105 protein-coding genes and 1 pseudogene (2 of these 106 cut by a window edge) are annotated in these 115,343 nt (G+C 45.6%); 63 read left to right on the forward strand and 43 right to left on the reverse strand.

Annotated features, from left to right (window positions below; genetic code table 11):
* On the forward strand, nt 1-1,439 hold the 3' portion of the coding sequence (locus AZI87_RS04180; RefSeq protein WP_253696421.1) for a transglycosylase domain-containing protein. The gene continues 826 nt to the left of window position 1, outside the view; 1,439 of the gene's 2,265 nt are visible here — the last part of the coding sequence; the start codon falls outside the window, past its left edge; its stop codon occupies nt 1,437-1,439.
* Between the two features lies 1 nt (nt 1,440).
* Here AZI87_RS04180 and AZI87_RS04185 read toward each other — a convergent pair whose 3' ends face one another.
* Together AZI87_RS04185 and AZI87_RS04190 are read right to left on the reverse strand one after the other, a co-directional pair.
* Nucleotides 1,441-2,421: an MBL fold metallo-hydrolase gene (locus AZI87_RS04185; RefSeq protein ID WP_063205149.1), complete on the reverse strand. Its 981-nt coding sequence runs from the start codon at nt 2,419-2,421 to the stop codon at nt 1,441-1,443.
* 43 nt (nt 2,422-2,464) lie between these two features.
* Complete coding sequence (locus tag AZI87_RS04190; RefSeq protein ID WP_063205150.1) at nt 2,465-2,734, reverse strand: 2Fe-2S iron-sulfur cluster-binding protein; 270 nt, start codon at nt 2,732-2,734, stop codon at nt 2,465-2,467.
* A gap of 183 nt (nt 2,735-2,917) precedes the next feature.
* Here AZI87_RS04190 and AZI87_RS04195 point away from each other — a divergent pair, with 183 nt between their 5' ends.
* Nucleotides 2,918-4,885 (forward strand): hypothetical protein, encoded by a 1,968-nt coding sequence (locus tag AZI87_RS04195; RefSeq protein ID WP_253696423.1) that lies wholly within the window; start codon nt 2,918-2,920, stop codon nt 4,883-4,885.
* A 51-nt stretch (nt 4,886-4,936) separates the two neighbouring features.
* Here AZI87_RS04195 and AZI87_RS04200 read toward each other — a convergent pair whose 3' ends face one another.
* On the reverse strand, nt 4,937-7,048 hold the full coding sequence (locus tag AZI87_RS04200; protein ID WP_063205152.1) for a sensor histidine kinase: 2,112 nt from the start codon (nt 7,046-7,048) through the stop codon (nt 4,937-4,939).
* Between the two features lie 306 nt (nt 7,049-7,354).
* Here AZI87_RS04200 and AZI87_RS04205 point away from each other — a divergent pair, with 306 nt between their 5' ends.
* The 5 genes from AZI87_RS04205 to lspA all read left to right on the forward strand — a co-directional run bounded on the left by AZI87_RS04205 (nt 7,355) and on the right by lspA (nt 13,580).
* Entirely contained in the window at nt 7,355-8,635 is a 1,281-nt protein-coding gene (locus AZI87_RS04205) for a radical SAM/SPASM domain-containing protein (protein WP_063206566.1), read from the forward strand.
* Between the two features lie 152 nt (nt 8,636-8,787).
* On the forward strand, nt 8,788-10,668 hold the full coding sequence (locus tag AZI87_RS04210; RefSeq protein WP_081112122.1) for an ATP-binding protein: 1,881 nt from the start codon (nt 8,788-8,790) through the stop codon (nt 10,666-10,668).
* Nucleotides 10,661-12,187 (forward strand): sigma-54-dependent transcriptional regulator, encoded by a 1,527-nt coding sequence (locus AZI87_RS04215; RefSeq protein ID WP_063205153.1) that lies wholly within the window; start codon nt 10,661-10,663, stop codon nt 12,185-12,187. Before AZI87_RS04210 ends, AZI87_RS04215 begins: the two co-directional genes overlap by 8 nt.
* Nucleotides 12,188-12,469: 282 nt before the next feature.
* Complete coding sequence (locus AZI87_RS04220) at nt 12,470-13,027, forward strand: hypothetical protein (RefSeq protein WP_063205154.1); 558 nt, start codon at nt 12,470-12,472, stop codon at nt 13,025-13,027.
* A gap of 40 nt (nt 13,028-13,067) precedes the next feature.
* Nucleotides 13,068-13,580 (forward strand): signal peptidase II, encoded by a 513-nt coding sequence (lspA, locus tag AZI87_RS04225; RefSeq protein WP_063205155.1) that lies wholly within the window; start codon nt 13,068-13,070, stop codon nt 13,578-13,580.
* Between the two features lie 9 nt (nt 13,581-13,589).
* On the opposite strand, the gene AZI87_RS04230 is transcribed toward lspA, so the two are convergent.
* Nucleotides 13,590-14,114: a response regulator transcription factor gene (locus tag AZI87_RS04230; RefSeq protein ID WP_063205156.1), complete on the reverse strand. Its 525-nt coding sequence runs from the start codon at nt 14,112-14,114 to the stop codon at nt 13,590-13,592.
* Nucleotides 14,115-15,335 carry a sensor histidine kinase gene (locus tag AZI87_RS04235; protein WP_063205157.1) on the reverse strand — a complete coding sequence of 407 codons (1,221 nt, stop codon included), beginning with the start codon at nt 15,333-15,335 and terminating at the stop codon, nt 14,115-14,117.
* A gap of 137 nt (nt 15,336-15,472) precedes the next feature.
* On the opposite strand from AZI87_RS04235, the gene AZI87_RS04240 reads away from it, so the two are divergent.
* From AZI87_RS04240 to AZI87_RS04265, 6 genes are read left to right on the forward strand one after another with little or no spacing between them, the layout of a single operon-like run.
* A complete protein-coding gene (locus AZI87_RS04240) occupies nt 15,473-16,057 on the forward strand; it encodes a hypothetical protein (protein WP_063205158.1) in 585 nt (194 codons plus the stop codon).
* 8 nt (nt 16,058-16,065) lie between these two features.
* Nucleotides 16,066-16,674, forward strand: a complete 609-nt coding sequence (locus AZI87_RS04245) for a hypothetical protein (protein WP_063205159.1) — start codon at nt 16,066-16,068, stop codon at nt 16,672-16,674.
* Nucleotides 16,674-17,732: an outer membrane beta-barrel protein gene (locus AZI87_RS04250; protein ID WP_063205160.1), complete on the forward strand. Its 1,059-nt coding sequence runs from the start codon at nt 16,674-16,676 to the stop codon at nt 17,730-17,732. The genes AZI87_RS04245 and AZI87_RS04250 overlap by 1 nt, the downstream gene beginning before the upstream one ends.
* 9 nt (nt 17,733-17,741) lie before the next feature.
* Nucleotides 17,742-18,623, forward strand: a complete 882-nt coding sequence (locus tag AZI87_RS04255; protein WP_063205161.1) for a metal ABC transporter substrate-binding protein — start codon at nt 17,742-17,744, stop codon at nt 18,621-18,623.
* Nucleotides 18,620-19,189: an ATP-binding cassette domain-containing protein gene (locus AZI87_RS04260; protein WP_063205162.1), complete on the forward strand. Its 570-nt coding sequence runs from the start codon at nt 18,620-18,622 to the stop codon at nt 19,187-19,189. Before AZI87_RS04255 ends, AZI87_RS04260 begins: the two co-directional genes overlap by 4 nt.
* Nucleotides 19,186-19,998 carry a metal ABC transporter permease gene (locus tag AZI87_RS04265; protein WP_063205163.1) on the forward strand — a complete coding sequence of 271 codons (813 nt, stop codon included), beginning with the start codon at nt 19,186-19,188 and terminating at the stop codon, nt 19,996-19,998. The genes AZI87_RS04260 and AZI87_RS04265 overlap by 4 nt, the downstream gene beginning before the upstream one ends.
* Here AZI87_RS04265 and AZI87_RS04270 read toward each other — a convergent pair.
* A complete protein-coding gene (locus AZI87_RS04270) occupies nt 19,983-21,413 on the reverse strand; it encodes a cyclic nucleotide-binding domain-containing protein (protein ID WP_063205164.1) in 1,431 nt (476 codons plus the stop codon). The genes AZI87_RS04265 and AZI87_RS04270 overlap by 16 nt on opposite strands.
* Before the next feature lie 106 nt (nt 21,414-21,519).
* Between AZI87_RS04270 and AZI87_RS04275 the strand changes: the two genes are divergently transcribed.
* Nucleotides 21,520-22,260, forward strand: a complete 741-nt coding sequence (locus AZI87_RS04275) for a prolipoprotein diacylglyceryl transferase (protein WP_063205165.1) — start codon at nt 21,520-21,522, stop codon at nt 22,258-22,260.
* Here the strand turns inward: AZI87_RS04275 and AZI87_RS04280 are convergent.
* Nucleotides 22,222-23,034 carry a hypothetical protein gene (locus AZI87_RS04280; protein WP_063205166.1) on the reverse strand — a complete coding sequence of 271 codons (813 nt, stop codon included), beginning with the start codon at nt 23,032-23,034 and terminating at the stop codon, nt 22,222-22,224. The two genes, AZI87_RS04275 and AZI87_RS04280, sit on opposite strands and share 39 nt — an antisense overlap.
* Before the next feature lie 268 nt (nt 23,035-23,302).
* Between AZI87_RS04280 and AZI87_RS04285 the strand changes: the two genes are divergently transcribed.
* From AZI87_RS04285 to AZI87_RS04330, 9 genes are all read left to right on the forward strand, one after another.
* Nucleotides 23,303-24,028 (forward strand): hypothetical protein, encoded by a 726-nt coding sequence (locus AZI87_RS04285; RefSeq protein ID WP_063205167.1) that lies wholly within the window; start codon nt 23,303-23,305, stop codon nt 24,026-24,028.
* Nucleotides 24,029-24,073: 45 nt separating this feature from the next.
* Nucleotides 24,074-24,292, forward strand: coding sequence for a DNA gyrase inhibitor YacG (locus tag AZI87_RS04290; protein WP_041870760.1), 219 nt, complete (start codon nt 24,074-24,076; stop codon nt 24,290-24,292).
* 159 nt (nt 24,293-24,451) lie between these two features.
* Nucleotides 24,452-24,724: an HU family DNA-binding protein gene (locus tag AZI87_RS04295; protein WP_063205168.1), complete on the forward strand. Its 273-nt coding sequence runs from the start codon at nt 24,452-24,454 to the stop codon at nt 24,722-24,724.
* A gap of 621 nt (nt 24,725-25,345) precedes the next feature.
* Nucleotides 25,346-26,335, forward strand: a complete 990-nt coding sequence (pfkA, locus tag AZI87_RS04305) for a 6-phosphofructokinase (RefSeq protein WP_081112123.1) — start codon at nt 25,346-25,348, stop codon at nt 26,333-26,335.
* 103 nt (nt 26,336-26,438) lie between these two features.
* The gene (locus tag AZI87_RS04310; RefSeq protein WP_063205170.1) at nt 26,439-27,560 is read left to right on the forward strand and encodes an ABC transporter substrate-binding protein; all 1,122 of its coding nucleotides are present in this window, start codon (nt 26,439-26,441) and stop codon (nt 27,558-27,560) included.
* A gap of 9 nt (nt 27,561-27,569) precedes the next feature.
* Nucleotides 27,570-28,472 carry a branched-chain amino acid ABC transporter permease gene (locus AZI87_RS04315; protein WP_063205171.1) on the forward strand — a complete coding sequence of 301 codons (903 nt, stop codon included), beginning with the start codon at nt 27,570-27,572 and terminating at the stop codon, nt 28,470-28,472.
* Nucleotides 28,473-28,474: 2 nt separating this feature from the next.
* A complete protein-coding gene (locus tag AZI87_RS04320) occupies nt 28,475-29,446 on the forward strand; it encodes a branched-chain amino acid ABC transporter permease (protein WP_063206569.1) in 972 nt (323 codons plus the stop codon).
* A complete protein-coding gene (locus tag AZI87_RS04325; protein WP_063205172.1) occupies nt 29,427-30,203 on the forward strand; it encodes an ABC transporter ATP-binding protein in 777 nt (258 codons plus the stop codon). Before AZI87_RS04320 ends, AZI87_RS04325 begins: the two co-directional genes overlap by 20 nt.
* Complete coding sequence (locus tag AZI87_RS04330) at nt 30,200-30,913, forward strand: ABC transporter ATP-binding protein (protein ID WP_063205173.1); 714 nt, start codon at nt 30,200-30,202, stop codon at nt 30,911-30,913. Before AZI87_RS04325 ends, AZI87_RS04330 begins: the two co-directional genes overlap by 4 nt.
* Here AZI87_RS04330 and AZI87_RS04335 read toward each other — a convergent pair.
* From AZI87_RS04335 to AZI87_RS04360, 6 genes are all read right to left on the reverse strand, one after another.
* Nucleotides 30,910-31,176: a DUF5985 family protein gene (locus AZI87_RS04335; protein WP_063205174.1), complete on the reverse strand. Its 267-nt coding sequence runs from the start codon at nt 31,174-31,176 to the stop codon at nt 30,910-30,912. The genes AZI87_RS04330 and AZI87_RS04335 overlap by 4 nt on opposite strands.
* A 1-nt stretch (nt 31,177) precedes the next feature.
* Nucleotides 31,178-31,435 (reverse strand): DUF5985 family protein, encoded by a 258-nt coding sequence (locus tag AZI87_RS04340; protein ID WP_063205175.1) that lies wholly within the window; start codon nt 31,433-31,435, stop codon nt 31,178-31,180.
* 2 nt (nt 31,436-31,437) lie between these two features.
* Nucleotides 31,438-31,809 carry a hypothetical protein gene (locus AZI87_RS04345; RefSeq protein WP_063205176.1) on the reverse strand — a complete coding sequence of 124 codons (372 nt, stop codon included), beginning with the start codon at nt 31,807-31,809 and terminating at the stop codon, nt 31,438-31,440.
* Entirely contained in the window at nt 31,799-33,844 is a 2,046-nt protein-coding gene (locus AZI87_RS04350) for a hybrid sensor histidine kinase/response regulator (RefSeq protein WP_063205177.1), read from the reverse strand. The genes AZI87_RS04345 and AZI87_RS04350 overlap by 11 nt, the downstream gene beginning before the upstream one ends.
* A 2-nt stretch (nt 33,845-33,846) precedes the next feature.
* Nucleotides 33,847-39,201: a HAMP domain-containing protein gene (locus tag AZI87_RS04355; RefSeq protein ID WP_063206570.1), complete on the reverse strand. Its 5,355-nt coding sequence runs from the start codon at nt 39,199-39,201 to the stop codon at nt 33,847-33,849.
* Nucleotides 39,202-39,510: 309 nt separating this feature from the next.
* Nucleotides 39,511-40,092 (reverse strand): hypothetical protein, encoded by a 582-nt coding sequence (locus AZI87_RS04360; protein ID WP_063205178.1) that lies wholly within the window; start codon nt 40,090-40,092, stop codon nt 39,511-39,513.
* A 304-nt stretch (nt 40,093-40,396) separates the two neighbouring features.
* On the opposite strand from AZI87_RS04360, the gene AZI87_RS04365 reads away from it, so the two are divergent.
* Nucleotides 40,397-40,879, forward strand: coding sequence for a hypothetical protein (locus AZI87_RS04365; protein WP_063205179.1), 483 nt, complete (start codon nt 40,397-40,399; stop codon nt 40,877-40,879).
* A gap of 279 nt (nt 40,880-41,158) precedes the next feature.
* On the opposite strand, the gene AZI87_RS04370 is transcribed toward AZI87_RS04365, so the two are convergent.
* The 17 genes from AZI87_RS04370 to AZI87_RS04450 form a co-directional block, all read right to left on the reverse strand.
* Nucleotides 41,159-42,571 (reverse strand): sensor histidine kinase, encoded by a 1,413-nt coding sequence (locus AZI87_RS04370; RefSeq protein ID WP_081112125.1) that lies wholly within the window; start codon nt 42,569-42,571, stop codon nt 41,159-41,161.
* Nucleotides 42,552-43,226 carry a response regulator transcription factor gene (locus AZI87_RS04375; RefSeq protein WP_063205180.1) on the reverse strand — a complete coding sequence of 225 codons (675 nt, stop codon included), beginning with the start codon at nt 43,224-43,226 and terminating at the stop codon, nt 42,552-42,554. The genes AZI87_RS04370 and AZI87_RS04375 overlap by 20 nt, the downstream gene beginning before the upstream one ends.
* A gap of 283 nt (nt 43,227-43,509) precedes the next feature.
* Entirely contained in the window at nt 43,510-44,793 is a 1,284-nt protein-coding gene (locus AZI87_RS04380; RefSeq protein WP_063205181.1) for a flagellar hook protein FlgE, read from the reverse strand.
* Nucleotides 44,794-44,984: 191 nt separating this feature from the next.
* Entirely contained in the window at nt 44,985-45,416 is a 432-nt protein-coding gene (locus AZI87_RS04385; protein ID WP_063205182.1) for a TIGR02530 family flagellar biosynthesis protein, read from the reverse strand.
* Entirely contained in the window at nt 45,416-46,420 is a 1,005-nt protein-coding gene (locus tag AZI87_RS04390; RefSeq protein WP_063205183.1) for a flagellar hook assembly protein FlgD, read from the reverse strand. Before AZI87_RS04390 ends, AZI87_RS04385 begins: the two co-directional genes overlap by 1 nt.
* Before the next feature lie 93 nt (nt 46,421-46,513).
* The gene (locus tag AZI87_RS04395; RefSeq protein WP_253696427.1) at nt 46,514-48,367 is read right to left on the reverse strand and encodes a flagellar hook-length control protein FliK; all 1,854 of its coding nucleotides are present in this window, start codon (nt 48,365-48,367) and stop codon (nt 46,514-46,516) included.
* A gap of 30 nt (nt 48,368-48,397) precedes the next feature.
* Nucleotides 48,398-49,207 carry a MotE family protein gene (locus AZI87_RS04400; RefSeq protein ID WP_063205185.1) on the reverse strand — a complete coding sequence of 270 codons (810 nt, stop codon included), beginning with the start codon at nt 49,205-49,207 and terminating at the stop codon, nt 48,398-48,400.
* Nucleotides 49,208-49,210: 3 nt separating this feature from the next.
* The gene (gene fliJ, locus AZI87_RS04405) at nt 49,211-49,660 is read right to left on the reverse strand and encodes a flagellar export protein FliJ (RefSeq protein ID WP_063205186.1); all 450 of its coding nucleotides are present in this window, start codon (nt 49,658-49,660) and stop codon (nt 49,211-49,213) included.
* 45 nt (nt 49,661-49,705) lie between these two features.
* On the reverse strand, nt 49,706-51,034 hold the full coding sequence (locus AZI87_RS04410; RefSeq protein ID WP_063205187.1) for a FliI/YscN family ATPase: 1,329 nt from the start codon (nt 51,032-51,034) through the stop codon (nt 49,706-49,708).
* A complete protein-coding gene (locus AZI87_RS04415; protein WP_081112126.1) occupies nt 51,034-51,864 on the reverse strand; it encodes a FliH/SctL family protein in 831 nt (276 codons plus the stop codon). The genes AZI87_RS04410 and AZI87_RS04415 overlap by 1 nt, the downstream gene beginning before the upstream one ends.
* A complete protein-coding gene (gene fliG, locus AZI87_RS04420; RefSeq protein ID WP_063205188.1) occupies nt 51,851-52,885 on the reverse strand; it encodes a flagellar motor switch protein FliG in 1,035 nt (344 codons plus the stop codon). The genes AZI87_RS04415 and fliG overlap by 14 nt, the downstream gene beginning before the upstream one ends.
* Nucleotides 52,885-54,534: a flagellar basal-body MS-ring/collar protein FliF gene (fliF, locus tag AZI87_RS04425; protein ID WP_063205189.1), complete on the reverse strand. Its 1,650-nt coding sequence runs from the start codon at nt 54,532-54,534 to the stop codon at nt 52,885-52,887. The genes fliG and fliF overlap by 1 nt, the downstream gene beginning before the upstream one ends.
* A 43-nt stretch (nt 54,535-54,577) precedes the next feature.
* Complete coding sequence (gene fliE / locus AZI87_RS04430; RefSeq protein WP_063205190.1) at nt 54,578-54,913, reverse strand: flagellar hook-basal body complex protein FliE; 336 nt, start codon at nt 54,911-54,913, stop codon at nt 54,578-54,580.
* 99 nt (nt 54,914-55,012) lie between these two features.
* Nucleotides 55,013-55,456 (reverse strand): flagellar basal body rod protein FlgC, encoded by a 444-nt coding sequence (gene flgC / locus AZI87_RS04435; protein WP_063205191.1) that lies wholly within the window; start codon nt 55,454-55,456, stop codon nt 55,013-55,015.
* A gap of 35 nt (nt 55,457-55,491) precedes the next feature.
* Nucleotides 55,492-55,905, reverse strand: a complete 414-nt coding sequence (flgB, locus tag AZI87_RS04440) for a flagellar basal body rod protein FlgB (protein WP_063205192.1) — start codon at nt 55,903-55,905, stop codon at nt 55,492-55,494.
* Nucleotides 55,902-56,744, reverse strand: a complete 843-nt coding sequence (locus tag AZI87_RS04445) for a sigma 54-interacting transcriptional regulator (protein WP_063205193.1) — start codon at nt 56,742-56,744, stop codon at nt 55,902-55,904. The genes flgB and AZI87_RS04445 overlap by 4 nt, the downstream gene beginning before the upstream one ends.
* Nucleotides 56,745-56,753: 9 nt before the next feature.
* Nucleotides 56,754-59,540: a tetratricopeptide repeat protein gene (locus AZI87_RS04450; RefSeq protein ID WP_253696437.1), complete on the reverse strand. Its 2,787-nt coding sequence runs from the start codon at nt 59,538-59,540 to the stop codon at nt 56,754-56,756.
* Between the two features lie 257 nt (nt 59,541-59,797).
* On the opposite strand from AZI87_RS04450, the gene AZI87_RS04455 reads away from it, so the two are divergent.
* The 12 genes from AZI87_RS04455 to AZI87_RS04510 all read left to right on the forward strand — a co-directional run bounded on the left by AZI87_RS04455 (nt 59,798) and on the right by AZI87_RS04510 (nt 72,669).
* Nucleotides 59,798-60,235, forward strand: coding sequence for a hypothetical protein (locus tag AZI87_RS04455; RefSeq protein WP_253696439.1), 438 nt, complete (start codon nt 59,798-59,800; stop codon nt 60,233-60,235).
* A complete protein-coding gene (locus tag AZI87_RS04460) occupies nt 60,235-61,020 on the forward strand; it encodes an MlaE family ABC transporter permease (RefSeq protein ID WP_063205196.1) in 786 nt (261 codons plus the stop codon). The genes AZI87_RS04455 and AZI87_RS04460 overlap by 1 nt, the downstream gene beginning before the upstream one ends.
* Complete coding sequence (locus tag AZI87_RS04465; RefSeq protein ID WP_063205197.1) at nt 61,017-61,766, forward strand: ABC transporter ATP-binding protein; 750 nt, start codon at nt 61,017-61,019, stop codon at nt 61,764-61,766. Before AZI87_RS04460 ends, AZI87_RS04465 begins: the two co-directional genes overlap by 4 nt.
* On the forward strand, nt 61,766-62,581 hold the full coding sequence (locus tag AZI87_RS04470; RefSeq protein WP_063205198.1) for an MlaD family protein: 816 nt from the start codon (nt 61,766-61,768) through the stop codon (nt 62,579-62,581). Before AZI87_RS04465 ends, AZI87_RS04470 begins: the two co-directional genes overlap by 1 nt.
* A gap of 85 nt (nt 62,582-62,666) precedes the next feature.
* The gene (locus AZI87_RS04475; protein WP_063205199.1) at nt 62,667-63,056 is read left to right on the forward strand and encodes a hypothetical protein; all 390 of its coding nucleotides are present in this window, start codon (nt 62,667-62,669) and stop codon (nt 63,054-63,056) included.
* A 183-nt stretch (nt 63,057-63,239) separates the two neighbouring features.
* Nucleotides 63,240-64,967, forward strand: coding sequence for a hypothetical protein (locus AZI87_RS04480; RefSeq protein ID WP_063205200.1), 1,728 nt, complete (start codon nt 63,240-63,242; stop codon nt 64,965-64,967).
* Nucleotides 64,968-64,969: 2 nt separating this feature from the next.
* A complete protein-coding gene (locus AZI87_RS04485; RefSeq protein ID WP_063205201.1) occupies nt 64,970-66,124 on the forward strand; it encodes a hypothetical protein in 1,155 nt (384 codons plus the stop codon).
* Complete coding sequence (locus AZI87_RS04490) at nt 66,121-67,680, forward strand: hypothetical protein (RefSeq protein ID WP_063205202.1); 1,560 nt, start codon at nt 66,121-66,123, stop codon at nt 67,678-67,680. The genes AZI87_RS04485 and AZI87_RS04490 overlap by 4 nt, the downstream gene beginning before the upstream one ends.
* The gene (locus AZI87_RS04495) at nt 67,673-67,945 is read left to right on the forward strand and encodes a hypothetical protein (protein ID WP_063205203.1); all 273 of its coding nucleotides are present in this window, start codon (nt 67,673-67,675) and stop codon (nt 67,943-67,945) included. Before AZI87_RS04490 ends, AZI87_RS04495 begins: the two co-directional genes overlap by 8 nt.
* 94 nt (nt 67,946-68,039) lie before the next feature.
* Nucleotides 68,040-68,867: a S1 family peptidase gene (locus AZI87_RS04500; RefSeq protein WP_081112177.1), complete on the forward strand. Its 828-nt coding sequence runs from the start codon at nt 68,040-68,042 to the stop codon at nt 68,865-68,867.
* Nucleotides 68,868-68,873: 6 nt separating this feature from the next.
* Nucleotides 68,874-70,091 (forward strand): hypothetical protein, encoded by a 1,218-nt coding sequence (locus AZI87_RS04505; RefSeq protein ID WP_253696441.1) that lies wholly within the window; start codon nt 68,874-68,876, stop codon nt 70,089-70,091.
* A 10-nt stretch (nt 70,092-70,101) separates the two neighbouring features.
* A complete protein-coding gene (locus AZI87_RS04510; protein WP_063205205.1) occupies nt 70,102-72,669 on the forward strand; it encodes a hypothetical protein in 2,568 nt (855 codons plus the stop codon).
* Between the two features lies 1 nt (nt 72,670).
* On the opposite strand, the gene AZI87_RS04515 is transcribed toward AZI87_RS04510, so the two are convergent.
* Nucleotides 72,671-73,066 (reverse strand): DUF721 domain-containing protein, encoded by a 396-nt coding sequence (locus AZI87_RS04515; RefSeq protein ID WP_063205206.1) that lies wholly within the window; start codon nt 73,064-73,066, stop codon nt 72,671-72,673.
* A 23-nt stretch (nt 73,067-73,089) separates the two neighbouring features.
* Here AZI87_RS04515 and trmFO point away from each other — a divergent pair, with 23 nt between their 5' ends.
* On the forward strand, nt 73,090-74,412 hold the full coding sequence (gene trmFO / locus AZI87_RS04520; protein ID WP_063205207.1) for a methylenetetrahydrofolate--tRNA-(uracil(54)-C(5))-methyltransferase (FADH(2)-oxidizing) TrmFO: 1,323 nt from the start codon (nt 73,090-73,092) through the stop codon (nt 74,410-74,412).
* Between the two features lie 12 nt (nt 74,413-74,424).
* Here trmFO and AZI87_RS04525 read toward each other — a convergent pair whose 3' ends face one another.
* A complete protein-coding gene (locus AZI87_RS04525) occupies nt 74,425-75,039 on the reverse strand; it encodes a thymidine kinase (protein WP_081112127.1) in 615 nt (204 codons plus the stop codon).
* Nucleotides 75,040-75,606: 567 nt separating this feature from the next.
* Between AZI87_RS04525 and mltF the strand changes: the two genes are divergently transcribed.
* Nucleotides 75,607-76,986, forward strand: coding sequence for a membrane-bound lytic murein transglycosylase MltF (gene mltF, locus AZI87_RS04530; RefSeq protein ID WP_253696443.1), 1,380 nt, complete (start codon nt 75,607-75,609; stop codon nt 76,984-76,986).
* 52 nt (nt 76,987-77,038) lie between these two features.
* On the opposite strand, the gene glmS is transcribed toward mltF, so the two are convergent.
* Together glmS and glmU are read right to left on the reverse strand one after the other, a co-directional pair.
* A complete protein-coding gene (gene glmS / locus AZI87_RS04535; protein WP_063205209.1) occupies nt 77,039-78,925 on the reverse strand; it encodes a glutamine--fructose-6-phosphate transaminase (isomerizing) in 1,887 nt (628 codons plus the stop codon).
* Between the two features lie 8 nt (nt 78,926-78,933).
* The gene (gene glmU, locus AZI87_RS04540; protein ID WP_063205210.1) at nt 78,934-80,340 is read right to left on the reverse strand and encodes a bifunctional UDP-N-acetylglucosamine diphosphorylase/glucosamine-1-phosphate N-acetyltransferase GlmU; all 1,407 of its coding nucleotides are present in this window, start codon (nt 80,338-80,340) and stop codon (nt 78,934-78,936) included.
* Between the two features lie 57 nt (nt 80,341-80,397).
* On the opposite strand from glmU, the gene AZI87_RS04545 reads away from it, so the two are divergent.
* The 7 genes from AZI87_RS04545 to AZI87_RS04575 all read left to right on the forward strand — a co-directional run bounded on the left by AZI87_RS04545 (nt 80,398) and on the right by AZI87_RS04575 (nt 89,304).
* Complete coding sequence (locus AZI87_RS04545; RefSeq protein ID WP_063205211.1) at nt 80,398-81,096, forward strand: M14 family murein peptide amidase A; 699 nt, start codon at nt 80,398-80,400, stop codon at nt 81,094-81,096.
* Complete coding sequence (locus AZI87_RS04550; RefSeq protein ID WP_063205212.1) at nt 81,093-81,776, forward strand: HAD hydrolase-like protein; 684 nt, start codon at nt 81,093-81,095, stop codon at nt 81,774-81,776. Before AZI87_RS04545 ends, AZI87_RS04550 begins: the two co-directional genes overlap by 4 nt.
* Nucleotides 81,764-83,605 carry a histidine kinase dimerization/phospho-acceptor domain-containing protein gene (locus tag AZI87_RS04555; protein WP_063205213.1) on the forward strand — a complete coding sequence of 614 codons (1,842 nt, stop codon included), beginning with the start codon at nt 81,764-81,766 and terminating at the stop codon, nt 83,603-83,605. The genes AZI87_RS04550 and AZI87_RS04555 overlap by 13 nt, the downstream gene beginning before the upstream one ends.
* 9 nt (nt 83,606-83,614) lie before the next feature.
* A complete protein-coding gene (locus tag AZI87_RS04560; protein ID WP_063205214.1) occupies nt 83,615-85,816 on the forward strand; it encodes an ATP-binding protein in 2,202 nt (733 codons plus the stop codon).
* A 9-nt stretch (nt 85,817-85,825) separates the two neighbouring features.
* Complete coding sequence (locus AZI87_RS04565; RefSeq protein WP_253696445.1) at nt 85,826-86,227, forward strand: response regulator; 402 nt, start codon at nt 85,826-85,828, stop codon at nt 86,225-86,227.
* An 88-nt stretch (nt 86,228-86,315) separates the two neighbouring features.
* Complete coding sequence (locus tag AZI87_RS04570; RefSeq protein WP_063205215.1) at nt 86,316-87,659, forward strand: DUF1214 domain-containing protein; 1,344 nt, start codon at nt 86,316-86,318, stop codon at nt 87,657-87,659.
* Between the two features lie 241 nt (nt 87,660-87,900).
* Nucleotides 87,901-89,304, forward strand: a complete 1,404-nt coding sequence (locus AZI87_RS04575) for a sigma-54-dependent transcriptional regulator (RefSeq protein ID WP_063205216.1) — start codon at nt 87,901-87,903, stop codon at nt 89,302-89,304.
* Nucleotides 89,305-89,381: 77 nt separating this feature from the next.
* Here AZI87_RS04575 and AZI87_RS04580 read toward each other — a convergent pair whose 3' ends face one another.
* Nucleotides 89,382-89,798: a BON domain-containing protein gene (locus tag AZI87_RS04580; protein WP_063205217.1), complete on the reverse strand. Its 417-nt coding sequence runs from the start codon at nt 89,796-89,798 to the stop codon at nt 89,382-89,384.
* 233 nt (nt 89,799-90,031) lie between these two features.
* Here AZI87_RS04580 and AZI87_RS04585 point away from each other — a divergent pair, with 233 nt between their 5' ends.
* Complete coding sequence (locus tag AZI87_RS04585) at nt 90,032-90,526, forward strand: hypothetical protein (protein ID WP_063205218.1); 495 nt, start codon at nt 90,032-90,034, stop codon at nt 90,524-90,526.
* A 1-nt stretch (nt 90,527) separates the two neighbouring features.
* On the opposite strand, the gene speB is transcribed toward AZI87_RS04585, so the two are convergent.
* The gene (gene speB / locus AZI87_RS04590) at nt 90,528-91,463 is read right to left on the reverse strand and encodes an agmatinase (RefSeq protein ID WP_063205219.1); all 936 of its coding nucleotides are present in this window, start codon (nt 91,461-91,463) and stop codon (nt 90,528-90,530) included.
* A 38-nt stretch (nt 91,464-91,501) separates the two neighbouring features.
* Between speB and AZI87_RS04595 the strand changes: the two genes are divergently transcribed.
* Genes AZI87_RS04595 through AZI87_RS04605 form a run of 3 tightly spaced genes read left to right on the forward strand, consistent with a single transcriptional unit; the run spans nt 91,502 to nt 94,079 of the window.
* On the forward strand, nt 91,502-92,485 hold the full coding sequence (locus tag AZI87_RS04595) for an A/G-specific adenine glycosylase (RefSeq protein WP_063205220.1): 984 nt from the start codon (nt 91,502-91,504) through the stop codon (nt 92,483-92,485).
* Nucleotides 92,482-93,507 carry a TolB family protein gene (locus tag AZI87_RS04600; protein WP_063205221.1) on the forward strand — a complete coding sequence of 342 codons (1,026 nt, stop codon included), beginning with the start codon at nt 92,482-92,484 and terminating at the stop codon, nt 93,505-93,507. Before AZI87_RS04595 ends, AZI87_RS04600 begins: the two co-directional genes overlap by 4 nt.
* Complete coding sequence (locus AZI87_RS04605; protein ID WP_063205222.1) at nt 93,504-94,079, forward strand: hypothetical protein; 576 nt, start codon at nt 93,504-93,506, stop codon at nt 94,077-94,079. The genes AZI87_RS04600 and AZI87_RS04605 overlap by 4 nt, the downstream gene beginning before the upstream one ends.
* On the opposite strand, the gene AZI87_RS04610 is transcribed toward AZI87_RS04605, so the two are convergent.
* Both AZI87_RS04610 and AZI87_RS04615 read right to left on the reverse strand, forming a co-directional pair.
* A complete protein-coding gene (locus AZI87_RS04610; protein WP_063205223.1) occupies nt 94,069-94,854 on the reverse strand; it encodes a hypothetical protein in 786 nt (261 codons plus the stop codon). The two genes, AZI87_RS04605 and AZI87_RS04610, sit on opposite strands and share 11 nt — an antisense overlap.
* Nucleotides 94,855-94,988: 134 nt before the next feature.
* Nucleotides 94,989-95,708, reverse strand: a complete 720-nt coding sequence (locus tag AZI87_RS04615) for a hypothetical protein (protein ID WP_063205224.1) — start codon at nt 95,706-95,708, stop codon at nt 94,989-94,991.
* A gap of 218 nt (nt 95,709-95,926) precedes the next feature.
* On the opposite strand from AZI87_RS04615, the pseudogene aceB reads away from it, so the two are divergent.
* Nucleotides 95,927-97,450 (forward strand): annotated as a pseudogene (aceB, locus tag AZI87_RS18395) (malate synthase A); the annotation flags it as partial.
* Between the two features lie 39 nt (nt 97,451-97,489).
* On the forward strand, nt 97,490-98,836 hold the full coding sequence (gene aceA / locus AZI87_RS18400; RefSeq protein ID WP_155722541.1) for an isocitrate lyase: 1,347 nt from the start codon (nt 97,490-97,492) through the stop codon (nt 98,834-98,836).
* Nucleotides 98,837-98,879: 43 nt separating this feature from the next.
* Here the strand turns inward: aceA and AZI87_RS04630 are convergent, their stop codons facing one another.
* Both AZI87_RS04630 and hemB read right to left on the reverse strand, forming a co-directional pair.
* Entirely contained in the window at nt 98,880-100,073 is a 1,194-nt protein-coding gene (locus tag AZI87_RS04630) for an exo-beta-N-acetylmuramidase NamZ family protein (protein WP_063205225.1), read from the reverse strand.
* A gap of 69 nt (nt 100,074-100,142) precedes the next feature.
* Nucleotides 100,143-101,129 carry a porphobilinogen synthase gene (hemB, locus tag AZI87_RS04635; protein WP_063205226.1) on the reverse strand — a complete coding sequence of 329 codons (987 nt, stop codon included), beginning with the start codon at nt 101,127-101,129 and terminating at the stop codon, nt 100,143-100,145.
* Nucleotides 101,130-101,236: 107 nt separating this feature from the next.
* Between hemB and AZI87_RS04640 the strand changes: the two genes are divergently transcribed.
* Genes AZI87_RS04640 through hemH form a run of 9 tightly spaced genes read left to right on the forward strand, consistent with a single transcriptional unit; the run spans nt 101,237 to nt 111,052 of the window.
* Complete coding sequence (locus AZI87_RS04640; RefSeq protein ID WP_063205227.1) at nt 101,237-102,136, forward strand: hypothetical protein; 900 nt, start codon at nt 101,237-101,239, stop codon at nt 102,134-102,136.
* Nucleotides 102,127-103,635 (forward strand): hydroxymethylbilane synthase, encoded by a 1,509-nt coding sequence (gene hemC / locus AZI87_RS04645; protein ID WP_063205228.1) that lies wholly within the window; start codon nt 102,127-102,129, stop codon nt 103,633-103,635. The genes AZI87_RS04640 and hemC overlap by 10 nt, the downstream gene beginning before the upstream one ends.
* A complete protein-coding gene (locus AZI87_RS04650) occupies nt 103,623-104,903 on the forward strand; it encodes a glutamate-1-semialdehyde 2,1-aminomutase (protein ID WP_063205229.1) in 1,281 nt (426 codons plus the stop codon). Before hemC ends, AZI87_RS04650 begins: the two co-directional genes overlap by 13 nt.
* A gap of 9 nt (nt 104,904-104,912) precedes the next feature.
* Nucleotides 104,913-105,788 (forward strand): sensor histidine kinase, encoded by an 876-nt coding sequence (locus AZI87_RS04655; protein ID WP_063205230.1) that lies wholly within the window; start codon nt 104,913-104,915, stop codon nt 105,786-105,788.
* Nucleotides 105,785-106,459, forward strand: coding sequence for a response regulator transcription factor (locus tag AZI87_RS04660; protein WP_063205231.1), 675 nt, complete (start codon nt 105,785-105,787; stop codon nt 106,457-106,459). Before AZI87_RS04655 ends, AZI87_RS04660 begins: the two co-directional genes overlap by 4 nt.
* Complete coding sequence (locus AZI87_RS04665; protein WP_063205232.1) at nt 106,456-107,481, forward strand: uroporphyrinogen decarboxylase family protein; 1,026 nt, start codon at nt 106,456-106,458, stop codon at nt 107,479-107,481. The genes AZI87_RS04660 and AZI87_RS04665 overlap by 4 nt, the downstream gene beginning before the upstream one ends.
* Complete coding sequence (hemN, locus tag AZI87_RS04670) at nt 107,474-108,823, forward strand: oxygen-independent coproporphyrinogen III oxidase (protein WP_063205233.1); 1,350 nt, start codon at nt 107,474-107,476, stop codon at nt 108,821-108,823. The genes AZI87_RS04665 and hemN overlap by 8 nt, the downstream gene beginning before the upstream one ends.
* Nucleotides 108,820-110,046: a protoporphyrinogen/coproporphyrinogen oxidase gene (locus AZI87_RS04675; protein WP_063205234.1), complete on the forward strand. Its 1,227-nt coding sequence runs from the start codon at nt 108,820-108,822 to the stop codon at nt 110,044-110,046. Before hemN ends, AZI87_RS04675 begins: the two co-directional genes overlap by 4 nt.
* Nucleotides 110,039-111,052 carry a ferrochelatase gene (gene hemH / locus AZI87_RS04680; protein ID WP_063205235.1) on the forward strand — a complete coding sequence of 338 codons (1,014 nt, stop codon included), beginning with the start codon at nt 110,039-110,041 and terminating at the stop codon, nt 111,050-111,052. The genes AZI87_RS04675 and hemH overlap by 8 nt, the downstream gene beginning before the upstream one ends.
* Here hemH and AZI87_RS04685 read toward each other — a convergent pair.
* Nucleotides 111,035-111,715: an LrgB family protein gene (locus tag AZI87_RS04685; protein WP_063205236.1), complete on the reverse strand. Its 681-nt coding sequence runs from the start codon at nt 111,713-111,715 to the stop codon at nt 111,035-111,037. The two genes, hemH and AZI87_RS04685, sit on opposite strands and share 18 nt — an antisense overlap.
* Nucleotides 111,708-112,070, reverse strand: coding sequence for a CidA/LrgA family protein (locus AZI87_RS04690; protein WP_063205237.1), 363 nt, complete (start codon nt 112,068-112,070; stop codon nt 111,708-111,710). Before AZI87_RS04690 ends, AZI87_RS04685 begins: the two co-directional genes overlap by 8 nt.
* Before the next feature lie 276 nt (nt 112,071-112,346).
* Here AZI87_RS04690 and AZI87_RS04695 point away from each other — a divergent pair, with 276 nt between their 5' ends.
* Both AZI87_RS04695 and AZI87_RS04700 read left to right on the forward strand, forming a co-directional pair.
* On the forward strand, nt 112,347-113,714 hold the full coding sequence (locus AZI87_RS04695) for a D-alanyl-D-alanine carboxypeptidase (RefSeq protein ID WP_063205238.1): 1,368 nt from the start codon (nt 112,347-112,349) through the stop codon (nt 113,712-113,714).
* A gap of 11 nt (nt 113,715-113,725) precedes the next feature.
* Nucleotides 113,726-114,379, forward strand: a complete 654-nt coding sequence (locus AZI87_RS04700) for an ankyrin repeat domain-containing protein (protein WP_063205239.1) — start codon at nt 113,726-113,728, stop codon at nt 114,377-114,379.
* 32 nt (nt 114,380-114,411) lie between these two features.
* Here AZI87_RS04700 and AZI87_RS04705 read toward each other — a convergent pair whose 3' ends face one another.
* Nucleotides 114,412-114,963, reverse strand: a complete 552-nt coding sequence (locus AZI87_RS04705) for a superoxide dismutase family protein (RefSeq protein WP_081112128.1) — start codon at nt 114,961-114,963, stop codon at nt 114,412-114,414.
* Nucleotides 114,964-115,152: 189 nt separating this feature from the next.
* On the opposite strand from AZI87_RS04705, the gene AZI87_RS04710 reads away from it, so the two are divergent.
* Nucleotides 115,153-115,343: the start of a BON domain-containing protein gene (locus tag AZI87_RS04710; RefSeq protein ID WP_063205240.1), read on the forward strand. It continues 253 nt past the right edge of the window; only the first 191 of its 444 coding nucleotides appear in the window; its start codon is at nt 115,153-115,155; the stop codon falls past the right edge of the window.

Here is a 115,343-nt window from a genome sequence, read left to right on the forward strand (position 1 = left end):
GGTACGGTTCAGCAGCCCGTTACTATTTCGGAAAAGAAATCGCGGATCTGAATTTAAGCGAATGCTCACTGATGGCCGCCATCGTGAACAGTCCCGGCTTGTACAACCCTTTCCGAAAACCTGAAAACGCAGAACGCCGTCGCCATTTGGTTCTGGAAAAAATGCAAGGTCTTCAGTTCATCTCCAAAGATGAAGCCGACGCCGCAGACCGCTTGCCACTTCCGGGCGAACCCAGAACTCAAGCCTCTGAAACCGCACCTTACTATCTAGATGCCGTTCGCAAGCAGCTTCTTTCACAAAATATCAATCCCGAGGGTTTAAAGATTTACACCGCTTTGGATTTGGAAGCGCAAGAAGTGGCGCAAGTGTCTTTGCGCGGCCACTTAGACAATCTTGAGAAAAATAACAAATACATCAAAGGTCTTCGCGAAAAAGGCAACAGCCTTGAAGGCAGTGTCCTAGTAGCAAACAATGTGACCGGCCTTGTGAGTGTCGTCGTAGGCGGCCGTAACTATCGCATGACTCAATTCAATCGCGCTATTGATGGGCACCGCCAAATTGGTTCGATCATGAAGCCCTTTGTATACCTGACGGCGCTTTTAAATCAAACCTCTGAAGGACAACCGTATACTCCAATCACGTTACTGAACGATGAAAAATTCAATTACAAATACGAAGGCCAATCTTGGTCTCCGGTAAATTACGGAAAACAGTATTTCGGACAAGTTCCGATGTTTTATGCGTTAAAGAACTCTTTGAATGCTGCGACAGCGGCTCTAGGTATCGCCGTCGGATTAGGAAACGTGATTGATGTCACCCACACCATGGGCGTCACATCAGAACTGAAATCCTTCCCGGCGATGACTTTGGGAGCTTTCGAAATGTATCCGAAAGAAGTTCTGCAAAGTTACATGACCCTTGCGAACATGGGCCAAAAACAAAAAATCTCGTTTGTTCGCCGCGCTCTGAATTCTGATGGCGTAGAAATCTTCGCTCATCAAATAAATCCCGAGCCCACAGTCGATCCTGCAGCCGTCGCAAGTCTTGTCGGGATGATGAAGCAAACTGTTCTGTCAGGAACTGCTCGTTCGATCACGCTCAGTGGATTTCAGAATCCCGCTGCTGGAAAAACAGGAACGACAAGCGATAACAAAGATGCTTGGTTTGCCGGGTTTACTCCCTATCTGACGACGGTGGTTTGGGTTGGTTACGACAACAACCTTCCGCACCGATTAACGGGTTCTAGTGGAGCAGTACCAGTGTGGACGCAATTCATGAAAAAAATCGGGACGCGCTTCCCGGCCGATGATTTTCCTTGGCCGGAAAACACGAAGAAAGTGCTCTTAGATCAAAGCACTTTGGAATCTTTAAATGCGTTTAAAGAAAATGATCCGACTGAAGTTGAATTGATTTTCGACGCCGAAAAAGCACCGAACTGATTTAAAGTTTAATCTCTAAGCCTTCGTAGGCAAAGTCCCATGGGATCGGCGGAAGTTTTTCGCCGTTTCTAGTCGCGAATCTTTCGCGTGATTCATAGTACTCACGCGTTTGTCTTTTAAGTTCTAAAACATGCTCAATACGAGCGCCAGGATCATGATGGGCAAATAAAATGCGTTTGATTCCCTCGCGAAGGGCGATATCCAAGCCCACTTGAGCCGCACTATGTCCCCAATTGGCTTTTTCTGCCAACTCCGGAAGAGTGTACTGCGCATCGAAATACATAAGGTCAACGTTTTGATACAAAGGCAAATCCTCCGCAAGCTCTTCGCGGGTCACACGAGTGCCTTCGGTATCCACGCAATGAGCGTAGGCTTTACCTTCACTTTCCACTTTCAAGCCCCAACATGGATCGGGATGATCCAACTGGTAAGGCGTGATGGTCATGTCTTCTAATTGAAAAGGCTTGCGAGGTTCTAAAGTATGAAAAACCACTTTCGCCTTTAAAGATTCAAACGGAACCGGGAAATAAGGACGACTGAAAATTCCACGAATCAAAGATTCAAGCTCGGGCTGAACCGCATAGTAGTGAACTTCACAGCCAGGAATAAAGTGAGGGGTAAAGAACGGCAATCCAATCACATGATCCCAATGAAAGTGAGTCATGAAGATGTGAAACGCGCCCTTAGACCGACCCGTGGTGCCACTCATGATTCGTTCACTTAAATTGCGAATCCCACTGCCACCATCAATGATCAATTGAGCTTTATTACTTTGAACCTCAACACAAGTTGTCGCTGCTCCATAACCGCCGATGCTAGGAACTTCTGCCGTCTGAATGTATTTAGAAATTTGTGAAGGATCACGATAGCCCATAGAGAAGAAGTTACGAAGTACTCCTTCAATATGATAAGTCCAGTCCGTTGGAGGAGGTGCCGATGGAATTGAGCCCCGAACTCCCCAAAATTTTATCGTGAGCGACATATGATTCAGGATAACTATTTATAAACACGAATCAAATAACATATTAGGGGCTGGACTTCTTATCGTAGTTCACCACCACGTACTCGGACCATGGTACTGCCTGGCAAGTACGGATAATTTGAGTTCCTTCCACATCCGCGCTGGTTTTTCCCTCTTCAACGGCCGCCCCGCAAGTACCGCAAGTCCCCTCCATACAAGAATATGGAGGATTGATTTGAGCGATGAGTGCCAGGTCCAAAAGTGTTCGTCCCTCTTCAGCAATGACCTCGGTGGCCTTACCCTCGATGATAAATTTTACCTTCATACCCATCATCAGAGCATTTCGGTAAATTCCGCACAATCAGTTTATGGTATCTAGCGACATTTACCGGTAATTCGTTCTGATTTTTTATTTTTGCTTTTGCCTTCTAAGGATTCCTTGGTAAGCCTTCGTGTCGCCCTGAACGGACGTTCTGGTATCTGAAGCTTGGAAGCTTCTTAAGAAGGGAAAAGGATTATGATCAGAAAGCAAGTACTCGCGCTTTTGTTAGCGTCAGGCCTATTGGGAACCGTGGCACCAGCTCAAGCTGGTTGGGAAGTTTTAAAACCTGCAAACATTTGGGAAAAGATCCAAAAAGAAGTTGCTAAGCAGGATATTGGAGCCAGCGTTAATCTTGTAAACGCTGAAATCTTAGAAGGGATCTCCACTTCACTTCGTTATCGTATCGAATCTGAACCATCTTACGTTGATGGCTTTTATACTCGCATCGACAAATATTCTTTAAAGTTCGATCTGAACCCAGGCGACTTTATCGACGACCTAGACACGCCCGTTGGCATGAACATCGAAAAAGATTCTGAAATCGTTTTCGCTCGTCAGTTCAAAAGCCAAAAAGACTCTTTATTGGCTTTGCCGTACACTCCAAGAAACTTGCCTTTCACAGCTAAGAAAGCTTTGGAACGTTTGGAGCCAGGAGATTTCGTGGCTTTCGAAGGCCGTTTGGCATTCGTTGTTTCTTTAAGTCACGACGTTCTTAAAGGTGAATTCACTGCGGGAGCTTCAACACACGCCTTCATTTCAGGCGAATTCATGGTTCATATCTTCCGCATGGCTGACGACAAGGTCCGCGTGAAGTTGATCGCAGTTCGCGGCAAAGGCGTTGGCGCTAATGCCGGTATTGATCTTGATGATGATCTTGAAATTTTGGGTGTGCACATCATCGACGACCGTATTCAAAAATGGTTGAGCATCACGCCGCTTGATTTGAGTTCTGGTATCAGCAAGAACGACGTCGTTATGCTGGACTATGTTTTTGACTTGAAGAATTCAGATGCTGCCAGAGCTTACGACAGCTTGATGCTGCATAAAGTTCAATTGAAAGACGTCAAAATTGCGAACCCTTTGGTAACTCGCAAAGATCTGACTCAAGAGCTTTTGACGGATCTAACTGACATTGAAAACATCGCTTTGGAAGACGGCCTATTGCCGCCTGAGCAACGTCGTATCGACCGCGTGTTCAAAGGCTCTTCTGAAGGATTCAATAAAGACGCCCGTGTTAAGTTTGGATTAAGCTTGTGGAAGTTCGAAGCTGGTAAAGCTTATGGCGAAAACAAAGTCCTTAGTTATGACAAACAAGATAACGAGCAGTACTTCCTTCTAGACACATTATCTCGCTATAAAAAAACGAAAATCCTTTTTGGATTGTTCGGTGAAGAGACTTTGATGACTTCAAACTTGCTATTCACTGCGGATTCCAACTGGGTTCCACAGCGTTTCGTAACTTTGACTTCTAGTGCAGAAATGAAAATGCGCGATGTTTCTAAAAGAGACTTCGAAGAAATCCAACGCCTGGTTAAAGACACTATCGGCGAAAAGGAATTTAACAAAGTTCCTTGGCACAATTGGAACAGCGACAACGCAAAAAAACACGTGAACGGCTACTTCAAACAAGAAGTGTTCTTCAACCCTGAAGCGTTGAACGTCATTCCTTACATGACTGAAAAAGCTCTAGCGGCGCGCTTCAAACAATACATTGAAGAGAAGGGTCGTCCTCGCTCTCGTCCATTCGTGGGTGGCAACAGCCCTATCGATTACATCACAAACTGGGTGGCCGCATTCACCGGCGATATCAACCGCGTGGCAGCTCGTCTTAAGATCGTGATTGATCCTAAGAAAACAGTCCAAGAGCGCTTTGATGCGTTCGAAGACTTGCAACAAATGCCAATCTGGAAAGAGCGTGGCATTGGCTTCTTAATGTCTTTCATCTCGGAGGCGGACCGTCCTAAGCTTCTTCGCTATGAATTGATTCTATCAGCGAAAGGCACGAACTCGGTTCAATACAGCTTCGGCAACTTCAATGAAGAAAAGCTTTACCGTTCGTTGATGTACATCCAAAACATCATCAACAACCGCTCTTTCGATTTGCGTCTGTACACAGATGGTAACGGTGAGTTCCGCACAACAGCGACTTCATCAAATCCGTAATCGAAATTTGATCAATTAGAGAAAAGACCCGCCGGATAAGCGGGTCTTTTTTTATGTCTTCGCCCTAGCAATTTGAATCGAGTCAAAGAAAGAGCGCCTTACCAGCAAAGCGCCTTTTTTGTTCGCAAGCTCCTGAATATCCGCACTTTCGACTAATGACGTACACAAGACAGCCTTGTACAAATGCTTTTGCGGAAGCGAGTCTAAAAGATCAAAGCCCGTTTCTTCTTCTCCAGGAAAAAGCAAGTCCGCTATCAGAGTCAGATTTTTCTCGGGGTTTGCTATAAGAAATTCTTTTGCTTTAGAGAGTGTCGAGAAAGAAGAAACCTTGATTCCTACGTCCTCAAAACGTTTCCGTAGACTTGCAGAGTCTTCTGCAGTCACGATGACAGCGCTTTCACTGACACCGAAGCGAACCGCTTCAAGAGCCATTGGTACCACAATTTTAAAACACGCTCCTTGCGCTGAAGGAATGTAAGACACGACTCCCCCAGTGAGTTCTAAGTCCTTTTTGACCTGATAAAGTCCCAAACCTGTTCCACCTTTTTTATTAAAGGTCGATCCCTCTTTAAAAAGCGATTTGACGTGCTCCGTAGGAATTCCTGGGCCGTTGTCTTTGAGGTAAATCACGATAATCCCCGCCTGCTTTTCTGCACTAATTTCAATCAAGGGATCAATGCCTTTGGCGTAACAAGCTTCCAACGAGTTATTCAGTAGATTTGAAAAGGATCGCTGAATAGCATAAAGCGGCCAATACGCGATTACGTCACTAGGAACTTGATTCAAGAACCGCGCTTTCTCATGCACTTTTTCATAGGAAGAAATCAGTTCCGAAAGCGCCGCCTTCAGCGAAGTATCCCCTTGCACTAAATCAGAACCCTTCGTCTTATATCTTTGAAAAAGATCTTCAGAAATATTTCGAATTCTTTGTGTGGCATTTTCGATAAGATCCCGCAGGTCCCCCGACACTTGCCCTTTCAGAAGTGAACTCGCCACCTGCAACGCCATCAACGGACTGCGAATATCGTGCGACACCTGCCCCACCATGCGCAACGTCGCTTCGGTGGTCGCGGCTTTGACCATGATTCGAGCTTGAAGCTTTTCCCGCTCACTTTTTTTACTTTCTTCAAAAAGCTTTCTGTCTGCAGAGCGAAGTGAAACAATGAATAGAATTGGAATTCCAAGATACTGAATTATTAATCCACCGACCAAAATCCGACTGAAATCCAAGTTCAGCGAGTAGAATCTAAAAACGGCTAGCGAAAGCAAAAATGCTAGAGTAGGAACAATAAAAGACCACGCCACAAACAAGGCGGGACGATGATAAAACTTTCTCAACAAAAATAGCTCTAAGGAAATAACAAAAAAGATCCAAAAAAAGTTGGCACTTGCTTTCGCTTCTTTGATCCAATCGGTATTTTTAATATTATTAACTATAGTAATTAAGTATTTTCCCTCAGAAAAATATCCCTCATTTGTCGCGTCTTCCGAAAAGGAGAATCTTGCAAACTGGTGCGTCGAAATTGCACCTGAATGATGATCTTCTGAGCTAATAATGACGATTTTATCTCGAACTTGAACCAAATTTTCAGTATCTAAAGAAAAGGTTCCTAATTTGTCAGCGGAATAGAATTTTATATAAACCTGCTTCGTCCCTAGGACATCGATGACACCTTGAGCTTTATCAAGATCGATGTTTGGAAGCTCAAATACCTTCAAGAAATCTTTTAGATCGCTATCAAGACCAATTCCGTCCATACTGAAAACGAGTTTTCGAGTTCTCTGGTCAGACACATTTAAGTGAAATTTATGAATTAGGTGTCGAGAGAATTCATCGAAGTGCCTTGAAGTTGCGAAAACTCTTCCTTCACCGGCGCCCCATCTTGAATATAAATACAGATTCGATAACTTTTCTAAGCGCTTTTCAAACCGATCAAGTTCCTCTTCGGACGCTAGGATCTCGCCAGGAGAAATTGCCAAAATAATCTTTTTGGCTTTTTGCATTTCAATTTTTTCAACGAGCTGCTGTAGTTTGTTAATGGGAATAGTAGGATTTTTTTCTTTCAAAGAACTGATGGAGATTTCAACAACATCACTGTCATGAATCGGAAATCGTGAAAGAAAACCTCTTAGATCTAAAAATAATGCATCTAAGTAAGACATCCTAAAACTTAGGGACGCAAACGCGAACAATCCGCCAAAGATGAACGGGAAAATCCACGAGATTTTTCTGAAAGTTTTGGTGGTTATAGACACCTTGTCTTATCGGAAAATTAAATACGAAGTTGATTATTCACCACCTGTTGAATCATTATCACTTCGTGTATTAGTTACCTTTTGATCCTAGGTCGCCTGACAAGGAGCCAAAAATACACCGCCACATCCATTGTAAGTTATTGATTATACTAGATATTATAATGAAAGCCGGATGTCTCATTTTGGAACGCTTATTGCAGCTCCTTAATGCGCATGGAACAAAGACGTTACAAAGACATTGTGGCATTTAAATGGGGACAAAGCGCTCCCCTAGCGTTCCATGCCCGAAATCTTGAAGTCGCAGAGATTTCTGAAGAGACTTGGTCGACAATGCAAGCCACTGACGATGTCAATGAAGCGTTGGCCGAACTTTCAGCTTGGGAACAAGATAGCAACCCCGACGTTAAATCTGGAAAGCTCGAACCAGGTATTCGCAGTCTTACGATTAACGTTACTCAAATTTGCAATTTGAAATGCACATACTGCGCGGCCGGTGGCGACGGAACTTACGGTGCTGCGCAAACAAAGATCAATGTCGAAAAAACTTTGCCACAGTTGAAATTCTTTTTGGAAAGACTCCCCGACAATAGCAATTTCAAAATTACTTTTCTTGGAGGCGAACCCCTCCTTTATCCTGAAGGGATCCAAGAAATTGGCAACTATGTGCGACTTATGGCTGCCGGTCGGAATATCCATCCACGTTTTTCCATCGTAACGAATGGAACATTGATTAATGAAAAAACCTTGAATGTACTTAAAAGTATTCAAGCCAATATCACTATCAGCGTCGATGGACCTGCAAGCATTAACGACAAGTCTCGCCCAACGAAAACAGGCGCTAGCAGCACGGAAATGGTCGTTGACGGACTCAACCAAATTTCTGCTGTTCGCGACTCTTTAGGGCTCATCACGCTGCACGGAGTTTTTAACGCTGATAATCTGGATTTAATAAAAGCCTATGAGTTCTACCGTCAATTCGACGTGGATAAATACGAGTTCACGTATTCAGTGTCTGACAACGATGATGTAAGCAATAGAGAATTCGTTTCGCAAATGAACCTGATCGCAAAAACAGCGTATGCAAAAGGCGGCGAGAGAGAACTTCGTAAAATCGGCGTCTTTGACCAATACTTCCATGCACTTGATAGTCAGCAACAAACAGAGAATCATTGCGGCGCTGGAAAATCCTTCCTGATGGTAGATGCCAAGAACAATCTTTATACTTGCCCGTGGGAAGTGGGAAATAAAAATGAACAGGTTGGCCACGGTGACAACCTTGATTTAGAGAGTCTGAATGAATACCAGGCTCCCTTGATCGAAAAGAACAACTGTCAAAGCTGCTGGGCACGTTATCTATGCGGTGGCGGCTGTATGTTCATCCATAAGCAAAGTACTGGAAGCAAACATAAGAAAGATGGCCAATTTTGCTTTCGCACACGCAGCTTGATTAGCACCGCCTTACTATATTATAAAATCAGCAGGGAATCCTGCTAAGAGGAATATATGACAAAGAAAACACATATCAAAAAAGTGAAGCCTCTGAAGCCCGCACTACCAAATCCAGGAATTAAAGGCGGGCCAGGTACAGGTAATGGCGAAGGCTGCATCCCCGTTCGCTAACTTTTAAAAAATAAAATATAGGACTTATGACTCTTCCTCCCTCCCCTGAAGAGAAATCAGTTCCCTCTAAAAAGGGCAACTACCAAGCACTTGCGCTGCGAATCTTATTCGCAGTAGGGATTTCTATTCTTTTGGCGCAAACAAATTTGGAGTATATCGAGTCCTATCTATACGACCTGCGAAGTCGCACAAAATTAATCAACTCTACGTCCGGAAATATTGAGCTTATCTACATAACGCCTAAGACAATTCAAAGCTTTCAAGGTTTCCCCTCAGCTTCCGAACAAAACAAGCTTTTAGAAAAGATTAAGAGCCAGAATCCAAAGGCCGTAGTTTATGACTTTGACCTTAATGAAACACCAGGCACCATCGAGGCAAAAAATAAATGGGAAGCTAGTATCGTAGCGGATGAGAACATCTATGTCGCTGGACGTTCCACTCCTTTAAAAGGGGAAGAGAATCAATTGGTTTTAAGTCAGCCCTTTGAGCAAATCTCTTTATTCCCTTCTCCAAAAACGACGGACTTAGTTAATTTTGCTAAAGACGGCGTAACTCGAAGAATGATTTTAACCTATCAAGATCGTCCTCTATTATCGACGCACCTAGCGGCATTGGTTAACCCTAGTGTCGCAAACGTAGAAAGCGTTCGCGGCGTTTTTGATTTTTACGGGACCGACCAGGCTTACATTAATTTTCATCCAGCTAAGTCTTTTCCTTCAACTTCATTCGAAGATCTCATCGACGGTGTCGTCAGCACAGACAGATTCAAAGATAAAATTGTAATTATTGGTACCGATTTGGGATTGAATGAAGCCGAGTATATTCAAAGCCCTTATAATAGAGATGTTATGGCAATGACACGTATCGAACTGCAGGCAAACGCGATCGATACCCTCATTACGAACTCAGCACCTGTCAGGGCTAGCAAATACGTTAGCTGGTTACTCATTCTCCTCGCTTCGTTATTAACGACTCATGTTGTCCTTACTATGAAACCCACTCAAGGTTTGATGGTTCTTGCGGCCACGTTGGTCGGCTTTATTGGTGTCAGCTCTGCCGCTTTCTGGATCGGAGGATTCTGGCTTCCGATGGCGGCGCCACTTTTAACCATCTTCCTCTGCTACTACTTCTTCATCCCGTACCGCTTGATCGTGGAAAATCGTCGCAGTTGGGAATACTATCAAAAGAATAAACTTCTAAGTCAGGTCGAAGAGCTTAAGACGAATTTCATTTCTATGATGTCTCACGACTTAAAAACGCCGATTGCGCGCATTCAAGGGATGACGGATATGATTCTTGCCGATCCGGTGACCTTGAGTCCTCAGCAGCGCGAGGCTGTGGATACGATTCGTCATTCTTCTGATGACCTTTTGAAGTTCATCAATGCGATTTTGAATTATGGTAAAATTGAAAGCCAAGGGGTTCAGCTGAACCTGCAAAGCAAGGACATCAACAATCTTCTTCAAGAAGTCATCCGTAAGCACGAGTTCCTTGCAAAAGTGAAACGTATCCAGATCGTCTCTGAACTGGAGCCTATGTTCCCCGTTCCTGTGGACGCTGATTTAATGAAGCAGGTGTTCTCAAACCTTGTAGAAAACGCCATTAAATACAGCCCTGAAGACACGAAGATTATGATCTCTAGCGAAGAGTCCTCCACGAAGGTGGTCGTTCAAGTCGCCGATCAGGGGCCGGGTATTCCTGCTGACGAATTGCCTAATATTTTCATGAAGTTTTTTAGATCCAAGAACGCCAAAAGCTCGCCAATTAAGGGGTCAGGATTGGGGCTTTATTTGGCTAAATACTTTACCGAACTTCACCATGGACGCCTTTTTGTAGAATCTTCCCATGGTAATGGCTCCACATTTACGGTAGAACTACCAATCGAGCAAGGGGGTACACATGCTTAAGGTTTTGGTTGTAGACGACGATCAGGGCTTAAGACTTTCCGTTAAATCCGCACTCGCAGTCACTCAAAGATTTGAAGTCGACGAGGCTTTCGATGGCGTTAACGCTATGGAAAAGATCAAAGGCGGCGACAAGAAATACGATCTAGTGATTCTTGATGTGGACATGCCCCGCATGAACGGGCTCGAAGCTCTTCGTCAAATCAAAGAATTCGACCCAGGTATCATTGCTATCATCATGACCGCGCACGCGACGTTGAACGACGCGATTCAAGCCGTTAAAGACGGCGCTTACAATTACCTTCCAAAACCTGTTGGCAGCGATCAGTTACTTCAATTGATCGATAAAGCCGTAAATGCCCATAACTTGATTTCAAATATCGCAGCTTCGGCACCCGTCATGCACGAAGCCGGTCGTAAAATCATCGGTCACACTTCGCAAATGCAAAAGGTGTTTAACATCATTCACCGTCTTGCTAAGGTCGATACCCCGGTTTTGATTCGTGGTGCTTCCGGAACGGGTAAAGAACTTGTTGCTAAAGCGATTCACTACAACTCCGCTCGCAAAGATGAAAAATTCGTTGCTATCAACTGCTCTGCAATCCCAGAGAATCTTTTTGAATCCGAGTTATTCGGTCACGAAAAGGGTTCTTTCACAGGTGCGGATCAACGCAAGATCGGGAAATTCCAATTCGCTGAAGGCGGGACGCTATTCCTAGATGAAGTTGGCGACATGCCACAATTGATGCAAGTAAAGATCTTGCGCGTACTTCAAGAAAAGCTTTTCACTCCCGTTGGCTCGAATCGCGAATTCCCGACGAATGTTAGAATTATCGCGGCAACAAACAGACCTCTTGAAGACATGATCAAAGCGGGCACTTTCCGCGAAGACTTGTTCTATCGTTTGAACGTTGTACCTATCTTCTTGCCGGCACTAGCTGAGCGCAAAGACGATATGGATCACATGGTGAATATCTTTATTAAGAAATTCAACCAAGCGCACGGCAAACGCATCAACGGAATTGCTCCAGATGCGATGGCGGTCCTTAAAAAACACACGTGGCCGGGCAACATTCGTGAGCTTGAAAACGTGATCGAGCACGCTTTTGTTCTAGAGATGTCTAACATCATCACGATTGCATCTTTGCCTGAATCCTTGTTGATTGCTACAGGTACAAATTTGATCGATGTTCCACCAGTGATGGAAACCGCTCAAAACGTAGCTTCGGCGGGTTTGGCATCGGCTTCTCAAGCCCATGCGACTTTGGGTGATGACGATGATGCGGACGTGGGTACGGACTCTGAAGAGTTGGATGGCGAAGAAATCGTTCCTTACAACGGTTCCGAAAACCTAGATTTCAATGCGCAGAAAGAAGCTTTCGAAAAAGAGTTTATTATCAAAGCTCTTAAAACTTTCCGTGGTCGTATCAATCAAACAGCGTTGCACGCCAATATTCCGAAGAAGACACTTCTTAGAAAAATTGAGAAGTACGGAATCGTTGCGAAAGACTACGCCAACTAAGAAAATCCTAAAAAAACGACGAAACCCACAAGCTAAAAACTTGTGGGTTTTTCTTTTATTAACTGGGCCATTCCTAAAACCTGAAAGAAAAATCAAGAAAAACTCTTTTCCTTTTTTTCGTTTTTCGCAATGCCTCTAGTTTTGTAATTGAATAAAACCCCTGCATCTAGAGATGCATAATTTTTGAGCAGATAATTCTTGGGATTTTGTGGTTACTCTACATTGACTCGACGTAATGGAGTCTGTAGTTTCAGTCCCTCACCTTCCGGAGAAAATTAATCAATGACCATGAATCCGTTGCCACCACAGGCATACACGAAAGAGACTTTGCTGAAAGCCTATCAGTGGCTGACAGTTCAGAACTCTTCGATCAAGGAAATGGCAACGACTCCGGATATCTTGGTGAGTTTGTATCTCAAAGCCACTCGCGATGGCGACCATGCGTTGGAAAGACCGAGCATCCAAAACTTCAAAAATGAACTAAGAAGCCTGGCTGGTATGATGGGTGAACTTGACGGCCCCGCTCGTCCAGTGATGGCACAGCCTCAACCGACGCCAGCGACTGTAGCACCTCCCGTGCAACAGGTTCAGCAAATGCAACAAGTTCAGCAAGTTCACGTAGTGCCGGCGGCGACAACCGCGACACAAACTCAGGTTTCCTATACTGAAAAAACTGTAACAGCGACAACTCGTCAGCCTGATTTAATGGAGATGCTAGATTCCTGCTCCAAAGGCATGATTCAGGAAGTCAAAGAAGAGTTCAACTTGAGCTCAGACCTTGAAGCCCTTCGCATGCTTATCAAAATCGGCTACAGCCGTTCAAAAACCCTACTTAAGTAGTCTTTGCGTGGCCCGCGGTAATTGGGCTATACTCCCCAGCATGAAACGTAAATATATCTGGCTTGTGCTTATCTCTGCTTTCCTTGTGGCTTTAGACCAAGTGATTAAGGTCTATGTTCACACGCACTTTCACCTGGGCGAGTCCATCTCTGTCATTCCTAATTTCTTTAACATCACTTATGTAAGAAACTTCGGTGCGGCGTTTGGATTCTTGGCAGAAAGCCATCCCGATTTCCGTGAGATCTTCTTCTTGGCGATGCCACCCATTGCGTTGATCATTATTTTAGGTATTTTACGTGGCGTGAAAGACGACGACACAAAACAAATTATCGCTCTTTCAAGCATCTTCGGTGGCGCTATTGGAAACTACATCGACCGCGTGCGCTTTCGTTACGTGATCGACTTCCTGGATTTCCATATCTACAATCGTTGGAGCTGGCCCGCTTTCAATATCGCCGATATGGCGATTGTCGGCGGAGTAGGACTTCTTCTGCTTCTGATGTTCCTTGAGAATAAAAAGAAAGAAAAAGAGAAAACAGAAGGCGCTGCTTAAGCGCCTTTTTTATTTGTTCGGAATATTCTTACGAAGTTTTCTTTGCAGACTTTGGCGGTGCAGACCTAACTTCTTAGCGGCCTGAGTTATATTGCCGTCGGAACTTTGCAGAACGTAATCGATGTATTCTCGCTCCATACGTGCCAAAGAAATTTCCTGATCAGGCACTTCCTCACCCACATTTTGGTCAGTAAAAGCCTTGATAATCATATCCGGGGTTACCGGCTTACTGATAAAGCTGTGGGCCCCCAACTGCATAGCCTTCACCGCAGAAGCAACACTGCCAAAACCACTCATCATGACAACTTTGACTTGGGGAAATTTGTCTTTGAGATCCTTTAAAAACTGCAGGCCGTTTTCAGAACCTACACGTAAATCAAGCAAGGCCCACTCAGCTTCAGTGATTTGCGCCAAAGAAGGAGTTTGTTCAAAACTTGTGACCACCATGCCACGATCTTGAAGTTCTTCCGTTAATACTTCGCGAAGGTTGCGATCGTCCTCCACCAATAAAAGCTTTTTACCTTTGATATCCATTTAAGCCTCCTCGATGGGAAGACGAATTTGCGCCGTCGCGCCTCTTCCCGAGGTGTTATTAAAGATTTTAAACTCGCCACCCGCAGCTTGTGCCATCATCATCGCAGAATAAATTCCCAGGCCGTTGCCATCCACCTTTGTAGTGACGAAGGGTTCGCCCAGACGAGATAAAGTTTCTTCAGAGAGTCCTTCTCCAAGATCTGTGACCTCTAGAAGAATCCAAGAGTCCTTTTTAAACAAGCGCACGTAAATTTTAGACCCAGCCGGAGAGGCTTCCAAAGCGTTGTTTAACAAATCAAAGAAGGTGTTTGAAAACGCCAGCACCTGCAAACGGCACGAAAGAGGTTCTGTCATAAAATGCTTTTCGATGACGACTCCTTCGTTTTCTTTTTCCCAGACTTTTAAAAGATCCTCAGTAAGTTTTTGAATTTCCACGGTGTGCAATTCAGCCTGCGAAGAGCGGGAAAAAACCGAAGCCATGTGTTGAAACACTTGCACGCATTCATCCAAAGATGTTTTGGCTTTCTCTAACTCTTCGCGCGCGGTTGTTTCCTCGCTGGATAATTTTCTTAAGCCACGTTCCATGCGAAGTTTTAATGAATTCATCGGAGTCGCTAATTGATGAGAGAACCCCGCCGTCAATGCACCTAAAGATTTCAAACGATCCGCTTGATGCTGACGATCCTGCAAAAGACGAATGCGCATTTCGTTTTTTTGCAAAAGACCTGAGAAGTAATGGCTAACAAACCAAGAGGCGGTGATCAAAAGCCATTGCGAAAGAAATCCTAAGCCTAAATCAGACACGTCAGAGCCCACGGTGACCCTGGCGTCAAAATAAGTTTCTAACTGCAAAAGACCTAATAAAAGAAGAACTGAAGCTCCAAAAAGATAAGAAGCTCTTTGACGTAAAAGCATGCCCCCTAAGAACGAATGAATGCAAAGAATGCTGACAAAAGGGTTATTTGCGGAACCACTCACAAAAAGAAGACCGGCCGCCGCTAAAAGGTCCACCCAAAGATGCACCAGGGTGTGCTTTTGACGAGCGTGATCTTCGCGGGGCCACAAACCTTGCGACAGAACATTGAAGGTCGCCAGCAATGCAAGGACAGCAATAAAATAGAAGATGTCCCTTTTTTGCAGAAGGTTCCAATGAATAAGGGGAATAATCCCCAAAGTTAGACAGAATATCGCAATCCAGCGAAATCGAATCAGCCCAGGCATGACCCCTTGATAGCGGACCCGGGGTGGTGCCGCAACAAGTCTCTGTGTTACGCAACCATTCGTTGCATTTTTTAAATGCAAATTACTTGCATCTAAAAAATCAGGATGCTAGAACGCTTTAAATCGAAGGAGACGTTATGAAGACCTTTCTTATTTCCCTGATTTTCGCATTCACACCGGCCACTTTTGCTCATGATCACACAACGGATCTCAGTATCTTGAAGCGTTCTAAAGTGAGCGCGGCGACCGTCGAAGCCTTAGAAATGTTTGAGACTTCAGGAGCGGGTCTTCTTTGGAGCTTCCAAACCGAGACGTTTGATGACGAGGCTGCATCTAAAATTTACTTCGTTGCAGAAAATGCGGTGAAGTCGGCATCTTATGACTGCCACTTCCATTCTCAGGATGGCGAACACCATGCCCACTGCCATGAGGGTGCAGAATTGAACAATACTCCTTCGACGGTTCCGGCTTTGAGTTTCAATGTCGATGCGTATCTTGAAGGCTTAGCTTCTTCCATGGATGTTTTTGAAAGAAAAATTTCTTCTTTGGACAACTTAGCGAGCATTAAGATGTGGCAAAACGCGACGGAGATGTTTGTAACTCTTTCCTCTTTAGTTAATGGTGTTGAAACGAAAGCCCATTTCATGTGCCACATTCATTCAGGCACTGAAATTGATTGTCATCGCAGTCGCAATGCAGGCCCCGGCGAGCCTTCGTTCTAGGAGTGATCATGAAGCATTCATTTCTGTTTGCACTGACGGCTTTATTCGTGACGGCTTGCGGAGGCGGATACAATCCTGACAAGGACGCCCTTCAACAAGCTCAAAAAATCGGAGATCAAGCTTACTTCGAAATTTCTCCCGGCGTAGGGCTTATGGCTGACACGGTTTCTTCAGTGTCTTCGGGAGCCAACTTTGAAGTGAGTTTTACTTTGGAAGAGGGAGGACGCTTCCGTGTGTCTACTTTCGCAGACTCCCAGCTTAAAAACGGCATTGATTTTGTTTTCACTCGTCAAGGCACCAAACTTTTTGTTTTCAGCTCAGCACAGGGTCAAACTCAAGAATGGTCCTCCCTGTTTAATTCTGTAGATGCGACGGGTGTTTTGACATTCACTATTGATGTGCATAACAACGAACATCCTAGTCATATTCTATTGTGGAAAGGATCCAAGAATGCCTCGATGGATCATCGCAACACTCTTTATAATTCTGCAGAAGACAGCTTGGATCTAAACTATGATAATAGCCCGGGTAATGGCTTCGGCCGTAATTGGGGTTTTAAACTTGAAAAAGCACAGCTTCTTAAAGCTGTCTTATCTGCACCACAGGAATCACACTAATGAAACGTTTTACGGTCATTCTTTTTATTCTGCTTTCTGGCGTTCGCGCTTCTGCACAGAATCTATTGCAAAACATTCAAACCGCCGCTGCGATCGATTTCGTGGCCCCTTTTGATTTCGAAGGCTCAGAAGAAAATAAGCTGGACATTCGATCTGCCGAGCTTTCTTTTTTTGGTCCTCTTGATCCTACATTCGACGCGAACCTAAACGCGGCAGCTCACAATGAAGATGGTGAGTTTGTTTTTGAAGTGCATGAGGCTTTCGTTTCATCCAACAAACTGATCCCCTCTTCTCGGTTCAAAATCGGGAAATTCTTTTTAGGCGTAGGTCGATTAAACCAATTCCACCAGCACGATTGGGCCTTTATTTCTGCGCCTCGTGTGCAGACAGAGTTCTTTGACGAAGAAGGTATCGCCGATACGGGAGCCGAGTTTTCAACTCTTCTTCCCACGGACTCTTATTGGGACATTACCGCCGGTGTGACAAATGGATATACCTATGGACACGCCCACGATGCGGGCGAAAAACCGCGCGTTCCTACTCACTATATTCACCCGGTCAACTTCATTGATTTTGGTGACGCCGGAGCCTTGCAATGGGGAATGAATTATTTAGGCCGCACTGATGCTGAAGGCATTCAAACTCAGCTTTATGGGTTTGATTTTGTATTTAAAAAGACGGAAGGCAAAGTTCTTCGTTTTCTTTTGCAATCAGAAATCTGGTATCGCAACTTAAAAGCTCCCGAAGCAGACCGCCAAGAGGACATCGGTGCATACATCTATCCGCAAATGTCCTTGAGTGAACGTCTGTTTCTAGGACTGCGTGTGGATTTGTTCTCGGAGCTTTCCCGCACGTTTCAATCAGATGGTTCTAAACAAGACAATTTAGATTATGGCTTTGTTCCGACCCTGACCTATAAGCACAGTGAGTTCACATGGTTCCGCGTCGCGTACACTTACGATGTGCAAACTTATAAGGGCGAATCGGATGACTTGAGCCAGAAAATTGAGTTGCAGTTGGTGTCTATCTTGGGCGCGCACCCTGCGCATTCATTCTAGGAGGATTTCGTGAAGAGTTTTGTATTTGCGACATGTTTATTCTGTGCTTCGACGGCTTTTTCGAAAATCAAAGTAGTCACGACACTTCCCGATATTGCAGAAATTGTTCAGGCTATCGGCGGAAACGAAGTGGAAGTTCAAAGCTTGCTGAAAGGAAGTGAAGATCCTCACTATGCCGAAGCCCGCCCCGATTATATTTTAAAAGTAAATCGAGCCGACGTGCTTTGCTCTGTTGGTTTAGAACTTGAAGTCGGTTGGCTTCCAAAGGTTCTAGAAAAAGCCGGAAATGCAAATGTCTCCCCTGGTGGTAAGGGTTCTTGCATCCTAGGAAAGTCGGTAAAGCCTGTCGACGTTCCCGTGGGCGTTATCAACAGATCCTTAGGAGATGTTCATCCTCAAGGAAATCCGCATTTTGCATTGTCGCCAGAAAAGCTCGTTGAAGGCGCGAACGAAGTTGTGCGCGTTTTATCAGAAGTAAACCCAGACAAAGCCTCTGAGTTTTCGAAGAATTATGATGCATTCAAAAAGAAAATGACGGACCTGCAGACGACACTTTCTAAGAGCGTAAAAAAAGTGAAGGTCATGGAGTATCACAAAGAATTTACCTACTTCTTTAATGCCTATGGGCTTGAATCCGTCGGATCGTTAGAGGAAAAGCCAGGCATGCCACCCTCGGCGGCGCGCTTAGCTCAGGTGGCGAAGCTCGCAAAGGACAACAAAGTGGCTGTGCTCTTCGCGACACCCTCAGCACCTCATAAAGCTTTAGAAAGATTCACAGAGCTTTCCGGCATTCCAGTTGTCACTGTGCCTTCCTATGTGCAAACTTCTGGTAATTCCGATGCAAAGACGATTGAAGGCTTGCAAAAATTATTGGTAAAATCCATTCCATGAGTTCTATTCTTGAAGTTCGAAATCTAAAAGCCCGCAGCCGTGAAGGACTGGATCTTTCACCTGCGGTCGACTTTGATCTTCAAGAAGGTGAAGTGCTGTTTCTGCGTGGAGAAAATGGTTCAGGAAAGAGCACCTTATTGAAAATTCTTTTGGGTCTTCATAAATACTATGAAGGCTCTTTTCAGTTGCGCATTTCGAAGGTCGAAATGCAGTATGTTCCTCAGTTAGGAAACTTGAATTTCCATCTTCCCTTGACCCTACAGGATATGGTCCCTCCCACGGCACGAGACCTTCCCTTGCTGCGGGGGCTTGATCTTAATAAGAAATGGAACACCGCCAGTGGCGGTGAAAGACAAAAAGTTCTTTTAGCGGCTGTTCTGGCGAAACGCCCCAAATTATTGGTTTTGGATGAGCCTTTTAATCACGTGGATAAGGACTCAGTTCAAGTGCTGGAAGACGCGTTAGCACAGTTTCTTAAAATGAATCCACAAAGTTCTTTGATTTTGGTGTCTCATCGCGCGCTTGTACAAAACTGGGCTTCAGTTAAATTTTTGGAGATTCGATGAGTTCCTTCTTGGACTTGCTAAAAATTTATCAGTGGGCTTTGCCGGCCAGTGTGGTTATGGCTGCGGTGCTTGCGTTGATAGGTGGCCAGTGGACCGCTCGGGCTAAAAGTGCGCAAATTTTTGTGTTAGGCCAAGGCTCTTCTTTAGGAATTGTATTGGGATTTGTTTTAAACCTTATCTTGGGAACCGACTTTCACGGTTTGAATCTGGTTTTAGGTTTGAGTTTAGGTTGGTTGACACTCTTACTTTCTGATTTTTGGATTGAATCCCGCTCGGACAGAAACCACGTTTATTTGACTCTTTTTGTATTCTTTCTTTCGCTTACGTATTTGATCACCTCCATCACGCCTTCTTTAGAGTCTCATATGGCAGCGGCGTATTTTGGTGATATTGCGGTGATGAGCAATTTGGGTGCGCAGATGAGTCTGGCAGCAGGCTTGGCATTTGGGGCATTCTTATTGTGGAGCTGGAAAGAGCTTTCGATGATTTCTTTTCAGCTATTAAATCAAAGCTCCATTCATCGCAGCGGCAAAAATCTGGTTTTCGACGTAGGAACCTTGCTATTGACGACAATGGCAATTCAAAGCATGGGCTATCTTTACACCATGGGATCACTTTTCATTGCGACAAGCTTTGCTTCATCCCGCAGTCGAAATTTGAATTCTTATACGGCGAAAATACTGTTAATCGCTTCCTTAGGAAGTCTACTGGGATTTAGCATTTCATTATTTTCCACAGAGCTTCCCACCGTCCCCTGCATCCTTATTGGACAGATGTTGGTGGGTTTCTTGAGTTATACGAAGAAGTAGTGGAACGAAGGCTGAGCTTCGCGCTTTTGTCCGTCGACGTTGAAAAGACAAATCACTTCGGTGCGAACACCCTTTTTAACATTAAATACAGTTAAGTCCGCGTTCTCGATAATCTGGTGCAGACCGCGACCGGCACCGCCCTTTTCAGCATTCATGCTGCCAGCTTGGCCATTATAACAGCTTAAAAGATAATCAATGATGATGTTTTTCGTAAGGGAACCAAATGGATCTTTCACCGCTACTGCAAGCAACACACCATCACTAGCATACGTCAGCTGCGATTGTTGATGAGTATCCAGTTTGATTTCTTCTTTACGAGAAATGTGATTGAAGATGGACTTTCCTTGAGCATCCACCGGAGCATCGTATATCGCATTCATCAGCATTTCTTCAACGACAGTATTAACGCGATCTAAAACCGTGCTGCGAATCCCCATCTTTTTGAAGTAAGTGTAAATATCTTCGCGAAGTCCTTCGCGCTGACTAGAGTGAGTCACGGCTCGAGTTTGCACCTCTACTCCCCAAGTCAGATACTTTTCGATGCCAAAAAGATCTTTGTTCAAAAGCTTACTCAAAGCAGTTAATACATAGCGAATGGTGGCATTTCTATCTTCGGCATCCCGAGAAATGATGTGATCGACGAAGCGGTTTTTTTCCAGAACATTCAAGTTTCCTTGGACATCTTTGTTTGTAAGTAGGACGGCATAGGGAGAGGATTTTTTGTCTTGAACATCTTTTAAGACGTCCACACAAGCTTCTTCACACAAAACAATGTCATACTTATTTTCAGCCAAGAAAGTGTGTCCCATGGCCGAATCACTGGCGATATCCAATTGAACGCCGGTTCCACCAAGGGCCATACGAATCGGCAGTTGTTGCTTTTTATCTGGTTCGACTAACAGAACCTTGCCACCGCCACTTTTTTCGATCGCGCTTTGAGCTTCGTGCAGTTCACGATTGAGAATTTCAAACAAACGAGCTTTTTCGTTTGTGCGCATCAAGCGCTCCGTCAAGATAAAGCAGTAGATCTGGAATAAGAGTGCTTGAAAGCGATCTTTGTCTTTGGGATGAACATGTCCGAAATCTTCTGAGCGGATAACAAAGCACTCCACTGCCGTCAGAGCTTTGACCGTGGTCGACGTCAGATTGGATGTGATGACACTCATTTCTCCGAACACTTCACCCGGCGTATTTAATGTCGCAATCACTTCGCCAGCTAATGAAACTTCGACACTGCCCGATCTTAGAAAAAACAAAGAAGTGTTCTTTTTTCCCTCTTGAAGAATCAAACTTCCTGCTGACACGGATTCGGTATGAATCATTGCTGATGCTTGTAAAAGCAAGTCGTCACTGAATGACTTGAAGAAAGAGAAACTTTTAATTTCCTTAGCAATTTCGGCAGGGTGCAACTTCATATATTTGTAATTATGTATTTAGTTAGCGGGGCTTGACCAGAATCGAGTTGAATATTTTGGGGAATAAAAGAAAATTAAGTCTATCGTCGGTATACTTGGAGGTAGTTTGTACCCGATCCTTCCGCTTTCACCTACATTCGGTGTTCCCACTTATTATCTGATCCTCAGTGGCACTGTGTGCATTTGCCTATGGTGGCTGGTGAGGCGTTCGGAGCAGTTGCAACTTTCGCGTAAAACGACGCTCGACCTTAGTCTAATCATCATGGTGGCGGGATTTTTGGGCGGTCGCTTATTCCACGTTTTCTATGAAGACTTTCCTTATTATCGCGAAGAACCCGTCCGTATACTGCAAGTTTGGAACGGCGGCTTCGTTTTTTACGGTGGCGCTTTGTTCGCCGCGCTTCTGGCTTTTATTTATCTTATTAGAAAGAACAAAAGCACCTTCGAAGAATATCTGGACATGTTTGCTCCCGTTCTTTCTTTTTCTTATGTCATGGGTCGTATCGCCTGCCTTTTAGCGGGATGTTGTTTCGGAAAATACTGCGAACTGCCATGGGCTTTCGGAGGACGACACCCCACCCAAGCTTATGCCGCCTTATGGGAACTGGGTGTGCTTTTTATTTTACTGGGAATTGAAAAAGCTCCGAGAAAAAAAAGAGGAGCCGTTTTTTATTCGTGGATGATCTTGCATGCAATCGGCCGCTTGATCATGGAATACTTTCGGGATGACTTTCGCGGACCGACATTGGGAGTCTCAATTTCAAGCTGGATCAGTCTGCTCTTGATTTTGTTAGGGACATATCTGCTTTTAAGGAAGCCAACACACCGGAGCTCGACACGTTCCTAGTTGGCACAAACTGCCTTGCACAAAACTGTCTAAGCGACATTGATCCGAAGGATAAGTATTGCGAACAAGTTCGTTTGTCGCTGCTGCGGGAGTATTGATATTCACCGGCACATAGTCACGATACGAATATTGCTGCACGAAACGAATCATCTCAAGCCCTGCCTGCATGGATCTTTCACAAAGAGTATTCTGATCACAAGCCTTTCTGACATCGTCTTCTATCACGGGAACAAGTTCTGGATACGCGGTGAGAAGCTCAGGTAAACAATTTGAGGCCGCGTAGAAATCAGATTGTCCTTCGGTTGAAGCCCAATCCGAACCGGGAATTGTTTGCCGAGGCTCACCGCCAATAATATGCCCCAACTCATGACAAAGAATAGCTGCCAGAGCAGCTTTCGTGGCACCTGGTGCTCGCGCCATTCCACCCCAGAGGGAAATCTGCATAGAGTCTTCCTTCTGCTGAGCGAAGGCCGCGAAGTAAGGACTTTGCCATTCATACGGAATAACCAAATTCTTGCCCGTAGCGGTCTGAACTTTTGCAAAATTTTTCACTAGGAATTGCCCAATCAACGTGGCGTAGTCCACCTCGGTCAAATTTGAAACGTTCTTCGATCCGACGGGAAGATAGAAGTAATTCGACTTCGATTCCTGCACCTGAACTTGTCGTTCACTGGTTCTGCTTTTCAATAAAACGCGAGGAGTTTGCGCCATTGCAAGCAGTGCCACCAGAAGAAAAACTCCAAGAATGTACGGGATGTATTTGCGATCGATCATAGCGCTAGCACCCTATCATAAATTCCCATTTTACTCGACCGAAAAGATTCCAATTTGTGAGACGAAAAAAGGCTGTTTTCAGAGGGAAAAATAGAGTGTCTCATTTTTAGACACTCGCAAGAGTGACGCAAATTGACCGTGCTCTCCAGACTTTAAACAGTCTTTCAGCTGCCAATCGCAAAATAACCACAATTCACCCATAGATAGAAATGGCATGAGTTCTGTATTGCAGATTAGATGTAGAAGTTTAATTAGAAAGAGGTTTGTTATGAAAAAGCTTTTAACGTCCTTTGTTGCGATGATGTCTTTCGCGGCATTGATGGTGGGCTGTAGCGATGGCAGTGGTGGTGGTACAACCACAGTCACTTGTCCTGCGGGATATTCGTACAACGGCGTAAACTGTGTGTGGGTGAACGGTGGTACACCGGGGACTCCAGGTACAGTGACAGGCCCCGTACAATATTATGACTTCAACCGTTCGTATGTACAAAGTTGGGGTGGCGTCGGCACCGTGAATGGTGACATGACGATCGTCAACTCTGGCGCTTACAAACAATTCTTAAAAGAAGCCATGGCGGTTTGTGACAGAAATATCTGGGGTTGGAGCAGCGGTCTTTCCGACTGTAACAACTGGGTTTCTGGTTCATTCAAAATTGCGTTCTCTATTGATTCATCTATGAAACCAGCGGTGCGCTTCGAAGCTTACCCGGCTCCAAGTTTCTTCCAATGGAACTTTAGCTTGGGTTGGGATGCTGGCGGCGTTGCGTTCAACCCACTTATCTTGAACTCCAACAACACGTTTAGCTTGATCAATAACAGCCAAGGTTTCGAGATCCGTGCTCAAGGTTCCTACTGGAATGGTGGCGGCTTGCGCTTGATCCAAATTCAGGTTCTAAAAGGAACTCTGCAAGACGGTTACTTCACATATGATCTTTACTACCCGTACAACAACGTAGCTACGAAGTTCGCAACGGGTAAATTTAAAAAGTACTAAGCTCTGCGTCTTGCACTCGTGGCAAGACTCAGCAAAGATTCAGGTATGACAGAACCTCAAAAACCAAGACAAGTTAAATGCCCGCAGTGCGGGCGTTTAGCGTTGTACTCACCAGAAAATCCTTTCCGTCCTTTCTGTTCAGAAAGATGTCGCATCATCGATCTTGGCGCATGGGCCAGCGAAGAATACAAAATTCCCGTCAAAGATTCTTCAAGTGATGCTTTAAGTATGGACGACGAAGACTCTTCTGAAGATATGCACTGATGCCGCTGAAACGCGCACTCAGAGTCGTTTTCACATTTTGCTATTGACGAATTTCCGATTTTGCATTTTCATGACCATGTCATTGGATGACGAAGAGTTATCATCACGATTTTTATTTACAACGACGGACACACAAAAGTGTCTTAAAGAGGAGTTCAAATGAACAAAGCTCAACTTATCGAAAAAATCGCTACTGAAACAAAAGTTTCTAAAGCTCAAGCTGAAATGATCCTTGATTGCGCAGTAGAGAACATCAAGAAATCAGTTAAAAAAGGCGACGACGTTAAACTTGTTGGCTTCGGTACTTTCACTAAAGCTAAACGCAAAGCTCGCACAGGTCGCAACCCACAAACTGGTAAAGCAATCAAAATCCCAGCTTCTTGGGCTCCAAAATTCCGCGCTGGCGCAGAATTCAAATCAATGGTTAAGTAATCGTCTAACAACGATGAACTAATCAAAAGGCGTTCCCCACGGGAACGCCTTTTTTTATTTCCCTTCATCACCTCGGGTGCCGGAGAGAGAGGAAGGGTTAAACTCTGCTTCCTTTTCGCTCGGACAGTCCTCGCGCTTCTCGTCTTTTGCTGGCATTCTTGCTTTTCGTGTCTTTCTTTTCTGTACTACCGCCATAGCTTTCGTGCGCTGCGGAACTCGCTTCAAGGAAGCAGAGTTTAACCCTTCCTCTCTCCGAACCAGTTTTGGGGGAAATAAAAAAAGACATTGTATCGTTCCTCTGTGGTTTTCTGGTCAGCTGCGCTGACGTTTGGTCTTCTGAAAGAACATCGAGATGTAATTTTGGGTAGAGCCTAGGGTTCCTGCTCTGAGCCTTGTAGCGAGTTCCGCAGCGCCCAAAAACATCTGCACCACAACGGGAAAAACTAAAAACCCCAAAACAAGATTGCCAGCAGAAGACTAAACGCGCGAGGACTGTCCGAGCGAAAAGGCCCAGAGCAGGAACCCTAGGCTCTACCCAAAATTGCGCCTTCGGCGCTTTACGGCAAGAACTAACTCAACATGCAGCTTGGCTTTTTTACGATGGATCGGTAGCCTGTTTCTATGGCTCAGTTCAGTAAGAAAATTCAGAAGATTGGTGTTTATACTAGCGGTGGTGATGCTCCCGGAATGAATGCGGCGATTCGTGCCGTGGTTCGTGTGGGTATTGCGCAAAATCTTGAAGTCTACGGTATCCAAAACGGATACGTTGGCATGATGGATAACAAAATCTCGCAACTTCATTTGCGTGACATGGCGAACATCATTCAACGTGGAGGCACTGTCTTAAAAACAGGTCGCTCTACTGAGTTCATGAAACCGGAAGGTCGCGCAAAGGCGGCTCAACACTTAAGAGCTGCCGGCATTGATGCGATGGTTTGTATCGGAGGCGACGGATCTTTCCGTGGGGCTCATGCTCTTTGGGAGGAACACCAAATTCCAATCGTCGGCGTGCCCGGCACGATTGATAATGATATCTACGGCAGCGATAAAACGATTGGCTTTGATACGGCGGTGAATACTGCTTTAGAAGCGATTGATAGAATTCGCGATACCGCCGCTTCTCATGATCGTCTTTTTATCGTTGAAGTGATGGGTCGAAATTCTGGCTTTATTGCATCGCATGTTGGACTAGCTGGTGGAGCCGAAGAGATCTTCACTCCTGAAGGAAATACCACTGTTGAAAAAGCACTGGATCGTATTAAAGAAGCCATCGGTCGCGGCAAAACCAGCAGTATTCTTATTACAGCCGAAGGCCAAAAACCGGGTCGTGCTTACGACCTTGCTGATGCTATTCGTAAAAAATCGGGAATGGATGCGAAAGTCTGCATTCTAGGCCACCAACAGCGCGGGGGCTCACCGACGGCAGCTGATCGCATACTGGCCAGCCGGATGGGGGCCGCTGCCGTAGACTCTTTACTGAAGGGCTATTGCGATATCATGATCGGTACCGAAGGCGAGCGCTTAGTGCAAGTGCCGCTGGATCTTGTTACGAAGAATGAAAAGAAGAACCAATTAGATCTTCTTTCTTTAGCGAACGTACTAGCTACATAGGGCTTCATTCGAAGCCCTTTCTTCTGCCTTTTTATCTTGACCAGAGTTTTGGGAACTTGAATTCTAGTGTGTATCTATTTGCACTCTTAGAAATGAGGTCCTGATGAAACGCCTGCTTTTAACTTTGGTATTGGTGCTTCCGCTTTTTGCGGGTTGTACAAAAAAAGAGAATGAAATCGTGATTGGTGAGTATGATTCCTTAACTGGAAGTGATGCTACTTTTGGTTTGAGTTCAAATAAAGGCGTTCGTTTGGCCCTGGATGAAGTGAATGCCGCAGGTGGAATCAAAGGAAAGAAAATTTCTTTGGTGACTCTGGATGACCAAGGTAAAAACGAAGAGGCTGCGGCGGCCGTCACTCGCCTTATCAATCAAAATAAAGTCGTCGCTATTATCGGTGGTGTCGCCAGCGGCCGCTCGAAAGCATCAGCTCCGATTGCTCAGAATGCAAAAGTCCCTTTTCTTTCTCACGCTTCGACAAATCCGGATGTAACTAAAATTGGTGATTATGTGTTCCGCATTTGTTTCATCGACCCTTTCCAAGGCTTCGTCATGGCTAAGTTTGCGAATGAGAATTTGAAACTTAAAAAAGTGGCGATTCTTCGTGACGTGAAAAACGATTACAGCGTGGGTCTTGCAGACGTTTTTTCAGAAGAGTTTAAAAAACGCGGTGGCGAAATCACAAACGACCTCAGCTATCAAGCCGGAGACATCGATTTTAAAGCGCAACTGACTCAGATCCGCTCAAAAAATCCAGATGGTATCTATGTTCCAGGTTACTACACAGAAGTGGGCTTGATCTCTCAACAAGCACGTCAACTTGGTATCAAAGTGCCACTGATGGGTGGCGACGGCTGGGACAGCGACAAACTTTCAGAGATTGGCAAAGAAGCTGTGAACGGCAATTATTATTCGAATCACTACACGACAGAGTCTACAGACCCTTTAGTGACTGAGTTTATCAAAAAATTCAAAGCAAAATACAATGAAACGCCGGATGCCTTGGCGGCCTTGGGCTACGACGCCGGAAAAATCTTAGCGGCAGCCATTGAGCGCGCTCCCGACTTGTCAGGAAAGTCTATTCGTGATGAACTAGCTAAAACGAAAGATTTTGCAGGCGTGACAGGCAAAATCACTTTGAATGAAAATCGCGACGCTGTGAAAAGTGCCGTGATCATCCAAGTAGACGGTACCAACCGCAAATATATTACGACGATCACGCCATAAGGACGGTGCATGCAGGATTTCATACAACACATTATCAACGGTATCAGTCTTGGCTCTATTTACGCACTGATCGCCCTTGGTTACACGATGGTGTATGGAATCCTGAAAATGATCAACTTCGCCCACTCGGATGTTTACATGGTGGGCGCTTTTGCCGCTTACTACTTCGCTCGTTGGATCGGCATTGAAAACAACCCGGGCATTTCTTCCCTGATCACTCTTCTTATTGTTTCAATGATCTGTTGTAGTATTTTAGGTTTGATCATTGAGCGCCTGGCCTATCGCCCCCTTCGAAACGCACCGAAGTTAAATATTCTTATCACGGCGATTGGTGTGAGTTTATTCTTAGAGTATTCCGGCCAAGTTGTTTTCGGTGCGGACCCTAAAGTCTTCCCCTCTGTGATGAACGACTTTGTTTTATTCAATATCGGTAACGTTGAATTAAAGTCTTTCGATATCACGGTTCTTGTCGTCAGCATCCTTGCGATGCTTGCTTTGAATTTTCTTATTTTTAAAACAAAAATCGGTCGTGCTATGCGCGCTGTAAGCAGCAATGCTTCTGTCGCTAGCCTTCTTGGTGTGAATCCTGATCGAATCATCGCGTTTACTTTCGTTGTCGGTTCTTCATTGGCCGGAGTAGGCAGCGTACTTGTCGGAATGAAATATCCTAAAATCGATCCGTTGATGGGAATGATGATTGGCATGAAGGCCTTCGTCGCGGCCGTCTTGGGTGGCATCGGCAACTTAGGCGGTGCGGTTCTAGGTGCCTTGATCATGGGTCTTTCTGAAGAAATGGTCGTCGCTTATCTTTCCAGTACGTACCGCGACGCTTTGGCTTTTGGTATTTTGATTGTGATCTTGATCTTTAAGCCTGCGGGCCTTTTGGGCAAATACTCGGTGGAGAAAGTTTAATGATTAAATCACTAAAATCTCCCCTGCTCGTATTTTTATTTCTTTGTGTTCTGGGTTTCATTCTTGATTTTGGAATAAACGCTTACTTCCAGCTCATCTTGCTTTTTGCCCTCGTGAACTGTTTGCTTTCCATGAGCCTCAATCTTGTGAATGGCTACACGGGACAGTTTTCTTTGGGCCACGCGGGATTCATGGCCATCGGCGCTTACTTTTCGGCTTACGCCAATACTCACTGGGATTTGATTCCTCCGTCATTTCAGGCCATAGAATATTTTATTTATGCTTTGGGCGGCGGTTTGTTGGCCGCTATCGCAGGATTCTTAGTTGGCCTTCCTTCATTGAGACTTAAAGGGGATTACCTTGCGATTGTGACTTTGGGCTTTGGCGAAATCATCCGTGTGGCTTTGCTAAACATGGATTTCTTAGGTGGCCCTCGTGGATATTCGGGAATTCCTGGTTTTGGTTCTTTCTTGTTCTCTTTTATTTTTGCCTCAATTTGGCTTGTCATCTGCTTCTTTACTATTTGGCGCGTGATGCACTCTACTTACGGTCGCGGTTTTTTAAGTGTGCGTGAAGATGAAATTGCGGCAGAGGCCATGGGTATTAACACGACCCGCATGAAAGTACGCTCCTTCGTGCTGTCCAGCTTCTTTGCTGGTGTCGCAGGTTCCTTGTTTGCGCACTTCACTAACTTCATCAACCCTTCTTCCTTTACTTTTCTTTTAAGCGTGAATGCCGTGATCATGGTGGTCCTAGGGGGCATGGGCTCGATGACAGGTTCTATTGTTGCCGCAGTAGTTCTGACGATTCTTCCAGAAGCTTTGCGTCCTTTACAGGAGTTCACCGGTGTCGACCTCCGCATGGTCATCTATTCTTTGCTTTTAATCTTGGTTATGATTCTTCGCCCGAAGGGACTTTTCGGCGAAAAAGAAATCACCGATGTTTGGAGAAAATATGTCCGACGTTCTGCTTGAGGCGCGTAAGATCACCATGCAGTTCGGCGGTCTGAAGGCTGTCGACTCTTTGGAATTTAAAATTCGCAAGGGTCAGCTTGCAGGACTGATCGGTCCTAATGGAGCTGGCAAAACGACGGTCTTCAACATGCTTACCGGTGTGTATCAGCCCACTCATGGCGATGTTGCTCTGGAAGGTAAATCTTTAAAAGGCCTGAAACCTTATGAGATCTCTCATCATGGAGTCACGCGCACATTTCAAAACATCCGTCTTTTTAAAGGCCTTACAGTTTTAGATAACGTTTTGATTGCCGGTCATCAACACATGCACTACGGGCTTTTCGACACCCTTTTGCAAACATCTCGCTTCCGTAAGGCCGAACAAGCTTTGCAGGAAAAAGCGATGAGTTTGCTCAAGATCTTTCATCTCGATGGAAAAGCTCATAAGCCCGCAAACTCTTTGCCTTACGGGGAACAGCGAAAGCTTGAGATCGTTCGCGCCCTTGCAACGGATCCCAAAATTATTCTATTAGATGAACCCGCGGCGGGCATGAACCATTCTGAAACCCATCATTTGATGGAGACCATTGCTAAAATTCGCGAAGAGTTTAAACTGACCGTTCTTTTGATCGAACATGACATGAAGCTGGTTATGGGCATTTGCGAAAACATCATCGTTTTGGACCACGGAGTGAAGATCGAAGAAGGTGATCCTCAAAAGGTTCAAGGTTCACAAAAAGTGATCGAAGCCTACCTTGGCGTGGAGGAAAAAGAATGAGTTCTCCGCTTTTGACCGTCGAAAATTTAGAAGTTTTTTATGGATCCATTCAGGCTTTAAAAGGAGTCAGCTTTTACGTCAACGAGGGCGAAGTCGTGTCTTTGATCGGCGCCAATGGAGCAGGCAAAACGACAACCTTAAGAGCAATTTCTGGACTCGTTCCAGTACAGGGCCAGATCTCATTTGCAAATCAGAATCTGACTAAAGTTCCTACTCATAAACGCGTGAACTTAGGCATTGCGCAGTCTCCTGAGGGCCGCGGCGTATTCCCTCAGATGAGCGTATACGAAAACCTAGAAATGGGAGCCTATGCCCGTTCTGACAAAGCTCAGGTGAAAGCCGACTTAGAAATGTGCTTCGATCTTTTTCCACGCTTGAAAGAGCGTGTCGCGCAAATGGCCGGGACATTGTCAGGCGGTGAACAACAGATGCTCGCCATCAGCCGCGCTTTAATGTGTAAGCCTAAGCTGCTTCTTTTGGATGAGCCTTCTTTAGGATTGGCTCCACTGATCGTTGCGCAGATTTTTGAAATTGTGAAAAAACTGAATAAAGAAGGAATGACGATTCTTTTAGTAGAGCAAAACGCGCGCATGGCTTTGAAAATTTCCCACCGCGCTTATGTTTTGGAAACGGGTCGCGTCGTCATGCAGGATTCAGCTCAGAATCTTCTTAACAACGACGAGGTCCGTAAGTCTTACTTGGGCGTTTAAGCTCGGTTCTTTTCAACCACGGCGCCCGTAATCATCATAAATGCCAACAACCGGAAGACGAAGACATAGGTATGAACTTCGTTTTCACTTTGAATAAACACAAAGATGAATCGTTCAATAGCCAATAAAAAGAAGGCTAAAGAAAATAAGAGAAAAAAACGATCGGTAGTCTTCCTCCAAAATTTGAGAAAGAAAATGCCCGCAGCAATCGACGCCATCATCACGGCGCCGTAGAGAAACTGATTAAATTCTTGATTGTCCATATTACACCGTATCCCAAATCAAACCGTAAATAAACGAAGCCATCGCTACGAATATAATAACCGCGCGGATCGTAGACAGGTCATAACTGGGTCCCAATTGAAAATCGACCGAAAGTAAAATGTTGTTTAAAGCGATTCCGACAAAACAGGCGCTGCTCCAGAAAAGAAGTCGTGTGCGGTTGCTAAGGTAAGCGCGCATCAGCATAAAGGCACAGAAGGTACTCATAATCGAACAAAGAAGATAGACGACGAATGCCATAACTAGTCTTTCTTGATTTTAAAAGCATTCGCGAAGTCACGGATGCTATCAATAGGTTGTGAGTAAATGAATCCGATAACGGATGAACGACGATTGGCATAGAGCTCTTCCAATCGGTTCAGAATATCCATTTGTTTTGAATGGGCAGGGAATTCATAGCCCTCGCCATTATTTACAATTAATTTTGCCGCCGCCAACTCTGCAAGCTGTGATGAGGCGTAGGATACGTTCGTTCGCATTTCAGAACTAATGTCTTCCGCGCGCCACGCTTTCGTAGAATCCCGCTTCATCAACAGTAAAACTTCTAACAGAGAAACCGAGCTGATATACCGTCGAATAAATTCACGGATATCATCAGGTATCTCACCGGACATGAGCATCCCCTTCCTTAGGTTTATTAGGATTGAACTTCGAAAGATGCTCAATCAGAACGTTGAATTCGACCGGCTTAGCAAGATGTTCCGTGCAACCGGCACTGATACTTTTTTCTCTTTCTTCACGCAGAGCATGGGCCGAAAGAGCAATGATGGGAGCTTTAAAATTTTGAGCTCTTAAAAGACGTGTCGCCTCGTAGCCGTCCATCAATGGCATTTGAATATCCATTAAAACCGCATCGTATTTGCCCTTCAGGGCCTTTGCGATGCCTTCTTGTCCATTGTTGGCGACATCCACCTGGGCGCCAGCGATATTTAGAAAGTGAACCATTAATGCTTGGTTATCTAGAACATCTTCTACCAAAAGAACTTTCATGCCTTTCAAACGACCATCGCTGATCTCAGAGATGCTTTTTCTTTTTCTTTGAATACCGAATTCTAAGTTCGAGATCAGGCTCTTTCTATTCACCGGTTCCGCATGAATCGTTACGAGGAATTTACTGCCCTTGCCCTGCTTGCTTTCTTCCAATTTCACATCACCACCCATGGCGCGCGCAAGTTGACGAGACAATGCAAGACCCAAACCAGTTCCACCAAATTTGCGTGTCGTAGAACCGTCCTCTTGAACAAAGGGTTGGAATAATTTAGAAGCATGTTCAGGAGCGATACCTACCCCCGAATCAGAAATCAAAAATCTCATTTCATCATTTTGCCACTGCACATCTAGGTGAACAAATCCGTGACTGGTGAACTTCAAAGCGTTTCCGACAAGATTTAAAAGAATTTGTCTTAAACGAGTCGGATCTGAATAAATGGCCTGCGGAATCGAGTTCATCAAATTAATTTCAAAATTCAAACCCTTATCGGCGGCCTGAAGATTCAATAGATTCTTTAAATCTTCCAGCAATGCAGACATATTGACTTCGACATGTTCAATCGTCATGTGTCCAGATTCAACTTTCGAAATATCTAAAATCTCGTCAATGATTTTAAGAAGCTGGCTGGCATTTCTTTGCACGGTATGAATGCAATCAATGCGATCTTCCGACGTTTGATTGGGTTCCAACATCAACTCTGTAAAGCCCAGGATAGCGTTCATAGGTGTGCGAATTTCATGACTCATATTAGCAAGGAAACTGGTTTTAGAAAGATTCGCCGCTTTGGCTTCCTTTTCAGCCTGAATCAGTCGGATCTCTGCCATCTTACGATCATGAATGTCAGTACAAGTGCCTAACCAATTCTGTGCTTGGCCAAATTGATTAAGTTCGGAAACTGTCTTTACCCAGAACCAACGTTGCTCGCCGTCGTGTTTGGTGATGCGGCATTCACATTCGAATGAACTTCCGTCTGCCATAGCCTGCATCCAGGTTTTTAGGAAGTTTGTCAGATCTTCACCGACAAACGCTGTTTGCCATCCACTTCCGAAACTTTTTTCTAAAGAAAGGCCGGTGTAATCACTCCAACCTTTATTGAAATAATCCAAAGTTCCGTCCCCACGCGCACGCCACACCATATGGGGAATGGCATCCGCAAGATTGCGGTATCGTTTCAGACTTTCATTTTCCAACTCGGTAAGACGCAGATAGCGCTCGCGACGTTCGCTTTCACGAATGGTTTCGGCTTGCGCTTGCAATTGACGATTTTTTTTGAAGAGCTCGATGAAGACGCTGACTTTCGAACGCAAAATCTGAGGTTCGAATGGCTTAAAAATATAATCCACTGCACCGGCTTCATAGCCGCGATAGATATAGCGCTCGTCTTTATTGATAGCAGTTACAAAAATGATCGGCGTCAGTTTGTATTTTTCGTGCTTGCGAATCAAAGCTGCTGTTTCAAAACCATCAAGCTCTGGCATCTGCACATCCAACAGAATCACGCCGAAATCATAAAGGTTTAAAAGATCCAAAGCCTCACGACCCGATTGGGCCTTGACCAAATTCACGCCGGGCATATCAAGGACGGCCTCCAGAGTGATGAGGCCGTCGATACGATCATCGACTATTAAAATGTCTACGAGGCTCTGATCTTTGCGCATAATTAGTTCATTTTTTCTTTATTCGGTAACCAAGAGTACATGACTGATAACAAATGTGCTTCGTCAACAGGCTTCGTGACGTAGTCTGAAGCTCCGGCTTCGAGACACTTCTCTCTGTCGCCCTTCATTGCTTTCGCCGTCAATGAAATGATTGGCAAATTTGCAAACTGAGGAAGCGCACGGATTTCGCGGGTGGCCTCCAATCCGTCCATTTCTGGCATCATCGTGTCCATCAATACCAAATCCGTATCCGGATTTTCAGTAAGAACCTTAATTCCTTGTTTGCCGTTTTCTGCAAAAACCACATTCATACCGCGCATTTTTAGCACACTTGAAAGGGCAAAAACGTTACGGACGTCATCATCGACAATCAGAACTTTACGACCGGTAAAGTCAGCTTCAACTGGGAGTGGCAGAGCTTGAGTGCTTTCGTCTGCCTGAATGCCTACATTCTGCGCTTCCGCACCCGTGTACTTCAATGGAAGAACCAGAGTAAAGCTACTGCCTACACCTGGCTGACTTTGCACTTCGATAACACCACCTAAGAGGCGAGCGATTTCTCGACTGATCGTCAGACCCAAACCTGTTCCACCATATTTACGACTTGTTGTGCCGTCAGCTTGTTGGAAGGCTTCGAAGATCAATTTCTGTTTTTCTAATGGAATACCGATACCGGTATCGGTTACTCGGAAGACCATCGCTCCTTTAGATTTGCTGCCTTCGCTGGAATATCCAGTGCGCGTTTTGTCCCAAACAACTTCCAGCTTCACTTGTCCTTTTTCAGTGAACTTAAAAGCATTCGACAAAAGGTTCTTCAAAATCTGTTGCAGACGGTTTTCATCCGTATACATGTTTTTCGGGAGGTCCGTGCTGGTTTCGATAACAAACTCCAGACCCTTGTGCTCTGCCACCGGACGGAACGTCTGCTCGATGTATTCTTGAACCTCTTTGAGTGGAACTGCCTTTGGCGTGACTGGCATTTTTCCAGCTTCCACTTTTGATAGATCTAGAATCTCGTTGATCAATGCTAACAAGTCTTGTCCGGCTGAATGGACCGTGCTTGCAAATTTCACCTGTTCCGCACTTAAGTTCTTATCCTTATTATCCGCCAATGTTTTTGACAGGATTAACAAGCTATTAAGCGGCGTGCGAAGTTCGTGGGACATGTTCGCCAAGAATTCGGACTTGTACTTCGAAATAAGTGACAGTTGTTCTGCTTTTTCTTCGAGTGAACGAGACGCCAGTTCGACCTCTTGGTTTTTGACTTCCAAAAGTTTCGCCTTTTCTTCGAGCTCTTTTGCTTGCGCTTCCAGTTCGGCATTGGAACGTTTCAACTCTTGCAGAAGTTCCTCTGTTCTCATACTTGAAGAGATCATGTTCAGGATAACGCCGACCGAATCCATTAACTGATCCAGGAAGTTGATATAGTTCTGAGTAAACGGAATGACGGAAGCCAATTCAATAACGGCTTTCAGCTCTCCCTCAAACAGAACTGGAAGAACAATCACATTGCGTGGCTTTTCTTCCACGATGCTGGAACTGATTTTTACATAGTCATCCGGTGGAGAGATCAGAAGAATGCGTTTTTTCTCGAACGCGCACTGACCCACCAGACCTTCTTTAAGTTTGTATTTGTTAGAAACATTTCTTCTTTCAGTGAAAGCGTAGCTCGCAATCAAATTCAAGACAGTTTCATTGCCTTCATTTTCTGCCATGAAGAATGTTCCATGACGAGCGTCCACCAATGGAGTCAGCTCGGACATGATCAACTGCGCGACTGAAGTCACGGAACGCTGCCCTTGCATCATTCCAGAGAACTTCGCGAGGTTCGTTTTCAACCAGTCTTGCTCTTGGTTTTTCTGAGTCGTGTCTTTCAGATTTGAGATCATCTGATTGATATTTTCAGAAAGGGCCGCAACCTCTCCTTGTGCTTCCACCGTGATTGAACGAGTCAAATCACCTTTTGTTACCGCTGTCGATACTTCCGCGATCGCACGAACTTGTGTTGTTAAGTTTCCGGCAAGCTGATTCACGTTGTCGGTCAAATCTTTCCAAGTACCCGAAGCGCCCGGAACTTTCGCCTGTCCGCCCAGTTTACCTTCGATACCCACCTCACGAGCAACTGTCGTTACCTGATCAGAGAATGTACGAAGAGTATCTGTCATTGAGTTGATCGTTTCAGCAAGAGCGGCCACTTCCCCTTTTGCTTCAAGAACGAATTTTTGATTTAAATCACCTTCGGCAACGGCAGTAACGACCTTCACGATACCGCGAACTTGTTTTGTTAAGTTCGAGGCCATGAAGTTTACGTTATCTGTTAAGTCTTTCCATGTACCGGCAACACCAGGTACGTGGGCTTGTGCTCCCAGTTTACCTTCGACACCCACTTCACGTGCGACCGTGGATACCTGATCCGCGAATGTACGTAGCGTGTCTGTCATTGAGTTGATCGTTTCCGCAAGAGCGGCCACTTCCCCTTTTGCTTCAAGAACGAATTTTTGATTTAAATCACCATTGGCAACAGCAGTTACGACTTTCACGATACCACGGACTTGCATGGTCAAGTTTGATGCCATGAAGTTCACGTTATCCGTTAAGTCTTTCCAAGTTCCAGACACCCCTTTAACATCGGCTTGTCCACCTAGTTTTCCTTCAGTACCAACCTCTTTCGCCACGCGAGTCACCTCGGCAGCGAATGAGTTCAACTGATCCACCATCACGTTGATTGTATTTTTCAGCTCTAGGATTTCACCCTTGGCATCAACGGTGATCTTCTGAGACAGGTCACCTTTTGCAACGGCTGTTGTTACTTTGGCGATGTTACGAACTTGAGCTGTTAGATTTCCTGCAAGACCATTTACGTTATCTGTAAGGTCTTTCCACGTACCCGAAACACCTTTTACTTCCGCTTGTCCGCCCAATTTACCTTCAGTACCAACCTCTTTCGCCACACGAGTCACCTCGGCAGCGAATGAGTTCAACTGATCCACCATCACGTTGATTGTATTTTTCAGCTCTAGGATTTCACCCTTGGCATCAACGGTGATCTTCTGAGACAGGTCACCTTTTGCAACGGCTGTTGTTACTTTCGCGATATTACGTACTTGCGCGGTTAGATTTCCGGCAAGGCTGTTGACGTTATCAGTTAAGTCTTTCCATGTACCAGAAACTCCGCGAACTTCCGCTTGTCCACCCAGTTTACCTTCAGTACCTACTTCTTTCGCCACACGAGTCACCTCGGCAGCGAATGAGTTCAATTGATCCACCATCGTATTGATTGTATTTTTTAATTCGAAGATCTCGCCTTTGGCATCAACCGTGATTTTCTGTGACAAGTCACCTTTTGCGACCGCCGTCGTAACTTTAGCGATGTTACGTACTTGCGCTGTTAAGTTTCCGGCTAGACCATTCACGTTATCAGTAAGGTCTTTCCAAGTACCGGAAACACCTTTAACTTCGGCTTGTCCGCCCAGTTTACCTTCAGTACCCACCTCTTTCGCGACACGAGTCACCTCGGCTGCGAATGAGTTCAACTGATCCACCATGACGTTGATTGTATTTTTAAGCTCAAAGATCTCGCCCTTAGCATCCACCGTAATTTTTTGTGACAAGTCGCCTTTAGCAACGGCGGTTGTTACTTTCGCGATGTTACGTACTTGGTCTGTTAAGTTACCCGCTAAGCTATTTACGTTGTCTGTGAGGTCTTTCCACGTACCAGAAACTCCGCGAACTTCGGCTTGTCCGCCCAGTTTACCTTCAGTACCAACCTCTTTCGCGACACGAGTCACCTCGGCAGCGAATGAGTTCAACTGATCCACCATCGTGTTGATTGTATTTTTTAATTCAAGGATTTCGCCTTTAGCATCGACCGTAATCTTTTGTGACAAGTCCCCTGTCGCCACCGCGGTGGTAACTTTAGCGATGTTACGCACTTGAGCTGTTAAGTTCCCGGCTAGTCCGTTCACATTGTCAGTTAAGTCTTTCCATGTACCAGAAACACCTTTTACGTCGGCCTGACCACCTAGTTTTCCTTCGGTACCAACTTCTTTCGCAACACGTGTTACCTCCGCTGCGAATGAGCGAAGCGTATCCACCATTGTGTTGATGGTGTCTTTCAGTTCAAGAATTTCACCTTTGGCGTCAACCGTGATCTTTTGTGACAAGTCACCATTTGCTACGGCTGTTGTTACTTTGGCGATGTTACGTACTTGCGCCGTTAAGTTATTCGCAAGACCATTCACATTATCTGTTAAGTCTTTCCAAGTACCAGACACACCTTTTACGTCGGCCTGACCACCCAGACGACCTTCAGTACCCACTTCCTTCGCGACACGAGTCACTTCGGCTGCGAACGAGTTCAACTGATCCACCATCACGTTGATGGTATTTTTAAGCTCTAAGATTTCACCGCGCGCATCGACCGTGATTTTTTGTGACAAGTCACCGTTGGCAACCGCCGTTGTTACTTTCGCGATGTTACGTACTTGCGCTGTTAGATTATTCGCAAGACCATTTACGTTGTCTGTTAAATCTTTCCAGGTACCAGACACACCTTTTACGTCGGCCTGACCACCCAGACGACCTTCCGTACCTACTTCCTTCGCAACACGCGTTACCTCGGCGGCGAATGATGAAAGCTGATCCACCATGACGTTGATAGTGTTTTTGAGCTCGAAGATCTCGCCCTTGGCATCAACCGTGATCTTTTGCGACAAGTCCCCTTTGGCTACGGCTGTTGTTACTTTGGCGATGTTACGAACCTGGTCCGTCAAGTTACCCGCAAGGCTGTTTACGTTATCTGTTAAGTCTCTCCAAATACCTGAAGCACCGCGAACGTCCGCTTGTCCGCCCAGTTTTCCTTCCGTACCCACCTCTTTCGCAACACGCGTAACCTCAGAGGCAAATGAATTTAACTGGTCCACCATGGCATTCACCGTGGTACCGATACGCAAGAACTCCCCTTTGACCGCGCGGGATTCAATTTCTAAGGACATCTTCTGTGACAAGTCGCCCTTTGCCACGGAGGTGATGACACGCGCGACCTCTTGTGTCGGCTGTACCAGATCCCCGATAAGAAGATTCACAGAGTCTACACTTGTCGCCCAGGCGCCGCGCACCGACCCCATCGACACACGTTCGTTCATCTTACCTTCAAGACCGACGGTGCTTCGAACTCTGACGAATTCGTTGGCCATATTTTCGTTAAGCTCGATGATATCGTTGAGGACTTCACCGATTTCAGCAATGATACCCTCTTGCCCCACCGGCATTCTCACCGCGAAGTCACCACGTCGCACGGCTTTTACCGTGAACAAAAGCTGGCGCAGTTGTTCTTTGGGGTTTGTGTCTGTTGGCATTTCAAAATTCAGAAAGGTTGACGGTGCGACATTTTTTTTGTCGACTGACGAAAACTCTTTCATCTTCATCGGCTTCACAGGTGTTTTAGAATTCTTTTTTCCGGAACGACTTTTTGCTTCTACATGAGTATCAAGCTTAGCCACAAGATCTCTCCTTAGTTCGAGACATCTTCGAATAAACATTATGGGAATTTAAACATGTAGACAAAACACAAATTCTTACGAGGATTTAATTCTGTGGGCTACACGGGGTCAATTACCAACGCGTAACTTGAAAGCTCCAAGAAGGGAAATCTTGGAGCGAGAGATCTATTTTAGAGGATCACAATACATCGTCCCAGAGGAAATCAGCTTCCAGCGACATTTCATTCCTCCTGCAGCAATCAACTCAGTCGTGAGTTTTGCAGAAGCTGTTTCGGACTGCAAAATAATTTCGCGTGGCTCATCCACAAAAAATTGTTCAGCCACTGTGTCTGCAGCAAAAGGAATAACTTGCGACGTGAGCAATTCTTCGCCACGCACCAATGAAATTTTAAGGGCGATGCTGCCTTGGAAATCATCGGGTTTTTGCCAATTCTTATCGTACTTATAATTCACCATACGGAACATAAGCAGATCCTCGGTACGTGACAATGAAATCAAAGAGCTCTGTGGCATCCCGACTTCTGCGCCTTCAACGATCAGCGAAAATTTAATTTGAGCATCACCAACAATTTCCTTTTTTATCGTCATGTCGTAGCCGTGATCTATGCCTGTCGTTGTGTGCGCGAAGTAGGGGAAATCTCTTTTAGAAGTGCAAGGCTCTAGACAGCTACGATTTCCTGACTCCTGCGCAAAGGCAGAGAGCGTAAAAAGAAGACAACCCAAAACTGTAACTACTGAACTTTTCATAAACCATCCTTTTATTTTGAGATTCAGGAAGGGTTTAGCAGGTATTGTTCCAAGTGTTTCGATTACCAAATTTGTTAGGAAGTCAGGTTTGGTAACTTCGTATAAAGCGTCTGATCGACACACCTATTTGCCCATAAAGAGGCTAAATATGTTTAAGTTTTATAAGCATTGCCAAAAAATGCGCATTTTTTGGTTTTTATACTCTGAAACAAGCCTCCAGATCTTCTTAATATCTCGCAGCCGGGCACGGTGATTGCTCCTTCGTTGAAACACATTCAAACCTCTCAGAAACGGAGCTTGTTCCATGAAATTCTGTATTCCAGCCTTCATCACTGTTCTTTTCGTATCCTTGTTTGTTCAGGCTGGGACTACGTCAGGAAGCATTGGCGTATCCTTAACCATCGTCGACGCGGGAAAAACATCTTCAGGCGCGCCTACAAGCCCTACAGACTTACAAAGCGTGAAGTCTTTGAGTGTTCTCACAGATGCCGTAAATGGTGCTGTCATTGATGTTCTAATGAATGGACAAAAGATCGCGTCCGTCCTTTCACAAAACGGTGTTATCCATTTCGATGTGGACCTACGCGATGTCGACAGTATTCATTTCGCCTTTAAATCCAATGGCAAAAACGTCAATGTTTTACAAACTTACTATAGGCAAGGTAAGCATTCGATCTCACCGCAAATGAGCCAGAAAATATATCGCCAGCAAGTCCCAACAACAGACGCCCAGGGAAATCCATCGACCCGCACCGTGGACGTACAGGTCGTTGAAATCTCTTATTAGCGATGTTTCGAGTCTCGGGCCGAGCCCCCTTTGGATTTCCGACGAGACTCCATATAAAAGAAAAGTGATACAAAGAAAATCAGCGGGATAAATATAAATAGAAGATTTAAGAACTTTTCACCAAGCTCCATAGGGGCATCCTTTCTAGAAAGGATGGCGACCCTACCATCAAAAAACTTTTGCGAAACTCTTCCGCAAAACCCTTGGTATTCGAATTTAAACTAAGTTTACTACAAAGCAGATTGAGACGACAGAATAAAGCGCACCCAATGCGCTTTATTAAGACATCTTTTGCAAAAGAACTTCGAATTCTGTGCCCTTTCCATCCTTCACAGGACTTCGGACAGAGACCTTTCCGTCATGAGCTTCGACAACGGCTTTAACAAATGTCAGACCCAACCCCATACCATATTCAGAACGGCTCTTATCACTGCGATACAGTTTTTGGAAAATCGCGGCATGCTCTTCAGGCGCAATACCAGGTCCCGTGTCTGTCACACGCAATATGACGTTTTCAGTTTGATTGATAGTTTCAATCAACACCTCACCGCCAGAAGGCGTGTATTTATGGGCATTATCCAAAAGGTTGGCAATCACTCGACTAATCAGACGGGCATCAACCATGGCCCAATCGTGAGCATCCAGCTTTACGCTGATCTTGATGTCTTTTTCTTCAAAAGCCATCTCGTACAAACTCATGATTTCCTCAACCAACTGACTGATAAACTTCTTTTCAAGCTTCAGTTTTTTACTGCGGTTTTCTGCTTCAGTAATATCTGTAAGAACTTGCAGGAAGTTAAGAATCTTATCTGAGTTTTCAAAGCAGCTTTGTAAAGCTTCACGATAAGTTTCGATATCACCTTCAGCTTGCAATGCCAGTTCGGCACGACCCCGCAAGCGTGTCACCGGCGTACGAATATCGTGAGCTAGGTGATCAAAGGCCTCTTTCAATCCGTTCACCAGATTTTCGATCTTATCGAGCATCTTATTACAAAGAATTTTGAGCTCTTCTAATTCGTCGTCACTGCCACCAATCGGTACACGTGTCGATAAAGAGCCACCTTCAATTTTTTTCATTGAAGTCAAAAGCTCCCGGACAGGGCTGAGCGTTTTATTAGAAAGGAACAAGCCCCCTAAGAAACCCACCAAGGCCACAGGTAAAAGCAACCACCAGAAAATTTTTTGCAGATTGCGCAATTGAACGCCCAGTCCTTCAGTGCTTTTTGCGACGAAAAGGCGATTTCCATCTTTCAAAGTTCTGCCGAAAATCAACAAACTGTCGTTTCCTTTTGCTTCGGGCATGACGAAATCAAAATGGGGCGACTTCTGGTTAATAACCTCGGACTTCACATCCTCAAAATCCACATTCGAACCAGCAATAGGTTCATGAAGAAAAAGGACGTCGCCCCGCGGGTTTACTAAACTCACAAGCAAAGCGGCATTCTGATCGTAACCAGGAACATAAGAAAAATAGTCCGTCAGCTCTTTGAGCCCGCGCATTTCGATACGATTTCGGTATTCTTCGAGTTTAGCTTCCAATACCAGTCGTTCCTGATTTTGCAGGGCCTGACTTATTTGAAAGTAAAGGAAGCTAAATATGACGGTGGAACTAAGGATCAGCACTAAAGAGTACGCTAAGGTCAATTTAGTGCTGATTCGGAAAAGAGTCGGCTTAAGACGACTTAAGAACATATCCTACACCTCTGACCGTATAAATAAGTCGTGTAGGGAAATCCTTCTCTAACTTGTTTCTTAAACGGCATACCAATACGTCTACCACGTTTGTTTGTGGATCGAAATCATAATTCCAAACTTCCTTAAGGATCGTTTGTTTTCCGATGATTTTATTTGGATTGCTCATGAATAGATCTAGAAGAACGAATTCTCTTTCTTGTAGATCCAACTTGCGACCCGCACGCACCACTTCACGATTCAATCGGTTCAACTTCAAATCTTGGAAAACCAATTGAGTCACTTCAGAAGCTTTTTGCGCGCGCTTCAAAAGATTTTTAACGCGGATTTGCAACTCAGCCATTGCAAAAGGTTTTGTAAGGTAGTCGTCGCCACCCATGCTTAAACCTTTCAAACGGTCGTCTAATTCGCGCAAGGCGCTAAGGATTAAGATTGGCGTGTTCACTTCTTTTTCGCGCAAAGACTTTGCGAATGTGTAACCGTCCATCTCAGGAAGCATTAGATCAAGTACGATGATGTCGTAATGATTTGTCAAAGCTCTCTCGTAAGCGCGGCGGCCGTTAGCTTCAACTTCCACTTCGCCTTCAAGTTCCCCTAAGCCCTGTTTCACGATCGTTGCGATTTCGTTATCGTCTTCAACTACTAAGCATCTCATACAGAGTCACCTTTGTTACGTTCATGTTATTTCTGAGCCCAAGGATATAACAGGTTTGTCTCTAAACAAAAGTCGGAAATGTAATAAAACCCCGTAAACACAGCATTATTACATACATTTAACGGACGTCTCATTTTGGATTGCAAACTTAAAATCAAACTGTGCCGTAATCAGGATTGCATAAATGAGATTTCGCATTTACGGCGAGGCGCGAAAAATAAAAAAACGGGCTCCTGGTCAGAGAGCCCGTTCGACATGGTCATTAGGTTTTTAGATCAGATTATTATCTCTTAAGCTGGATAACCTCGTTCAAAAGTTCATCTGTCGTCGTGATTGTCTTCGCATTCGCTTGGAAACCACGTTGATTTTGAATCATGTTTACGAATTCAGTCGCCAAATCTACAGTAGATCTCTCAAGAGATTTTGCGAACAACTTACCGCGGCCTGCTGAACCCGGGCCACCCAAAGAAGCAGCACCAGAGTCTCTAGATTCTTTCAAACGATTGTTACCAACTTTGAATAGGGCTTCCGGATTTTCGAATTTCGCAAGAGCGATCTGAGCAAGGTCAGAAGCTTGTCCGTTCGAGTAAACCGCAGTCAAGATACCTTCATCATTGAATGACAAGCCAGTGATTGTTCCTGCCGCCGCTCCGTCTTGGTTCCAAGAGATCAAGTCCGAGTTTTTACCGTACTGCTTAGTACCTTCCAAACCTTTACCGCCATCTTTAATAGCGTCACCGAAGTTGATCTTAACTTGTTGACCCTGAAGAGCACCGCCCTTGAAGTTGAATGCAGAGTCAGTCACTTCTTGTGAATCCAATTTACCGTCAACTGTGAAAGTCAATTTACCAGCAACAACTTGAGACAATGCTCCGTCTTCGCCACCAGTCACTTCTTTACCGTCAACCAAACCTTTGAATTCCCACTCACGATCAGCCACTTTATTGAAGAAGAAGCTTACCAAGTGTTTGTTACCTTGAGAGTCATACATCTCTACACCTGTAGAGTAGTGAGAGGTAGAATATGGATCTTTGATATCAAATTTCTTAGTCGCTTCCATGCGCGAGTCTAAGTTCAAATCCAATTTCAATTCTTTTGTAGCTTTCGCTGGGATCAAAGCTCGAGGGAATTTGATATCTGTCATTTTGTTAACGATATTGCCCTTCTCGTCTGTCGAGAAACCTTGAACTCTTTGATTGTCGTTCGTTACCAAGTAACCTTCACGGTCAAAGTGGAAAGAACCGTCACGAGTGAAAGATTCACCATCGGAACCTTTTACTTTGAAGTAACCGTCACCAGAAATCGCCAAGTCAGTGACTTTTTCTGTAGCGTCGATGTTACCTTGAGTTAAGATTGGGTTTACTGCACCGATCTTCACACCGCGACCGATTTGGTTACCACCAAGAATACCTTTTAAGTTTTTAGAAATAATGTCTTGGAATTCTGCACGGCTTGCTTTGAAACCGATAGTGTTCGCGTTGGCGATGTTGTCCCCGATAACGCCCAAAGCCTCGCCTTGCGCAGTCATACCAGACACACCCGTGTAAAGAGATGAAAGAATACCCATGTGACCTCCATGTCGTTGGCGTCTTCAATCGGAATCCGCCGTTTGGAGGGCCTCCTCTACGAGGACCAGCCCTAAAATTATTTAATTTTTCAAACAAAAGCTAACTAAGCCCGTCCACTCTGTTAACTTCTTTGCGAACCAGTTCAGCCTTCGAGCTCCGCTCTTCGGCCTCTTCCGCGTCCGCGGGCGTTCTAGATAACTACTGTTGAGTCGATGTTCGTGAATACATTTTCTTTCAATGCATTCTTATCCATCACCGTCACAACGGTATTATTCTTCACGCTGACGATCAGTGCCGAGTCATTCATTAACACTAATGAATCCTTGGAACCTTTCGCCGCCGCTCTCGAGATCGCGTCTTGCAGCTTCGTGATGTCCTCAGGTGAATAACTAATCCCCCGAGTTCTCATGCGCTCAATCGCGTGATTCGAGAACTTCACTCCTTCAACAGCCTTGGCAAGGCCTTGAGGATTTACTTGTCCAACATTCTGAGGCGTTACGCCCGAGATGTTGTTCAAGGTGTCCTTGAAGGAAGGTCCCTTACCCAAGTCAGGTTGTTTTATCTTCCCTGGCTGGCTCGGAACAAGTTGATCGAATGTTTGTATCTTCTTTAAATCTACCATTACTTCGCTGTCTCCTTAGCGATCTTCTCCATCATGTCGCGGGACAAACCCACATTCTTCATGATATTCGATTTTGCCGTAGGAGCGCTAGCAGTGGAAGATGTTTGTTGAACAACATTCCCCTCTTTTTCAGTTTGTCCTAGGGCATCATCTTTCTTCAAGTCTAGGTTTGTAACATCATTTATTTTCTGGTCGTTACTCATAAGACGAGGGTCTGTGATCTTTTTCACGTCAGAGAAACGAATCGCCTGATTTCCCACGTGAAGAACAGGGCCTTCTGGTGAATAACTCACGCCTGTGATCATTCCTTCGAAGTCTGTTTTCAATCCCATTTTTTTGCCATCGCCTGTTTTTGCTTCTGCGATGAATTGATATTCTCCCGGAGGAGCTTTCATTGCTTTTTCATCCTCACCGTTCCAAGTCAGTTTGTTTTCACCTGGCTTCAAACCTTTGAGGTTGTATGAACGAACAATGTTTCCTTCGGCATCACGAACTTTCACACTCACTTCCGCCGCTTCCATTGGAAGATTGAATTTGAAATCGTGTTCTTTATCATTCACGCCACGAACAACTTTCGAAGAATCACCTGATACAGCTTTGCCGATCAAGTTCAACGCTTGGAAACTTTCTGTTGGTTTCTGTCCGTTTTTCAATTCTTCCAATGTTCTGTTCATGTTCTGCATTTGCTCTAGAGACGAGAAGTTTGCAAGCTGTGCCGCCATCTCGTGACTCTTCATTGGATTCGTCGGATCTTGGTTTTTCATTTGCGTCAGCATCAACTTGAAGAAAGCATCTTTATCCAAGTTGGGATTCCCCGTTGTACGGGCTTTCTTCGCTGGATCCGTCCAATTGGCATCAACGATTTTATTTAAAACTTCGCCGACGTTTTCGCCGCCAAGTTTATCTTTATCGAGAGCACTGATGTTAGAAGCACCCACGTTTTCGGCTTTCGTAGTTGTTGCGCCGAATGCGTTGACTCCTAGTTTGGTACTCATGACTGCCATTGAGGTCTCCTTCTAAAAAGTTTCTTGCTGCTTCAGCTTCCGCGCCTGACGGCGCTTCAGCTCTGCGTGCTACCGCCCAGCGGGCTCACGCCCTTAAGCTACAAGATTTAATCCGCTGCCTTTGCCTTCAACTTTGCGGGAACTTCGAGCGGTGCTGGAAGTTTCGATCGGTTGAAGTGGATCGCGATTGCGCATTCCATAACCTTTTAAGTTTGGCATTTCAGAGTAACCTTCGCGACGTCCTTGTGAACCGAAGTTTTCGTTGAACTGGTTCCAGAACTGGCGAGCTTGATCACGCTGCTGATTGCCGTTGTTATTGGTTTGGTTTTGCATCGCTGTATCCGCAGACGTTGAATTCACAACATCCACCTTTACATTTTCCATTGAGAGCTTGTGAGCAGCAAGACTGGTTTTCAGTTCAGCTAGACTAGACTCAATCGCCTTCTTAGCCTCTTGAGTATCTGCTGACATCTGCATGTTCACTTTACCGTCTTGAAGCATCACTTTCAGATGAATGGTTCCCATGCCTTCTGGAGTCATTTGAACTTTCATCTCCCCGCCACCTTTTTTAATAAGATATTGGGCTTGATTCATGAGCTGCTTCACTGCGGCTTCGTTCTCAGCTTGATTGACGGGCGTTGGCGCTGCAGCTGCGGCTACAGGTGTTGCTTGAGGCAGACCCAAAGCTTCGCCCTTGATAGGCTGAGCATGAACCGCTTCAAGACCGGAAAGGCTGGATTTGAAATCCGCACTTTTCGTCGTCAGTTTCGTCAATGCACTTTCTTTTTCAGAGGACATTCCCTGTTGCGCCAGATTCTGCGAATTCTGTTGCATCATTTGTCCCTGAGATTGGTTTTGGAAGAATTCCTGATTGGCCATCTTGGCATTCGCCTGCGGAACTTGTCCGGCAAGCAATGCTTGAGGCTTTTCAAGTTTAGGAGCTTGCGCTACCTGTTGGAACTCATTCATCAACTCAGGAGCTTGTTCCGCCGCTGGTTGCCCTTCAGCACCTTGAGCTTTCGCCGCCGCTTGTTTCGCCGCGAGTGCCGCCAACAAGGCCGGAGACATCGTCTCATTCATTTGGCCTTTTAAGTGCGGTGGCAATTCAGGCAATGGCTTTGCGTTGGCCGGAGCTTCAGGCATTTCCATCACCGGCGGCGCTTCCATTGGAACTTCCTGGTCTAACGCCGCTGACATAGACTCTTCATCTATGTTCAGATTTTGCGCTAAAGCCGCGTCCAAGGACGGCATTGCCGTGGGTGGAGTTTGCTGCTCTGGGGTCGTCCAAAACTTTTTATTCATGCGATCTACGGAAGCGGTCAAAGCATCTTGCTTGCCTTGAGCCGTCGCCACACGCATTTGCATGTTTTGTTGAGTCATACCAGCGCCACCCGTCACCATTTCTGGTGTCGGCTTGGGTTGTTGCTGTGTTGGCATCTGACTGAGTTGCACAAGCAAAGCGGCATACATGGCCTGCGCTTTTTCAGCGTCTGCTTCGCTTAAACCCAATTGATCAATCACAGCTTCCGCTGTTACCTCGGGAGATTGTGTAAGTTGCTTGTCGTCCAGCTGGGCCATCGCCTCCACAAGTCGTGTGGGAGGGATTTGGAATTCACTCTCGAATGAGTCCATGAACTCTTGAATTGCCTGCTGTCGAACTGCCTTCTTGGCTATCTTCCCTTCGGTTTTGTCGACCGGTTGTTCCTTCTTCGCTTCGGCCTTGGCTTGCTGAGGTTCTTTTTCCTCTTTCTGCCGAGTTTCCTTCTGCGGTGACTCTTTCACTTCCTTCGATTCTTTCGGGCTCTTTGCAGACATCTTGTCTTCGAGGGCCTTGCCGAATGAAGATTCGGAGCCGGAACCTTTGAAGTCTTTATCCACCGTTCTTTCCGGTTGAGACCTCAAATCGGTCGCACCCACCATTGGGGGTCCGACGATACTTTGTAACAAACCTTCCTCCTTCCTTGGAAAAAGTTTTATTTATTTTGCGTCGCTTGCGGGACGTCTTTTATAGCCAGCGAACATCTCAGACAGAACCTGAGCCTTCTCTGGTTTTAACAAATTCATAATATCAGCAGCGTTCTTCTTTTTCATACGACCAAGTATTTCAATTGCCAAATCCTCGTCCATTGTCTCAAAGACTTTGGCCGCTTGTGGCGCTTTCATATTGGTGTACATCTGTACCAAGGTATCGACCTTCTGGTCGTCAGCCTTGACCCGTTCTTCAAGGATGCCGGAAATTTTCGCGCGCATCTCTTCAAGATCTTTCAAACGCTTTTCCAGTTCCACTTTCTGTACTTGAAGTTCCCCCTCCATACGGTTGAGTTCTTCTTCACGTGCATCAAGTTCTTTTTTTCTTTCATTTAATTTTTGCAGGTGATCAATTTCAACGCTACTCATAGAAGCCGCCGCTGGAGCGCTTTCCACGGATTTTTCCACAGGCGCAGCTGCCGCCGCTTTCGGTGCTTCTTCAGCATAGGCCTGACCGGTCATTTGAAATTCCACGCGCTTGATAATTCTTTCGACTTCTTCGTGATTTTGGAATCCCCAGATTGCCATCATCAAACCCATAAAAGAAACGCCCACCATCTTCCAAGGAATCGTGGCTTTTTTCTTCCTTTTTGGTTGAGACATTTTCATACGGCGGCGCAGTTGTTGCTCAACGTCTTCCGATGCAAGATCCAAATGCAATTTTGTCGCTGCAGGTTTTTTATTGAACTTCATTCCACCTTGCTGTTGATCGGCGACTTTACGTGCATTTTGGAAAAATTGATCGTATCCGTTTTTCATTCTTTAGGATTCCTTCACCGCTTTAAAGCGCAGGATGCTTTGCTCATCCATGTCTTTTTGGTCTTGCGCAAGTCTACCAAGTCGATATTCCTCGAACTTGTTTTCACGCATCTTCTCCATAATTTTATATTCCTGAGCGGCTTGTCGCAAAATCTCTCTTTTGGCCTCGACCAATTTTTCGATTTCTTGAACTTTTTGCTTTTGGCGCTGGATGCGGATTTGCTGCCCTTTTAAGAATTCATGAATCTGAGACAGAGCTGGACCTTGGGCCCCGCCCTGATGCGCTAAAGCGCCGGCTTGCGCATGCGCTCCCGTCACTTGCTCATTCATCTGCTCAAGAAGCTCGTTTTCTTTGTTTAAAAGAAGCATGGCCCCCTGAAAGTCCTTCTGGGCCAGATTTTCCTTGATCTTACGATGTTCTAAGACTTTTTGGAGTGGAAATTTAAACTTCATGTTTGCTTACTCCAGCTTCGGGCCTCCGGCCCTTATACTTCACGCTTAAGCGTTCATAAGGATTTGCTGCATTTGACGGACGGTCTGGGTGAAATTTGTTGGGTCTTCGACTCTTTGTTTTAAGAAGTCATTCACCGCATCGATCACTTTCACCGCTTTATCGATCTTAGGATTTGATCCCGGCTTATAGGCACCGATATTGATCAAATCTTCGGCGTCTTTATAGACGGCTAAGGTTTCTCTGAGCTTCTGCGCGAGCTTAGCGTGTTCTGGCGAAGAAACCGCTCGCATCACCCGACTTGCACTTTGCATAACATCAATCGCTGGGAAATGACCTTTTTGCGCCAAAGCACGGCTTAAAACAATATGTCCATCGACGATGGAACGAACTGAATCCCCAATAGGATCATTCATATCGTCACCTTCAACGAGAGTCGTATAGAAACCTGTGATACTGCCTTCTCCTTCAAAAGAACCGGCACGCTCTAAAAGTTTTGGCAAAGTAGCAAACACACTCGGTGTATAACCTTTTTGTGAAGGCGGCTCTCCTGTGCTAAGACCGATTTCACGTTGAGCCATCGCAAAACGTGTGACGGAGTCCATCATTAAAAGAACATTTTTGCCCTGAGAACAGAAATACTCTGCCAAGGCTGTTGCCACATAGGCTCCACGCATACGAAGCAGCGGGCTTTGGTCACTGGTCACACAAACAACCACAGATCGAGCCATTCCCTGCGGCCCCAAATCGTGTTCGATGAACTCCCGAACCTCACGCCCACGTTCACCAATCATCGCGATCACATTCACGTCGGCATTGGTGTTTCGGGCCATCATCCCCAAAAGGACAGACTTACCAACACCAGAACCTGCCATAATAGCGACACGCTGGCCCAGGCCCGCGGTTAATGCGCCATTGATAGCACGAATGCCCAAGTCAATAGGTTCGCGAATAGGGCGACGATCCAAAGGATTTCGCACTTCACTGTAAAGAGGAATTTCACGGAAATTTTCGACTTCGCCCTTGTCATCCAAAGGACGACCTAAGCCATCCACCACACGGCCTAAAAGCTCATCACCCGCACGGACCGTGGCAATCTGGCGAGCCAGAATGATTTTAGAACCCAAAGCCACGCCACGCATGTCATTCAGGGCCATCATCAGAACATGTTTGTCTTTAAAACCAACAACCTCCGCCAGGAAGGACTTATCCATACCCGAGGGGATGATTTGCACGATACTTCCGACACTGGCACCTGGAAGATAGCCCTTAATCAGCATGCCATTTACTTCCGTCACTTTACCGCTATCGCGAGTCAAGTGGATGGAGCTGATGACATCAGAGTACTTCTCCAGATTCAGTTCAAGTTCGTTCATTAGCTAGCAACCTTGTCTTTAACTTTCGGCATGTTTTCAGAAAGAGCGGTCCACAGTTGTTCAATACGCTGTTCAATGCGCGCATCGACTTCACCGTAGTTGGTTTCAACAATACAACCGCCGTCGGCGACTTCAGAACTTGGCTCAAAACGGATTTTCTTTACGAATTCCAACTCGCGGCCCGATTCTTTTTTCAGCTCCTCGAGGAATTCAAACTGTCCCGGAGAAACGCGCACCGTGATATTTTCTTCGTCTTGAGAAAGACTGACGGCATCTTTGAGGATTTGGATCATCACTTCATTATTATTCTGAAGCTCCGTCTTCGCCAGACGAGCCGCCATGTGGAAAGCCAACTTGACCAAATGAGACTCATTGAATGCGGCCATCTCTGTTTTCATTTCTTTGATGCCGTTCAAAAGAACATCCATGGTTTCCATGCGCGAAGCGATTTCCGCAGAAACTTTTTCAAAAGCCTCTTTGCGGCCTTCTTCCAACCCTAGGCGATAAGCCTCTTCATAAGCGCCCTCTTGAATCTCTTTTAGTTTTTCAAGAGCCGCTTCTTCGACCTTTTCTTCTTCACTGACTTGCTCGACATCATCAATACCCGTTTGCATACGGACGGCATCGTTCATTCGGAAGTCAGAACCCTTTTTCTTTTCGGCAAGATAGTTTAAAGCCTGCTCGGGAGTACCCAGATCGAAACGAACGGGTACAAACTCAAGCACGGTCTTTTCAGCCACTTCCTTAGGAAGAACTGACTTCGTCTTAGCATTAAGAGAGGCGTTAGAGCTCCCGGAGCCCGAACTAAGCTTGGAATTAGACCATTGCATCTTCTGAACCACCTCTTGCGATCAAGATCTTTCCTTCCGCCTCTAAGCGGCGAGCCACGTTGACGATCTCTTGTTGTGCAGACTCGACGTCTGACAAACGAGAAGGTCCCATGTTCGACAAATCTTCGCGCAACATATCTGCCGCACGTTGAGAAAGATTCTTGAGGATTTTTCCACGAATCTCTTCGCTGGCTGTCTTGAGTGCCAGAAGAAGTTTTTCGTTCGGCACTTCTTTGAGAAGCGCTTGAATACCACGGTCGTCGATTTTGACAACGTCGTCGAAAACGAACATGAGCTTGCGGATCTCTTCGGCAAGAAGAGGATCTTTTTCTTCCAAGCGGGACATGATCGCCGTCTCGGTATTCTTGTCCATAACGTTGAGCATTTCCGCCACCGGCTGAACACCCCCCAAAGCGGCTTGTTCGACCGTTGCCGTATTGGACAATTGGTTTTTCAAAACTTTGTCGATTTCAGAAATCAATTCCGGATCTACGTGTTCCAAGTTCGCCATACGCAGTACCACTTCGGCTTGAAGGGCTTCTGGAAGACGTTTTAGAACCTCACCTTTTTTCTCAGGCTCTAGGTGCGCCAAGATCACAGCGACTGTCTGAGGATGTTCGTTCACTAAGAACGTCGCCAAAGATTTCGCATCGACCATTTCAAGAGACTCCAAAGAGCGCGATCCACCGGATGTGATATTCAAACCACCCAGGATACCACGGGCTCTTTCCTCTCCCAAGGCATCGACGATCGTGTCTTTGGCAGAGATGCTTTCAGAGAAGATGTAATCTTCTGTTTCAGAGATCATTTCATAGAACTCTTCCAACACACGCTTTGTCACGTGAACAGGAACGACACGCAATTTACTCATCTGATTGATAAGTTTGCGAATGTCAGCATCATCCATGCGGCGAAGAAGGACTTTGACAGCGTCTTTACCCAGATAGTTGATAAGGATTGCGGCCTTATCAAAACCTTTGAGCTGTTCATACTCGATATTATCGGCCTTATGTAATTTCATTAGCCATCCTTCCTAACAAGCCACATACCAAAGGCATTGGCTGCTTTCTCTTCGTCTCGTGACATAGTCGCCATGATACGATCTTTGAGAAGTTCGCTTTCCGCTTTTTCTGGATCGATTGATTCCTGCAGGACAGGAAGAGCCGCCGACATACCAGGAAGCGTGTTATCCACGGATTGTAATTCTTCAAGTTCTTCAATTGTACGAGGCAACATTTCCTCCACAGAGTCTTGGAAGCTGTCTGTAATCCACTGCATGAATGGACGAACCACGATGAAGAAGAACAGAGCCAAGCTGAATCCCAACAACGCCCATTTAAACAAGGCATGGATCAACTTCTTGCGTTCCAATGTCGTTAAGATCTTCTCTGCTTCAGAGAAGTCTTCTGGTTGGAACTGCATGCTTTCAATTTTAACACTGTCACCACGAGCTGTATTGAAACCGATCGCGTTTTTAACCAGGTCTTCGTACTTTTTAAGATCTTCCGCGCTGCGAGGTTGGTAAGTCGTCTCTGTTGTGCCGTCTTCTTTTGTTTTAGTAACGGCAATACCATCAACCACAACCGCGACACTCACGCGCTCTAAGTTCCCAGCGGCCTCACGAATGTTGCGCACTGTTTTTGGAACTTCATAGTTCGTCGTTTTGATTTCTTTTTTAACGTCTTGCTTGAAGCCTACAGTTCCTTGATCTTCCGCACCTGGAAGATTCGAACGAGACCCCGGAACGCCGGCTGGATTCACACGCGAACCATCTAAAGATTCTTCCTCAGATTGTTGTGAACGAATCGCCGTTTTATCTGGATCAACCAATTCTTCAACCGAAGAGATCACACGGTGATTCAAAGTCGCATCCACTTTCGCAACGACTTTAGCGTGACCTACTACTTTAGAAAGGATGTCTTCGATACGATTCTCAAGATCGCCTTCGATTTTTGCCTTTAGATCCAAAAGATCGTTAGAACCTGTCGTCGCGCCATTTTCCTGACGAGTCAGAACTTTACCACGTTCATCAAGAACGGTGACTTTATCAGCATCCATACCTTCAACTGCATTCGCAACTAGGTAGCGGATACCACGAACTTGTTCCGGAGCAAGTTCTTTACCTTGATGAAGTTCAACCACAACCGAAGCTGATGCCTGGCCGCCTTCTTCAAGGAATGTTTTTTTATTTGGCAAAGCCAAGATTACTTTGGACTGTTTTACGGCCGTCAAAGTGTTGATCGCTCTCATCAATTCACCTTGAAGGGCTCTTTGGTAATTGATTTTCTGAGCGTAAGAGTTCATCCCAAAATCTTGCTTATCGAAAATTTCAAGACCGATGGAACCCATTTTTGGAGAGCCGATTTCAGACATCAACGTCATTTGCGTTGAATGAAGAAGCTCTTTCGGAATAGCAACAGTTTTACCTTCGTCACGAAGTTGGAAGGGGATGTTCTTTTCATTCAGTTTTGCAACGATGGTAGAAACTTGTTCTGTCGGAATATTGGTGAAAAGCGGTACATAGTCTTTACCGGATGCCATGAAAAGCATCGTCAATAAAGCCACAACAGCTATGACTGTAACCGCAATGACTGAAAGTCTTTTGGTTGGCCCTAAATTCTTGAAGAACTCTCTAAACTGGACAACCAATCCGCCAAATATTTTGTTCAAGGTAACCCCTCCGACCTAAAACCGAAATCTCAAATAAATTAAATCAAACCTGCATTTTCATGACTTCTTGGTACGCATCAATAATCTTGTTACGTACTTGCACCATCACTTTGAGGGCGATGTCTGCTTTTTCAGCGGCGATCATGACTTCTGCGACGTTGTCTGTTTTTCCAGTGGCCAAGTTTTGCATAGCCTTATCCGAAGACTTTTGCATCTCGTTCACACTGCTGACAGCGTCCTTCAGGGTGTCGGCGAAGCTCTTGCCAGTATCTGCTGTAGAACTCGTTGATTTAGGACCCTCGATGCTTAAAGACTTGGAGTCACGAATGACACCAGTATCGAGAAACCTGTTTGCATTTGATACAGTAAAACCCTCCATGGCTTCACCTTCTCCTCTTACAAAAATTGTATAAAACTAAACTAAAAAAGTCCTTAAAATTTGCCCCAGTCTAGGAAAATTCCTCCTGGGCTTTCAGTCTTAGCGACCTATCTCCAAAGCACTCAGCGCCATATCTTTTGACGCTTGAAGAGCCGTCACATTCGCCTCATAGGAGCGAGTGGCCTGTATCATATTGGTCATCTCTTCCATAAGGTTGATATTGGGATAAGCGACGTATCCATCGGCATTTGCATCAGGATGATCTGGTTCATATTTCAACAATGGGGCTTTGCGATCCGAGATAATATCGGTGACCTGGACCCTTTGGAAATTTCCTTTGGGATCGGTCGAGGTGATGATCTCACCAAAATTTTTGGCGTCGGGCATCGACTCGAAAACCACATCCTTACGGCGATACGGACCGCCTTCAGGTGTCTGAGTCGTATTGATATTCGCGATGTTGCTCGCAATAGTATTCATGCGCATTCTTTGCGCTGCCATACCACTGCTACTTACTCTCATCCCTGTCAGAAAATCAGCCATCCTGGCCTCCTCTCAGAACTCTCAAATCCTAAGTTCTATCTGCCGTCGTTCGCCGCGTATTTAAGAGCGGCCATTTTTTTATTGATCAGTTGCAGAGCTGCTTTGTACAGAACCGCATTTTCTGATAACGCCGACATTTCTTTTTCTACGTCCACTGTGTTGCCATCGTTATTCACGGCACCTTCAGGGTCTTCATAGATATCAGGTCTAGTTTTTGAAACAGAAACCCCACCGATGCCGAAGTGCTGTGAATCACTTGTGCTTAGGGAGTTTGCGCCATCTAAATCCAGGGCTCTTTGCAACGCGCCTTCGAAATCCATTTTCTTAGCGTGATAGCCCGGAGTCTCGGCATTCGCGATATTCGAAGCCGTGACGTTGTGGCGGAGTTGTCTCATCGCCAACGATGTGGCGAGGGCATTGGTTGTTTTATCAAAAATTCCGTTACTCATAAAACACCGGCCTCCTTGTATTCGTTTAATTTATTTCTCAATGTTCTAATACTAATCCCTAACATCTGAGCGGCTCGAGTACGGTTCTGCGCCGTCAACTCCAAGGTCTGTATGATAAGACGCTTTTCCACCTCAGAAAGGGACATTCCAGGGGCAAAATCCAGCTCCATATCCTCAACAATGGCCTCAAATTGAATAGATTCGGGGCCAATCAGTGAAGATTTTGCAAGAACGACGGATCTTTCAAGAACGTTTTCAAGTTCACGGATGTTTCCCGGCCAGTTCCATGCCGTCAAACGCTCGTAAGCTTCGGCCGTCAAACGCAAGCCAGACTTCCCGTGCATGATTTGCGCGACTTCTAAAATAAAAGTCACAATATTCTGAAAATCAGCCAAACGATCTTCAAGGCGAGGAACTTCTAAATGAACCACTGCTAATTTATAGAACAAATCCTGACGGAACTGTTCTTGCTTAACCAACGAGCGAAGATCACGTCGTGAAGTAGAAATAAAACGTGGGCGAGAAGAGCCCGCTCTTTCCACAAGCCTCATCAATTCATTTTGCAAAGCAGGATTTGCACAATCCAAATCCTCAATCAAAAGAGTGCCACCATCGACCTTTGAAAAATCAAAACCGCCGGCATTCTTACAGTCCAAAGTGTACAAACGGGCCGAACGGCTTTTAGCATAAATATAGCGAGCTAAACTGGTTTTTCCCACACCGGCTTCACCAAGAATCAGCAGGCTTGCTTGCGTTGCCGCCAACTGCAAACTTAGCTGCTTTACTTCGTGCATTCTTCTGTCTTCGATGTGTATCGCATCAAAATCAAAGTACGACATCAAATCTCCCTATTGCCCTTGCTCGTTCTCAGACATCGCTGGAATTCTTTGGATATATTTCTTGTAACCGTCGCGCCATTCGGAATTCTTCAGCTGCTCTTGCGCTAAGTTTTTCCAAAAGCCACTTTTTTCACCTTTAAATTCATTCCAAACTTCGGCGGCTTTTTGCACTTCACCGCGTTTGAAATAAATTTGTCCAAGTTTGTAACGAATCGAAGAAAGAGGACGGCTTTCTTCGTACTTTTCCAAAAGCTTTCCGTAAGCTTCGGTGGCTTTGGCTTCGTCGCCTTTATTGAGGTAAAGGTCGCCAATATTTTCTAAGGCTTTCGCATGCACGACAGTCGAAACCTTGCCAGAATCTTTTTGCAATTGATCCACCACTTCCAAAGCTTGCAATGCTTCGGTAGGGCGGTTTTGTTTCTGCTGAAGTTCTGCCAATTTCAAATACGGTTCAGCCACTAGTTCCGGTTGGCCTTTCCATGTGCGAAGAAGTTCGCCTAAGTAGCGAATCGCTGATTCATTGTCACCGCGCTTTTCAAGAAGACGAACGGCAATGTTCACTCTTTCAATTTGCGCTGCTTCGGAAAGTTTCTCCGGAGTTTTGATGTTTTTTAGGTACTCATAGCCAAGATTCGATTTTCCTTCTTGAGTGAACACGGCCGCCAAACGAAGGTTCAATTCGTCTTCTGTTGGAATTTCTTCTTTTACTTGAACTTCTTTAGCTTCCGGAGTTCCACGAATGGCATACACACGGTTTAAAACATCTTTATAATATTTTTCGGCTTCAACCGGAGCTCCGCCCATTTCAAATGCCCGACCCACATTGTAACGAGTGTCCAGACGCTTAGAGTTTTTCAACCATGTGTCGGCATATTGACTGTGAGTTTTCAAAGCCTCGATGAAGTTCCCACGGTTCACTTCGGATTCAAGCTTCGCGTTGATATTCGAAATAATTCTGTTCGTGATCAAAGGAACATCCACAGAAGTCGGATGCTCTTTGTAATACTTAGAAAGAAGATCAATAGACTTTTGGAATTCGTTACGTTGCGTGTAACCATCCGCCACCATCACAGTTGCGAACTGTTCCATGTTAGGCAAATCCACCTTTTTCGCCAGTGACATGATCTCACCAACGGCATTGTTCACTTCTTTCGGTTTCATACCTTTCATGCGACCGCTCAGTAAACGCAAACGAGAAATCACGGCACTTGGGCTTTCACCATAGCGGAAATAAGTTTCTAGATAAGCACCCATCACGCGGGATTTATCGGCACCAAAGATATCCAACAATTCTCCCATACGAGTCATCGCGTAAGGGGCATTGGCATTACTTGGGAATTTTTTAATAAATTCAAGGTAAGTATCCAAGCTTTGATTGTACTTATTCATCCAGAACAAAGATTCAGCCTGGTTGTAGTATGCATTCGGATAAGAGTTTTGACCTTCTGGGTATTTCTTAAGCGCACGCTGATATTCTTCAACAGCTTTAGAGTAATTTTTACCGCGCACCCACACATCACCACGACGGAAAGCGGCTTCCACTTTCAGATCCCGATTCGTAGAGTTTTTCTCTATATCATCAAACTGAGCGACGGCTTCATTGTAGCGATTGAGCTTCATATAAGCCAAGGCAGTGCCCAAGCGAGCTAAGTCTTTCGACAATGCATTTTTATCCGGAAAGTTTTTATTACCAATATGCTCATTGAAAAGACGAAGCGCTCCAAGGAAGTCGCCTCTTTCCAAAGCCAAATAGCCAATTTTCAAAGACGTTCTTTCGGCCAACGGAGAACGCGGATACTTTTCAATCGCTTCCTTATAACGTTGGACAGCTTCATCGTAATTTTGACTGTTGCCAGAGTCCTGCCATAAAGCCAGGTGTACATCGGCCGTCATATAATCAATGATTTCGTTGTACTCAGATTTTGGATATTTATCTTTAAACCAATTCTGAGTTTTCAAATAAACCGCATATCTTTGCTTTTCAAAAAGAGTCAGAAGCAAACGCGCCTGTTTATTTTCGTCCGTTGATTTTGCGGAAATTTCGTAAATCGTCGGAGTGACTTTCATCCTCTCCCAGTAACTCACCGGAGTTTCCAACATCGGAAACGGGATGTAGTAATTGTCCTTAGCGCGGATCAAAGCTTCTTCTTTGATCTCGTAGTCTTTGATAGAAAAGCGCTCATAATTAGGATCGCCGCCATCAAAGATTCCTGACTTCACGGGATCTGAATTCATCGCCACTGCGGTACCTTGATTTGCGATATTCAAGACATCTGCCGTAGCGGGTTTTCTTTTCTTATCAGTTTTAGCTTTTGCCACCGATTTTGCAGGCTTAGCACTCTCTTCTGCGGGTGCTGTTTCGGATTTTTTGGCAACGGCTTTGATTTCTTTTTTAGGCTTGCTGTTTGGATTTACATAGAAATCCATAATCAGTCTAGAGGGTTGGTCTGTTAGGTAATCAAAAGTGTCGATGTCATCGCCAGACAATGTGAAAGAGATCACGTGTTTACCATCTGGACCTTTACGATCAACAGCAACACCCGTTACAAAATCACTTTTAAATGAAGAAAGAGCTTTGATGGTCGCATCATCCATCGCTGGCACCGTCATTTCGACAATAGTTTGGTTCTTTACTTCCAAACGTTTCACGTCGTAATCCCAGTTTTGCTGACCTGAGAGTTCCAAATGAACAGTATCGCCCTGATAATTAATCAAGCCACTGACTGTTTGAGCCTGTGCCGAAGCTAGACTTAAGATGAGGCATCCTGCCGCAACGAAAAATCGCAAAGTGTTCACTCCTTGAACCCTACCTTTTCCCTTCCTTGTGCTGTTGCACATACGGTGCCAGCATTTCTTTGGTCTATTGGCAAATATGTTCCAGATGGGCAAAAAGTTTCATAGATTTTCTGTCAGGCCTGACAAATGGATGACAGTGGACTTAGGTCCTGTTTGCCAACGTCAGGACTGAATATTTACCTTAAGTATTCCGATAGATAGGTGCTATGAGAAACCACGTCTTTGTCTGCATCATGTTTTTGCTTCTTGGAAGTTGTGTGTCGGTTCAATTACCCGGCGGGAAAGTCACGTCTGCAAAGGATGTCAGCTTTTCGGCTCCTTCCTCTCCGTTCAACGAAATAAAATCTGACAGCTCTGACAAAGCCTGGATCAGCGGAAAAACGGGAAATACGATTTCATATCTTTCCGAATGTGGCGGCAAGAATGAGCCTACTTTGCAACAGTTGGAAAGTGATTCTTTGAGCGCGCTGAACTCTTTGAAAGTCCTAAAATCTGAAGACACCTCCTTCAACGGCCGAGCCGCCCGCCAAACTTTAGCACAAGGGTTTGTCGATGGCGTCTCTGTCCAACTTTCTCTTCTCGTATTTAAAAAGAACGGGTGCAATTACACGCTGACTTACGGAGGCGTTGAAAAAAACTTTCAAAATGAACTCGGCACTTTTGAAAACTTCAAAACGAACTTCAAGGCACCTTAATGAATTCAATTAATACGCCTCTGACAGCCTTTATGCTTGAGATCCTCCGCTTCGTCGGGGGTGTGGGCCTATTGTCTGCAGATGTGTTTAAGCAAATTTTCAAGGGCCGTTTCTATTGGAAGCTCTTGGTGGAGCAAATCTATCAAATTGGGATTCGCTCTATGCCTTTAATCATCGTCACGGCCGTCAGTATCGGGATGGTGATGTCTTTGCAGTTTGGTTTGGGTCTAGAAAAATTTGGCGGAAAGCTTTACGTCCCAAAACTTTTAGCCGTCACCATCTTGCGAGAAATCGGTCCGGTTTTTACAAGTCTTATGCTCGCCGCTCGTGTTGGTGCGGGTATCGCCAGTGAAATTGGGAGTATGGTCGTCACTCAGCAAATCGATGCGATTCGCGCATTAGGCACTTCACCAATTAAAAAAATCGTGATCCCAAGAGTGCTGGCTTGCCTAATCGTACTTCCTATCTTGGTGTCGATTGCCAATATCGTAGGAAATGCAGGCGGCCTTTTAGTCGGCGCGACAGAGCTGAATCTGGATCCTAATTTTTATCTGCTTAAAGTAATCACGACTTCCAGCATGCAAGATTACCTTTCTGGTTTTGGAAAGACGTTCTTCTTTGCTTTATTTATTGCAATTCCATCTTGTTACTTCGGACTTAATGTCAAAGAAGGTACGAAAGAAGTGGGTATTGCGACGACGAAGGCTGTCGTCGTTTCTTCGATTCTGATTTTAGTGGGCGACTTCTTCTTATCAAAACTTTTCTGGATCGTGGAGAAACTATGAACGAATCCAGGAAAGGCTTTATCGAAGTCGTAAACTTTCACAAATCCTTCGGCTCTAAAAAAGTTCATAGCGGTGTGAGCTTTTATGTTCGTAAAGGCGAATGCCTTGGACTTATCGGGGGCTCTGGAACCGGAAAGAGCGTGTTACTGCGCAGCTTGGTGGGTCTTGAAAAGCCGGATCAAGGACAAATCATTATTGATGGTACTGATATCGCACGCATGAGAGAACGAGAACTCAACGAGATTCGCAAAAAAGTGGCTTACGCCTTCCAAGGAGGCGCTCTTTTTGACTCTATGAGCGTTTATGAAAACCTCGCCTACCCTTTACGCGAACACTTTAATTTGAGTGAAAAAGAAATCGCCGATAAAATCCGCGAACAACTGGCAGAATTTGGGCTAGCCGGTTCGGAGCATTTGTTGCCCGGCAATATTTCAGGCGGTATGCAAAAGCGCGTGGGGTTAGCACGAGCCATGATGATGCATCCTGAAGTCGTTCTGTACGATGAACCGACAGCGGGTTTAGACCCCTACAATACGAAACGTATTCAAGAATCTATCCTGGCTTTAAAGGCCAAGGGTGTGACTTCTATCCTCGTTACTCACGATATGCCGACGGTCTATGCGGTTTGTGACAAAGTCGCATTGCTACAACACGGTAAAATCGGAGAGCAATACACTATTGATAAGTTGAAAGAGGCTCCAGATGACGGAGCCATGAGCCAGTTCATTAACGGAGAAAGTGCCTAATGGAATCACAAACAAGCACCCAATTGAAAGTCGGAATCTTTCTTTCTATCGGGATCATCTTCATTTTGGGATCCATCTTTCTGCTGGGTGCGGATCGCGCCCTTTTCACGAGCTACATCCGAGTGCATGCACACTTTGATCAGGTCCAAGGTCTTTCGGAGGGCAGCGTGGTTTCTTTATCCGGTGTTCCCGTCGGTAACGTCGAGAAAATTACTTTCTTGTCAGAGAAGAATGCTCTGGATGTGCAGATGCGCATTAATGAAGAATTCATCGGACGCGTTCGTCAAGGTTCTCAGGTTGAAGTGCGCACTCAAGGTGCGCTGGGTGATAAGTTTGTCTTCATTATTCCGGGTGATCCCTCAAGCCCCGTGGTTAAAGAAGGCGAAGTCTTAGATATCGCAAAACCCACCGATTTGATTGGCATTATTTCTGAACGCGGTAACGAAACTAACCGAATCTTTGATACCATCAACGAGCTCTATAAGCTGACGGCAAGTTTGAATGCTGACAATCGCCTGGTGCGCATTATGGGTAATCTAGAAACAGCGAGCTCTAACATGAGCCAGATGAGCAAAGAGGCTCATCGTGTCCTTACCAATATGAATGAAGGCGGCACGGGTGATAAGCTGACTCGCTCTGTGGAAAAGCTAGACTCTATCCTTACGAAAATTGATAAAGGCCAAGGCACATTAGGTGCTTTGATCAACGATCCTAGCGTCCACAATCAATTAAAAGCGATGCTTGGCGGATCGACTCAGCAAAATCGTGTGAAGTCATTGCTTCGTACTTCCATCGAAAAAGAGACGAAGGACTAAGCTCCAGTGTTAAGAATCTAAGCTTTCAATGTGTGAAAAAAATTGAATCGTCGTTAGCATGAGGGTGAAAACAAGGAGGGCCATCATGCCTAGAGGTTCAAAAGAAAAATACACGAGCAAACAAAAACGCCAAGCAGAACACATCGAAGAGAGCGCGAAAAAACGCGGCTATTCAGCAAAGCGCGCCGCCCAAATCGGCTGGGCCACAGTGAATAAAGAAACTGGCGGCGCAGGTAAAAAAGTTTCTAACACCGAGCCTTCGAAACTCGGCGGTAAAAGAGGCGGAAAAGCCGCGGCGAAATCCAAGTCATCTTCTTCCACTAAATCGGCTTCTTCAAAATCAGCCTCATCCAGATCATCTTCAAAATCTTCATCAAAATCGACACAATCACATGCATCACGCGTGCGTGCTGCGAAGAAGGGCTGGCAAACAAGACGCCACAGCGGCGGCGCTACTCACCACGCTTCCCACTAACCTCTATTCCACTAAGGCCCTTCCTGAAAAGTAAGGGCCATTCATTTCGCACCTTTTTTGTCACCGTGTACAACTTCGAAGCTTCGTAATCAAAACAATCTGTTCTTGGATAGGTTCGTTAATTGCTTTGCTCTTAAGAATACGAATATTTCATTGTGTTTCATTGTGAGACGAAGGGAAAGTATGAAAACGGCCGTGGTCTTTTTTATCTTATTGAATGGTCTCAATTCCATTGCACTTGCGGATAGGCCGACTTCACGGACGGGAGTTATTCCGGCACCCCCGGTTCAAAACAGCGGCATCTCTTTTGGACCTGTCAGAGAAGTCACTCGTTGCAAAACCTACGTCGTTAATCCCGAAGCATCGAAAGCAGATGAAGGATTGATGGACGCTGGAAACATGGACCACCTTGTGAACACCACCAAAGACATCACAAAAAGAAACCAGCTAAATCGCATCGCCCTTCAACAATGTGTTACCTGCGACTTCTATGACCTTAGCAAAGGCGACAGTGCCTCGGACAAAATGACTTGCTTAAAAGCGCAGGCCGACAGATTGATGAATGTAAAAAAACGCAATTGGTATCCTTATCCGGGTCAATGGTTCGAAGCATTGCTGTTAAATTCGGTGGAGCAAAACGTCTTAACTAAGAATGCGTATGACCCGAACTACAAAAACTTTCAACGCCTTTTCGCAGAGGAAAGGAACACTCCTTTTTACAACATAGATGGCACCGGTGGATATGTGAACTACTACACCCAAGACAATGCCCGCTTGTGGTTCGTAGAACCCTATCGCTCTTTGATATTTCATGGTTTTGTCTTCGCTCAGAAGAAAGACAGCTTTACTAAATATTTCAACACACTTTCTGCTGACGACCAAAGAACTGTGCTGCGTGGATTTTTGAACAAGGTCCTGGAGGGATGGAACTTTGGCGATGAAGTGGGGCGCCTGATGGGTCAATCGAAGCTGTTCGATGAAATAGCTTCAACTAAAATGGATCAAATTGAACGCACCTACTTGGAAAGAGGCGCTTCCTCAGGATTGGATTTGTGGTTGGTATCGACATATTCCGATTCCAAGCTAGAACGAATCAAAAAATCAATTCAAGTGGAAGCCGATCTGCATGCCATGAGATTGCATATTTTGAAGGGCACAACCGGTTTGACCTTGAGCCAGGAAAACCTAGATGCACTCGGTGCAGACTCACGAAAGAAAGTGGAAGAGCTTCTTGCGAGAATCAATAGCTCTGGCGCCGATTCTCAATTTGCAATGGTGCAACATCTGAACAGAGTGATCACGCAGTTAGCTTTAAAAAATGATTTGGATCTGAGTGCCTATCTTAAAAATCTAAAAAAGATGACCGAACATATGCATGTTGACGGTCGCGCAGTTACGTTGAAGGCCCTGCTGTGGACGGGACAAGGTGAATACTTTGCTTATGAATCCGCAGAAATTATTAAGTCACTTCCCTACGCATTTAACAAAGAAGATCTTTATCTGAAATTAAAAAAGGATTTGCCGGAATTTAAATCTGTGCTTCGTCGTCTGGGGGCTTTACTTCAAGACGTAGATACATTGGAAATAAACGACTCTGACAGCGTTGATGCGGCCGTAGAATCGCTAATCAATCTTTTGTCGGAAAATAACGAGTTTGGCGACTCTGACGTGCGCGCCAATCTTTTAAGTGAATTAACAAATTCAATTATGGATGACTCTGCAACAAAGCTTGAAGTATTTCGCACAGTGAAGGCACATTATCGAGAACGCATCGCCGCTTTTCATGCAGATATCACAAAAGGACTTCAAGCACTTGATGGATTAGACGCAGCCTATGCGATCGTGCCCCAAGCGCCCAAGGGTCTTCCCTGTCCACCGAATCAGCCCTGCATTCCAGGACCGATGAGATAGTTATGAAAGCACTTCTGGCGTTGATAATCATCTTTACGGTCGTTGAAGGACAAGCAAATTGCTATGCTAATCCCTCTCGCGAAACCTTAAAAAGCAAGCAAGGCGAAAAAGTCACGGGTGACATCGTGGCCGCCTGTCAGGCGGAAGGCGAGCCCGTTCGCATGGGCATTAAGGAACTCACTAACGTTCAAAACCTTATTAATGCGGCGGAAAAAGACCGTAAGTATCTAGATGAATATTTCGACACGCTGACACAGCTCTTAAATCTGCAAGCACAAAGCAATAATCTCGTCTCTGAAATATCCAACTTCAAAGGAAGCTATGAAACAGAGACAGCACAAATCAGTCTTTGGAGCGCACAGCTGGGTTATATCTCTGGCGCCACATCGAAATTGATCGGAACATACGAAAAAGCCACCGTCTTGCCGGAAGAACATCCACTTAAAAAACTTCTGGCAGCTCAACGTGCGGCGGAATTTGATGAGACCTTCGAGATCATCGAGGAATATTTAAAAAGATATCCTGAAGGGCTCCTCAAAGCAAAAACTGCAGATTGGACCCCAATAAAGAAGCTGGAAAAAGACGTCGCCGACGCTAAAGCCGCATTTGCGCTGGCTCGTCAGCGTTTAGATAAGAGGTCTGCAGATTTCTATAACGGGTTGACGCAGATTCACGGCCCCGAAGTCTCAGCAGTTCGCATCCAAAGCATTTACTCGAAATTCCGTGACGAAAGTCAGTTGAGTGAGCTTGTTCGTTCTTATCGCTTGCTCCTAGCTCAAGGCATCTATTTGACGGTCAAGGACGATATTGAAGGTCAAAAGATTCGCCTCAAAGCGGTGATCGAACGATTAGGTAAGAACGCGCAGTATGTTGACACTGAAATTCAACGAGACCTGAATCTGCTTATGAAGGCAGAGACGGTATCTGCCGCAAGCACCGCTGAAAAAAGCTATAAACTTCTTCAATCAGCATTAAAGGCTCAGAAGAGTTCACTGCAAAAGAGCAAACTAACGGCATCTTCAATTGTCAGTCAAAAGATCGAGAGCTGGTTGAAAGAGTCAAACGAAAAGGGTTATGCAACTATTCTTCAACTGAAAGGCGAGATCCTCTATCGTGAAGCGCAGGCCGCTCTGAAAGTTTCAAAGGTGGCAAAATGAGATTCCTCGTTTTGCTTTTGATTTCATTCTTCACCGCCGCGACTGCACTGGCTGCGGATTATGGCCGTATAAAAGTGCGCGTCCTTTCACCCAATACGGCCCATCATTGGAAGGTCAGCTTAGCGGCCAACCGCAGTTCTTTGGCTCAATTTGCTCACGCAACTAGCGGCGATCTCACCGTCAGCTTGAGTCGTCATCATTTGAACTCTTATGGAAGTACGACTGAAATTAGCGCGAACTATGGTGAGTTTGGTCACCAAGACCAATGTAGTTTTGAATATATCTTGATGTTTTCTTTAGACGGCAAAAGTTGGATGAACATCGGACAGTTCTCGGCACCAAATGCAGGGGATAGGACGACCATTCCCATCGGTCTTTGCGGTGGAGAGATTTGTTCTTCTGACGGCCGTTTACAAGCCAATATTGACCAACAAAAAATTGAGATACGACAGCAGCGCATTCAAAATGCTCGCAATAATCTGCAAGCTCAGTATCGACAGTTAGAAAACTTAAAAAATTCTTTGAAGAACAAAGCGAAAAGTCCAGATCTTACAAAAGGATCTCGTGAGCTGGATTTACGCATGAAAGAAAACGAAAAGGACGCCTCAGATAAAAAGAAGCTAGAAGAGCTTAAAAAACTTGAAGAACAGATGAAACAGGATGTGCCCACAGAGGGACTGGCTGATGAAGCCATGGCGGAAGCCTTGCTTACTGAATCTAACAAGGCTCTAGCTAAAGAACAAATGGCGGATCTTAACGGCGTTCTGCCAGAAGAAGCGAGCGATTTAACAGAAGCGTTAAGCGGAGAAAAAGCCCTGTCGGAATTGTCGGCCCAAGAACAAGCCGCACAAAGAAAGCTGCGAGACTCAGAACCCGAAGACGTTATGGATCTGCTGGAAGATATGTCCATGGCAAAGGCTCAACGCTACTTAATGACTCATCCCGAAGTCTTTAAAGAGGCCTTGGCTCTGGGCATTCGTTTAACGCCTGCAGGGGACCTCATAGACGCGTGCGAGGCAATCACCGGAACCGAGAACTGTATGCCGGGCGGTCGCAAGCTCAGCACCACAGAACGCGTTTATGCTGCTGCGGGTGTCGCTATGGGGAATCGACAGATTTGGTCTGGGGTTTCCAAAGGCATCTCAAAGATGGTGGATGATGTCGGTGATGGTGTTGTTCGAGGATTAGGAAATATCGGCGACTCACCGACCGCACGTGCGATGATGCGACAAGAGGAAGTCACGTTCAAAGTCGCAGACCGTGTTCAAGGCCAACTGAGTGACCCAAGACTGAAACACCTTCAAGGGAAGTTGACCGTCGACGACATCCAAAAAATGGTTCGTAACAAAAATGCGACAGTTGTATATGATACAGAACGAGCTACCATTAACGTGTATCAGCACGTGGACGGCGTACCCGTCAGAATCACGGTCGTGGGTGATCAGTATAAAATCATCAGTGTTGGACCCTATAATGAAGCCAACACACTAAACCGATTGAAAAGAGGTCGTGATATCCCGATCAATCCAGAAGCAAGGAAGTTGGACTATGAGTAAGTTTGAAATGGGTTCTGATGTCGAAATTAAGAAGCGACAAAATGACCTTGAAAAACTTTTGATTCTGGTTGAGCCCAATAAGGAGCTTTGGCCGTGGTTTCTTGCTGACGAAGCCACGTTTATGGACATTTATGATGGAAGCTCCGCCGAAGGGGTGGAGCTCTTGCAGAAAAGCTTCCCAGATAAAAAAATCCGTCTTGAACATGTTTCCTGGGACCTTCCCCGACTTCTAGATTTTCTGTTCGACAAAAAAGCCCTTATCTAGAGTTGCATTTTAGGTCGCCTATCAAAACTTTAGACACCTAATAAAGAACCTGTTTTCGCTCTGCCGAGCCAGTTTTTTGCAAGTCTCCGTCGACATGAGAAAATGGCTCGTTCTTTCCCTTTTGTTAAGTGCCTGTCAAAGCGACATCCAACCCTCCCCGGCCTTGATTGCGCACGCGGATTCACCGGCTATTGTGGGTGGCGCTGAAGTTTCACATGAAGACGCCATGACTCGAAAAGCGCTGCACCTTCGTTCCCTTTACAATAAGCAGGTGAAAGACGATGGCAACAAGATCACCACATCCTACAAAGTGCAAGAGTGCACGGCGGCGGCTATTTCACCAAGAATCATCCTGACAGCGGCTCATTGTATCGTTGAAAATGCCAACATCGTTCGTATTGAGTTGCCAGTGGAAGACAAAAAGGCGCTTTATAACGTCATAAAAATCGTGCCCCACCCCGACTACCCCAAAGAAGATACGTCAGACTTGGCTATGATGCTTTTAGAGATTTCGTTGCCTGAAGATATAACTATCATGACCTTGCCTGACGCTAAAAAAAACTTAGAACTTAAAACCGTCACGGCCGCAGGTTTTGGCCGAACCAACGGAAAAAAATCTTTGCCAGGAAATGCAGGGATACTTAGAACCGTCGATCTTGAGATCGCCTCTTATGATCCTAACCTTCCCACTTTTGAAGTCGATCAAACAAAAGGGAGAGGCGTTTGCCAAGGCGATTCTGGTGGACCGGCAATGGTCACCACCGGCAACGACACGATGATTGTCGGCGTAGTTTCAAAGTCTTTGATTCCACAAACGGAAGATCCAGATCCCGATTGGTGCAGTTATCGCGGTCAGTACATCAATGTTCAGAACCATATGGACTGGATTCAAAAAACTTTTAACGCTTTATCTTTAGAGTAGAGATACATGAAACAAGTCAAAGCCTTCTTAATTTTATTAGGACTTTGTGGTGCCATGAGCGCCCAGGCTTTGACGTCCACGAACGTTCTTCCCGAAGGCATCAACAGTCCTTCCTTCCGCTTTGGCAAAATTGATGGCATCGATGAAAAGTACATCGAAGACGGTACGCTGATGAAGCTCGGTGACTATAAGTCCGTCGTCTTTGATGCGCCGACTTTAGCTAAGTTTAATTCCGATGCGAAAAGATTGATCGATGCTTTGAATAGTTTCGGCGCTCACAGCTTGGGAAGCGATTTCAATTTAGGTGTTTTACGTGTTCACACGAAACCCACCGTCCAATATTTTGCTCCGGTCTTCGCAAGAGGTCTCACTAAAAAATGGACTCTGGGCCTAGGGCTTCCTGTTGTCACCTATAAAAACACCGTTTCGATTTCCCAGCAGTTTTCCAACATCGAATACTACCGCGAGCAATTTTCCGGACTCAGTGCAGAGCTCGATAGCGCTTTAAATACGAATTTAGCCGTGGCTACTCAACAGACGCTGAAGCAAAAAGGTTATCAACCTTTAGCAAATCAGGACGAAACTTTTTTAGGGGACGTGCAACTTGCCAGCGTTTACAAGTTTTATGAAGACGGCAAACAAGCCATTGTCTATCAAGCCCAGGTGAATTTACCGACGGGACCCGCCTACGATCCAGACAATCTTGCTGCTTTAAATATTTTTGGAAGAACAAATATCAATAACACGATCGCCTATTCACGAAAAATGGGAAAGAGTTTCAGCCTCGTTCCCTATCTTTCTTATATCTATAACGTTCCAGATAAAATCACGGCGCGTGTTCCTTTGGACGAGGACGACACTTTGCCAGATCTCGCATCCAAAGAAGAAGTGAATCGCGCCTTGGGTGATACCACAACACTGGGAAGCAACTTGTTTTATGAAATGAGTGACAGTTGGACCTTTGGTGGTGGCTATGAATACTCCACAAAGTTTGAAGATCAATTCTCAGGAACAAAAAATTCTCGCTATGATCTGCTGGCGCTGAACACCGAGATGCGCGCGCAAAGGGTGAAAGCGGAAGTTTCTTACAGTTCCGTGAAATCGTATTTCAAAAAAACCGCGGTCATTCCAATGATTGTGTCCCTGGAAGTTTCTGACGTGATTGCGGGCGTGAATGTAGAGCGCCAGTTAGTGCAAGAGCTGAACTTGATGATGTTTTTTTAAAGGATTTTAAATGAAAGCCGGCATTAAAATTCTTATTTCATCCCTTCTCGCTTTGAGTGCATGTGCGCCGAAGCCCGAAGAGCGTCGTTTCGAGAGTCCACGAAGCACTTTTGGTCCCAAGTCGAAGGATGCTGATTTAAACGCACGTCTTCGCTCTTTCAATCGGGAAGCGCCTCCCCTGACGTGGCAGGGCACTGTTTTAACTGCTGACTTCTTTGAACAAGCTGAAAATCTAATTGCGCTTGGCAACCTTCGCGACGATGAAGCCTTAAAGAATAAAGGACTTCAATGGATTCAAAATTTCTATGCGCAACCGAATGCAACGACGTTGGTGCCTTTGGCTCAAACTCCGTTTGCCTCTTTGGCTGCCGCCCAAACTCAGGAAGAAGTCCGAAAGACCTTAGAAGAAGTCGCTATTGACCTAGAAAAATCAAGACTTGTTCTTTCAGGAGCCATCTTAAATTTGGGCCATGGCTACCCCTGGCCTCAGCAGCCAGAAACTCTGGCGGGACTGCTTTTACATGTAGAAAGATTCGCCGAAGCCATTCTTGGTTCGATCGACGGGTTGGACATGCCTGACATGATTAAGGATGGCGTGAAAACAGAACTTCGTCTTCAAACGAAGCCTTTGTTTTCAGACCTTCAGCGCTTGATGGTCGATTTGCAAAACGCTAAGACCCTGAATCAAACTTTAAACCTTGTTGAAAAAGTCATTAAAGACTTCGAAGTGGCAGTTCCCCCGGAACTTCAAAAAAGCTTACAGCAGGGCCGCCTGATCGCAACGGGTTTAGATGCAATTCAAGAAGAACCTCAAGCCGGACTCACAGTCCTCATCGATATCTGGAAAATTCTTACCCCGGCCGAAAAGGAAAGTTACTTTAAGCCGGTCAATGAAGACCTTTACGACTTCCTGACAAATCAAGACGACAAAGAACTGGATTGCCTAAGAAAAGAAGGCTGTTCGGGTGGCCTGTTTAAAGGTATTGCGAAGAAAGTCTTCATTCTGCCAAAAATAAAAAAGTATGGACTGCAACAACTACGTCAAGAGATGAACGAAAAGACCAAGGGTTATGTTCAATCTGAAATTGAGAAGTTTGCGCAAAATTTCGTGAAAGAGCTTCCAGCCCTCTTCGTGGAAAAAATTGATGCGGGCTTGGTTGCAAAAAGCAAAGAGCTTGCCGGCGTACAATCAAATTATGGTGATTACATCAAAAAGCTTTTTGCGACCTGGTCCGAAAAAGTTCTGCCAGAGACGAAAGGTCAATTGCCTGGTTTTGAAGCCTCGCACATCAAAGTTCAGCTTTCGAACAAAACAGCGCTGACCTTGCAGCCTCAAGGTTCCATCACAGAAGTCCAAGCTGAAAATATTGGACCTTCTTTAAGTGCAAATAGCATTCTTCTGGAATACGGTGCTCCGGAAACAGCTCAAAGTTTTCAGGCGGCGTTATCCCAAGTTAACAAGCTTGTCAGCATTGGCGGGTATCGTGATGTGAACGGCAACTTGATCCCGGCTCTTCTGTCTCCGGTAGAATCGGCGAAGACACCTTTAGACATCATGAATCTCGCTGAGTCCGAATTTTCATACCGCATTCCCGACAAGATCCGTCTGCAGGATGGCTTTCATGCGAATGAAGAAATGGCTTACGAAAAGAACTTTTCAGCGGCTGCCTTTGCGTCACAAATTCACGGTCTCAGCCGCATGATGCGCGTGATGGCAGACTGGAAGGATACGAATTTTGATAAAACACTGGGAAAAATTAAAGCGCAAGAATTGACCGGTGAAATTCAGGCCGAGGCTTTGAACCGGTCTCTTTTCCCCAAAGATATGCTCTTCACTTTGAATTTGGGTGACGTTGCGGTTTTGCTTCAAGATATTACAAAAAAATCGACACCGGTGTTTTTACTAACACTCGATAAAAAATTATTGTGGGCCGATCAATATGCGACGACCACAGAGACAGCGGTGATGGGTGGAATTGTCGACATTAAGGCCGGAAGAAAATCCAATGCCGTAAAAACTCGAGACATGGCTAAGTTTATCCTCGCCATTGCCGAGTTCTTAGAGGCCACAGAAGGTGTAGAGAACACCAAATCGTCAATTCTTCGAGAAAAGAACGCGGAAGGATTAAGTGCCTTAGACACATTGCTGGACGGACGACGCGACCTCAAACTTCTGACCGTAGCCCTTGCTAACTTTTTATCGAATCAATTGATGAATGAAAAGTCATTGCTACCGTCTTATTATTATCTCAATAAGCTTCAACCTTCGAATAATCCCGAAGTGAATGCCGAAGAGCAGGCCCTGAGCATCCGCGCGCTTCTGAAGGCGGCAGAAGTAACCGAGTTAGAAACATACAAGTGGTCGGCGCTCGAAATTTATTACGGCATGAATAGGCATCTTTATAACGATAAAGAGGGGTTTTATATTCATGGCGATGGAACGAAACTGGATTTCCCGCAGAAGGTGAACGTAATCCTAGCGTTAGAAACAGTTCGTCCACATCTGAACAAAGAAAGCCGTCAGCAATTGGATAAAATCCAACTGCCGTGGATTCGCTCTTTACAGTCTTTGAAGTGATTTAGTCGTTGTCGTCTTCGGGAGCGATCTTTTGAATCATCTCTCGGAAACCCTGTTGATCCGCCGAAGGAACTTCGCGGCGGTCCAGAGTGAACTTGATATATTTTACAAAATTCTTCTCAAATTTTTGGTTGATGGTGTCACGAATGTGATTCCCCATAAAACTCATCTGTTGCATCCAGGTTGAGTTTCGCACCCAAACATACAAAACACCGCGCTGAAAACCGACAGGCTCGGCATTTTTCGCAATGGTGGGCCCCACGACTTCTTCCCATTTCGCCCACAATTTCCAACGCATAAATTGCTCTGACAATGGCGACTTGCCATTTTCAAAAAGACTCTGTAGTACTTCCGAGCCGATAGAAAATTTACGCTTGGGTTTGTTTGTGTAATCCATCTCAGAAAAGGTCTACCACAAAGATGACAAATTTCACTCAAAATCAAAAAATTACAGTGGTTGGTGCAGGGCTCGCAGGCTCGGAATGCGCATTACAATTGGCTGACATGGGATATCAAGTCGTTCTTTACGAAATGCGCGACAAAACCATGACGCCTGCTCATAAAACTCACAAGTTCGCAGAGCTTGTTTGTTCGAATTCTTTTGGCAGTTTGGGAGAGCACTCCGCACCAGGACAATTGAAGTGGGAAGCAAAAAAAATGAATTCCCACATCTTGGATGCGGCCTTCAAAGCTCAAGTTCCAGCAGGCCAAGCTTTAGGAATGGACCGCGAAGTCTTTTCTGAAATCGTCACCGAGAAAATTAAAAATCATCCTCGAATCGAAGTTCGCAACGATGTGGTAACATCGCTGAGTTCACTTCCGCGCCCGACCGTCATCGCCACGGGCCCTTTGACTCATGACGAACTCGCCGAAGACATGCGCAAACATTTCGGCGACGAATTTCTTTACTTCTTCGACGCCATTGCGCCAATCATTGACGCCGATACCATCAACACGGAAATCGCGTGGAAAGCCGACCGTTACGATAAAGGCACGGGCGACTACTACAACTGTCCGATGAACAAAGAAGAATACAATCGGTTCATCGAAGAAATCAAAAACGCACGTAAGATCGAACCAAAACATTTCGAGACGACGAACTTTTTTGAAGGCTGCATGCCGATTGAAGTGATGGTGGACCGTGGTCCTCAGACTCTGCGTTTCGGTCCCATGAAACCGATCGGCTTGGATGATCCACGCACAGGTCGTTATCCTTGGGCCGTCGTCCAATTAAGACAAGACAACAAAGAAGGCACGGCCTACAACATGGTCGGCTTTCAAACTCGCATGGCGTACGGAGAACAAGTGCGCGTCTTCCGCATGATTCCAGGGTTAGAAAATGCAGAGTTCCTAAAGCTAGGAAGCATTCACCGCAACCTCTTCATCAATTCTCCGAAAAGATTGAATCAAGATTTGTCCTCCAAGAATGATCCTTGGTTGTTCTTTGCGGGCCAAATCACAGGTGTCGAAGGATACTTCGAATCGACGTGTACGGGACTGATGGTCGCGCATTTCTTGAATCAAAAACTTCAAGACCGCCCTTTCACACCACCACCAAGAGCCAGCGCCTTTGGTTCTTTGTTAGAAGCAATCACGGATCCTACAAGAGCAGAGCACTTCCAACCTACGAACATCAACTTCGCCCTTCTTCCACCATTGGCAGAAAAAGAGCGCGACAAAGAACTTCGCAAGAAAAAGCAAATCACTTTAGCTCGCGAAGCTTTGCAAAACTGGAATCCCTAAGGGCCAAAGCCTTTAGGAGATTTCCATTTCACGTTTTAATTTCCAATCTAATGTCGGCTGATCCACTTCAGGCTTGAAGTGGTCACGGCAACGAGCTTCATAAGAATCATGAGCCCCAACAAGAACCTGATTGTCTCCACCTGAAGTTCTTTGCGTACGGCTAGCTTGAGCACCACAAACCACGCACACCGCGTGTTGCTTCGTCACGCTTTCAGCAATCGCCATCAAAGTCGGCATCGGCTCAAAAGGCTTCCCCTGCCAATCCGTATCCAAACCCGCAATAATCACACGAAGCCCACGATCAGCAAGATCCTGGGCCACCTGCACCAGGTTCGCAGAAAAGAACTGCCCCTCATCAATACCGACAACTTTAGTTCCCGGCTTCAAATGACTCCAAATCTCTTCCGCATCATGAATCGGCAAAGAATCCATCGTCGTCATATTATGAGAAGTCACTGCCATCTCATTATAACGTTTATCAATAATAGGCTTAAAAACCTGAATCTGAAGCCGAGCAAACTCCGCCCGACGCAATCGACGAATCAACTCTTCAGTCTTCCCACTGAACATCGACCCAACAACGATTTCAATCCACCCTCTACTTTGAACATAAGAAAACTCAGACACTTGACCCCTCACTGTCTTCAGCCAAAGACGATCCAAGAATCCCCACCGCGAGTCACCAACTAACGCAAACCGTCCCCACCAAAAAATCCCAAGAAAGCATGTCTATATATAGAGAAGACCAAAAAATAAAACTGCCGCTCTTTTAAGCTGCAACACTTCGAAAACCACTTCATCCAATTCACTGGCCCAAATACAAATCGGAAGAACCCAAGAACCTGGTTTCGATTCCGTGGATTGGCGAAGGCATTTTCCCTGGCAGATGACGAAGGGACCTCCGGCCCGCCAGGATGGCGTATTCAAGGCCGGCGAGGGCAGGATGCCCGCGTCCCGAAGTCAGCTGACAGGGAAAATGCCTTCGACAAGCCGCGGAATCGAAGGACCCGCGTTACAATCGCGAGCTTCTCCCAATTTCGTAACACGGGACCGCAACCCCACACTGAGACTGAAGTTTTTTCTAATTCACCACGGAGTTCTTCCAAAAACCGTCAGTTTTTCACAATTTTAAGGGTCTGAACCACCCTTATGGCTTGCGACTGCGGCGCGTCGTCGGATACTCAGGGCGAACACATGGGAATGTTTTTAAGATTTCGACAGAAATTAACCAAGGTCGCTCTAGTCAGCGCTTTGGGTTTTACGACGATCGCAATGAATGGCTGTGACGCCATTTATTGGGACGAGCAAGAAACTTTGTCCCGTGTTCAAGCTAAAGGCGAAGTTGTTGTCCTCACCACGCAAAGTCCTCTTATATATAGTAAGCCGAAAAAAGGGGTGGCGTTCGGAATCGACCACGATCTGTTAGAAAACTTCGCTCACCGCTACAACCTCAAGATCCGTTACGTGGTTCTTCCTGATGAAGACTCGGTGATAAGGGCTTTGATGAAGGGTGAGGGCGATATTGCGGCCGCTCGTTTGAGGACTCCTCGCAATAATACAGGCTTTTTGAAAAGCCCGGCCTATGAAGAGACTTTCTTAAGTCTTTACTGCCACAAAAAATCCCAAGTTCAAAATATCCAGGATCTTAACGGCAAACGCATCCAGCTTCTTAATAAAGACAACTACTTCGGTCTTTCACAACGCCTGCTTCAACTTTCTCCGTCAGTCCAACTTGAAATTTTAGAAAACACGAAAACTCAGGATTTATTCACGGGTCTTCCGCAACGTAAAACGGATTGCGTGATCGCTGAAAACTTCAGTGGAGATTTCTATACGCGCTATCACACCTCCGTAGAAAAAGTGACGGCCCTGACGGAGTCTTATTCATTAAGCTGGCTTTTAACTCCAGATAATTATGATCTCGTGCAGTTAATGAATGCTTGGTATCAGCAAGCCTCTCGCGATGATGAAATCATGCGTACCTTGGATCGTTACAAAACTTATCTGGCACAACTGGATAAACGCGACATCGCTCAATTCTTTAAAAAGATTCGTTCGACACTTCCTCTTTACCGCCAGGCTTTCAAAGATGCCGGTGAAGAGCATGGTCTTCCTTGGCAGTTGATTGCTTCCGTAGCTTATCAAGAATCTCATTGGAATCCCGATGCTCGCAGTTTTACTGGCGTGCGCGGACTGATGCAGCTAACGACAGAGACAGCCGATCACGTGGGAATCGAAGATCGCACCGACCCTATGCAAAGTATTTGGGGCGGATCGAAGTATCTTCGTTACTTGTGGAATCGCACTCCGAATGATTTAAATCCCAAAGACCGCCTGGCTTTAACTTTAGCGGCTTATAATGTCGGCGTCGCGCACTTGAAAGATGCTCAGAAGTTGGCTGAAAAAATGGGGCGAAATCCGAATTCCTGGAGACACTTGCGTGAAGTACTTCCGCTTCTAGCAAATCCTGATTATGCGGCTGAGCTTGAATACGGGCCGGCACGTGGTTACGAAACGGTGGATTTTGTAGAGCGAGTGAAGTCCTTCTATAACTTGATGAATTCTGGCGTTTAAATCTTTTGAAATTCAGAAATAAAAAAGCCCTCTTTTTAGAGGGCTTTTTCGTTTATTCAACAGTCACTGATTTTGCGAGGTTGCGTGGTTGATCCACATCGTAACCAAGGTTGCAAGCCAAGTGGTAAGACATCAGCTGCAATGGGATAACCGTCAAGATAGACTCTACGGTCCAGTGAGCTTTTGGAATAGCCAAATAGTATTCACTGATCGCACGAAGTTTTTCATTTTCGCCAGTCCCGATAGAAATCACTTTACCGCCACGGGCACGCGCTTCTTCCAGATTGCTGATCGTTTTTTCATAAAGGTGATCTGTCGGAGCCACCATGACAATAGCCATGCGCTCGTCAATCAACGCCAACGGACCGTGCTTCATTTCACCTGCGGCATAACCTTCAGCGTGCATGTAAGCAAGTTCCTTCAACTTCAAAGCACCTTCCATTGCGATCGGGAAGCTTGTGCCACGACCCATATACAAGAAGCCGCGGAACAGCTTCAAACCTGAAGCGGCTTCTTCGAAATATTTGTCATAAGCCAACACACCTTCCATCTGACTTGGAACCGCTAGCAAAGATTTCACCAATTCTTTTTCGGTTGCTTCATCCATCGCACCACGAGCGCGCGCCAATGAAATCGCGAAGCAGTTAAGAACAGCCATTGTACTGGTGAAAGCTTTTGTCGACGCCACACCAATCTCTGGGCCCGAGTTCATGTACAAGTGACCATGAGCTTCACGATCAATTGTCGAGTTGCGCACGTTACAGATACTCAAAGTCGTCGCACCCAGCTCTTTCGCCATACGAATCGCCGCCAAAGTATCGGCAGTTTCACCACTTTGAGAGATCGTCATTACCAAGCTGCGAGGAGGAATCACCGGATTGCGATAACGGAATTCACTTGCGATATCACATTCAACTGGAACTTTCGCCAACTGTTCGATCAGGTATTTACCGACCATGCCGGCATAATTACTTGTACCGCAGGCAATGATGAAAACGCGATCGATGTTCTTAAAGACTTCCTGAGTTTTAGCCCAGTCTGCCTTCGCATCAAGCTCATCCAATTTTTGAACAGGCTGGCCGCCAAAGCCGACATTTTTTAGAGCCACAGAGAAATTCTCTGGATTCACGTGCGGCTCAATCGCTGCCGCGACGGCGCGAGGCTGCTCATAAATTTCTTTAAGCATGTAGTGAGCATAACCCTGTTTTTCAACCATCTCTGGATTCCAGTTCAGCTCAACCACTTTCTTTTGAATGGGGAAGCCATTGGCAGAGAAGAATTGAACATCGGCACCTTTGATCGACACGATTTCGCGGTCATCCAAATAAACGAATTTTTTCGTGTACTGAATCAAGGCTTGCACGTCGCTAGCCACAAACATTTCTTTTTCACCGATACCAACAACAAGCGGTGGACCGTCTTTGAAAGCCACAAGGCGATCCGGATCCTGTTCCCACATCACAAGGATCGAGAACGCACCACGAATCTTTTGCAGAACACCTTCAACGGCTTTGAAAAGATCTTTTGTCACTTCCACTTCGTTGGCGATCAAATGCGCGACAAGTTCAGAGTCTGTGTCTGAAGTGATCTCAGCGCCTTGAGCCAGAAGCTCTTCACGAATTTCAAGGTAGTTTTCGATAATACCATTGTGAACAAGATTGATGCCGCGAACTTGGTGAGGATGGGCATTTCTTTCAGAAGGTTTACCATGAGTCGCCCAACGAGTATGCCCGATGCCAATACGGCCATCGAATTTCTCGGACGTCAGTTTTTCTTCCAAATTCTTAAGTTTACCTTGAGCGCGCACACGTTTTGTTTTGCCGCCGTCAAGAATAGCCACACCCGCGCTGTCGTATCCACGGTATTCTAATTTTTTAAGACCGCTGATAATGACATCTTTTGGATTTTGAGGGCCTAAATAGCCAACGATACCACACATAACTTCACCTATTTGCTTTCAGTCTCGGCCACTTCTTGTTCAGCGGCTTTGACAGCGTAGTTTTCTTTAACGAATTGTTTGCCACGAGCGACGGCCAAAGCTTTCGCTGGGACATTTTTAGTAATCGTCGATCCGGAACCGATGATGGCGTCATCACCGACTTCGATAGGAGCCACGAACTGAGTGTCACTGCCTACGAAGACACGGTTTCCAATCTTCGTTTTATATTTCTTTCTGTCAGCTGCGTAATTACAAGTTATAGTTCCGCAACCTACATTCACTTCTTCACCGATCTCGGCGTCGCCAAGATACGTCAGGTGACCCGCTTTCGACTTTTTACCGAACTTCACTTTCTTCATCTCGACGAAGTTTCCAACGTGGGCTTCTTCAAAGATTTCTGTCTCAGGACGAAGACGAGCGTAAGGTCCGACAGAAACCTTATTGTGAAGCTTTGATTGCTCAAGGTAGCTTCCGCCGCGCACTTGAACGCTGTCGCCGATTTCAGAATCAGAAATAAAACTGTTCGACTCGATCACCGTGAAAGAGCCCACTTTGGAACGACCACGAATAAAGACGTTCGGGTAAAGCACTGTGCCCGCGCCGATCTCCACACTGTCTTCCACATAGACCGTGCGAGGATCAATCATCAAAACGCCTTCTTCCATTAAGCGCAAAGCTTTGCGCTTAAACAAAAGACGCGTCGCTTTCGCCAGCTCCACTTGGTTGTTTACACCCACAGCGACTTTCGGAGTCGACTGAATAGCTTGAACACGCAACTTGTCCGAGATGCACAAGGAAATAAGATCCGTGATGTAGAATTCTTTTTTCGCGTTGTTATTTGAAATCTTCGGAAGGTATTCCGCAAGTACAGAGCCCTTTACGACATAAATGCCAGTGTTGATCTCTTTGATCTTCAGAGTTTCAGCCGAAGCATCTTTTGCTTCAACAATGGCCGCCAGCTCACCACGGTGGCGTACGATACGTCCGAACTCGCCCGGAGTTTTAATAACTGCTGTTACTACCGCAAGATCACATTTTTCATCACGGAAGTGACGGACGAAGTCTTTGATATCCGAAGCTTCAATCAAAGGATGGTCGCCGTTCATGATAACAACGTCACCTTCGATGGTTTCTGGTTTTGCGCAACGAACCGCGTGGGCGGTGCCCAATTGTTCGTCTTGAACATAACATGCGACACCCATGGGCTCGACGACCTGGCGGACGAGATTTTGTCCATGACCTACGATCACACGAACTTCGGCAGCACCGGCCCCTTTAGAAGCCTGGATTACTTTTTCAATCATCGGGCGTCCTGCCACGGGATGAAGAACTTTAGGAAGTGGTGATTTCATACGTGTGCCCTTACCGGCAGCAAGAGCGATCACAGTTAACTTCTCAGATGAATTGACTGACATTTAGAAACATCCTTTTAAAAGCTTTTCTTCTCTGAAAAAAACAGGCTTAATTGTCTCATGCAAGGAAAAATTTTTCACCAAACTTCTTGGGCTCAAACCTCTCTTGGAACTTCTATCGAATTGTATAAAAAATCACACAGTTTGAGTGACTTTTCCGAACGGCCCATTTTGTTTATCGGAGGAGTTCATGGTGACGAGCCCGAGGGGGTTCGTCTGGCTCAAGAACTGATCCAATGGCTGAAACAGGCCGAGACCACGCACTATGAATCCATCCGCCCTTGGCTGCTCATTCCCTGCATCAATCCCGACGGCTACGCGAAAAACCAAAGGGTGAATGCCCGTGGTGTGGACCTCAACCGTAATTTTCCTTCTCGGGACTGGTCCTCGGAAGCCAAGGCACCCCGATATTATCCTGGCCCTTCGCCTGGAAGTGAGAAGGAAGTGCAGGCCTTGGTAAAACTCATTGAGGACGAAAAGCCACAGCTCATAGTACACTTTCACTCGTGGGAGCCTTGCGTTGTCTATACGGGCCAACCGGGAAAAAAAGCCGCCGAGATTTTGGCGACTGACACAGGTTACGAGGCGCGCGAAGATATTGGCTATCCGACGCCGGGAAGCCTTGGACAGTACGGCTGGATGGAGCATCAGATTCCGGTGATCTGCATTGAAGAACAAGAACACATAGACCTGAATTTGGTATGGCCTCACTTTAAAAAAGGTTTGGAACTTCTGCTAACAGGAAAGTCAATTTCATGAGTAAGTATAAATCCATCGCCTTCGACCTCGACGACACCTTGCTGGACACCTCTGGTATTCTGGTTCCAGCAGCGGCCCGTCGTTCTTGTGAAGCCATGCTGGCTGCCGGCTTGCGATGTGATTTAGAGACTTGTTTGCAGATGCGCCATGAATTGGCCTCGCAATTTTCTCATACGGAAATTTTCACAAAAATCGTCGATAAATTCGGTACGAATCAAAAAGGCAAAGCCATCCACGACGCCTTAGAGCATTTTTATAATCCCGAGATTCCTGAAAAACTTCCGCTGATGCCCGGTTCCTTGGAAAACATCCAAAAACTGCGCGAGTCTCACAATTTATTTTTAGTGACGATGGGTTCGCCCGAAGCGCAGGCACAAAAGATTCGTTCTTTGGGCATCGCTCCCCTTTTCAAAAAAATTTACATTCTGAATGGTTTTATCGGAGAGAAAAAAGAATCCGCATTCTTAGACATCGTGCAAAGTGAAGGTCATAGACCCGAGGAACTTCTCAGTATCGGAAATCGTCTTTCTAGTGAAATTCGTGATGGCAAAAGAATAGGTGCAGACACTTGCTACTTTGCCTACGGCGAACACGTGGGCGAAATCCCACAGTACCCTGAAGATCATCCTGATTTTACAATCACTCAACACCAGGATTTAATCCCGACATGCGGACTTTAAAAGCCAGTTTTCTTTTGATCGGTCCGTGGGACGCGCGTTTGCAAGAGTTAGGAGCGCATATTGCGACTGACCTACAGCAGGCCTGGCATTGGATTCAAGATTCCACTTACGATGTTGTTGCCGTGTCGATCACGTTGGTTTTAGGAAAAAAGTTTCCCGAATTTTATCAGGCCATCAAAGAAAGTTCGCCTTCAACACAATTTATCGCAGTCGTGCCAGAGGATTTTTCCGCTCATCAGCTTTCATTCTTGCATGAAGAGTTTTCATTTTTCCGAGTGATGTCGAGCTACCAAGATGCCGACTTGGAAACTCATTTGTTTTCCGCCTTGGAAGAAGCAAATCAACGCAAGCAGGATGAAAATTTAGCTCTTTTGATTCGCGAGCAGACGGCGCAACTCAAGCGTTTGCAAATTGAACTTGAAGAGCGCGTGCAAAAAAGAACAAAGTTCCTGACAGAAGCGCGCCGCAAACTATTTTTGACTAATTCCCGCATTGAGGGTTTCAAACGAGCGTTGATGGCTGTGCATCAGGCAAGTTCCGTCGGTGAAATTGAACAACTCCTTAATGAATCGATGGCGGCGACAGTTCATACATCCTGGATCCGATTGTTTTATCATCCTCAAGATGAACTGTTTTCAAGACAAGTGCAGGCGCAGCTGAATTTCACTCAATTGCAAGTGCCCCTGTTCCGTCATCACGAAAAAGTCGGTTCGATCTTTTTCTTGCGAGGCCCCGATCACCCTTTCACTAAGGAAGAAAGTGATTTTTTAACTCGTGTGGCTGAAGCCGTCGCCTTGGCGCTAGATAGAATTCAGAAACTTAAAGAATCAGAATCATTGAAAGAACAGTGGGAAGCGACCTTCAACTCGATGTCGGACCCTGTCGTTCTTATTGATACCAATTACGACATCATTCAGTCGAACAAAGCATTAGATGATCGCCTTCGTGAACAAAATCGCGAACACACTTCGCGCAAATGCTATCAAGTTTTGTACAACCGAGAAGAGCCATGTCCGGGTTGCCAGCGCGGAACCAATTTCCGCGTGCAAAGCCAAAGCTCTTCACCCCGAACTTTTGAAGTCTTCAGCCAAAGTCTGCCGCTGGATTCCGAAAAACCACCTGTATTCGTAAATCTTTATCACGATGTGACCCAGCAGCTGAAAATGGAAAAGCAGATCTTAGAATCCGCAAAAATGGCGGAGCTAGGAACCATCGGATCCAGCATTGCGCATGAGCTGAACAATCCCTTAGGCGGCATACTATCTTTCACTCAGTTGATTAAGATGGACATGAGTCCAGACAATCCCCTTTACCCGGATATCGTCGAAATGGAAGCCGGCGTTCAACGCTGCAAAGAGATCGTGCAAAATCTGTTGGGCTTTACTCGTAATCCCAACGCCGATCAGATTGGTGATATCAGTCTAAAAGAGGCCTGCCTGCGCGCTCTTAAGATCGTCGAGCTGCAAACCAAATCACAGGGCATTGAAGTGAAGCTGCACTTCCCGGGGGATGAAATCTTAGTGCGCGGACATTTGAACTTACTAGCCCAAGCCTTGAAAAATGTCCTGCAGAGTGCGATTGACCACGTGACAGATCGTTCACGCAATGAAAAGGGCTTTCGTCCAATTCTAGATATCGAAATTTCTTCTGGCGCCGAACTGACATATATTTTAGTCAAGGATAACGGTACGCCAGAAAAAAACCCTAGTCTTCCTATCGGCTTAGGCCTTTCAGTGGCCTCGCAGATCTTGCGGGACTTCGATGGGACGCTGGAGTTTTCTCTGAGCCAAGACCACGAGAATATAGCGCGCATTGCTTTTTCACTTTAAAGGGTTTTTGTGGAAATCAAAATCACCAATCGCTTGATTCAGGGAATCTTTGCCCTTGGCACTATCGTCACACTTTCAATTCTTGTTTTAAACTTTCTTTCTTTGCGCGATTATCGTCGCTCCATTCGTGAACAGGAAAAAAGCGAAGCTCTTATCGTCGTCATGGATGAGCTGGTAAAAACCGTGGTCGACTTAGAAACCGGTCAACGTGGATACATTCTAACTTCCAATAGTGAATTCCTTGAGCCTTACGATAAAGCGCGCATTCATATTCCTCGCCACTTAGATGCTTTGGATCAGGGAGTCCCGCCGGATATTAAAAGCATGGTGGAATACAAAGAAATCCGTGGGCTCGTCACTAAAAAAATCGAACTGTCGCGTGAAATGATTGCCCTTGTGAATACGGGCCAAGCTAAAAAGGCTCAAGACAAAGTGCGCTCGGGTCAAGGAAAAGAAGTGATGGATCAACTTCGCGCCGCCGTCGACGCGGTCAAAGGTGTGGAGCGAGCCAAAGTCGACGAACATCGCAAAATCGCAGAATCCAAAGGACGTATCAACCGTGATTGGACCATTCTTGGGAGCGGACTTTGTTTTGCGATTATTGTTCTAGCGTATCTTCTGACGGACATGGAAAATCGCCGTCGCACCAAGGTCGAACAAGAACTAGCGCTTGCGAAAGATGCCGCTGTTGAAGCTTCTAAACACAAGTCGGAATTCTTGGCCAATATGAGTCACGAAATTCGCACACCGATGAATGGTATTCTAGGAATGTCTGAAGTGATGCTAGCAGAGATGCCTGAGGGAAGTCAGCGCAGCAAACTAGAGAAAATTCGTGATGCCGGTATGGCTTTACTCACCTTGATCAATGGAATTTTAGATCTTTCTAAAATTGAATCGGGAAAATTGGAACTGGAAGAAAACTACTTTGAACTCCCGAAGCTCGTTCAGGAAGTTTATAATACTTTGGAATACTCTGCGAAATCCAAAGGACTGGAATTTGAAACTTCGATTTCAGATAATACTCCTCGTTCCTTTTCTGGAGATGCCCTTCGCATCCGACAAATTCTTATCAACCTTTTAGGAAATTCCATCAAGTTTAGCTCTTCCGGCAAAGTCGCCTTGCGAATCAGTTCTTACCGAGCGGAAAGTTCAAAAACCATGTTGCAAGTGCAGGTCTCAGACAATGGGCCTGGCATGACTGAAGACACCGTAAAAAAACTTTTTGTGCCTTTTGAGCAAGGGGACAAAAGCACCACACGAAAATACGGTGGAACTGGTTTAGGACTATCCATCACAAAAAAACTTGTGGATCTTATGGGTGGAAAGATAGATGTGGAAAGCAAGATAGGAGAAGGCACATCCTTTTGGATAAACATTCCTCTCGAAGCGGTGAATTCCATGCCGAGCACCAACCACCCAACGTCACCCGTGACGTCGGCTTTCTTATCCTCATTGGCCCCTTTAAAAGTTTTGGTTGCCGAAGACAACGCCACAAACCAAGAAGTGATCAAGGTTATGCTGAGACGTCTGGGGCATACATTTACCGTCGTCGAAAACGGTCGCGAAGCCATCGCGGCTTACGAAAAAGAAAAGCCCGATGTCATTTTAATGGACTGTCACATGCCGGAAATGGACGGTTATGAAGCTGCCAAACAGATTACGACGGAACAAGGGACCCTATGGAGCCAAGGTGTTCCGGTGATCGCTGTCACCGCCAATGCCGTTCGCGGAGACAAAGAAGACTGCATGCGTGCAGGGATGTGTGACTATCTCTCTAAACCTCTGACCATGAATGAACTGGATGATAAACTCGCGATGTGGTCGCCAAAACTTGACGCCGTAGACACCCAGATTATTGATCCCCGCGCGATGGAACGTCTTCGTCAAATCAGCGAAACACAAGCACCTGTTCTAATGGCCCAGATACGTGGTGAATGGCTTAAAGAGGCCCCCGAATCTTTAGAGAAGATGAAAGTACTTATCGAGCAATCGGCATGGAGCGATGTCAGTAAAACCGCTCATCATTTAAAGTCTACCTGCGCGAATGCGGGCTTCCGGCGTATGACTCAATTCTGCTCTAAAATTGAAGAAGACATCGCTTCAAATAAGTTTGATGAAGTCATGTATCTGTTTTTACAACTGCGTTCTGAATATAAACTTGCGTGTTTGCATTTAGAAAGGGAGACTAGAAATCAAGGTCTGGCATCTTAGGGGTGGTTCGTGGAAAATAAAAATTTCAGCAAAGTACGTGTGTTAATTAGTGATGACAACACCACCGATCGAATGATTCTTGCTGCCGCCCTGAATGAACTTGGTTTTCAGAATGTGATTCAGGCAGAAGATGGCGCTGTCGCATTGGCAAAAATCGAGCGAGCCCACGATATGGGTGCAAGTATCAATCTTCTTTTCTTGGATTGGCAAATGCCAAAGCGTAACGGCCTCAGTCTTTTGACAGATCTGCGTCGTTCTCAGCGCCATAAAAATATCAAGATCGTGATGACGACTAATGTGGCTGATGAAAAGTCAGTTAAAGAGGCGCTCAATCAAGGCTTGGATGCTTATATTATAAAGCCTCTTTCTCTGGATACATTGAAAGCCAAGCTTCTTGCGATGGAGCTTTAGGGCGCCTTCCTGACTGTTGCCAGCGACAATGAAATCCCGTTCCTAGTTGCTCCAACGTTTTCTAAAGTAAAGAAAACGAGGAGTTGTTATGAAACTCAAAAAGTCATTGATAGCCTTCTGCCTCCTGTTCCTTTCTCCGCTGAGTTTGTTAGCGCAAAATAATCAAAACACGATCAGCGATAAGGATATTGTGGATGCTTATCACTATTTCATTGGACGATTGTTGGTGCTGCGCCAAGAACATATCGACTTTAAAGATGGTGGTTTTAAGTGGAATGAAATTTATCACCGTGAACCGGGCGGAGTTACTTGGGCGAATCCGAATCTAGATGTCGTTTACAGCGAAGCGTGGCTGGCGCTAGATCCGAAAACTTGCGTGCTTGTGGATATACCGAAAATTGATAAAAGATATTACACCTTTCAGGTCTTGAATAGTTGGGGCGAAACACTTTCCAACATCAACGAAAGGACGTTCCCACGACGTCCTTATGGTAAGTTTGCATACTGCCAAGAAAATGCGGCCGTAAAAATCCCTTCCAGCACTGAGCGCATCAATGTTGTAGGAAATAAATTTCGTGTCCTAGCCAGAATTGAGATTGGAAAAAGCCAAAAAGAAGCCGTAAGCCTTCAGAAGCGGATTAAAATTACTCCAACGGCGGTCGCCCAAGTTGAAACACCGGTGCAAATTCCTCTTTTTTCAAATAAGGAACTCCCGACAGTAGTGGCATTTGAAAATGCCGAAGCCATTCTAAAAAGCGAACCGGATACCAACGATGGAATGGTTCCTTTGCAAGAAAAAACATTGTTGATCAGTCGCAATTTAGGTGATGAAGCGTTCCGAGCAAGAGTCGATGAAGTCATACGTAAAGAGGCCATTCCGTCTTTCTTGCGCGCTCTGGTCAGCGAGGGCACACATAAAAATGGTTGGGGCGCCACACCAGCCGCAGGAAAGTATGGCAGTAACTACCTTTGGCGTTCCCTTGTGAACTACGGAGGAATATGGGCGAATACTTCGGAAGAGGTTGTTTACTATCGTACAAATACGGACGGCACGAATACGCCTTTGAATGGCAGCGAAACTTACACTATGACTTTTCCCGCAGATCAACTGCCACAGACCTTGGTAAAATTCTTTTGGTCCGTCATTGTTGTCGACAGCGAAAAGTTTTTAGTGGTGCCCAACCCTTTAAAAAAATACTTGGTGAACAGCCAGTCAAAATTGCAGAAGAACAAGGATGGCTCTTTAACAATCGTCTTCGCGAATAAACAGCCGAAAAATTATCCACAAACAAATTGGCTGCCCACACCTGCAAAAGCCAACTATCATCTGACATTCCGTTTTTACGGCCCAGAACTTCCGGTGGTCAAAGGACAGTATTTCCCGCCACCACTGCAAAAAGTCACAACATCCCTTTCCAAAAATGAACTTTGAATTTCGGTTAATCAAAAAGGCAGATTTCTTAAATCTGCCTTTTTTTTAATCATGACGAGGAATATCTCGAATTTTTATCAGGTCTAGTTTCCAAAAAGGCGGCATTTTTTTCCATTCCCCGTCCAGTTTTATGGTCCTGAAAGCCTTACCTGGCGCGGATTTTTTGACAGTCCCGTCAAAAATACCCTAAGCTTTAGAAAGTACTGAATCAGTACAAGAACCCACCATGGAAGGAAGGTTCATGCGAAGCCAAAGAGTCCTAATATTAGATGACGAGTCCTCCTTAAGAACCGCACTTTTTAGAGTGCTTGATCGCAAAGGCCTGAACGTCATCACTGCCAACAAAATCGAAGAAGCCAAAGTTTTGTGCCAGGGTGATACTCCCATCGATTTAGCTATTGTTGATTTGAATCTTCCCGATGGCGACGGCATTGAATTCATGACTCATCTTAAATCTCTAAGTCCGGCGACCGAAGTCATCATTCTGACGGGTCATGCGACCATCGAATCCGCTATTCGCGCAACACAAAAAGGGGCCTTCCACTTCGTCACGAAGCCTTTCAATCTTGAAGAACTGATGAGCTTGATTGAAAAAGCTCTGACTCACAAAAAACTTCAGCAAGAAAATCAGCAGCTTCGTTCTGAATTGAACAAGAAATATAAATTCGATCAAATCGTCGGAAACTCTGATCAAATTCAAAACGTATTGCGCTTGATTGAAAGAGTGGCTGATTCCGATTCGACAGTTCTTGTGACTGGTGAATCAGGAACCGGTAAAGAACTTATCGCACGCGCGATTCACTATAACTCTCCACGCGCGCAAGGTCCTTTCATTCCTATCAACTGTGGCGCCATTCCTGCGGAACTTTTGGAAAGTGAACTTTTCGGACACATCAAAGGGGCTTTCACTGGCGCAATTGCCAATCGCGTAGGCCGTTTTGAAATGGCCGATGGCGGAACGATCTTCCTAGACGAAATCGGAGATCTAGAGCCGTCTTTGCAAGTGAAACTTCTTCGTGCTTTGCAGGAACGCAGCTTTGAACCTGTAGGCTCTACTAAAACCGTGACCGTGAATGTGCGCGTGATCGCAGCGACAAATATCAATTTGGAAGAGGCTGTAGATAACGGTCGATTCCGTGAAGATCTTTTCTATCGCTTGAATGTCATTCCGTTGCCAGTTCCGGCGTTGCGTGAACGTAAAACAGATATCCCTTTGTTATTGAACCATTTCATGGAAATTTTCAATAAGAGCAAAGGCCGTGGTCTTTCAGGTATTACTCCAGACGCTTTAGATTGCCTCGTGAACTACGCTTGGCCCGGAAATATCCGTGAACTTGAAAATCTTGTTGAGCGCATGACCATTCTTAAAGGCCAAGGACAGATTGATATTTCTGACCTTCCATTGAAGTACAAGTCCGGCAAAACTGCTTCTTCCGAAGTCGGTGGTTTGGAAATTCCAGATGCAGGCATGGACTTTAACTCGGCTGTCGATGCCTATGAAAACGCGTTGATCTTAAAAGCGCTTGAAAAAACCGGTTGGAACCGCAACCAAGCGGCGGCTCTTTTAAGACTGAACCGCACAACTTTGGTGGAGAAGATCAAAAAGAAAGGTCTTATCCCGCCGAACGAAATCACTCCCACATAACTTACATAGAAGAAAGCCCGCCAAAAGCGGGCTTTCTTGTTTTGGGCTGAACTGCGTCCCTCACTACGATTGAAACTTTATTCCTTAATCAAAACTTTATTATTCACAGAGTTAATGCCTTCGACAGCCATCACTTTCTGACGAATCGATTCTTTTTCTTCAGGTGAAGCCGCTTGACCCTGCAAAGTCGCACGTCCATTCTGGACACGAATATTTACGTTGCGGGCTTCGGATGATAGTGATGTATCGCTTTGCAAACTTCGGCGAGCCATAGCTTGAATTTCGGAATCAGATTTAGCTGGCATATTCATCGCCGAATCTCCAGCAGGCATGGATGTCGCAGTGCTTGTTGCTTCACTATCAACTCCTGTGGGTGCTGATTCGTACATAGAGTCACGGTCATAAGAATGTTTCGCTTTATCATCGGAAGTGTCAGCGAATGCTGTGCCACCTAAAACAGTCAGAGCTAATAATGTCACAAGTTGCGTTTTCATTAGATCCTCCTCGTTGTTCTTCTTTTAACAATTTCATTGTACCCCCGGATCTCCTTTTACACAAAAAATCTGCAACATTTGCGAACTGCCACTTGCCGAAAGCGGTATTCATTTCAACCGCGAAAAGAAAAAGGATCTGGCCTTGAACCGGACAGGTTCCTTTCCCGCTACACAATGTGACTTCTCTCAAATCGCGCGGATCTTTGCAGAAGCTTTCCGACAAGGAGACCATTATGAAAAAACTCATTTTTACTTTTGTCTTGTTCACCGCACTCAATTCGCAGGCGGCACTTCCTTTAGACTTAACGCCGTCTTTACAAAATTTGAGAAATGAGTGTCAGCGAACCGAAGAAGACTTTCCTGATTTCGCCTGTCTGAAGTTTGAATTCTTTCAAAGCAGCCCCGAAAGAATAGAAGAAGACCTTCAGGCCCTAATTGAGATGAACGAATACAATCTTCAAAGAACAAGTTCGTCAGAAATGCTCCGCCTTTTAATGGCCTCCATGGACGCTCAGATTTATCGTTACCAAAAAAAGGAACACGTAGAAGCCTTACGCAGATTGAAAGCTAAAAATCACTGGGAGCTTTTGAAAGCCAAAAAGGATTTAGACCGTTTTATGTGGGATCCTCACACCTACTGGTACCCCAGCGTGAATGCGATGAGCTTTATCGCCATAAATCAAAGTCGGAGTGTGATCGCCGTGATTTCTCACGGCGAAAGAAATTAATTTATTTATTCTTCGGGAACAGATGGAGCATTTCAAACAAGGCATCCATCCCCGCCAAGGCAGTAATATCGCCATGGTCAAAAGGTGGAGAGATCTCTACCACATCCCCGCCCACAAGATTTGGAATCTTCAAGGCGCGGAAGATACGTTGAACTTCATAAGTCGTAAGGCCTCCGGGAACGGGCGTTCCTGTTCCTGGAGCACAGCTTGGATCCAAATTGTCGATGTCGTAACTAATGTAAGTTGGCGTATCGTCAAAAACAGGAAGCGTGCGCAAAAATTCGTTCAACGGTTGATTGCGAACATCATCGACCGTGATAACACGAATGCCGTTGGCACGAACGAAATTCAAATCGTCCCCTCCGGCAAGCGGGCCGCGAATTCCGATTTGCACCATCTTCTTCGGATCCACTAAACCTTCTTCGACCGCATGGCGAGCAAAAGCACCATGATGATATTCACAGCCCCACGCCGCTGGGTAAGTATCTAAGTGCGCATCAAAGTGAATGAACGCCAATGGCTTGCCGTATTTTTTACGAAGAGCCCGTAACACAGGAAGCGTTGTTGAGTGATCTCCGCCCACAGCTAAAAAACGTTTGTTGTGATTTAAAATTTCAGTCACAAATTTTTCAATACGCTCGTAGGTCTGCCCCTGATCAATGGGTACCGTTGGACAGTCGCCGATATCAGCAACTTTTAAGTTTTCAAAAAAGTTTTCAGCACGGGTCATATGGAAGCCACGTCCCAAAGCCGAAACTTCGCGTAATTTTGTTGGCGCAAAGCGCGCCCCTGGTCGGTAGGAAACTCCCCCATCGTAAGGAATGCCAAAGATTCCAACTTCATAGTCGGCTTCTAATGAAACGTAGGGCAACCGGAAGAAAGTCTTGATCGCAGAAAAACGGGGAAACTCACGTCCGCTTAAGGGTTTGTATTCCATATTGACTCCTCAAATACCGTACGACTACATTACCGCGGATGAGCTCAAATTACGACTACAAACTCGACCACAAGCAACTTACGCAATGGTACAAAAAAAACCAGCGCGCCCTTCCCTGGAGAGAAAACAAAGACCCTTATCGTATTTGGCTTTCAGAAGTTATGTTGCAACAAACAACCGTTGTTGCGGTCATTCCTTACTTCGAAAAATTTCTTAAGAAGTTCCCGACGGTGCAGGACCTGGCTCAGGCTCCTGAAAATGAAGTCCTCGAAGCTTGGGCGGGCTTAGGTTATTACTCTCGTGCCCGCAATCTTCACAAAGCCGCTAAAGCTTTGGCGGAAAATGGTTTTCCTAAAACAGCTGCAGAACTTTTAGAGCTTCCTGGTTTCGGCCCGTATACGTCCCGTGCCGTTGCCAGCATTGCTTTCGGAGAAAAAGTCGGCGTTCTAGATGGCAACGTTATTCGCGTGCTTTCACGTCGCTATGGTTTGAAACTAGAATGGTGGAACAACAAAGGCCGCGAGACTCTGCAAAAAATCTCTGACGAGCTGTCGTTGTTAGGAAACGCGGACGTTGTTAACCAAGGCCTGATGGAGCTAGGGGCCACGGTATGTACACCCCAAAAAGTGACCTGCATGTTGTGTCCGTGGGTGAATACGTGTGTGTCACGTGAAAAAAATCTAGTTGAGAAATTACCTCTAAAAAAACCACGCAAAGAAAGTGAAGTCTGGGTCTGGAAGCCCTTCGTCGCGATCAAAGACCGGAAGGTCGCCTTGGTGAAAAACGACTATGCGCCGTTCTTGAAAGGACAGATGATTTTCCCTGGAGAAATCGCCATGGAAAAAAACAAGCCCAAGGACTATGATGTCAAACACAACATCACACATCATGATATCTTTATTCAGATTCATTCGAAAAAATCCGTTAGTGGTAAGAACATCGAATGGGTGGAACTTAAAGAACTGAAGAAGGTCAACCCTTCCTCCCTGTTACAGAAAGTGCTGCATAAGGTAGATATATGAAGTGGATCCAGTGGAAAGTTGCAGGTGTATTTTTTCTTCTTTCAGCCTGCACACACTTGAGCGTTACAAAAGACGTTTTAACTTCTGACTTTTTACTGACCAAAAATACAAAACAAATCACGTTCCTGGGCGATAATGATCATCCTCGTTTTTCAGAGGATGGAAAGCGACTTATATACAGCAGCCGTTCCCGTGCGTCTCACAAAGGCTGGCAAGTGTATGAGATGGACCTTGAAAACAACAAGGAACGTCGCGTGACCTTTTCTGATGGCGACGCCTTCGATGCCATCTACATTTCGAAGTCAGAAATTCTATACGCTTCGACAACAGATGAAATTAAAGAAAGTCCGCTGCAAAATAAGAATTTCGACAAAGAGTTTCCACCCTCAGATCTTTACATGAGTGATCTATATGGCACGAATATTCTGCGCGTGACGCAACAGCCGGGCTTTGATGCTCAGCCTTTTTTCGTGTCTCACCCGACAAAACCTTCGATCTATTTTACGTCCCGACGTGGAGAGCTTTCGGGAATTTACCGCTTGGATTTAAAAAAAGTCCCGGTCAGTTTGATTTCCGCTGAAAAAGACAAAGAGAAACGCTTCCCTGCTATCACTCCCGACCGCACTCAAGTGGCTTGGGCTGAAAAGAATCTAAAAACAGGCGAAGAAAGCTTGGTTCTTTACAATCTAAAAACAAAGATTCCGTTTATGCTGAAGTCCAATGAGGGAATTTATCGTGATCTTTTCTTCTCTCCGCGCAATCCTCAGCGTCTTTTTTATAGCATTTTACGTAAGGGTGAAAAGCGTTACCAAATCGAGGTCTATGACATCGAAAAGCACTGCACGCAGGTTGTTTTTAAGGGCAATGACTCTTTGTCATCTCCGTCTATTTCGAATGACGAGCCTGAACGCGTCGCCTTCTCGCGCTTATTCCAGGATAAGAAACAAATTTACATTGTGAATCTGCCAGTTGATTTAGGGCCTTGCCTTGAACCAGCCACGCAAGCTACTCTTAAGGAGTGAAATCCTTAGTCGCCTTTCTGACATTTTGGTCCTCTATAGCGTTGGCAGCTCCGCATCCCGCGACGAGCTCTTCTGCTTTCACCGCGCCGGAAAAAGGGCTTTATTTTCTGCACAAAGGTTTCACCTTAAAGACCGAGGGCACGAACTGGGTTCCAGTAGCAAGCAGCGAAGAAAGCCTTCTAGACACGGTTCGCTTCGCTCCTCGCGACAATCAAACGGAAGGCAGTCTTAGCATTCGTACGGATAAAGTCGCAAAGAACGCCTCTTTAGAGCTTTATACCCGCAAGTGGATGCGCGATTACCCGAACTATGGTTTTGAGGTTATTTCCGCCAAGAATTTCACTTTGAATGGCAGTCCCGCTTTAGTTGTGGATATGCTTTCAAGATCAAAGAACAAACAGATCCGCCAAGTGGTTTTAAAAAATGAAGACCGTGTGGCTATTATGACCTGCCTCGATGACAAGACTCGTTTCACCAAAGCTCTGCAAAGCTGCAATCAGATCATGAAGACCTTCGCTTGGACGACCTCCGAGGCACCTGCCAGCAAAGAACCGGCTCCGGTTAAAAAATAAAGCTGAACTGCACACGAAAACCCCATTCAGAAGCTTCTTCGGGCCCTGACACCAAATATTTAAATCCTGCCCCTAACTCCGCCTCATCCGTTTGCGAATACGAAAAGATATGCGAATAACTAAGAATGGCGGGATGAGTCCACTCTTCCTGTTCGCCATTATAGACGGACTCAAACATTAAATTCACCGCTCGCCCGTCGCCAAATCGATAGTTATAAAACGGTTGGACCGAAGCCAGGCTGATATCGCTGCGATCTTCTTCACCCGCAAAAGACCAAAGGTAGTGAGCCAAGATTCCAAATGTGTACTGAAACTCTTCATAGGCGACGGAAACAGCGGGTCCAGCCGCCCACTTTCCTGCGCCTAGAAAAGTATCTGTGGCCGTAGGTGCTTCAAACGCAGCTCCGGCAGCCCAACTCCACTGTGAATTCGGTTTTGCCGGAGTGAGCAGAAATGTTTGCACAAGATCGCCTAAACCAAACTCATAGTCGGAAGAAGGGAAAGCCTTCTCATGATAAAGCACCGGCAAGAAACTGCGAGAAACCAAGTTCCAGTCGGTTCCCATGTCTAAAGAAAGATGAGGTCGCAAAGCCATTTCTAAAACGCTGCCGTTTTCAAGAGGGCCGACGCGATAGTTATTTGTGATTTGAATAGGAAAGCGATCCAAGCGGGAGTGAGGACTGGCGAAGTCTTTGGCAAGTTCATCCACGTTTTTTGCAAAAACGGTGTCAGTAAAAATCAAAGCACCTACAAGAATCAAAACTGTCTTCAGCATAAATCCCCCTGATTAAGTCTCCTCAGGGAATTTAAGACGAGCAATGCATTCTTTCCTGGCTAGTTAACTGACAAAAAAAAAGAGCCAAGATAACTTGGCTCTTGAGATAACAATCGATATGGCTATATGGAAAACTAGTTACAACGTTTACCCCATGTGTTGGCTGTTTTATCACCCACACCGATGTGTAAAGACGCACTTCCATAGTGACCGATCGCGCGCAATCTTTTTTGGGCGCGCATTTTACAAAGCTCACGGAACGCGCGGTCGGCTTCGCTGTTGCTCGCGAAACGTACGTCGATAGAAGTTCCGTAAGGATGACGACCTTTTGCACCACCCACGTTTTTGTTGTAGGGCTCCGGTCTCCACCAATTATAGATGTGGCTGATTTTAATTCCTCTAGCAGAAAGATCCTGAAGGATTTTTACGCCTGCAATAGGATATTGCCATGTCTTTTCATCAGGGTGAATCAACTGATGTTCTTGGCTTGATCCGTATGTACAGCGAAATGTCGAAGCGGAATTTTTGTTCGGTCGAACAAGCTGGCTGCACCAAGAAGAGTTGTTTGTCTCTTTAGCGCAACGTTGAAGAAATTCTTCTTCTTTTGTATTTCCTAAATTTACTTGGGCTTTCTGGCTGGAAGAAGCTTTCACACAACCTAAAGACTCAATCTCTGGATCAATGGCTTCTTCACTGTCATTATGAATGTGGTCTGCGATGTCCTCTGAAGCGCCGTCTTCAATAGCGGCCGTGGTTTCTTCATTCAGAGCATCGCCTGAGCTCGCTGGTTGACATCCAATTTGGCCTAGACCTAATGCAAACATCAACGTTAGCGTCGTCATTTTAAACTTCATCCATTCTCCTTGCTCGGGTTAATTCTTCGTAATGAGTTGCTAGGCTACACGCCTTACGAAGTTTTAATCCACCCTTTGAAAGGCAGTTCTAGAGCTAAGTTCAGGGGAATGTGAGTGAGTTCCTCATTCGCAAAAATACAAATATGAATGGATTCTTATTCACTTGTTTAGATCTTCACGAAGCCTCAGGATTTTTAGATCAGGAGAGGAGTCTTCCAATGAACGTTAATGAGCTTCAAGCTGAATTGATCACCCCGGATGCCGCCAATTTTCTAATTTCTCTTCACGAAAAATTCGATGGTCTTCGTCGTCACATGTTGATGAAACGAAAAACCTTGGTGAATGAATTCTGTGAAGGAGCGCGCCCCCAGTTCCTAGAGAAAACACGCAGTATTCGTGAATCTGACTGGAAAGTCGTAGAGGCCCCTCAAGATCTTCAAGATCGTCGTGTTGAAATTACGGGTCCTGCAGAACCCAAAATGATCATCAATGCGCTGAACTCAGGCGCTCAAGTTTTCATGGCGGACTTTGAAGACTCCCTAAGTCCGACGTGGTTCAATCTTTTAAACGGACAAGAAGCGCTTCAAAAAGCCGTTCGTCGCACGCTCACTCATCGCAACGAAAACGGCAAAGAGTACAAGCTCAATAAAAATATCGCCACTCTGGTAGTGCGGCCCCGCGGTCTGCATTTAGATGAACAGCACTTTATGATTCGCGGAGAACCGATTTCGGGAGCGCTGTTTGATTTCGGCCTTTTCATGTTCCACAACGCCAAAGAATTGATGAAACGAGGGACCGGACCCTACTTCTATTTGGCTAAATTAGAAAATCATGAAGAAGCGACTTGGTGGTCCGATGTCTTTAAATTTGCTGAAGAGAAGTTAGACATTCCCGCTGGGACTATTCGCGCGACGGTTTTAATTGAAACCATCACTGCGGCTTTTGAAATGGATGAAATTCTTTTTGCTTTAAAGGACTATGCTTCGGGCCTCAATGCCGGTCGTTGGGATTATATTTTCAGTTTGATTAAAAAATTTCATGCTTGTCCTGAGTTCGTTCTTTCAGAACGTGCGCGAGTCACAATGACAACTCCGTTCATGGAGTCGTACTGCAAGCTCTTGGTTCAAACTTGTCACAAACGCGGAGCCCATGCGATGGGCGGCATGGCGGCCTTTATCCCAAATCGCCAAGATCCTGATCTGACGAAGAATGCAATTCACAAGGTCGCCGAGGATAAATCCCGCGAAGTGCGTTTGGGATTTGATGGGACCTGGGTGGCTCATCCCGATTTAGTTCCAGTGGCGTTTGCAGAGTTCACCCGAGTGTTAGGTGACCGCCCCCACCAGAAACATGTGGCGCCTCGCGGGCCGGTTTTTGCCGAAGATCTTTTAAAAGTGCCTAAGGACGTTCATGTCTCTGAAGAAGGCGTGCGCACGAATATCTCTATCACTCTCCGCTATTTGGATAAGTGGCTCTCTGGTATCGGTGCGGCCGCTTTAGACAACTTGATGGAAGACGCCGCGACCGCAGAGATCTCGCGCAGCCAGCTTTGGCAGTGGCTGCATCACCATGTTGTTTTAACGGATGGCTCGCCTTTAACTTACGGACGATACAAGCTGCTTTTGCAGGAAGAAATTTTTAATTTGGAATCTCAGGACGTACCGCATTTGAAAAAGGCAGTTTCGCTTTTAAATTATATGGTTCTTACTGAGGACTTCCCAAATTTCCTAACCACGATGGCTTATGAACAATTAACTAAAGCGGAATCAAAGGAGATTGAGATGGTGAACGGCATGGAAGCTCATAAAAAATCAGTGGATGCTCAATGGGCCACAGACGAACGATGGAAAGGTGTGAAACGCAACTACGGCTCGGCCGAAGTGGCGAAACTGCGCACGACGATTCCAGTTCAATACACCCTTGCGGAAATGGGCGCAAAAAAACTTTGGGGCCTTTTAAAGAACTCCCCTTACGTGAATACATTTGGGGCGATGACCGGAGGACAAGCTGCACAAATGGTGAAAGCCGGACTGCAAGCAATTTATGTGAGCGGTTGGCAGGTGGCCGCTGACGCGAATCTTTCTGGTCAGACTTATCCAGATCAAAGCCTTTATCCTTCTAACAGCGTTCCCAATTTAGTCCGACGTATTAACAACTCTTTCATGCGTGCTGACCAAATCGCGAATCAAACAGGCAAAGACATGCGCGGTGAAGATTGGTATGCACCGATCGTTGCTGACGCCGAAGCGGGCTTTGGGGGTCCCCTTCACGCTTTTGAATTGATGAAGTCCATGATCGAAGCCGGAGCCGCCGGAGTGCACTTTGAAGATCAATTAGCCGCAGAAAAGAAATGCGGTCACATGGCAGGTAAAGTTCTTATTCCAACCAGCAATTTCATTCGCACACTCCAGGCCGCCCGCTTAGCAACAGACGTTTTGGGTGTTCCCACAGTGATCATCGCCCGAACCGATGCCTTAAGTGCGACACTGATGACGTCGGATATTGATCCTGCCGATCATGCTTTCTTAACGGGTGAAAGAACTCCAGAAGGTTACCATGTGATTCGTGGAGGCCTCGAATACGCCATCGCGCGCGCGATCGCTTATGCTCCTTGGGCTGACGTACTTTGGTTTGAGACGTCAAAGCCCGATATGAAAGAAGCAGAAACATTTGCCAAAGAAGTTCACAAAAAGTATCCAGAAAAAATTCTAGCTTACAATTGCTCGCCTTCATTTAATTGGAAGTTGCATTTAAGTGATGGAGAAATCGCTGAGTTCCAAGATCACTTAGGTAAACTGGGCTACAAATTCCAATTTATCACTCTGGCCGGTTGGCATTTAGTAAACTACCACACTTTCGATTTGGCTCATCGCTACTCGACAGATGGCATGACGGCTTACGTGGAGCTGCAAGAGCAAGAATTCGAAGCTGCGGAAAAAGGTTACACGGCAGTGAAACATCAAGCCGAAGTGGGAACGGGATATTTCGATGAAGTTCTTCAAGTGATAACCGAAGGTCAAGGATCTACAGGGGCTTTGAAGGGATCTACCGAAGAGCAATTCCATAAAGGTTCATCAAATCAGCCACCGCCTCCACCCGAGACAGTGACCCAACCCCTTCAGCACTAATTACTAAAAAAAGAGATCTGGGTTTCCAGATCTCTTTTTCTTTTTAGTACAACAGATACTTTTTTCTTTCCTTAGCCCAGGATTTTTCATCCACCGCCAAGGCCTTATCCAGATCTTTCGGAGTGGCCTTGCTATCTTCAATCCACTCTCTTAAAGCGGGCCCACCATTGATCACGTCAAACGCCAAACGGTCTTTCACATATTCATAGGCGAAGTCGCGATAAATTGGATACTGAGGATGCATTTCGCGAATCACTTTCAGCATCAGCGCCGTCAAACGGAAGGGCTTAAACTGATCGTGCTTATAGGCTTTGCTGTCGGTGTGAAACTGAAATCCGTGACAAAGTTTTCCCACGTGCTTGTGGAATGTGGGCTCGAAGAAACACTCGCGAAGCACAACACCTTTAAACCACTGCGGAGCTTTCTTTTTCATGCGCTTTAAAACTTCGCTGAAATCAATATCAGAGGCGCCGATGATTTCTAAAGCTCGTGTTGTCCCACGCGCCTCGGACAAAGTGGTTCCTTCGATCAAAACTGTTCCAGAGTATGCACGTGCCATATTCAAAGAAGCCGCGTTCGGAGAAGGATTCACCCATGGACGAGAAAGATCCCAACCATAACCAGGCTTTTTATCAGGCGCATAGCCTTTCATTTTCACGACTTTCAAGTCCAAGTTCATTTTGTAAAAGTCTTTGAAGTAGAGCGCAAGTTCTCCGACTGTCAGTCCATGGCGCATGGGAATGGGAGCCGCACCCACAAAGGATTCCCAGCCCGGAAGCATTTTAAAACCTTCGATCGGTCGGCCCGCTGGATTTGGGCGATCTAAAACGATCACACCTTTACCGAGCTTCGCGCACTCTTCCATCACGTACAGCAAGGTCGTGATGAAAGTGTAAATACGACAACCTAAATCTTGAAGATCAAAAAGAACCACATCAAAGCTGTCCATCATCTTTGCTGTGGGACGACGAACTTCGCCGTAAAGGCTGAACACAGGGATTTTATGAACCGGGTCGATGAAGTCCGGGCTTTCGATCATGTTGTCTTGCTTATCACCGCGCACACCGTGCTGAGGTCCAAAAGCGCAAGACAGTTTTATTTTTTTAGAAAGTAAATCCAGACTGTGCTGAAGATTTTCATCGACACTGGCAGGATGGCAAACCAGACCAACACGTTTGCCTTTCAAAGATTTTAAAAGCGGAGCACTGGATAAAAGAACCTCAACACCTAACTTCATAACAACGTCCTTGTTAAAGGAAAATTGTAATAACGGAAGCAGGTGCTGTCAAAAAGGTTCAGGGCAAGACTAGTTGACGTTCTTACGCAACCACTCCGCCATTGGCAGAGCGAAATAGGTAAAGATCACGTCAGCTCCGGCACGGCGGATGGAATAAAGTGTCTCAACCATCGCACGTGTTTCATCCAGAAAGCCGGCTTTAGCGCCCGCTTTAATAATGCCGTATTCACCACTCACATTATAAGCCGCTACCGGCAAGTGGGTGTGTGATTTCACGAGGCTGATGATATCCAAATAGCTTAACGCCGGTTTCACCATCACCATGTCCGCACCTTCAAGCTCGTCGAGTTCGATCTCGCGCAAGGCTTCACGCGCATTGCGGAAATCCATCTGATAAGTTTTTTTATCGCCAAACTTGGGAGCTGAATCCAAGGCTTCACGAAATGGTCCGTAAAAACTAGAAGCATATTTTGCCGAATAAGAAAGAATGCCTACATCTGTAAAACCTTCGTCATCCAAGGCCTCGCGGATAGCGCCCACACGACCATCCATCATATCCGAAGGCGACACGATGTCGGCGCCGTTTTGGGCGTGGACGATCGACATTTTCGCCAAGATCTCGACAGTTTCATCATTCAAAATCTTGCCATTTTTAACAACACCATCGTGGCCGTCAGAAGAATAAGGGTCCAGGGCCACATCCGAGATCAACGTCACGTCGGGGAACTTATCGCGAATCATTCTCAAAGTGGTCGGCAAAAGCCCGTTTTGGTTTAAAGATTCTTTTCCGTAAGAGTCCTTGAGTGTCTCGGAAATAGCCGGAAAAAGATCGAAGGACTTCACACCCAATTCGACCGCTTTTTGCACTTCTTGCAACAGCATATCCGGACTCATGCGGTAAATTCCCGGCATAGATTGAATAGCTTGTTTTTCACCCTTACCGTCGACAACAAAAAGAGGCAATACGAGCTGAGAGGGTCTCAAATCGGTCTCTGCCACCATTTGGCGCAGAGCTTCAGTTTTACGGTTTCTACGTGGTCTTTGAGTGAGCTTCATATAATCTCCATCCCCTGCCTATTTTCCAGGCATTACAGCAATTTTCATTCTTCGGATGACAATTGGATGACACTTAATTGAAAGTTTAGTGATAAACCTTTCTGTACATGGAAGATATACTTCTCGTTCACAGAAAATCCAATAGAAACTTCTCGGAGTCTCTCCAAGATGCAGCGATCTGGAAAACCTGCCTTCGCAAAATTCTTTTTTGCACTGAAGGTGAGTTGGCAGGTTACGCGGATGTTCTGGAAAAAGAAGATCACATCCTTCGCGGCGAACAAGCACTGAGCTTGTTGTTAGAAATCCTTTGCGGTCTGCACTCACCGATTGTTGGTGAGACAGAAGTCTTCGGACAATTTAAAAACTTTGTTGAGTCACGTAAACAATTGGGTGACACGCTTTTTGGAGATCACCAAAAATGGTTGAACTTCATCATGGCCGAAGTGAAGAAGACGCGCGCAGAGCATCTTGTCGGTATTGGCTCGCAAAGCTACGGAAGCCTTTTGCGCAGATACACAAAAGATCTAGAGACCGTTACAATGTGCGGCTCGGGTCAATTGGCACAAGAGATTCTTCCTTGGCTGGCTCACAAGAAAGCGCTTCAAGCGATCTGCCGTGATCCTGCAAAATTGCAAAATTTTTCAGAGAAATACAACAATCTGACTATCACGACTTACAATGAATCATACATTCATGGCGAGGCGATGGTGATTGCGGCTCCTTTGAGCGACGCACGTATCTTGGAACTCATGAGCAAACAGGACACACGTCCGACAGCTGTTTTTGATTTGCGCGGAGAAGAAAACGAATTGGATTCTTTGATCGCAGAAAAGTTCCCCCACGTGGTTTTCATGGGGCTTCATCAATTCTTTGCAGAGATTGAAGAAACGAAAAAGGATACTCACAACAAGATTCAGGCTTTGAAAGCACATCTTCTTGAAAAAGCCGTAGCCTTTATGCAAAGAACGGAGCTTCGCCCACTTGGTTGGGACGATCTATGCGCATAAAAATTTCCGCTCGCAAGAGCGATTTGGCTCGCCTTCAGGCTTACACCGTTGGCGAAGCACTTCAAAAAAAACATCCTGCTTTGGAAGTCGAATACCGTTTCAAAGAATCCCTGGGTGATATCAATCTGACAGATCCTTTGTGGAAAATTCCTGAAAAAGGTGTCTTCACTGAAGATTTCTACGGCGAGCTTTTGCGCGACGAAACCGATATGGTTGTGCACTCTTGGAAAGACCTTCCTACAGAGGGCAAAGTCGACACTCTGATTGCCGCGACTTTGCCGCGCGCGGATCAAAGAGATCTTTTACTTTTAAAAACTTCGCACTTTGAGAAAATCAAAGCGAACAGAGCTTTGAAAGTTTTCAGCTCTTCTCCTCGTCGTGAATACAACCTCACCGACTTTTTTAAATCTCATCTTCCGTTTAATTTGCAGTCCGTGAAGTTTGAAAGCGTGCGTGGAAATATCCCTACTCGCGTTCGTAAACTTTTAGAAAGCTCTGAAACCGATGGCCTGATCGTGGCCAAAGCGGCTTTAGACCGTCTGTTAACAGCCCCTCAGGCCGAGTTTAAAGAAGTTCAAGAATTGTTGCGCGGTTATATGCAACAACTGACTTGGGCTGTACTGCCATTAAGTATAAATCCGAATGCGGCTGCTCAAGGGGCTTTGGCGGTAGAAATCCTGACAACTCGCCGTGACCTCAATGATCTTTTGAAATCCATCCATGATGAAGACACATACCGCTGCGCTCAAAAAGAGCGTGAGATTCTTTCGAGTTTCGGTGGTGGCTGCCATCAAAAAATCGGCGTCGCCGTGATGACCCGCCCTTATGGCGATATCACTTTGCTTAAAGGCCTGACCGATCAGGGGCAAGTCTTGGATGCCCGCGAGCTTCAGCTGAAAGATAAAGCGCCTCAGTTTAATGAAAACCAAATGTGGTCAAGTGACGTCAAAGCCGACCGCAACAATCTGCACTTTTCTGGATTGCCAGTGAACACGAACGCGGTTTTCGTGGCTCGTAGTGAAGCTTGGCCTTCCGAACTTCAATCCCCCGGATTTGTTTGGACTGCAGGGCTTAAAACATGGAAAAACTTGGCCCAAAAAGGTATATGGGTTCACGGCTCTTCAGAAAGCCTGGGGGAGCAAGAAAACGCACGCATTGATATTCTTGCGGGAACATCTTTGCAGTGGGCGAAACTTTCGCACGACGAAGGCTTTGCTGCGAACTCCGCTGAACTTCCTTTGGTAGCGACTTACACGTTGAAACCAACAGGCAGTTTGGAAGGCTTAACTGATAAAGAAAGCTTTTTCTGGAGTAGCGGCAGCCAGTTCTTGCAAGCTGCGCAAGAGGCGCCAGAAATTTTAAACAAAAACCACGCCTGTGGCCCGGGCAACACTTACAAAGTGATCCGCGCTTACATGGAAAATAAAAACGCTTTTGATCCTTCCCGCTTAAGAATTTTCTTGGATCAAGACGACTGGAGAAAACAATGCACAAAGTAACCTCTGAAGAATTATTCCAACGCGCTTTGAATGTCGCTCCGGGTGGAGTTCACTCCCCTGTTCGTTCTTTTAAAGGCTTGGATCGCGCTCCGGTATTCTTCAAAAAAGCGGAGGGCGCTTACCTGACGTCTGTTGAAGACAAAAAGTATATCGACTTCTGCCAAAGCTTTGGTCCATTGATCTTGGGTCACTTAGATCCCGAAGTAAAAGAAGAAGTTCACCGCATGGTCGACACCGCTTGGACTTTCGGAGCCACAGAGATTTACTCTTTGGAACTTGCGGAGTGGATCACGAGCACATTGCCTTTCATGGAAAAATTACGTTTCGTTTCTTCAGGAACAGAAGCGGTAATGAGTGCTTTGCGCGTGGCTCGCGCGGCGACAGGTCGTAATAAGATTTTAAAATTCGAAGGCTGCTATCACGGTCACGTCGACAATCTTTTGGTAAAAGCCGGAAGCGGACTTGCGGGTGCAGCGGCTTCTTCGAGTGCCGGCATTCCCGCGGAAGTCGCCGCACAAACTGTCGTGACTCCGTTAGATGACGAACAAAAACTTCAAGAGGTCTTCCACAATTTCGGTAAAGACATCGCGGCAGTTATCATTGAACCACTTCCTGCCAACTATGGTCTTTTAGTTCAAAGACAAGAATTCTTAAAGAAAGTCGCTGAACTTTGCGAAAAGAACGGAAGCCTTTTGATTTTTGATGAAGTCATTTCTGGTTTCCGCGTCGGACTTCAAGGCATGGTTGAAAAAACCGGCATCCGCCCTGACCTTGTGACTTACGGTAAAATTATCGGTGGTGGTTTCCCTGTAGGTTGTTACGGTGGAAAAAAAGAATTGATGAACATGGTCGCTCCAAGCGGAGACGTTTATCAAGCTGGCACGTTGAGTGCGAATCCAATTGGCATGCGCGCCGGCCTTACGACTCTTAAAAAAATGCAGCGCTTGGATGGTTGGAATGTTCTTGAAAAAAGAACTCAAAAATTCACCGACACTGTCCGCGCGGGTTTTGCGAAAAAAGGACTTCCTTTAGAAGTCAGTCATTCGGCTTCTTTGTTCTGGATTCACGGTCCTTCTAAAACTCCTATTCGCACGATTGAACAAATTCCGGGGAATCAAGGAGCGACTTTCAAAGGTCTCTTCCTGAAGTCTTTGGAAAAAGGCGTTTACCTGGCTCCAAATGCTTACGAAGTCGGATTTGTTTCTATGGCTCATACAGATGAGATTTTAGAACAAGCTGCTCAAGCTATTATCGACGCCGCTGAATAGGACGTGGTGATGTTACAGAAGCTCCTTAAACCTCAAGTGAAAACAGCCTTGGCCATTGTGTGGTTTGTGTTCACGTTTTCACTTGTGGCTTGGTGGTGGGTCTTCTTTTTACTTCGCTTAAATCCCAACACGACAACCTTAGAACAAATGAAGATGTCTCACCGTATGTTCGTATGGGAAGGTTCGATCTTGCTTGCCGCCATTCTTTTTGGTGGCGTCTCTTTGGTAGTATTTACATATCGCGATCAAAAACGTCATCAACGTCTGCGTTTTTTCTTTTCGACATTCAGTCACGATATTAAAACTTCAATTGCGCGTCTGCGCTTACAAGCCGAAGTGCTTGAAGAAGAAACGACAAATGCCAGCAGTCCTATCTTGAAGCGTTTGATCTCCGATATCCAACGCTTGGATTTGCAGTTAGAAAATTCTTTGTTATTGGCCAATCTCGAAGATGGTGAACTCTTGCATGAGGATGTTTCCTTAAGATCCATCTTTTCTAGTCTGCGCAACGAATTTCCTGAGCTTTCCATTGAGCTAGAGCGCGAGGCGACAATTCGTGGCGACCACCGTGCTTTATTAAGTGTTTTCAAAAATCTTTTGCAAAACTCTGTCTTGCACGGGAAAGCCACCACAGTACGGATCAAAATCAAAACTCTGTCTGACAACCGCATCGAGCTGCAAATGCAAGATGATGGACTGGGCTTTAAAGGGCCGGTGCATAAGTTGGGCTCGGAAATTTTGAAATCTCAGGATGCAAGAAGCAATGGCCTGGGGCTTTTGATTACCAGCCGTCTTTTAAATCGCATGAACGGTCATATCCGTTATGACTCTCGTGAAAATGAAGGCTTTAGATCCTTCATCGAACTGGAAGGACAGCTAAAATGAGAAAGATCCTTTTAGTCGAAGATGATACTTCCTTGGGTGAAACGCTGACGGAACGTCTTAAAAAGGAATATGACGTCAGTTGGGCGAAGTCTTTATCAGAAGGCTGGACGACGTTTAACCACAGCAAAGATTTTGATCTGGTTATTTTGGATGTCGGCTTGCCTGATGGAACTGGGTTCGAGCTGGCCGCAAAAATACGTCAGATTTCAAACGTCTTATTTCTATTCCTGACTGCGCAAGCCGATGCAGAATCCCGCTTAAAAGGATTTGAACTGGGAGCTCAGGAGTACATTCCTAAGCCCTTCCATCTTAAAGAGCTTTTGATTCGCGTGAAACATGTTCTGGATGCTCATGCTCCGGCTCGTGAAGTGGAATTGGAAACTTGCACTGTGAACTTCACGAACATGACGGTGCAAAAAAAATCAGGCCAGATCGAATATCCACCTGTGACGGACCTCAAAATCCTACAGCTATTAATTGAAAAAGCCCCCCGCGTTCTTAGCCGCGATGAAATCATGAACGAAATCTGGGGTGTAGATAAAAATCCAAGTCATCGCACTATCGATAATATTATTGTCCGCCTTCGCCAGCTTTTGGGCGATGACGGTGAAAAACACATCCGTTCTGTACGGGGTGTGGGTTACCAATGGTCCGTGGAGGAAAATGTATGAATTCACTTTTTAAAAACTCTCTTCAAAGAACTCCGCAGGCTGTTCCTCCTATCTGGTTCATGCGTCAAGCTGGCCGTTATCACCAGCACTACCAAGGCTTGCGTGCAAAACATTCTTTCATGGAGCTTTGTAAGCAGCCGGAACTAGCGGCGCAGGTCGCACTAGGCCCTGTCGCTGAATTTGATTTCGACGTTTCCATTCTTTTTAGTGATATCTTATTCCCGTTAGAAGCATTGGGAATGGGACTTGATTACACGGATCATGGGCCCCAATTGGGTTTCAAATTAAATCCGCAGACCATGGCAAAGCTTGGGCCTGTGGACGAAGCTATCGAATTTATGAAATTCCAAAAGGCCGCGGTGAAAGCGACTCGCGAAGTTCTGCCCTCAAATAAAAGTTTGATCGGCTTTGTTGGTGGTCCTTGGACTTTGTTTGTCTATGCCGTGGAAGGTTCGCACGCGGGGTCTTTGATTCAGTCTAAAACACTGATCAATATGTTCCCGCAGTTCCTGGAAAAAATGTATCCACTTCTTAAAGAAAACATCCGCCTGCAATTTGAAGGTGGCGCTGAGATCGTGATGATCTTTGATACGGCAGCCGGCGAAGTGTCCCCTCTGTTCTTCCAAGAATGGATTCAACCCGTGTTGACTCGTCTGTCTCAAGATTATCCTGGCAAGATCGGCTATTATTCTAAAGGCACTCAACCGGTGTTCTTTAATAAAGCTTTCACGGATTTACCTTGGGCGGGCCAGGGTTTTGACCATCGCTGCTATTTGCCGGATTCTTTCAAAATTCAAAACAAAGGGTTCGTTCAAGGAAACTTTGATCAAAGTCTTCTTTTCATGGACGACGCTGATTTTAAAAAAGCCTTATCTCACTTCTTAGCTCCAATGAAAGCCATGAGCCCTGTAGAACGTGCGGGATGGGTTTGCGGCTTAGGCCATGGAGTTCTTCCAAAGACTCCAGAAAAGAATGTGAAACTCTTCGTGGACACTGTCCGTAAGGAGCTCTCTCATGATTAAAGATCTTCTAGCCAAATATGATGTTCCCGCTCCTCGCTACACGTCTTACCCGACGGTTCCATACTGGGAAACAAATCCGACGAAGGATCAATGGATTCAGCATTTGCGTGCCACGTTAAATGAGCGTGATGGTGCATGGTCCTTGTATCTGCACGTTCCTTATTGCGAATCACTTTGTACTTTCTGTGGCTGCAATAACATCATCACCAAAGACCATAAGCGTGAGCAGCCTTACGTGGATATGGTTGTAAAAGAGTGGGAACTTTACACACAACAAGTCCCCGAGCTTTTAGAAAAACCTTTGAAGCATATTCATATTGGCGGTGGGACGCCGACGTTCCTATCGGCAGAATCATTGTTAAAACTTCTTCGACCGATCATGAATCGCGTGAACGTCGATAAAAATGATTTCGAAGGATCTATCGAAGTCGATCCTCGTCGTACAAATGTGGATCAACTTAAAGCCTTGCGCGACCTGGGTTTTAACCGCGTCAGTATGGGCGTTCAAGATTTCCACCCGGAAGTGCAACGTCTAGTGAACCGTATTCAACCTTTAGAGATCACGCAAAAATTGACACAAGCGGCGCGTGACCTTGGTTATACGTCCGTGAACTTTGACTTGATCTATGGTTTGGCAAAACAAACGCCTGAAACTATTCGCGAGACAGCGCATGCCACAGTGAAACTTCGTCCTGACCGCATTGCACTTTATAGTTTCGCATTAGTTCCTTGGATTAAACCCGCACAAAGACTTTTCAAAGATGAAGACCTTCCGAAGTCCGCTGAAAAACGCGAGCTTTACGAAATCGCTCGCGACATTCTTCTAGCGAATGATTATGTAGAAGTCGGTATGGATCACTTTGCTTTAAAGACAGACAATTTGTCTTTAGCAATGAATGAAAAACGCCTGCACCGCAATTTCATGGGTTACACGGATCAGCGCACTGATGTTCTTTTGGGTTTAGGTGTTTCTTCAATTTCTGAAACTCCTTACAGCTTCCATCAAAATGAAAAAGTTTTGCCATTGTATGAAGCGGCGTTAAACGAAGGTCGTATTCCGACATTGCGCGGACACGTTTTGACTGAAGAAGACCGTATTCGTCGTCAGCAAATTTTGAAGCTGATGACAGAGTTCGAAGTCGAATTCACGGATGCAGATCAAGAAGCAAAGTCGAAAGAGTTCTTAAGCGAAATGCTGAAAGATCATTTGGTTGAGATCAAAGATCACAAGCTGCTTGTTAAAGAAGAGGGCCGCCCTTTCTTGCGCAATGCCTGTGTTTTCTTCGACGAACGTTTAAAATCAAAACAACCACAGACTAAGATATTCTCTCAATCTATATGAAAAAAATCAGCGTGATTGGCGCAGGGTTTGCGGGCTTAAGCCTCTCCCTGCGACTGGCTCAAAAAGGCTTTGAAGTTGATATCTACGAACAAGGTCCCCGCGTCGGAGGCCTTATCGGAACAGATAAAAATCAGTTCGGCCTTGCCGAACAGGCGGCGAATTCAATGATTCGTACAGCCCACGCCGAAGCCCTGTTCAAAGATATTGGGCTCACGCCACTGAGCGCTCTTGAATCCTCAAAAAAACGATTTATCTTCCGAGAAAAACCGCGTCCTTGGCCGCTTTATTTCTCGGAAACAGTGAAATTCATCGGTAAGCTTTTGTTTAATCTTACCCGGGGAAAGAAGAATTTTTCCCCGCGCGAAAACGAAACTTTGCAGAGCTGGGGTTACCGTATTATCGGCGCACCGGCGACGCAGTTTATTCTCAGTCCGGGCATGCAAGGTATTTATGGGAATGCCACGGATGAACTGAGTGCAAGCCTGATTCTTGGACCCTTGATTAACCGTAAAAAGAAGGACAAGTCGCAGCCTCAGTACAAGGGTATTATGACGGGACCTGAGGGCATGCAGGATGTGATCGATCATCTTGAAGCAAAGCTGAAAGAGCTCGGGGTTCGCATTCATTTGAATTCTAATGTTAAAGTAAAAGAGTTAAGTGGACCCGTTGTTGTTGCTACTTCCGCTCAGTCTGCAAGCGAAATTTTAAAGTCCTCACATGCGGATGTCGCAGCAAAGCTTTCTCGTATTCAAATGTCTTCTTTAATGAGTGTAACGGTTTACTTTGCCAAAGCCCAAAATACATACCCTGGATTTGGCTGCTTGATTCCCCGGTACTATGGCCTTAAAGCCTTGGGGATCTTGATGAACTCTTACATCTTTGCAGGACGAGACAAAACTTATTCCGAGACATGGATCTTTGGTGGTGCCCATGACAACTCTATTTTAGACATGTCTGATGCCGAAGTTTTGAAAACCATTGCGACAGAAAGATTCCGTGTCTTAGGAAATAAAGAAACCTTGCTAGATTATCGTATCTTCCGCTGGCGCAATGCTCTTCCGTTCTATAATGTCGAACTTGAAAAGACTTTAAAGGATCTAAATTCTCAAGAGCTTCCTGAGGGTCTGTTCTTGCATGGGAATTACTTAGGCGGAATCGGCTTAAGCAAAATCTTAGAGCGCGGTGATAAACTTGCAGAAGAAATCGCAGGTCGTTATGTCTAAAAAAGGCGTTTTGCTTTTAAATATTGGAAGTCCCCGCACTTATCAAGTTGACGATGTGAAGGCCTACCTTAAGACCTTCCTAATGGATAAAGATATTATTAACATCCCCTTCTTCGTGCGCTGGCCTTTGGTTCACGGGATCATCGTTCCTCGTCGCGCTCCTTTTTCGGCCGAAAATTATAAGAAGATCTGGATGGAAAACGAGGGCTCTCCGCTAACCGTATATACAAATCGTTTTGCCAAGGCTTTGCAGGAGTCCTTGGGCACTGGTTACAGCGTAAAAGTGGGAATGCGCTATTCTGACCCGCTTATAGGCAAAGCTTTGGAAGAGTTTTCGAGCGAAGGCATTTCTTCTCTTTTGATAGTGCCTCTGTATCCCCAATACGCCGAGGCGACGACAGGTTCTTCTGTCAAAGAAGTAAATCGCTGGTTGAAAAAGCTGAATCTAGACACACCTACCAGCGTTCTTCCTCCGTTTTATGCGGATGATTCTTTCATCAAGCCTTCCGTAAGATTAGTGAAAGAATCCACATCGGGAAAAAACTTTGATCACTACTTGTTTTCTTTCCATGGTTTGCCTGAAAGCCAAGTGCGCAAAGTTCACGGTTGTCTTCGTACGGAAGACTGCTGTTTTGATCAAGATGCTTGCGCAAAGAATTGTTACCGCGCCCAATGTTATGCCACGGCCACTAAGATGGCCGAAAGCTTGAATCTTCCAGACAGTCATTGGAGCGTTTCTTTTCAATCAAGACTAGGAAGAGCGGAGTGGATTAAACCTGCAACGGATCATACCTTAGAAGTGCTTGCGCAAAAGGGTAAAAAATCCGTCGCTGTGGTCTGCCCTTCCTTTGTTGCTGATTGCATCGAAACTTTAGAAGAGATTGGCATCGGTGGCCAAGAGATCTTTGAGCACAATGGCGGCACCGACTATCAGTTAGTTCCCTGTGTGAACGACGATCGCGAATGGATCGAAGGCTTTGCCGGTCTTTTAAGGAATCAAAAATAACAAAAGCGGAATCAAGATGGCGGTCATAAGTCCATTGAGCGCCATCGCTAATCCCGCAAAAGCACCAGCCATTTCATTCACCTGAAACGCTCTGAAAGTTCCCAAGCCATGGGCCGATAGACCCATGGAAAATCCTTTCACCAAAGGATCGTGAATTTTCATAAGCTTCATCACAGTGCCGGCCGCAATCGCTCCAACAATTCCCGTGATCATCACAAACACGGTCGATAAAGCCGGAGCTCCCCCGATTTTTTCCGCAATTCCCATTGCTATTGGAGTCGTGACGGATTTAGGAGACAGCGACAATAAAATATCGTGAGGCAACCCCAATGCCGCCCCTATCAAAACCGCACTAAAGATTCCCACAAAAGATCCAACCGCTAAAGCTAAGATTAAAGGTTTCAAAACTCGTTTCAGTCGGGCCATCTGATTGAACAATGGCAAAGCAAAGCCCACGGTCGCGGGGCCCAACATAAAATGAATGGGTCGAACTCCTGCAAAGTAGTCTTTGTAGGGAATATTAAAAACCATAAGCACGCAAACAATGGCAAACATCGTGATGACGGGCGGGCTTAAGAAAGGATGCTCTTTCCCCCACGTGCTAAGGCGTCGCGCGATAAGATAAAATCCCAAGGTCATGATTAAAGAGAGGAGCTCAATCATGCTTTGGCTCCTGCTCGGGATGCATCTTGAGAAGCAGATTAAAAAACCATGCGGTCACACCCAAGGTAATCAGTGTACTGACAATAAGAGTGATGGCCATGGCCCAGCCATAACGACCAAATAAATCAAAGTAATCGATGATTCCTACACCCGCAGGCACAAAGAATAGCGCCAGGTGAGCATTCATAAAACGGCTGAGTGCTTCCACTTTTTCTTTCAAGGGCGGCCATAACACTAAAGCAATAAAGAAGTACACCATCCCTAAAACCGGCCCCGGGATAAAAAGGTTTAAGAGAGCGACCGTACCCTCTCCTAAGAATTGAAATGTCAGCAGAATCAACAGCGCTAATATCATGCTTAAAGACTCTAGCGATCCCTCAAGCGTCAGGCAACGAGCTTCCCAAGGATTTCGTGTCCTTTCACATAGCGGGGCCATTTCACTTTATAGAGGCCTAAAACCGCCCTATACCAATAAGCCGGCTTTGGCGAAGACCCAACCAGGTACCTTTTTCCAAACCGGTCTCAAAATGCGTCAATGTCAAAAATTGAGACACTTCAGATCCAATACAGGCAGTTCACAAAGCGCACAGATCTTGTATCTGGGTTACACGTTGTTAAAGGAGTACGTTAGATGGCTCAGGCTTCTCTACTAAAAAATATTGCTGCTAGCATTATCGTTTCTACCGCCGTTGCAAGTACCGCATCTGCGTTCTCTTATAAAATGAATGCCATGTGCTTCATGAAAGATTCGACAAGTAAAGCCGAAGCTTTCAACCCCACCGCACAAGAAATTAAAGACAGTGGCAGCAGCTTCGTGCGATCGACTCCCACCAACGTGACAGAAACCGATATCAAAACGAAGTTCCGTGTTGCTTCACTTTCTAAAATTTTAGTTACTCACTGGGCGACGGCGACCCTGGGTCCTGAATACCGTTTTAAAACGCGTCTTTATATTACGCCGACAAATCCAGATAAAACTTGTTATGTTCACTTAGCAGGTGACGGCGATATCTTCATGGGTAAAGAGATGCTGTCGACGGTGTTTAAGCAGTTGAAACCTATTCTTACGGGTCGTGGCTGTACTTCTATCAGTCAGCTTTCTTATGACGAAAAATTCGTCGTTCCCATGGGGCCTGGCAGCGCTTATATCGTTCAACATCGCGACGATGGCACGTACCGTGGTGCGGATCCGGATTTGTTCTATGGTCCATTGACGACGCAAAAAGCACTGACTCATTTCGTAAGAAACTACAGTCAGATTCGTGTTAAAACTATCAAGCCTTCGATCTCTTCTGAGTTTAAAAAGTACGCGGAAGAAGTGAAAGTCACAGGCTATTCATTCCAATCACGTCCTCTTTATATGATGATGCGTGAATTCAATGCTTACTCTTCCAACGTTCCACCGAATATTTTGTTTGAGCGTTTGGGCGGTGTGAACGGTTATAAAGCCTTCATCAAAAATCGTTTGGGTATGGATGAAAGCACGGTTGTGATGATGAATGGTTCTGGTTACCCGGTTATGATTAACGATCAAAAAATTTATAACGAAGTAACATGTGAATCTATCGTACGCATCATCCAAGACTTGGATCATATGCTTAAAGCATATAAAGGCTCTAAAGCATTCCAACTGGCGGATGTGATGGCAGTGGGTGGAGACGGTGAACACTACTCGACATTTAAATCTTTGTACGGTTCAGACACTTTCGACAACACGCTGACGGGTAAAACAGGTTCTGCGGATAAAGCTATCACTTTCGGTGGAGCGCTTTCGACGACTGATGGAAACTTGTACTTTGCGGTACTAACAGAGCCAGATATCTATGACCAAAGAAACCTAAACAAGCCACGTACCTACATCCGTGACCTTGTCTCTATCCTGGCAGAGCGTGTACGATTGAAGAAGTTTGATTACACTCAAGTGGGCTTGATGAATCCAATCGATTCAGCATCCACGCTGGTAGCGGAATCAAACAATCTTTCCTTGAAGATGAAATAAGGTAACTTGTTATGAACCTTTTTAGATTGATCTTAATTGCATGTGTGGTTTTCGCGGGCTCGATGAGCCCTGCTGCTGGCAGCAAAAAACTTGTCGACGACAAAGCTTTTGAACTGGCTTACGCAGGAAAGACCAAAGAGCTTCAAAAGTCTTTGGATGCGGGAGTTAACATCAATAAGCCCAATGAAAAAGGCGAAACTCTTCTAATGACGGCAGCGGCTAGCGGCCAAGTCGAGGTTGTAAAATTCCTTCTTTCTAAAAAAGCCGACGTCACGATCAAAGATAAAGATCAAAAGACGGCTTTGTACTATGCTCTTACCAACGAACAGCCTGAAGTTTCAAAAGCCTTGATTGAGGCTAACGCGCCTTTGAATGATTTGAATGAACTTGGCGACAACGCCCTGACTCTCGCTTCATCATTGAACGACCACGCCACAATGAAAGTGCTTTTAGCTAAAGATGCCACTTTAGTGAATAAAGGAAACTCCGAAGGCAAAACTCCTTTGATGGAAGCAGCCCGCCACGGAAACGCCGAAACGATCAAGATTTTGTTAGACGCCGGTGCTGATAAAAAAGCCAAGAATTCATCTGGTAAAACAGCTTTAGATATCGCGACAAAAGCGCAAAACCAAAAAGCCGTCACTCTTCTTTCCGCAAAAAAATAGGCGCTCGTCCCTGAGCGCCCGTGCAATCTAAACTAATTTGCGCGGTCGGGGGTTTTTACGACACCGCAAGCGATTCGTTTTCCCGAGGCTCCGGCCGGTTGGCTTTTATAGTCGTCACCTCTTTCATGCACGACGACGGAAGTTCCTTCTGCTCTCAGAAGTGAGTTCGGTCCCGATAATAGAGAGATGTGTTTATTGATCTCTTCTAAATGGCCACGCCCGCTTTTCACTTCGACGTTTTTAAAGTCGCCGGCATGTGGCCCTCCTTTGACTTCACCGTGTTTTTTCTTATCGGGATTAAAGTGATCACCGGCAGATTTAAATTCCGGTGGTAAGCAACTGCCTTTTTCATGAACGTGAAACGCATAGGTGCCATCTGGCATACCCGTTAGATTCACCACGGTCTTTACACCGTCGGCTTCTTGAGTGAAGTTCACATCGCCCACTTGTTTTCCTTGAGCGTCTTTTAAAATCACCGATACGGGAGGCATTGGTTTGTTATGTGCAGGTTTTCCAGCAGGACCTTTGGATTCCTGTGCTTTTACTCCGCCTGTTAGTCCAAGTATGAAGAGAAAAAAGATCATGCTTCTCACAAACGACCTCCTTGATTCGATTCAAATATTGGAACACGGACAATGGTGTGAGAAAAGGTCGCGCGCTAATTAACAAATTCTCCAGTGAAAGCATGATTCTTAAAAATTTGAAGGACGTGACTTTGAGGCTTCGCTTTGAATTGATAAACTTTAAAAGTGAACGCCGGAAAGGAGAAGCTTATGAGTCGCCTAGGGCAAAAATCCCGTCGCCGTCAGCCCGATCAATTGGCTGAAGATGAAGCCAAAGATTCTCCTCGTGTTGAAGAACAAGAAAGTCAGCCCGGTGATTTCAATCCGAAATCCACGTTCAGCGCGATCTATGAGAGTTCACAAACTCCCCGTCGTTCTTACACGGGCCGAGGTCCTAAAAA

It is taken from the genome of Bdellovibrio bacteriovorus (genome assembly GCF_001592745.1).
GTDB classification, from domain to species: Bacteria; Bdellovibrionota; Bdellovibrionia; order Bdellovibrionales; family Bdellovibrionaceae; genus Bdellovibrio; species Bdellovibrio bacteriovorus_B.

Excerpts from the sequence above, each read along its gene's own strand:
- AZI87_RS04385 (WP_063205182.1), bottom strand. The coding sequence starts at position 45,416 with ATGGTAGATTTAAAGAAGATACAAACATTCGATCAACTTGTTCCGAGC.
- mltF (WP_253696443.1), top strand. The coding sequence starts at position 75,607 with ATGGGAATGTTTTTAAGATTTCGACAGAAATTAACCAAGGTCGCTCTA.
- AZI87_RS04205 (WP_063206566.1), top strand. The coding sequence starts at position 7,355 with ATGGAACAAAGACGTTACAAAGACATTGTGGCATTTAAATGGGGACAA.
- AZI87_RS04280 (WP_063205166.1), bottom strand. The coding sequence starts at position 23,034 with ATGATCGATCGCAAATACATCCCGTACATTCTTGGAGTTTTTCTTCTG.
- AZI87_RS04270 (WP_063205164.1), bottom strand. The coding sequence starts at position 21,413 with ATGAAGTTGCACCCTGCCGAAATTGCTAAGGAAATTAAAAGTTTCTCT.
- AZI87_RS04570 (WP_063205215.1), top strand. The coding sequence starts at position 86,316 with ATGAAACTCAAAAAGTCATTGATAGCCTTCTGCCTCCTGTTCCTTTCT.
- AZI87_RS04215 (WP_063205153.1), top strand. The coding sequence starts at position 10,661 with ATGCTTAAGGTTTTGGTTGTAGACGACGATCAGGGCTTAAGACTTTCC.
- AZI87_RS04675 (WP_063205234.1), top strand. The coding sequence starts at position 108,820 with ATGAAAAAAATCAGCGTGATTGGCGCAGGGTTTGCGGGCTTAAGCCTC.
- glmU (WP_063205210.1), bottom strand. The coding sequence starts at position 80,340 with ATGTCAGTCAATTCATCTGAGAAGTTAACTGTGATCGCTCTTGCTGCC.
- AZI87_RS04650 (WP_063205229.1), top strand. The coding sequence starts at position 103,623 with ATGCACAAAGTAACCTCTGAAGAATTATTCCAACGCGCTTTGAATGTC.
- AZI87_RS04475 (WP_063205199.1), top strand. The coding sequence starts at position 62,667 with ATGCCTAGAGGTTCAAAAGAAAAATACACGAGCAAACAAAAACGCCAA.
- AZI87_RS04500 (WP_081112177.1), top strand. The coding sequence starts at position 68,040 with ATGAGAAAATGGCTCGTTCTTTCCCTTTTGTTAAGTGCCTGTCAAAGC.
- AZI87_RS04700 (WP_063205239.1), top strand. The coding sequence starts at position 113,726 with ATGAACCTTTTTAGATTGATCTTAATTGCATGTGTGGTTTTCGCGGGC.
- glmS (WP_063205209.1), bottom strand. The coding sequence starts at position 78,925 with ATGTGTGGTATCGTTGGCTATTTAGGCCCTCAAAATCCAAAAGATGTC.
- AZI87_RS04580 (WP_063205217.1), bottom strand. The coding sequence starts at position 89,798 with ATGAAAACGCAACTTGTGACATTATTAGCTCTGACTGTTTTAGGTGGC.
- AZI87_RS04330 (WP_063205173.1), top strand. The coding sequence starts at position 30,200 with ATGAGTTCTCCGCTTTTGACCGTCGAAAATTTAGAAGTTTTTTATGGA.
- AZI87_RS04685 (WP_063205236.1), bottom strand. The coding sequence starts at position 111,715 with ATGATTGAGCTCCTCTCTTTAATCATGACCTTGGGATTTTATCTTATC.
- hemH (WP_063205235.1), top strand. The coding sequence starts at position 110,039 with ATGTCTAAAAAAGGCGTTTTGCTTTTAAATATTGGAAGTCCCCGCACT.
- AZI87_RS04310 (WP_063205170.1), top strand. The coding sequence starts at position 26,439 with ATGAAACGCCTGCTTTTAACTTTGGTATTGGTGCTTCCGCTTTTTGCG.
- AZI87_RS04185 (WP_063205149.1), bottom strand. The coding sequence starts at position 2,421 with ATGTCGCTCACGATAAAATTTTGGGGAGTTCGGGGCTCAATTCCATCG.
- AZI87_RS04250 (WP_063205160.1), top strand. The coding sequence starts at position 16,674 with ATGAAACGTTTTACGGTCATTCTTTTTATTCTGCTTTCTGGCGTTCGC.
- AZI87_RS04445 (WP_063205193.1), bottom strand. The coding sequence starts at position 56,744 with ATGTCGTACTTTGATTTTGATGCGATACACATCGAAGACAGAAGAATG.
- hemB (WP_063205226.1), bottom strand. The coding sequence starts at position 101,129 with ATGAAGCTCACTCAAAGACCACGTAGAAACCGTAAAACTGAAGCTCTG.
- AZI87_RS04660 (WP_063205231.1), top strand. The coding sequence starts at position 105,785 with ATGAGAAAGATCCTTTTAGTCGAAGATGATACTTCCTTGGGTGAAACG.
- AZI87_RS04230 (WP_063205156.1), bottom strand. The coding sequence starts at position 14,114 with ATGGATATCAAAGGTAAAAAGCTTTTATTGGTGGAGGACGATCGCAAC.
- AZI87_RS04375 (WP_063205180.1), bottom strand. The coding sequence starts at position 43,226 with ATGAGATGCTTAGTAGTTGAAGACGATAACGAAATCGCAACGATCGTG.
- AZI87_RS04495 (WP_063205203.1), top strand. The coding sequence starts at position 67,673 with ATGAGTAAGTTTGAAATGGGTTCTGATGTCGAAATTAAGAAGCGACAA.
- AZI87_RS04350 (WP_063205177.1), bottom strand. The coding sequence starts at position 33,844 with ATGCGCAAAGATCAGAGCCTCGTAGACATTTTAATAGTCGATGATCGT.
- AZI87_RS04460 (WP_063205196.1), top strand. The coding sequence starts at position 60,235 with ATGAATTCAATTAATACGCCTCTGACAGCCTTTATGCTTGAGATCCTC.
- AZI87_RS04390 (WP_063205183.1), bottom strand. The coding sequence starts at position 46,420 with ATGGCAGTCATGAGTACCAAACTAGGAGTCAACGCATTCGGCGCAACA.
- AZI87_RS04200 (WP_063205152.1), bottom strand. The coding sequence starts at position 7,048 with ATGTCTTACTTAGATGCATTATTTTTAGATCTAAGAGGTTTTCTTTCA.
- AZI87_RS04315 (WP_063205171.1), top strand. The coding sequence starts at position 27,570 with ATGCAGGATTTCATACAACACATTATCAACGGTATCAGTCTTGGCTCT.
- AZI87_RS04510 (WP_063205205.1), top strand. The coding sequence starts at position 70,102 with ATGAAAGCCGGCATTAAAATTCTTATTTCATCCCTTCTCGCTTTGAGT.
- AZI87_RS04210 (WP_081112122.1), top strand. The coding sequence starts at position 8,788 with ATGACTCTTCCTCCCTCCCCTGAAGAGAAATCAGTTCCCTCTAAAAAG.
- AZI87_RS04640 (WP_063205227.1), top strand. The coding sequence starts at position 101,237 with ATGGAAGATATACTTCTCGTTCACAGAAAATCCAATAGAAACTTCTCG.
- AZI87_RS04465 (WP_063205197.1), top strand. The coding sequence starts at position 61,017 with ATGAACGAATCCAGGAAAGGCTTTATCGAAGTCGTAAACTTTCACAAA.
- fliE (WP_063205190.1), bottom strand. The coding sequence starts at position 54,913 with ATGGAGGGTTTTACTGTATCAAATGCAAACAGGTTTCTCGATACTGGT.
- AZI87_RS04655 (WP_063205230.1), top strand. The coding sequence starts at position 104,913 with ATGTTACAGAAGCTCCTTAAACCTCAAGTGAAAACAGCCTTGGCCATT.
- trmFO (WP_063205207.1), top strand. The coding sequence starts at position 73,090 with ATGACAAATTTCACTCAAAATCAAAAAATTACAGTGGTTGGTGCAGGG.
- pfkA (WP_081112123.1), top strand. The coding sequence starts at position 25,346 with ATGGCTCAGTTCAGTAAGAAAATTCAGAAGATTGGTGTTTATACTAGC.
- fliJ (WP_063205186.1), bottom strand. The coding sequence starts at position 49,660 with ATGAAGTTTAAATTTCCACTCCAAAAAGTCTTAGAACATCGTAAGATC.
- AZI87_RS04515 (WP_063205206.1), bottom strand. The coding sequence starts at position 73,066 with ATGGATTACACAAACAAACCCAAGCGTAAATTTTCTATCGGCTCGGAA.
- AZI87_RS04290 (WP_041870760.1), top strand. The coding sequence starts at position 24,074 with ATGACAGAACCTCAAAAACCAAGACAAGTTAAATGCCCGCAGTGCGGG.
- AZI87_RS04485 (WP_063205201.1), top strand. The coding sequence starts at position 64,970 with ATGAAAGCACTTCTGGCGTTGATAATCATCTTTACGGTCGTTGAAGGA.
- AZI87_RS04260 (WP_063205162.1), top strand. The coding sequence starts at position 18,620 with ATGAGTTCTATTCTTGAAGTTCGAAATCTAAAAGCCCGCAGCCGTGAA.
- AZI87_RS04705 (WP_081112128.1), bottom strand. The coding sequence starts at position 114,963 with ATGATCTTTTTTCTCTTCATACTTGGACTAACAGGCGGAGTAAAAGCA.
- AZI87_RS04595 (WP_063205220.1), top strand. The coding sequence starts at position 91,502 with ATGAGCTCAAATTACGACTACAAACTCGACCACAAGCAACTTACGCAA.
- AZI87_RS04545 (WP_063205211.1), top strand. The coding sequence starts at position 80,398 with ATGCAAGGAAAAATTTTTCACCAAACTTCTTGGGCTCAAACCTCTCTT.
- AZI87_RS04505 (WP_253696441.1), top strand. The coding sequence starts at position 68,874 with ATGAAACAAGTCAAAGCCTTCTTAATTTTATTAGGACTTTGTGGTGCC.
- AZI87_RS04480 (WP_063205200.1), top strand. The coding sequence starts at position 63,240 with ATGAAAACGGCCGTGGTCTTTTTTATCTTATTGAATGGTCTCAATTCC.
- flgC (WP_063205191.1), bottom strand. The coding sequence starts at position 55,456 with ATGGCTGATTTTCTGACAGGGATGAGAGTAAGTAGCAGTGGTATGGCA.
- AZI87_RS04585 (WP_063205218.1), top strand. The coding sequence starts at position 90,032 with ATGAAAAAACTCATTTTTACTTTTGTCTTGTTCACCGCACTCAATTCG.
- AZI87_RS04295 (WP_063205168.1), top strand. The coding sequence starts at position 24,452 with ATGAACAAAGCTCAACTTATCGAAAAAATCGCTACTGAAACAAAAGTT.
- AZI87_RS04470 (WP_063205198.1), top strand. The coding sequence starts at position 61,766 with ATGGAATCACAAACAAGCACCCAATTGAAAGTCGGAATCTTTCTTTCT.
- fliG (WP_063205188.1), bottom strand. The coding sequence starts at position 52,885 with ATGAAATTACATAAGGCCGATAATATCGAGTATGAACAGCTCAAAGGT.
- AZI87_RS04610 (WP_063205223.1), bottom strand. The coding sequence starts at position 94,854 with ATGCTGAAGACAGTTTTGATTCTTGTAGGTGCTTTGATTTTTACTGAC.
- hemN (WP_063205233.1), top strand. The coding sequence starts at position 107,474 with ATGATTAAAGATCTTCTAGCCAAATATGATGTTCCCGCTCCTCGCTAC.
- AZI87_RS04245 (WP_063205159.1), top strand. The coding sequence starts at position 16,066 with ATGAAGCATTCATTTCTGTTTGCACTGACGGCTTTATTCGTGACGGCT.
- AZI87_RS04335 (WP_063205174.1), bottom strand. The coding sequence starts at position 31,176 with ATGGACAATCAAGAATTTAATCAGTTTCTCTACGGCGCCGTGATGATG.
- AZI87_RS04630 (WP_063205225.1), bottom strand. The coding sequence starts at position 100,073 with ATGAAGTTAGGTGTTGAGGTTCTTTTATCCAGTGCTCCGCTTTTAAAA.
- AZI87_RS04355 (WP_063206570.1), bottom strand. The coding sequence starts at position 39,201 with ATGCCAACAGACACAAACCCCAAAGAACAACTGCGCCAGCTTTTGTTC.
- AZI87_RS04370 (WP_081112125.1), bottom strand. The coding sequence starts at position 42,571 with ATGTTCTTAAGTCGTCTTAAGCCGACTCTTTTCCGAATCAGCACTAAA.
- AZI87_RS04265 (WP_063205163.1), top strand. The coding sequence starts at position 19,186 with ATGAGTTCCTTCTTGGACTTGCTAAAAATTTATCAGTGGGCTTTGCCG.
- AZI87_RS04410 (WP_063205187.1), bottom strand. The coding sequence starts at position 51,034 with ATGAACGAACTTGAACTGAATCTGGAGAAGTACTCTGATGTCATCAGC.
- AZI87_RS04345 (WP_063205176.1), bottom strand. The coding sequence starts at position 31,809 with ATGTCCGGTGAGATACCTGATGATATCCGTGAATTTATTCGACGGTAT.
- AZI87_RS04695 (WP_063205238.1), top strand. The coding sequence starts at position 112,347 with ATGGCTCAGGCTTCTCTACTAAAAAATATTGCTGCTAGCATTATCGTT.
- AZI87_RS04220 (WP_063205154.1), top strand. The coding sequence starts at position 12,470 with ATGACCATGAATCCGTTGCCACCACAGGCATACACGAAAGAGACTTTG.
- AZI87_RS04360 (WP_063205178.1), bottom strand. The coding sequence starts at position 40,092 with ATGAAAAGTTCAGTAGTTACAGTTTTGGGTTGTCTTCTTTTTACGCTC.
- AZI87_RS04240 (WP_063205158.1), top strand. The coding sequence starts at position 15,473 with ATGAAGACCTTTCTTATTTCCCTGATTTTCGCATTCACACCGGCCACT.
- lspA (WP_063205155.1), top strand. The coding sequence starts at position 13,068 with ATGAAACGTAAATATATCTGGCTTGTGCTTATCTCTGCTTTCCTTGTG.
- AZI87_RS04415 (WP_081112126.1), bottom strand. The coding sequence starts at position 51,864 with ATGCAATGGTCTAATTCCAAGCTTAGTTCGGGCTCCGGGAGCTCTAAC.
- AZI87_RS04615 (WP_063205224.1), bottom strand. The coding sequence starts at position 95,708 with ATGAAGTTTAAAATGACGACGCTAACGTTGATGTTTGCATTAGGTCTA.
- AZI87_RS04575 (WP_063205216.1), top strand. The coding sequence starts at position 87,901 with ATGCGAAGCCAAAGAGTCCTAATATTAGATGACGAGTCCTCCTTAAGA.
- flgB (WP_063205192.1), bottom strand. The coding sequence starts at position 55,905 with ATGAGTAACGGAATTTTTGATAAAACAACCAATGCCCTCGCCACATCG.
- AZI87_RS04190 (WP_063205150.1), bottom strand. The coding sequence starts at position 2,734 with ATGATGGGTATGAAGGTAAAATTTATCATCGAGGGTAAGGCCACCGAG.
- AZI87_RS04400 (WP_063205185.1), bottom strand. The coding sequence starts at position 49,207 with ATGAAAAACGGATACGATCAATTTTTCCAAAATGCACGTAAAGTCGCC.
- AZI87_RS04665 (WP_063205232.1), top strand. The coding sequence starts at position 106,456 with ATGAATTCACTTTTTAAAAACTCTCTTCAAAGAACTCCGCAGGCTGTT.
- AZI87_RS04365 (WP_063205179.1), top strand. The coding sequence starts at position 40,397 with ATGAAATTCTGTATTCCAGCCTTCATCACTGTTCTTTTCGTATCCTTG.
- AZI87_RS04600 (WP_063205221.1), top strand. The coding sequence starts at position 92,482 with ATGAAGTGGATCCAGTGGAAAGTTGCAGGTGTATTTTTTCTTCTTTCA.
- speB (WP_063205219.1), bottom strand. The coding sequence starts at position 91,463 with ATGGAATACAAACCCTTAAGCGGACGTGAGTTTCCCCGTTTTTCTGCG.
- hemC (WP_063205228.1), top strand. The coding sequence starts at position 102,127 with ATGCGCATAAAAATTTCCGCTCGCAAGAGCGATTTGGCTCGCCTTCAG.
- AZI87_RS04555 (WP_063205213.1), top strand. The coding sequence starts at position 81,764 with ATGCGGACTTTAAAAGCCAGTTTTCTTTTGATCGGTCCGTGGGACGCG.
- aceA (WP_155722541.1), top strand. The coding sequence starts at position 97,490 with ATGGTGAACGGCATGGAAGCTCATAAAAAATCAGTGGATGCTCAATGG.
- AZI87_RS04325 (WP_063205172.1), top strand. The coding sequence starts at position 29,427 with ATGTCCGACGTTCTGCTTGAGGCGCGTAAGATCACCATGCAGTTCGGC.
- AZI87_RS04235 (WP_063205157.1), bottom strand. The coding sequence starts at position 15,335 with ATGCCTGGGCTGATTCGATTTCGCTGGATTGCGATATTCTGTCTAACT.
- AZI87_RS04490 (WP_063205202.1), top strand. The coding sequence starts at position 66,121 with ATGAGATTCCTCGTTTTGCTTTTGATTTCATTCTTCACCGCCGCGACT.
- AZI87_RS04195 (WP_253696423.1), top strand. The coding sequence starts at position 2,918 with ATGATCAGAAAGCAAGTACTCGCGCTTTTGTTAGCGTCAGGCCTATTG.
- AZI87_RS04690 (WP_063205237.1), bottom strand. The coding sequence starts at position 112,070 with ATGATATTAGCGCTGTTGATTCTGCTGACATTTCAATTCTTAGGAGAG.
- AZI87_RS04285 (WP_063205167.1), top strand. The coding sequence starts at position 23,303 with ATGAAAAAGCTTTTAACGTCCTTTGTTGCGATGATGTCTTTCGCGGCA.
- AZI87_RS04380 (WP_063205181.1), bottom strand. The coding sequence starts at position 44,793 with ATGGGTATTCTTTCATCTCTTTACACGGGTGTGTCTGGTATGACTGCG.
- AZI87_RS04550 (WP_063205212.1), top strand. The coding sequence starts at position 81,093 with ATGAGTAAGTATAAATCCATCGCCTTCGACCTCGACGACACCTTGCTG.
- AZI87_RS04340 (WP_063205175.1), bottom strand. The coding sequence starts at position 31,435 with ATGGCATTCGTCGTCTATCTTCTTTGTTCGATTATGAGTACCTTCTGT.